This window comes from Bordetella sp. FB-8 (assembly GCF_000382185.1).
GTDB lineage: Bacteria > Pseudomonadota > Gammaproteobacteria > Burkholderiales > Burkholderiaceae_B > Bordetella.
This window is the reverse complement of the sequence record NZ_KB907784.1, coordinates 1,848,483-1,960,891: the sequence shown is the minus strand read 5'-3', so window position 1 is coordinate 1,960,891 and position 112,409 is coordinate 1,848,483. Positions and strand designations below refer to the sequence as shown.

The 112,409-nt window shown below is 64.8% G+C and carries 107 protein-coding genes, 1 tRNA gene, 3 pseudogenes and 2 riboswitches (2 of these 113 cut by a window edge); of the genes and pseudogenes, 55 read left to right on the top strand and 56 right to left on the bottom strand.

Annotated elements, in window-relative coordinates; translation table 11 throughout:
* From H143_RS0109395 to H143_RS0109385, 3 genes are all read right to left on the bottom strand, one after another.
* A protein-coding gene (locus H143_RS0109395) for a tyrosine-type recombinase/integrase (RefSeq protein WP_019937986.1) crosses the window boundary here: on the bottom strand, nt 1–905 show its 5' portion. Its footprint begins 280 nt before the window's first position; only the first 905 of its 1,185 coding nucleotides appear in the window; its start codon is at nt 903–905; its stop codon lies off the left edge, out of view.
* 218 nt (nt 906–1,123) lie between these two features.
* Complete coding sequence (gene ychF / locus H143_RS0109390; RefSeq protein WP_019937985.1) at nt 1,124–2,215, bottom strand: redox-regulated ATPase YchF; 1,092 nt, start codon at nt 2,213–2,215, stop codon at nt 1,124–1,126.
* 220 nt (nt 2,216–2,435) lie between these two features.
* Complete coding sequence (locus tag H143_RS0109385) at nt 2,436–2,711, bottom strand: hypothetical protein (RefSeq protein ID WP_019937984.1); 276 nt, start codon at nt 2,709–2,711, stop codon at nt 2,436–2,438.
* 132 nt (nt 2,712–2,843) lie between these two features.
* On the opposite strand from H143_RS0109385, the gene H143_RS22025 reads away from it, so the two are divergent.
* Nucleotides 2,844–3,887: a DNA cytosine methyltransferase gene (locus H143_RS22025; protein ID WP_026349880.1), complete on the top strand. Its 1,044-nt coding sequence runs from the start codon at nt 2,844–2,846 to the stop codon at nt 3,885–3,887.
* 13 nt (nt 3,888–3,900) lie between these two features.
* On the opposite strand, the gene H143_RS0109375 is transcribed toward H143_RS22025, so the two are convergent.
* Together H143_RS0109375 and H143_RS0109370 are read right to left on the bottom strand one after the other, a co-directional pair.
* The gene (locus H143_RS0109375; protein WP_196801293.1) at nt 3,901–5,013 is read right to left on the bottom strand and encodes a restriction endonuclease, SacI family; all 1,113 of its coding nucleotides are present in this window, start codon (nt 5,011–5,013) and stop codon (nt 3,901–3,903) included.
* Between the two features lie 253 nt (nt 5,014–5,266).
* On the bottom strand, nt 5,267–6,304 hold the full coding sequence (locus H143_RS0109370; RefSeq protein WP_019937982.1) for an IS630 family transposase: 1,038 nt from the start codon (nt 6,302–6,304) through the stop codon (nt 5,267–5,269).
* Between the two features lie 469 nt (nt 6,305–6,773).
* Here H143_RS0109370 and H143_RS0109365 point away from each other — a divergent pair, with 469 nt between their 5' ends.
* On the top strand, nt 6,774–7,811 hold the full coding sequence (locus H143_RS0109365) for an aldo/keto reductase (protein ID WP_019937981.1): 1,038 nt from the start codon (nt 6,774–6,776) through the stop codon (nt 7,809–7,811).
* A 46-nt stretch (nt 7,812–7,857) separates the two neighbouring features.
* Here H143_RS0109365 and H143_RS0109360 read toward each other — a convergent pair whose 3' ends face one another.
* The 5 genes from H143_RS0109360 to H143_RS20335 all read right to left on the bottom strand — a co-directional run bounded on the left by H143_RS0109360 (nt 7,858) and on the right by H143_RS20335 (nt 12,691).
* Nucleotides 7,858–8,292, bottom strand: a complete 435-nt coding sequence (locus tag H143_RS0109360) for a hypothetical protein (RefSeq protein ID WP_019937980.1) — start codon at nt 8,290–8,292, stop codon at nt 7,858–7,860.
* Between the two features lie 168 nt (nt 8,293–8,460).
* A complete protein-coding gene (locus H143_RS20340) occupies nt 8,461–8,922 on the bottom strand; it encodes a TraR/DksA family transcriptional regulator (RefSeq protein ID WP_196801292.1) in 462 nt (153 codons plus the stop codon).
* 325 nt (nt 8,923–9,247) lie between these two features.
* Nucleotides 9,248–10,288 carry a DMT family transporter gene (locus H143_RS0109350; protein ID WP_019937978.1) on the bottom strand — a complete coding sequence of 347 codons (1,041 nt, stop codon included), beginning with the start codon at nt 10,286–10,288 and terminating at the stop codon, nt 9,248–9,250.
* A gap of 47 nt (nt 10,289–10,335) precedes the next feature.
* On the bottom strand, nt 10,336–10,971 hold the full coding sequence (locus H143_RS0109345) for a LysE family translocator (RefSeq protein ID WP_019937977.1): 636 nt from the start codon (nt 10,969–10,971) through the stop codon (nt 10,336–10,338).
* 28 nt (nt 10,972–10,999) lie between these two features.
* On the bottom strand, nt 11,000–12,691 hold the full coding sequence (locus H143_RS20335) for a tetratricopeptide repeat protein (RefSeq protein WP_019937976.1): 1,692 nt from the start codon (nt 12,689–12,691) through the stop codon (nt 11,000–11,002).
* A gap of 118 nt (nt 12,692–12,809) precedes the next feature.
* Here H143_RS20335 and H143_RS0109335 point away from each other — a divergent pair, with 118 nt between their 5' ends.
* The 4 genes from H143_RS0109335 to H143_RS20330 are packed head-to-tail and all read left to right on the top strand — an operon-like array spanning nt 12,810 to nt 17,261.
* Entirely contained in the window at nt 12,810–13,367 is a 558-nt protein-coding gene (locus H143_RS0109335) for an NADPH-dependent FMN reductase (RefSeq protein WP_019937975.1), read from the top strand.
* A 55-nt stretch (nt 13,368–13,422) separates the two neighbouring features.
* Complete coding sequence (locus H143_RS0109330) at nt 13,423–14,655, top strand: TIGR03862 family flavoprotein (RefSeq protein WP_019937974.1); 1,233 nt, start codon at nt 13,423–13,425, stop codon at nt 14,653–14,655.
* A gap of 46 nt (nt 14,656–14,701) precedes the next feature.
* Entirely contained in the window at nt 14,702–15,382 is a 681-nt protein-coding gene (locus tag H143_RS0109325) for an MgtC/SapB family protein (protein ID WP_019937973.1), read from the top strand.
* Nucleotides 15,383–15,401: 19 nt separating this feature from the next.
* Nucleotides 15,402–17,261 carry a tetratricopeptide repeat protein gene (locus H143_RS20330; protein ID WP_019937972.1) on the top strand — a complete coding sequence of 620 codons (1,860 nt, stop codon included), beginning with the start codon at nt 15,402–15,404 and terminating at the stop codon, nt 17,259–17,261.
* On the opposite strand, the gene H143_RS0109315 is transcribed toward H143_RS20330, so the two are convergent.
* From H143_RS0109315 to H143_RS21380, 8 genes are all read right to left on the bottom strand, one after another.
* Complete coding sequence (locus tag H143_RS0109315; protein WP_019937971.1) at nt 17,221–17,982, bottom strand: type II CAAX prenyl endopeptidase Rce1 family protein; 762 nt, start codon at nt 17,980–17,982, stop codon at nt 17,221–17,223. The genes H143_RS20330 and H143_RS0109315 overlap by 41 nt on opposite strands.
* 18 nt (nt 17,983–18,000) lie before the next feature.
* The gene (pth, locus tag H143_RS0109310) at nt 18,001–18,597 is read right to left on the bottom strand and encodes an aminoacyl-tRNA hydrolase (RefSeq protein WP_019937970.1); all 597 of its coding nucleotides are present in this window, start codon (nt 18,595–18,597) and stop codon (nt 18,001–18,003) included.
* A gap of 77 nt (nt 18,598–18,674) precedes the next feature.
* The gene (locus H143_RS0109305; RefSeq protein ID WP_019937969.1) at nt 18,675–19,283 is read right to left on the bottom strand and encodes a 50S ribosomal protein L25/general stress protein Ctc; all 609 of its coding nucleotides are present in this window, start codon (nt 19,281–19,283) and stop codon (nt 18,675–18,677) included.
* A gap of 127 nt (nt 19,284–19,410) precedes the next feature.
* Nucleotides 19,411–20,361, bottom strand: coding sequence for a ribose-phosphate pyrophosphokinase (locus tag H143_RS0109300; RefSeq protein WP_019937968.1), 951 nt, complete (start codon nt 20,359–20,361; stop codon nt 19,411–19,413).
* A 194-nt stretch (nt 20,362–20,555) separates the two neighbouring features.
* Nucleotides 20,556–20,629: transfer RNA gene (locus tag H143_RS0109295), tRNA-Gln, on the bottom strand.
* A gap of 1 nt (nt 20,630) precedes the next feature.
* Complete coding sequence (gene ispE / locus H143_RS0109290; RefSeq protein WP_019937967.1) at nt 20,631–21,545, bottom strand: 4-(cytidine 5'-diphospho)-2-C-methyl-D-erythritol kinase; 915 nt, start codon at nt 21,543–21,545, stop codon at nt 20,631–20,633.
* A gap of 10 nt (nt 21,546–21,555) precedes the next feature.
* Nucleotides 21,556–22,167 carry a lipoprotein insertase outer membrane protein LolB gene (gene lolB / locus H143_RS0109285; protein WP_051094391.1) on the bottom strand — a complete coding sequence of 204 codons (612 nt, stop codon included), beginning with the start codon at nt 22,165–22,167 and terminating at the stop codon, nt 21,556–21,558.
* Nucleotides 22,164–23,918 carry a tetratricopeptide repeat protein gene (locus H143_RS21380; protein WP_155803581.1) on the bottom strand — a complete coding sequence of 585 codons (1,755 nt, stop codon included), beginning with the start codon at nt 23,916–23,918 and terminating at the stop codon, nt 22,164–22,166. Before H143_RS21380 ends, lolB begins: the two co-directional genes overlap by 4 nt.
* A 131-nt stretch (nt 23,919–24,049) precedes the next feature.
* Between H143_RS21380 and mutM the strand changes: the two genes are divergently transcribed.
* Nucleotides 24,050–24,892 carry a bifunctional DNA-formamidopyrimidine glycosylase/DNA-(apurinic or apyrimidinic site) lyase gene (gene mutM / locus H143_RS0109275; RefSeq protein WP_019937963.1) on the top strand — a complete coding sequence of 281 codons (843 nt, stop codon included), beginning with the start codon at nt 24,050–24,052 and terminating at the stop codon, nt 24,890–24,892.
* Between the two features lie 180 nt (nt 24,893–25,072).
* Here mutM and H143_RS0109270 read toward each other — a convergent pair whose 3' ends face one another.
* Entirely contained in the window at nt 25,073–25,975 is a 903-nt protein-coding gene (locus H143_RS0109270) for a LysR family transcriptional regulator (protein ID WP_019937962.1), read from the bottom strand.
* A 173-nt stretch (nt 25,976–26,148) separates the two neighbouring features.
* On the opposite strand from H143_RS0109270, the gene hmgA reads away from it, so the two are divergent.
* From hmgA to H143_RS0109190, 16 genes are all read left to right on the top strand, one after another.
* The gene (hmgA, locus tag H143_RS0109265; RefSeq protein WP_019937961.1) at nt 26,149–27,450 is read left to right on the top strand and encodes a homogentisate 1,2-dioxygenase; all 1,302 of its coding nucleotides are present in this window, start codon (nt 26,149–26,151) and stop codon (nt 27,448–27,450) included.
* Nucleotides 27,451–27,475: 25 nt separating this feature from the next.
* Nucleotides 27,476–28,789, top strand: a complete 1,314-nt coding sequence (gene fahA, locus H143_RS0109260; RefSeq protein ID WP_019937960.1) for a fumarylacetoacetase — start codon at nt 27,476–27,478, stop codon at nt 28,787–28,789.
* Between the two features lie 302 nt (nt 28,790–29,091).
* On the top strand, nt 29,092–29,865 hold the full coding sequence (locus H143_RS0109255) for an ABC transporter substrate-binding protein (RefSeq protein WP_019937959.1): 774 nt from the start codon (nt 29,092–29,094) through the stop codon (nt 29,863–29,865).
* A gap of 61 nt (nt 29,866–29,926) precedes the next feature.
* The gene (locus tag H143_RS0109250) at nt 29,927–30,613 is read left to right on the top strand and encodes an ABC transporter permease (protein WP_019937958.1); all 687 of its coding nucleotides are present in this window, start codon (nt 29,927–29,929) and stop codon (nt 30,611–30,613) included.
* Nucleotides 30,610–31,323, top strand: coding sequence for an ABC transporter permease (locus tag H143_RS0109245; RefSeq protein ID WP_019937957.1), 714 nt, complete (start codon nt 30,610–30,612; stop codon nt 31,321–31,323). The genes H143_RS0109250 and H143_RS0109245 overlap by 4 nt, the downstream gene beginning before the upstream one ends.
* 52 nt (nt 31,324–31,375) lie before the next feature.
* Nucleotides 31,376–32,143, top strand: coding sequence for an ABC transporter ATP-binding protein (locus H143_RS0109240; RefSeq protein ID WP_019937956.1), 768 nt, complete (start codon nt 31,376–31,378; stop codon nt 32,141–32,143).
* Between the two features lie 161 nt (nt 32,144–32,304).
* Entirely contained in the window at nt 32,305–33,195 is an 891-nt protein-coding gene (locus tag H143_RS0109235) for an NAD(P)-dependent oxidoreductase (RefSeq protein ID WP_019937955.1), read from the top strand.
* Between the two features lie 82 nt (nt 33,196–33,277).
* Nucleotides 33,278–34,576, top strand: a complete 1,299-nt coding sequence (locus tag H143_RS0109230; RefSeq protein ID WP_019937954.1) for a 3-deoxy-D-manno-octulosonic acid transferase — start codon at nt 33,278–33,280, stop codon at nt 34,574–34,576.
* Between the two features lie 109 nt (nt 34,577–34,685).
* Nucleotides 34,686–35,357, top strand: coding sequence for an amino acid ABC transporter permease (locus H143_RS0109225; protein ID WP_019937953.1), 672 nt, complete (start codon nt 34,686–34,688; stop codon nt 35,355–35,357).
* 19 nt (nt 35,358–35,376) lie between these two features.
* Nucleotides 35,377–36,030, top strand: a complete 654-nt coding sequence (locus H143_RS0109220) for an amino acid ABC transporter permease (RefSeq protein WP_019937952.1) — start codon at nt 35,377–35,379, stop codon at nt 36,028–36,030.
* 43 nt (nt 36,031–36,073) lie between these two features.
* A complete protein-coding gene (locus tag H143_RS0109215) occupies nt 36,074–36,868 on the top strand; it encodes a transporter substrate-binding domain-containing protein (protein ID WP_019937951.1) in 795 nt (264 codons plus the stop codon).
* A 27-nt stretch (nt 36,869–36,895) separates the two neighbouring features.
* Entirely contained in the window at nt 36,896–37,657 is a 762-nt protein-coding gene (locus tag H143_RS0109210) for an amino acid ABC transporter ATP-binding protein (protein ID WP_019937950.1), read from the top strand.
* An 81-nt stretch (nt 37,658–37,738) separates the two neighbouring features.
* Complete coding sequence (locus tag H143_RS0109205; RefSeq protein ID WP_019937949.1) at nt 37,739–38,545, top strand: TIM barrel protein; 807 nt, start codon at nt 37,739–37,741, stop codon at nt 38,543–38,545.
* A 4-nt stretch (nt 38,546–38,549) separates the two neighbouring features.
* On the top strand, nt 38,550–39,503 hold the full coding sequence (locus tag H143_RS0109200) for a sugar kinase (protein ID WP_019937948.1): 954 nt from the start codon (nt 38,550–38,552) through the stop codon (nt 39,501–39,503).
* 16 nt (nt 39,504–39,519) lie between these two features.
* On the top strand, nt 39,520–40,479 hold the full coding sequence (locus H143_RS0109195; protein WP_019937947.1) for a D-glycerate dehydrogenase: 960 nt from the start codon (nt 39,520–39,522) through the stop codon (nt 40,477–40,479).
* The gene (locus H143_RS0109190) at nt 40,476–41,519 is read left to right on the top strand and encodes a LacI family DNA-binding transcriptional regulator (RefSeq protein ID WP_019937946.1); all 1,044 of its coding nucleotides are present in this window, start codon (nt 40,476–40,478) and stop codon (nt 41,517–41,519) included. Before H143_RS0109195 ends, H143_RS0109190 begins: the two co-directional genes overlap by 4 nt.
* 25 nt (nt 41,520–41,544) lie before the next feature.
* On the opposite strand, the gene H143_RS0109185 is transcribed toward H143_RS0109190, so the two are convergent.
* Entirely contained in the window at nt 41,545–42,960 is a 1,416-nt protein-coding gene (locus tag H143_RS0109185) for an FAD-binding oxidoreductase (RefSeq protein ID WP_019937945.1), read from the bottom strand.
* 185 nt (nt 42,961–43,145) lie between these two features.
* On the opposite strand from H143_RS0109185, the gene H143_RS0109180 reads away from it, so the two are divergent.
* Both H143_RS0109180 and pgi read left to right on the top strand, forming a co-directional pair.
* Entirely contained in the window at nt 43,146–44,528 is a 1,383-nt protein-coding gene (locus tag H143_RS0109180) for a phosphomannomutase/phosphoglucomutase (protein WP_019937944.1), read from the top strand.
* 5 nt (nt 44,529–44,533) lie between these two features.
* Nucleotides 44,534–46,099 carry a glucose-6-phosphate isomerase gene (gene pgi, locus H143_RS0109175; RefSeq protein ID WP_019937943.1) on the top strand — a complete coding sequence of 522 codons (1,566 nt, stop codon included), beginning with the start codon at nt 44,534–44,536 and terminating at the stop codon, nt 46,097–46,099.
* A gap of 516 nt (nt 46,100–46,615) precedes the next feature.
* On the opposite strand, the gene coq7 is transcribed toward pgi, so the two are convergent.
* Nucleotides 46,616–47,251: a 2-polyprenyl-3-methyl-6-methoxy-1,4-benzoquinone monooxygenase gene (gene coq7 / locus H143_RS0109165; RefSeq protein ID WP_019937941.1), complete on the bottom strand. Its 636-nt coding sequence runs from the start codon at nt 47,249–47,251 to the stop codon at nt 46,616–46,618.
* Between the two features lie 291 nt (nt 47,252–47,542).
* Between coq7 and H143_RS0109160 the strand changes: the two genes are divergently transcribed.
* On the top strand, nt 47,543–47,968 hold the full coding sequence (locus H143_RS0109160; RefSeq protein ID WP_026349876.1) for an OsmC family protein: 426 nt from the start codon (nt 47,543–47,545) through the stop codon (nt 47,966–47,968).
* 10 nt (nt 47,969–47,978) lie between these two features.
* Entirely contained in the window at nt 47,979–48,950 is a 972-nt protein-coding gene (locus H143_RS0109155; protein ID WP_019937939.1) for a thymidylate synthase, read from the top strand.
* Nucleotides 48,951–48,952: 2 nt separating this feature from the next.
* Here the strand turns inward: H143_RS0109155 and fghA are convergent, their stop codons facing one another.
* Together fghA and H143_RS0109145 are read right to left on the bottom strand one after the other, a co-directional pair.
* Nucleotides 48,953–49,786, bottom strand: a complete 834-nt coding sequence (fghA, locus tag H143_RS0109150; protein ID WP_019937938.1) for an S-formylglutathione hydrolase — start codon at nt 49,784–49,786, stop codon at nt 48,953–48,955.
* A 15-nt stretch (nt 49,787–49,801) separates the two neighbouring features.
* Nucleotides 49,802–50,911, bottom strand: a complete 1,110-nt coding sequence (locus H143_RS0109145; protein ID WP_019937937.1) for an S-(hydroxymethyl)glutathione dehydrogenase/class III alcohol dehydrogenase — start codon at nt 50,909–50,911, stop codon at nt 49,802–49,804.
* A gap of 102 nt (nt 50,912–51,013) precedes the next feature.
* Between H143_RS0109145 and H143_RS0109140 the strand changes: the two genes are divergently transcribed.
* The gene (locus H143_RS0109140) at nt 51,014–51,505 is read left to right on the top strand and encodes a dihydrofolate reductase (RefSeq protein WP_019937936.1); all 492 of its coding nucleotides are present in this window, start codon (nt 51,014–51,016) and stop codon (nt 51,503–51,505) included.
* Between the two features lie 87 nt (nt 51,506–51,592).
* On the opposite strand, the gene H143_RS0109135 is transcribed toward H143_RS0109140, so the two are convergent.
* From H143_RS0109135 to H143_RS0109125, 3 genes are all read right to left on the bottom strand, one after another.
* Nucleotides 51,593–52,693, bottom strand: a complete 1,101-nt coding sequence (locus H143_RS0109135; RefSeq protein ID WP_019937935.1) for a YdgA family protein — start codon at nt 52,691–52,693, stop codon at nt 51,593–51,595.
* 115 nt (nt 52,694–52,808) lie between these two features.
* Nucleotides 52,809–54,302 (bottom strand): CoA-acylating methylmalonate-semialdehyde dehydrogenase, encoded by a 1,494-nt coding sequence (locus H143_RS0109130; RefSeq protein ID WP_019937934.1) that lies wholly within the window; start codon nt 54,300–54,302, stop codon nt 52,809–52,811.
* A gap of 51 nt (nt 54,303–54,353) precedes the next feature.
* On the bottom strand, nt 54,354–55,637 hold the full coding sequence (locus H143_RS0109125) for an aspartate aminotransferase family protein (protein ID WP_081627124.1): 1,284 nt from the start codon (nt 55,635–55,637) through the stop codon (nt 54,354–54,356).
* A 212-nt stretch (nt 55,638–55,849) separates the two neighbouring features.
* Here H143_RS0109125 and H143_RS0109120 point away from each other — a divergent pair, with 212 nt between their 5' ends.
* Nucleotides 55,850–57,271: a PLP-dependent aminotransferase family protein gene (locus tag H143_RS0109120; RefSeq protein ID WP_026349875.1), complete on the top strand. Its 1,422-nt coding sequence runs from the start codon at nt 55,850–55,852 to the stop codon at nt 57,269–57,271.
* A 33-nt stretch (nt 57,272–57,304) separates the two neighbouring features.
* Here the strand turns inward: H143_RS0109120 and H143_RS22955 are convergent.
* From H143_RS22955 to H143_RS0109105, 4 genes and pseudogenes are all read right to left on the bottom strand, one after another.
* Nucleotides 57,305–57,430 (bottom strand): annotated as a pseudogene (locus H143_RS22955) (VOC family protein); the annotation flags it as partial.
* A 59-nt stretch (nt 57,431–57,489) separates the two neighbouring features.
* On the bottom strand, nt 57,490–57,942 hold the full coding sequence (locus H143_RS20325; protein WP_155803362.1) for a GNAT family N-acetyltransferase: 453 nt from the start codon (nt 57,940–57,942) through the stop codon (nt 57,490–57,492).
* 25 nt (nt 57,943–57,967) lie between these two features.
* A complete protein-coding gene (locus H143_RS0109110) occupies nt 57,968–58,261 on the bottom strand; it encodes a BrnA antitoxin family protein (protein WP_026349874.1) in 294 nt (97 codons plus the stop codon).
* Nucleotides 58,233–58,502 (bottom strand): BrnT family toxin, encoded by a 270-nt coding sequence (locus H143_RS0109105; RefSeq protein ID WP_019937929.1) that lies wholly within the window; start codon nt 58,500–58,502, stop codon nt 58,233–58,235. Before H143_RS0109105 ends, H143_RS0109110 begins: the two co-directional genes overlap by 29 nt.
* A 108-nt stretch (nt 58,503–58,610) precedes the next feature.
* Between H143_RS0109105 and H143_RS0109100 the strand changes: the two genes are divergently transcribed.
* Entirely contained in the window at nt 58,611–59,381 is a 771-nt protein-coding gene (locus H143_RS0109100) for a CDP-diacylglycerol diphosphatase (protein ID WP_019937928.1), read from the top strand.
* 39 nt (nt 59,382–59,420) lie between these two features.
* Here the strand turns inward: H143_RS0109100 and H143_RS0109095 are convergent, their stop codons facing one another.
* The 6 genes from H143_RS0109095 to H143_RS0109070 all read right to left on the bottom strand — a co-directional run bounded on the left by H143_RS0109095 (nt 59,421) and on the right by H143_RS0109070 (nt 66,465).
* Nucleotides 59,421–59,801: an RNA-binding S4 domain-containing protein gene (locus tag H143_RS0109095; protein ID WP_026349871.1), complete on the bottom strand. Its 381-nt coding sequence runs from the start codon at nt 59,799–59,801 to the stop codon at nt 59,421–59,423.
* A gap of 27 nt (nt 59,802–59,828) precedes the next feature.
* Nucleotides 59,829–60,296 (bottom strand): GNAT family N-acetyltransferase, encoded by a 468-nt coding sequence (locus H143_RS0109090; RefSeq protein ID WP_019937926.1) that lies wholly within the window; start codon nt 60,294–60,296, stop codon nt 59,829–59,831.
* A 104-nt stretch (nt 60,297–60,400) separates the two neighbouring features.
* Nucleotides 60,401–63,274 (bottom strand): aminomethyl-transferring glycine dehydrogenase, encoded by a 2,874-nt coding sequence (gcvP, locus tag H143_RS0109085; RefSeq protein ID WP_019937925.1) that lies wholly within the window; start codon nt 63,272–63,274, stop codon nt 60,401–60,403.
* A 70-nt stretch (nt 63,275–63,344) separates the two neighbouring features.
* A complete protein-coding gene (gcvH, locus tag H143_RS0109080; protein ID WP_019937924.1) occupies nt 63,345–63,722 on the bottom strand; it encodes a glycine cleavage system protein GcvH in 378 nt (125 codons plus the stop codon).
* Nucleotides 63,723–63,765: 43 nt separating this feature from the next.
* A complete protein-coding gene (gcvT, locus tag H143_RS0109075; protein ID WP_019937923.1) occupies nt 63,766–64,866 on the bottom strand; it encodes a glycine cleavage system aminomethyltransferase GcvT in 1,101 nt (366 codons plus the stop codon).
* Between the two features lie 89 nt (nt 64,867–64,955).
* Nucleotides 64,956–65,076: riboswitch (glycine riboswitch) on the bottom strand.
* 18 nt (nt 65,077–65,094) lie between these two features.
* A riboswitch (glycine riboswitch) is annotated at nt 65,095–65,185 on the bottom strand.
* Between the two features lie 83 nt (nt 65,186–65,268).
* Nucleotides 65,269–66,465: an NAD(P)/FAD-dependent oxidoreductase gene (locus tag H143_RS0109070; RefSeq protein WP_155803361.1), complete on the bottom strand. Its 1,197-nt coding sequence runs from the start codon at nt 66,463–66,465 to the stop codon at nt 65,269–65,271.
* 87 nt (nt 66,466–66,552) lie between these two features.
* Between H143_RS0109070 and H143_RS0109065 the strand changes: the two genes are divergently transcribed.
* The gene (locus H143_RS0109065; protein ID WP_019937921.1) at nt 66,553–67,797 is read left to right on the top strand and encodes an FAD-binding oxidoreductase; all 1,245 of its coding nucleotides are present in this window, start codon (nt 66,553–66,555) and stop codon (nt 67,795–67,797) included.
* A 31-nt stretch (nt 67,798–67,828) separates the two neighbouring features.
* Here the strand turns inward: H143_RS0109065 and H143_RS0109060 are convergent, their stop codons facing one another.
* Entirely contained in the window at nt 67,829–68,578 is a 750-nt protein-coding gene (locus H143_RS0109060; protein WP_019937920.1) for a GntR family transcriptional regulator, read from the bottom strand.
* A 179-nt stretch (nt 68,579–68,757) separates the two neighbouring features.
* Here H143_RS0109060 and H143_RS0109055 point away from each other — a divergent pair, with 179 nt between their 5' ends.
* The 6 genes and pseudogenes from H143_RS0109055 to H143_RS0109030 form a co-directional block, all read left to right on the top strand.
* A complete protein-coding gene (locus H143_RS0109055; protein WP_019937919.1) occupies nt 68,758–69,039 on the top strand; it encodes a UxaA family hydrolase in 282 nt (93 codons plus the stop codon).
* Between the two features lie 48 nt (nt 69,040–69,087).
* Nucleotides 69,088–70,263 (top strand): UxaA family hydrolase, encoded by a 1,176-nt coding sequence (locus H143_RS0109050; protein WP_019937918.1) that lies wholly within the window; start codon nt 69,088–69,090, stop codon nt 70,261–70,263.
* 140 nt (nt 70,264–70,403) lie between these two features.
* Nucleotides 70,404–71,408, top strand: a complete 1,005-nt coding sequence (locus tag H143_RS0109045; RefSeq protein WP_019937917.1) for a tripartite tricarboxylate transporter substrate binding protein — start codon at nt 70,404–70,406, stop codon at nt 71,406–71,408.
* Between the two features lie 33 nt (nt 71,409–71,441).
* Nucleotides 71,442–72,368 (top strand): hydroxyacid dehydrogenase, encoded by a 927-nt coding sequence (locus H143_RS0109040; protein ID WP_019937916.1) that lies wholly within the window; start codon nt 71,442–71,444, stop codon nt 72,366–72,368.
* 42 nt (nt 72,369–72,410) lie between these two features.
* Nucleotides 72,411–73,430: an Ldh family oxidoreductase gene (locus H143_RS0109035; protein ID WP_019937915.1), complete on the top strand. Its 1,020-nt coding sequence runs from the start codon at nt 72,411–72,413 to the stop codon at nt 73,428–73,430.
* A gap of 62 nt (nt 73,431–73,492) precedes the next feature.
* Nucleotides 73,493–73,834, top strand: a pseudogene (locus H143_RS0109030) (ammonium transporter); the annotation flags it as partial.
* Between the two features lie 134 nt (nt 73,835–73,968).
* On the opposite strand, the gene H143_RS0109025 reads toward H143_RS0109030, so the two are convergent.
* On the bottom strand, nt 73,969–76,230 hold the full coding sequence (locus H143_RS0109025) for an arginine/lysine/ornithine decarboxylase (protein WP_019937913.1): 2,262 nt from the start codon (nt 76,228–76,230) through the stop codon (nt 73,969–73,971).
* A gap of 208 nt (nt 76,231–76,438) precedes the next feature.
* Here H143_RS0109025 and H143_RS0109020 point away from each other — a divergent pair, with 208 nt between their 5' ends.
* The gene (locus tag H143_RS0109020) at nt 76,439–76,954 is read left to right on the top strand and encodes a GNAT family N-acetyltransferase (protein ID WP_019937912.1); all 516 of its coding nucleotides are present in this window, start codon (nt 76,439–76,441) and stop codon (nt 76,952–76,954) included.
* 89 nt (nt 76,955–77,043) lie between these two features.
* On the opposite strand, the gene H143_RS0109015 is transcribed toward H143_RS0109020, so the two are convergent.
* The 4 genes from H143_RS0109015 to H143_RS0109000 form a co-directional block, all read right to left on the bottom strand.
* Nucleotides 77,044–78,210, bottom strand: coding sequence for a mandelate racemase/muconate lactonizing enzyme family protein (locus H143_RS0109015; protein ID WP_019937911.1), 1,167 nt, complete (start codon nt 78,208–78,210; stop codon nt 77,044–77,046).
* Between the two features lie 41 nt (nt 78,211–78,251).
* Nucleotides 78,252–78,959, bottom strand: a complete 708-nt coding sequence (locus H143_RS0109010; protein ID WP_019937910.1) for an SDR family NAD(P)-dependent oxidoreductase — start codon at nt 78,957–78,959, stop codon at nt 78,252–78,254.
* Nucleotides 78,949–79,905 carry a tripartite tricarboxylate transporter substrate-binding protein gene (locus H143_RS0109005; RefSeq protein WP_019937909.1) on the bottom strand — a complete coding sequence of 319 codons (957 nt, stop codon included), beginning with the start codon at nt 79,903–79,905 and terminating at the stop codon, nt 78,949–78,951. The genes H143_RS0109010 and H143_RS0109005 overlap by 11 nt, the downstream gene beginning before the upstream one ends.
* An 81-nt stretch (nt 79,906–79,986) precedes the next feature.
* A complete protein-coding gene (locus H143_RS0109000; protein ID WP_019937908.1) occupies nt 79,987–80,925 on the bottom strand; it encodes a dihydrodipicolinate synthase family protein in 939 nt (312 codons plus the stop codon).
* 106 nt (nt 80,926–81,031) lie between these two features.
* Here H143_RS0109000 and H143_RS0108995 point away from each other — a divergent pair, with 106 nt between their 5' ends.
* On the top strand, nt 81,032–81,961 hold the full coding sequence (locus H143_RS0108995; RefSeq protein ID WP_019937907.1) for a LysR family transcriptional regulator: 930 nt from the start codon (nt 81,032–81,034) through the stop codon (nt 81,959–81,961).
* Between the two features lie 12 nt (nt 81,962–81,973).
* Here H143_RS0108995 and dcd read toward each other — a convergent pair whose 3' ends face one another.
* Nucleotides 81,974–82,537, bottom strand: coding sequence for a dCTP deaminase (dcd, locus tag H143_RS0108990; protein ID WP_019937906.1), 564 nt, complete (start codon nt 82,535–82,537; stop codon nt 81,974–81,976).
* A gap of 80 nt (nt 82,538–82,617) precedes the next feature.
* Complete coding sequence (apbC, locus tag H143_RS0108985) at nt 82,618–83,703, bottom strand: iron-sulfur cluster carrier protein ApbC (protein ID WP_026349869.1); 1,086 nt, start codon at nt 83,701–83,703, stop codon at nt 82,618–82,620.
* Nucleotides 83,704–83,779: 76 nt separating this feature from the next.
* Between apbC and H143_RS0108980 the strand changes: the two genes are divergently transcribed.
* On the top strand, nt 83,780–84,049 hold the full coding sequence (locus tag H143_RS0108980; protein WP_019937904.1) for a hypothetical protein: 270 nt from the start codon (nt 83,780–83,782) through the stop codon (nt 84,047–84,049).
* A gap of 347 nt (nt 84,050–84,396) precedes the next feature.
* Nucleotides 84,397–86,502: a methionine--tRNA ligase gene (gene metG / locus H143_RS0108975; protein WP_019937903.1), complete on the top strand. Its 2,106-nt coding sequence runs from the start codon at nt 84,397–84,399 to the stop codon at nt 86,500–86,502.
* Between the two features lie 55 nt (nt 86,503–86,557).
* Here the strand turns inward: metG and H143_RS0108970 are convergent, their stop codons facing one another.
* Nucleotides 86,558–87,856: an MFS transporter gene (locus tag H143_RS0108970; protein WP_019937902.1), complete on the bottom strand. Its 1,299-nt coding sequence runs from the start codon at nt 87,854–87,856 to the stop codon at nt 86,558–86,560.
* Between the two features lie 112 nt (nt 87,857–87,968).
* Between H143_RS0108970 and H143_RS0108965 the strand changes: the two genes are divergently transcribed.
* Nucleotides 87,969–88,937 carry a LysR family transcriptional regulator gene (locus H143_RS0108965; RefSeq protein ID WP_019937901.1) on the top strand — a complete coding sequence of 323 codons (969 nt, stop codon included), beginning with the start codon at nt 87,969–87,971 and terminating at the stop codon, nt 88,935–88,937.
* On the opposite strand, the gene H143_RS0108960 is transcribed toward H143_RS0108965, so the two are convergent.
* Nucleotides 88,858–89,631, bottom strand: a complete 774-nt coding sequence (locus tag H143_RS0108960) for a sulfurtransferase (RefSeq protein ID WP_019937900.1) — start codon at nt 89,629–89,631, stop codon at nt 88,858–88,860. The genes H143_RS0108965 and H143_RS0108960 overlap by 80 nt on opposite strands.
* Nucleotides 89,632–89,669: 38 nt before the next feature.
* Nucleotides 89,670–90,608 carry an arginase gene (gene rocF, locus H143_RS0108955; protein ID WP_026349866.1) on the bottom strand — a complete coding sequence of 313 codons (939 nt, stop codon included), beginning with the start codon at nt 90,606–90,608 and terminating at the stop codon, nt 89,670–89,672.
* Between the two features lie 141 nt (nt 90,609–90,749).
* Here rocF and H143_RS0108950 point away from each other — a divergent pair, with 141 nt between their 5' ends.
* From H143_RS0108950 to H143_RS0108915, 8 genes are all read left to right on the top strand, one after another.
* Complete coding sequence (locus tag H143_RS0108950; RefSeq protein ID WP_019937898.1) at nt 90,750–91,901, top strand: ABC transporter substrate-binding protein; 1,152 nt, start codon at nt 90,750–90,752, stop codon at nt 91,899–91,901.
* A gap of 75 nt (nt 91,902–91,976) precedes the next feature.
* On the top strand, nt 91,977–92,858 hold the full coding sequence (locus H143_RS0108945; RefSeq protein ID WP_026349865.1) for a branched-chain amino acid ABC transporter permease: 882 nt from the start codon (nt 91,977–91,979) through the stop codon (nt 92,856–92,858).
* Nucleotides 92,859–93,139: 281 nt separating this feature from the next.
* On the top strand, nt 93,140–94,090 hold the full coding sequence (locus tag H143_RS0108940) for a branched-chain amino acid ABC transporter permease (protein WP_019937896.1): 951 nt from the start codon (nt 93,140–93,142) through the stop codon (nt 94,088–94,090).
* Nucleotides 94,083–94,853 carry an ABC transporter ATP-binding protein gene (locus tag H143_RS0108935; RefSeq protein WP_019937895.1) on the top strand — a complete coding sequence of 257 codons (771 nt, stop codon included), beginning with the start codon at nt 94,083–94,085 and terminating at the stop codon, nt 94,851–94,853. The genes H143_RS0108940 and H143_RS0108935 overlap by 8 nt, the downstream gene beginning before the upstream one ends.
* 71 nt (nt 94,854–94,924) lie before the next feature.
* On the top strand, nt 94,925–95,650 hold the full coding sequence (locus tag H143_RS0108930) for an ABC transporter ATP-binding protein (protein WP_033365441.1): 726 nt from the start codon (nt 94,925–94,927) through the stop codon (nt 95,648–95,650).
* Nucleotides 95,651–95,851: 201 nt separating this feature from the next.
* Nucleotides 95,852–96,571, top strand: coding sequence for a gluconate 2-dehydrogenase subunit 3 family protein (locus H143_RS0108925; RefSeq protein WP_019937893.1), 720 nt, complete (start codon nt 95,852–95,854; stop codon nt 96,569–96,571).
* A 3-nt stretch (nt 96,572–96,574) separates the two neighbouring features.
* Nucleotides 96,575–98,356 (top strand): GMC family oxidoreductase, encoded by a 1,782-nt coding sequence (locus H143_RS0108920; protein WP_019937892.1) that lies wholly within the window; start codon nt 96,575–96,577, stop codon nt 98,354–98,356.
* Between the two features lie 11 nt (nt 98,357–98,367).
* The gene (locus H143_RS0108915; protein ID WP_019937891.1) at nt 98,368–99,672 is read left to right on the top strand and encodes a cytochrome c; all 1,305 of its coding nucleotides are present in this window, start codon (nt 98,368–98,370) and stop codon (nt 99,670–99,672) included.
* Here H143_RS0108915 and H143_RS0108910 read toward each other — a convergent pair.
* Nucleotides 99,608–100,006, bottom strand: a complete 399-nt coding sequence (locus H143_RS0108910) for a hypothetical protein (RefSeq protein ID WP_155803360.1) — start codon at nt 100,004–100,006, stop codon at nt 99,608–99,610. The genes H143_RS0108915 and H143_RS0108910 overlap by 65 nt on opposite strands.
* A 159-nt stretch (nt 100,007–100,165) precedes the next feature.
* Nucleotides 100,166–100,828: a TetR/AcrR family transcriptional regulator gene (locus tag H143_RS0108905; RefSeq protein ID WP_019937889.1), complete on the bottom strand. Its 663-nt coding sequence runs from the start codon at nt 100,826–100,828 to the stop codon at nt 100,166–100,168.
* Nucleotides 100,829–100,981: 153 nt separating this feature from the next.
* Here H143_RS0108905 and H143_RS0108900 point away from each other — a divergent pair, with 153 nt between their 5' ends.
* Both H143_RS0108900 and H143_RS0108895 read left to right on the top strand, forming a co-directional pair.
* Nucleotides 100,982–102,469 carry an aldehyde dehydrogenase gene (locus tag H143_RS0108900; protein ID WP_019937888.1) on the top strand — a complete coding sequence of 496 codons (1,488 nt, stop codon included), beginning with the start codon at nt 100,982–100,984 and terminating at the stop codon, nt 102,467–102,469.
* A 37-nt stretch (nt 102,470–102,506) separates the two neighbouring features.
* Nucleotides 102,507–103,481: an amidohydrolase family protein gene (locus tag H143_RS0108895; protein WP_019937887.1), complete on the top strand. Its 975-nt coding sequence runs from the start codon at nt 102,507–102,509 to the stop codon at nt 103,479–103,481.
* Between the two features lie 136 nt (nt 103,482–103,617).
* Here the strand turns inward: H143_RS0108895 and H143_RS22435 are convergent, their stop codons facing one another.
* A complete protein-coding gene (locus H143_RS22435) occupies nt 103,618–103,782 on the bottom strand; it encodes a hypothetical protein (RefSeq protein WP_155803359.1) in 165 nt (54 codons plus the stop codon).
* Between the two features lie 103 nt (nt 103,783–103,885).
* Nucleotides 103,886–104,503, bottom strand: coding sequence for a TetR/AcrR family transcriptional regulator (locus tag H143_RS20320; RefSeq protein WP_019937885.1), 618 nt, complete (start codon nt 104,501–104,503; stop codon nt 103,886–103,888).
* Nucleotides 104,504–104,684: 181 nt separating this feature from the next.
* Between H143_RS20320 and H143_RS0108880 the strand changes: the two genes are divergently transcribed.
* From H143_RS0108880 to H143_RS22950, 3 genes and pseudogenes are all read left to right on the top strand, one after another.
* Complete coding sequence (locus H143_RS0108880; protein WP_019937884.1) at nt 104,685–105,572, top strand: SDR family oxidoreductase; 888 nt, start codon at nt 104,685–104,687, stop codon at nt 105,570–105,572.
* A gap of 5 nt (nt 105,573–105,577) precedes the next feature.
* A pseudogene (locus H143_RS0108875) lies at nt 105,578–105,766 on the top strand (amidohydrolase family protein); the annotation flags it as partial.
* Between the two features lie 231 nt (nt 105,767–105,997).
* Nucleotides 105,998–106,975: a hypothetical protein gene (locus H143_RS22950; RefSeq protein ID WP_231378488.1), complete on the top strand. Its 978-nt coding sequence runs from the start codon at nt 105,998–106,000 to the stop codon at nt 106,973–106,975.
* A 293-nt stretch (nt 106,976–107,268) separates the two neighbouring features.
* Here H143_RS22950 and H143_RS0108865 read toward each other — a convergent pair whose 3' ends face one another.
* The 5 genes from H143_RS0108865 to H143_RS20310 form a co-directional block, all read right to left on the bottom strand.
* Nucleotides 107,269–108,207 carry a hypothetical protein gene (locus tag H143_RS0108865; RefSeq protein ID WP_231378487.1) on the bottom strand — a complete coding sequence of 313 codons (939 nt, stop codon included), beginning with the start codon at nt 108,205–108,207 and terminating at the stop codon, nt 107,269–107,271.
* A complete protein-coding gene (locus H143_RS0108860; protein WP_019937880.1) occupies nt 108,204–109,967 on the bottom strand; it encodes an ATP-binding protein in 1,764 nt (587 codons plus the stop codon). The genes H143_RS0108865 and H143_RS0108860 overlap by 4 nt, the downstream gene beginning before the upstream one ends.
* 103 nt (nt 109,968–110,070) lie before the next feature.
* Nucleotides 110,071–111,351 (bottom strand): SAM-dependent methyltransferase, encoded by a 1,281-nt coding sequence (locus H143_RS20315; RefSeq protein ID WP_019937879.1) that lies wholly within the window; start codon nt 111,349–111,351, stop codon nt 110,071–110,073.
* Nucleotides 111,352–111,705: 354 nt separating this feature from the next.
* Nucleotides 111,706–112,116, bottom strand: a complete 411-nt coding sequence (locus tag H143_RS0108850) for a VOC family protein (protein WP_019937878.1) — start codon at nt 112,114–112,116, stop codon at nt 111,706–111,708.
* A gap of 140 nt (nt 112,117–112,256) precedes the next feature.
* A protein-coding gene (locus tag H143_RS20310; RefSeq protein WP_019937877.1) for an arylamine N-acetyltransferase crosses the window boundary here: on the bottom strand, nt 112,257–112,409 show its 3' portion. 669 nt of this gene lie beyond the right edge of the window; only the last 153 of its 822 coding nucleotides appear in the window; the start codon falls outside the window, past its right edge — the gene reads right to left on this strand; it ends in the stop codon at nt 112,257–112,259.

The window sequence follows — 112,409 nt, the reverse complement described above, 5'->3', positions numbered from 1 at the left end:
CGGTCGTCGCGGTTCGGGAAAACGAACTTCGTGTGCCCCGTGATCGGATGCATGGCCTTGAGAATTTCGACCGCTTGAGTCGGTAGTGGGACGACGTGCTCTCGCCGCGCTTTCATCCGAAGTGCAGGAATGGTCCAGAGCGCCTTTTCGAGGTCGAACTCGGCCCATTCTGCTTGGACGGATTCATTCGGGCGGCTGAGCGTCAGCCACATGAGCTGGAAGGCCTTGATGGTTTGGAAGTTGCCGCCATGTCCATCAAAGTCGTTCAGCAGCTGGCCGACTTCCTCTGCGCAGAGGGCGCGCTTGTGTTGTGTCTTGTTGGGCGGCAGCGCTTTGCGAACCGGCCAAACAGGGTCTGTGTCGGCCCGCAGGGTGGCTACCGCATGCTCGAAGACGCCAGACATGGTGCGCTTGGCTTCAGCTGCCACCGTGGGTGCGCCGCGCTTGACCGTCTTGTTGAGAATGTCGAGAACGTGGGCTGGGGTGATCTGACGCACCGGCAGCTTGCCAATCGATGGGAAGACCACGCGCTCCAGCATGTCGAGTCTGCGCTTCTTGGTTACTTCTTCCCAGTCCTTCAGGCCCAGCCACTCCTTGGCGATGGCCTCGAATGTGTTCGCTGAGTCTTGCTCGCGCTTGATGCGTTCGATCTGGCGGTTCTGGACGGGATTGATGCCCTCCTTGACCAGCTTCCGCGCCGCCTCGCACTTCTCTCTGGCCTCGCCGAGCGTCACGCTGGGGTAGTCGCCAAGTGCGAACCACGAGGCCTTGTCATTGAGCTTGAAGCGATAGCGCCAAGCCTTGATGCCGTTGGGTTTGATTTCTAGGTACAGCCCCTTGTAGTCATTGAGGCGGTAGATGCCTTCTCTAGGCTTGGCGGCTCGGCACTGGGCGTCTGTCAGCATCGTGAAGGTCTCCTGTTCGTCCTCAGGGCTTCATCGTATACACCTTCTTCAGTCCGGTGCAAGATCCATATACACGCCCGTATTCACTTGCGCAGCGCTATCAAGTGTCGTTGCATGCAACGAGCTGAAATGAAAAAGCCCCGTATCTGCGGGGCTTCGCGTCGTTTTCAGTGATGCACCTGCAAGCAGATGCAATCGCCTGAAATGGCTTGCTCGAATCAGACGTTAAACAAGAAATTCATCACATCCCCATCCTGCACCACATACTCCTTCCCTTCCGCCCGCATCTTCCCCGCTTCCTTCGCACCCGCCTCGCCCTTGTAGGCAATGAAGTCGTCGTAGGCAATTGTCTGGGCGCGGATGAAGCCGCGCTCGAAGTCGGTGTGGATGACACCGGCAGCCTGCGGCGCGGTGGCGCCGACCTTGACCGTCCAGGCGCGCACTTCCTTCACGCCGGCGGTGAAATACGTCTGTAGGCCCAGCAGGCCGTAGCCCGCGCGGATCAGGCGATCCAGCCCGGGCTCTTTCATGCCCATGTCGGCCAGGAAAGCGGCCTTGTCGGCGTCGTCCAGCTCGGCGATCTCGGCCTCGATGGCCGCGCAGATGGCCACCACAGGCGCGTTTTGCTTGTTGGCGTAGTCGGTCAGGCGGTCGAGCAGCGGGTTGTTCTGAAAGCCGTCGTCGCTGACGTTGGCCACGAACATCGCCGGCTTGGCCGTGATGAAACCGAAGGACTTGAGCGAGAACAGCTCGTCGGCATCCAGGCCCAGCGAGCGGATGGGCTGGCCTGCGTCCAGGTGCGTCTGGCAGCGTTCGAGCAGCCCCACCAGCTTGGCCGCTTCCTTGTCGCCCGAGCGCGCCGTCTTGTTGTTGCGATGGATGGCCTTCTCGATAGTCTGCAGGTCGGCCAGCGCCAGCTCGGTGGAGATCACTTCGATGTCGGCGATGGGGTCAACCTTGCCGGCCACGTGGATCACGTTGGTGTCTTCGAAGCAGCGCACCACGTTGACGATGGCGTCGGTCTCGCGGATGTGCGAGAGGAACTGGTTGCCCAGGCCCTCACCCTGGCTCGCGCCGGCCACCAGGCCGGCGATGTCCACGAACTCGACCACCGCGGGCACGATGCGCTCGGGCGAGACGATCTGGGCCAGCTTGGCCAGGCGCGGATCGGGCACCTCGACCACGCCGACATTGGGCTCGATCGTGCAGAAGGGGTAGTTCTCGGCCGCGATGCCCGCCTTGGTCAGGGCGTTGAAAAGGGTCGATTTGCCGACGTTGGGCAGGCCGACGATGCCGCATTGCAGAGCCATGGAAATCCTATATTTATCAATGCACTACCCAGTCCGACATGGCGTGGTGGAAGTGCCCAACCGGCGCTGGAGGGAGCTGAGAGAGCGGAGGTCGCGTGTGCTGGCGTGGATGTGGCAAACCCAGGCTGGATAGCAGGAATTTGTCCACCGAAAGGAGGATTTTAACCGGTTGAGCGCAGAGCCCTCACCGCACGCGAGAGCGCCAGAGATGCAGGGCATCTCAGCCGTCCAGCCAGATCAAGCTACCGTCATATGACCAATTCGCCGTCTCCACATCAAAGCGATACACGCCAAGCTCTTGATGCACATACTTGGCAACTGTGTCTAGCCGCTTAAAGATGCGGGCTTGGCCTCGATAGGCCTTGAGCGGAGCCTCCTCCATGCCTATCTGCACAAGTAAGAGGAAGCCCCCCGGAACTCCTCGGGCAGTTAGCTTTGAAATAGAGCCAGCCGAAGCCAACCCTCTGAGCAAAGAGGTGGAAAGCATTTTTTGCATGTGCGGAATTTAACTTTTGCACATGCAAAAATCCAGCATTGGCAACAGCGCACCACTACCGTATCATCAAGTGCTATAAAATGCGCCCTCTCCCGCTGGGCCGCAGCGAGGCCCTTGCAAGCCCAATACCCCATGGAAAACATGCCCGCCACTAAAGCTATCGACCTTTTTGCTGGCGCGGGAGGCCTCTCGCTTGGACTTAAAATGGCGGGATGGGATGTCCAAGTTGCCCTTGAAATTGATGCCGACGCGATTAATACCCATCGCGCCAACATGCCCGAAGTTCGTCACCTATGTGACGACGTTCGGGACGTTGATTTCGCTGAATTCAAGAATTTGGGGCTGGTGGCCGGCGGCCCTCCCTGTCAACCGTTCTCCGTTAGTGGCAAGCAATTAGGAATGAAAGACCTGCGAGACATGGTTCCGCAGTTCGTCCGCGCCGTAAAAGAAGCAAAGCCAACCGCCTTCCTAATGGAGAATGTCCACGGACTCACTACGGCAAAATTCAGGCCCTACCTGGAAAGCAAGATAAGGGAGCTTCGCAAGCTCGGCTATGACGTGCATTGGAAGGTTCTAAACGCCGCAGACTATGGTGTGCCTCAAAATCGGTTACGCCTCTTTATCATAGGCGTGCCCAAAGGTATTCCATTCGCATTCCCTGAGCCAACCCACGGGCCTCACAGCGAAGGACAAGTACCTTATGCAACCGTTCGGAATGCGATTCAAGGTGCACCAGTGGATACCCCGAACAATGCCAAGGTTGTTTATTGCAAAAACCCGATTCTGCGCAAAAGCCCGCATGCTGGCATGCTACTTAACGGCAAAGGGCGGCCGTTAAATCTCGATGGCCCAAGCCATACTATTCCAGCATCTGCTGGTGGCAATAGAACACATATCTTAGACCCCAACGGCGAACTCACGGCTTATCATCAGCATTTGGTCGCCGGAGGAAGCCCGCGAGTTGGAGAAGCAAAAGGCTGCCGCCGCCTTACCGTCAGAGAGTCGGCGAGAATTCAAACCTTTCCTGACTGGTTCGAATTCTCAGGGCAACGCAGTCGACAATATAGCCAAGTCGGCAATGCTGTTCCTCCCATGCTAGCCAAAGTTGTGGGTAATGCCTTGCGCTTAGCTCTTTTCGAATCACATCACGCAACTGAAGAACCCTTGATAGTTTAAAGCGCTCGAATCCTTAAGCCTCAGCTCCGATTCCTCTCACCTCTTGGCTCCATGCCCACCGATGCTGAGGGTCTGCTCCTTGTGCACCTAATGCCAACCCCACAAAGTGCAGGAAAGACTTGCGCCCGTCCTCGCCGAGAAGGGTGCAGGTCAATCGCAGGAAATGCTCTGCCTTTTCAATATAAATATTGAGTCCTAAAGCAAACTGCCGGGCGACAATTCGCTCGATCTGAGCCTTATCTTCTTCCGCACATGGCTCTTCCCTATGCCTGCGATGTACAAAAAACAGGAGTTCCTGAACACTTGATAACCTTGCCTTCTCAATGCTGGACTCAAGCTCTGCGATTGTTAACTCCCGGTCTTTTACCTCAATGGTGAAGATATTCCGGTCTCCCACAAAACATTCGACATCCCCCGCACTGTTCGAAGCCGCGTCCGCTGCATTAACATGGCGTGAGATGATTCGCTCGTAAGCGATACCCTTCGCCTGCAACGCCATAACCAATCCTTGAGCAACGGCCTGCAATCGCGCTCCACCCGAAGCCGTGTCCAAATAGCCAAGTAAGCAAGCAAGCGTATCCCCTAGACCCACACGTTGCGGAATCGGATACTCAAACGACTTGCCACTCATATAGCGGCGAAGCTGTGCCAGAATGAACTTGAGCCTATCTCTTACCTCATCTGGGGAACCAGATGCCTGGACTCTATCGAGAAGCCGCTTGACTGTATCGAACATGACTGGCCGACGCCGTGCGGCCCTCATCGCCTCATCGAAGCGAGGCTTGCGAAAAATGTTGTTGACGTAAGGATCACCCGACGTTCCAAGCGGGGCACCGATAGCCTTATGCCAAGGGACAACCACGCGCTTTGCAAACTCGCGCGGCTCCCATAAACCAGGTAATAATCCATCGCCCTTCTGAAGGCATAGCGCGTCCAACGAAAAGTCTGCCGCCTTCCCAGCCACCTGAATAATTACCGAATACTTCCAACCAATTTCTGGGTTTTCGAAAACTGTATATGCATCATCGGAAACGTCTCCCACAGGAAGTTGATCAATGGGAATCGCCTCCAACTCGATCCATAGCTCATTCAAAATACGATTGGCAATTCGTTCAAAGGAATTCAAGCCCTCTTCTGATCGGCTTCTTGGCATGGGTTTCTCCTAAGTAGCCGGATCTTAGCCGGTTGATTCTTACAGAACAACGCGCACCACGGGCATACGTTCTACAAAGTAAAAGCGGCCAGCCATGACGTGCAGTGGGCATATGGCGCATACTCGATCTAAAAACACATCCTCAGAGATGTTCGTCCGATGGCTAGTTCATGGACTTGGGTATCGGGGAGTGAGCAGTACTTATTGATTCGGCCCTTAAACAGTATCAAGCAGCGTACTTGACACGAGGATCGCGAAAGTAGGCTTTGACGCGTTCCGGCTCGCTGCCGATCACGGCCATATGTGCTTCAGTGGCGGCGCGAAGTTTGGCCTTGGTGCGTGCCGGTACCTTGCGACGGATAACGTGTTTGAGATCGGCGTTGAGACGTTCCTCCGGATTGAGTTCGGGGCTGTAGCTGGGTAGATAGAACACCTCCATCTGATCGACATGCTCGGCCAGCCACTGCTTGACCGGCTTGCAGTGATGCACGCCCAGGTTGTCCAGGATCAGAAACACCTTGCGCTCGGTGTCCGCGACCAGGGCCTCGAAAAACTCGATCAGCTTCTCGTGATTGAAATTGCCGTCGATGATCATCCAGCGCGCCTTGCCCTGGTTGGTCACGCTGGCCAGCATGGACAGCTTCTGGCGCGTGCCACCCACTGCCATCGCTACCGGCGTCTTGCCTTTGGGGGCGTAACTGCGGCCACGCACATCGGTGTTCACCAGCGCCGTCTCATCACCCCAGTGAATCTCCGCACCCTCTGATTTTGCGCGTTCGGCGATGCCAGGATAGGTTTCATCCAGCCACGTGCGCACGACTTCGGGCGACTGTTCATAGGCGCGCTTGATGGGCTTCTGCGGCGTGAAGCCCCAGCGCGCCAGATACTTTCCAACCGAGCGCAGGTGCAAGGTGATCTGGTAGTCGCGCTCGATCAGCTCCTTCACGGCGGCACGGCTCCACAAGGCGAACTCCATCTTCAGCTGCTCCGGACGGTTGTCGCAGATCGTCTGACCGATCGTGGCTTCTTGCTCGACGGTCAGTGCGCGTTTGTCGCCAGCGCTGCGGCCACGTTGACCTGGCGCCAGCGCCGCCATGCCCCCAGCGTTATAGCGGTCGATGATCTTGCACGTGGCTGAATAACTCAGTCCCACATCGCGCGCGATCTGCCGCTTGGTGAGCTTGCGCTTGTACGCCCGAATGACCTGGCGGCGGCGCTCGTGTTGTTCGGCCGGGCTGAGCCGGCGGGCGTCTTCGGTTTCCATGCGCTATCTGACCACAGCGCCAGCAATTAGTTCAGACTATTTATGGGCCTTATCTATAGTGAGGCCGGGTCATTGGCAGGAAACTGCAGGATCTGACCTGGAAACACGATGCCTACGAAGAAGCACGACGTACCCAAGGAATTGTTCGATAGCCTGCCAGCGAACTACGAGCCATTGGCATCAGCATGAGCGGCGACAAGGAAGTTCTGGCCCTGCGGCGGCGAGCCCGCCTCGGGCAGGCCGAGCGCTTCGACCGGAAGGGGAGACTTGAACGGGCGCGGCCTGGACGGGCGTGGGAAAATGGCAGAATCGGGCAAGGCTAAAGCAAGCTGCCCGCCGGTTACCCACAAAGGGCAAGATTTTAACCGAGTGACCAGGCCGCCGGAAAAGCAGGGCCATGGCTAGACCGCCGCCCGCTTTCCAGGCATACATGGATGCCCGGCTTGCCCGCAACCTCACTGGAGATCTCATGCGCTACAACCTACTCGGCCAGACTGGACTCTACGTTTCGGAACTGTGCTTTGGCACGATGACCTTCGGCGGCCAGGGCCACTGGGCCAATATGGGCCGCCTGCAGTTGGACGACGTGTCGGCGCAGCTGAAAACGGCCGTCGAGGCCGGCATCAACTTCATCGACACGGCCAACGTCTATTCATTCGGCGAATCCGAGACCCTCACCGGGCAAGCCATCAAGAAGCTGGGCCTGCCGCGCGATGAATTCGTCATCGCCACGAAGGCGACCGGCCCGATGCGCAGCGACGTGCCCAACGCGGTCGGCCAATCGCGCTATCACCTGATGAACCAGGTGAACGCGAGCCTGAAGCGGCTGCAGCTCGATCACATCGATCTGTATCAGCTGCACGGCTTCGATCCTCTGACGCCGCTCGAAGACGTGCTGTCGACCCTGAACGATCTGGTGCGCAGCGGCAAGGTCCGCTATATCGGCCTGTGCAATATGGCGGCCTGGCAGATCATGAAAGGGCTGGCCATTTCCGACAAGCGCGGCTGGGCGCGCTTCGAGAGCGTGCAGTCGTATTACACGATCGCCGGCCGCGACCTGGAGCGCGAAGTGCTGCCGCTGACGCGCGATCAGAAGCTGGGCGTGATGGTGTGGAGTCCGCTTGCAGGCGGCCTGCTCAGCGGCAAATACAGCGAGGACGGCAAGGCGCCGGTGGGCGCGCGCCGCGCCAATTTCGACTTTCCCATCGTCGACAAGCCGCGCGCGTTCCGCTGCATCGAGGCCATGCGCCCGATTGCGCAAAAGCATGGCGTGTCGGTGGCGCAGATCGCGCTGGCCTGGCTGCTGCACCAGGATGCGGTGAGCACGGTCATCATCGGCGCCAAGACGCAGGCGCAGCTTGAAGACAATATCGCCTCGACGAAGGTGCGCCTGGATGCCGACGACCTTGCCGCGCTGGATGAAGCGAGCAAATTGCCGCCGGAGTACCCCGGCTGGATGATCGGGTTCCAGGGGCAATACCGCGCCAAGGCGCCGGTCAAGGAATAAATAAATCGCTGCCGGGCCTCACGGATGCCTGCGGCATCCGATCGACTCAACCGTCGACCGCCAGCGAAACATCGATATATTCGGCCCGATCCAGATCCACGCCCTTGAAAGTGTCGCCATCGGTCAGGCGTAGAAATTCGCTCTCGATTTGCGTGTTTCCCATCTGCCCGGACACATCGTCCAGCAATAGCGCCAGCGTCTCGAAACCTTTGCCGGAAATATTCGCGATATTGAGCTGATAGCTCAAATCCGGGGCCTCGCCCTGCACAAGGCCGATGTCGATCACCTTGCCTTTTTCGTTGCGCAGCAACAGATGCGGCAAGTGCGCATAGATGCGGTAAATGCGCCATGGCGAAACCAGGGCGTCCGCCCCCAACCGAGACCGGGAACGTCCGTCCGCGACAAACTCACCGGGAGAAGCGAAGGGCTGCCGCTTGTTGGCGCCCAATAGCCGAGCCAGCCAACGCCACAATGCGCTCATCAGCGTTTGCGGCCCGAGTTGTGCCGTGGCGCCGTCGGCGCCGTATTGCCGGTACGATGCGTGGTCAATCGCACCGCCGACGGCGGTACCGATGCCTCGGCGGGTTTGGGCGGTTGCGATTTTTTCGGGGGAGTTCCGTTTCTGTCCATGATTGTGCTCCTGTATGAACTAGTTTTGTTTTGTGCGGTTTGGGTTTGAGGCGTGCTCATGCAGCGCCTGCGCCTGGATGCAAAACACCGCGGTTGGGCAGGCAAGCAAGCGCCCCAGGCCTATGGGTTCTCCGCTGTCCCGGCACCATCCATACGAACGGTTGTGTATGCGATTGATCGCGCTGTCGATTTCACGCATCCGGTGAAATTCGCGGCTGCACAGCAGCGTCGCCATTGCGTGCTCTTCTTCGACGCAAGCACAGTCAGTGGGGTCGGCGTGGGCTTCGTCGTCCCGCAAGCCGACCCGGATTGCCTGGGTGGACTCGAGAAACTCCGCCTTGGTTTTAATCAAGAGATTTTCGAAGAACGCGAGCTGGCGGACGGACATATAGTCTTTTGGGGGCGACTTCATCAGTTCGCCCAGCGTCGGCGGCATGGTGGGAGGGCGAGCCCGATAAGCGGGCATGGGCTGATTGCGCATAAGGATTCCAATTTCCAAGATTTCAACCGCAGGACCGGTATCGGACTGCGGCATTGAGCGCCTGGCGAAAGTGCCTTTTTATGGCGATACAGCGCCTGGCTGGCCGGTTCCATCGATTTCGAAAAACCGCCGCATGTTGCGATTTCGGCGGAATGGTTTTTTCTCGGGCCGCGATTTCTTTGACTTTGAGTTAAACGGCCAAAATTCGCCTGCAAATCAATGAAACTATAAAGTCAGCTTACGCCTCTTTCCGTCGCTGCAGCGCCTTTATTCATTTGCTTTCAATTGATACCCGAAGCCCTGCCCGCGGCGACCACGCACTGCATCAATGGCTATGCCGATGATGGATGTCCGGAAAATGCGGGTGGCTGTGGGTGATGGGTTCATGGCGATGCGGATGGCTATGCGGCTCGCTGCCGTCCCAATCCGCAGGGTGCTCGTGCTGGTGATGTGCATCGTGCACATGACGATGGCCATGCTCGATCACCTCGTGCGTGTGCGCGTGCCCATGCCGTTCGGTGAGATGCAGCCAGACGCCCAGGGCCATCAAGGCGGCCGCCAACCAGAACTGCCATGAAACCTGCTCGCCCATAAACAGCAGCGCGATGGCCGCGCCGACGAAAGGCGCGGTCGAGAAATAGGCACCCGTGCGCGACGAGCCCAAACCTCTTAGGGCCAGCACGAACATCACCAGGCTGATGCCGTAGCCGAACAGGCCCAGCGTCATCGCAGGCAAGACCCGATGCGCGGACGGCAATGCCGCGCCCAGCAGCAGCGCCAGCGCAACGTTCACCACGCCGGCCACCCCCCCCTTGCAGCCGGCGATAAAGAGTGCGTCCGACGCTGACACCTTGCGCGTCAGATTGTTGTCGATGGCCCAGCACAGGCAGGCCGTGGCGATGGCCGCCGGCCCCTGCCAGCCGGACTGCCCGATCCGGCCGTGCGGCCACGCCAGCAGCACGCCGCCGGCGACGATGGCCACCATGCCCAACACGATGCGGCTATCCGTGTTCTCCTTGAATGCGATCCAGGCCAGCAGCGCCGTCAGCACGGCCTCGAGATTGAGCAGCAGCGAAGCCGCCGCCCCTGTCGTGCTGGTCAGGCCGAACATGAGCGCAACGGGGCCGAGCACGCCGCCAAAGCCGATGGCGCCCAGCAGCCAGGGCCATTCCGCCGCTTTCAGGCCGGACGCTTGCCAGCCGCGATCGCGCGCGAAACGGATGATCGTCAGGCCCAAGCCGCTGCCCAGATAGAGCAAGCCGGCCAACAAGATGGGCGGCACGTCCGCGGTGAGCACCTTGGCCAGCGGCGTGCTGGCGCCGAACAGCACCGCGGCCAACAAAGCGTAAAGGATGGATCGATTCATAAGACACGCCCTACGCTTTCAAAACCCACAGGGCAGCAATTGTTTTGTCAACGCCGGCTTTCAAGCGCCATGCGCACGGCCAGACCCGCAAGCACCGTGCCCATCAGCCAGCGCTGCGCAGTCTGCCAGGAAGGCCGCCTGGCCAGGAACACCGCGATGGACCCCGCCATCATGGCGATCACCGCATTGACACTCAAGCTGATGAGAATTTGCGTCGAACCCAGCGCCAGCGATTGCATCAATACGCCGCCGTGGCCGGCGGGACTGATGAACTGGGGCAACAGCGACAGGTATATGACTGCGATCTTGGGGTTGAGCAGATTCGTCACAAAGCCCATGGTGAACAGCTTGCGCGGACTGTCCTGGGGCAGGTCGCGCACCTGGAAGGGCGAACGCCCGCCGGGCTTGACGGCCTGCCAGGCCAGGTAGAGCAGGTAGAGTCCGCCTGCGAATCGCAAGAGATCGTAGGCATACGGGACGGCCAGCACCAGAGCCGTTATGCCGAACGCAGCGCACAGCATATAGAAGACAAAGCCCAGCGCCACGCCGCCCAGGGAGATCAGCCCCGCGGCCCGACCCTGGCAAATGGAGCGGGAAACGAGATAGATCATGTTCGGCCCGGGCGTGAGCACCATGCCCAGGGAAATGAGGGCGAAGCCGATCAGATTCGAAAGTTCGGGCATGGAGGTCTCCAATGGGCCTGGGGCAAGATTAACCCAAGGCCTGCGCCATCGCCGCGACGACCGCATCCCAGGTCCCGGGTTCGGTCTGGCGAAACAAGCGCAGGGTCCCGGGATACCAGGGGCTGTCCTCGCGCTCGCGCAGCCAGCGCCAGTCGACGTTCAGCGCCGGCAGCATCACCCAGCAGGGCTTGCCCATCGAGCCGGCCAGATGGGCGACGGCGGTGTCCACGCTGATAACCAGGTCGAGCTGCTCGATGATGGCCGCGGTATCGGCGAAATCGGCGATGTCCGACCCCAGGTGCAGCAAGGGCTGCCCTGGGGGCGGATTGCGGGCCTGGTCTTCGCCCGGACCTTTTTGCAGGCTGACAAAGCTCAGACCGGGCACGCGCCATAGCGGCTCCAGGATCGCCAGCGTGGATAGCGAGCGGCCTTCGTCGTTCAGATTGGTGACGCTGCCACGCCAGGCCAGGCCGATCTTCTTGCCGGGCAGCGGCGCCAGCCGTTCGCGCCAGGACTGGATGCGTCGCGCATCGGCGTGCAGGTAGACGGCGGGCGCAATGGTCTGCAACGAGGTATCCAGCCAGCGCGGCACAGTCATGACAAAGGTCTGGTAGTCATGCCCGGGCATCAAGCCCACGGCATCGTTGACGTCGACCACATCGATTCCGGGCATGCCGGCGCACAATGCCCGCAATTCGGGAAAGCAGGCCAGGGTGATGCGGGCCGCGCCCTGGGCTTTGAGCACGGGCAGAAAACGCCCGAACTGAATCACGTCGCCCAAGCCCTGCTCGTGCCAGACCAGCAGCGATTTGCCCGCCAGCGGCTCGCCTTGCCACGGCGGGCATTGCGGCCCCAGGCCGGGGTGCAGGCTGTGCCGCAGTCGCTTCTTGGTGCGGTGACGCAGCTCGTAGAACGGCCAGCCTTCGGCCAGGCGCCCCGCGCCCAGCAGAATCATGCCCAGGCCGAACTGGGTCTCCGCATAGCCCGGACGCAGGGCCAGGGATTCGCGCAGGGCGGCCTCGGCTTCGGGCAGGCGACCGAGCTGGCCCAGGGCCGTACCCAGATTGTGCAGCACATCGGCCATTGCAGGCTGCGCGGCCAGCGCTTGCCGATAAGCATCCACCGCCTCCCCTAGCCGGCACTGACGGTGCAGCACGGCGCCCAGGCGCTTGAGGCTCTCGGCATGGTCCGGCTGCAGCGCCAACGCCTGCCGATAGACGATCTCGGCTTGCCGCGGCAGGTCGCGCCTGGCCAGAACCGAAGCCAGTTGCCGATGCGCTTCGACCATTTCGGGCCGCAAGACGATCACCAGCTGGAAAGCCACCTCGGCTTCCTGCAGCCTTTCCATGGCGACCAGCGTCATGCCCAGGGCGTAGTGCGCTTCGACATAAAGCGGCCGCAGCGCAATGGCCTGGCGCAGGGCGGCCTCGGCCTGCGCGTGCGCGCTCAGGCAGTTGAACAGTGCTCCCAGATTGTGGTGCAGTTCGGGCAGTTCGGGCCGCAGGGCCAGGGCGCCCTGGCAGGCCCGGATCGCCTCGGGCAGCCTGCCCAGGGTGGTCAGCATCAGGCTCAGGCCCATATGGGCTTCGACGCACCCGAGATCCTGCGCCAGAACCCGCTCGTAGGCCGCGGCGGCCTGCTCGATGCGGCCCTGCGCGCCCAGGCGCATGGCTTCTTCCAAAGCGTTCTGCGATGATTCGGCGCCGGAAAATGTGGACATGGATGCACGGCTCGGTCTGGAATGGGCTAGACGGGAACGTTCCCATATTGCGCGCGCAGCCTTTATGATGAAAAGCAGTCATCCCGCGCGCTTATTCATTGCTGAAAAGGAATCCTCCATGTCTCTGAACGTCGCCGTCATCGTCGGCAGCCTGCGCAAAGCCTCCTTCAACCGCTGCGTGGCCCTGGCGGTCAAAGAACTGGCCGCGCCGCGCCTGAACCTGGACATCGTCGAGATCGGCGACCTGCCGCTCTACAACCCGGACCTGGACGAAGACGCCCCGGCTCCCTGGACGCGTTTTCGCGGTGAAGTGGCCAAGGCCGATGCCGTGCTCTTTGTTACCCCGGAATACAACCGCTCGATGCCGGGCGCCATGAAGAACGCCATCGACGTGGGCTCGCGGCCCTATGGCAAGAGCGTATGGCAGGGCAAGCCGGCAGCCGTCATCAGCGTGTCGCCGGGCCTCTTGGGCGGATTCGGCGCCAACCACCACCTGCGCCAGCCTCTGGTGTTCCTGGACATGCCTGTCCTGCAGCAGCCGGAAATGTACCTGTCCAAGGCGGGCGATTTCATCGGCGCCGACGGCAAGGTCAACAACGACGCCACCCGCGACTTCCTCAAGAGCTTCTCCGGCAAATTCGCCGACTGGATAGAGCGGATCCGCGCCGGCAACTGACGCGGATCCGAAGGCGGCCTCGGCCGGCGCCGCAATACGCTCTACACTGCGCCGCATGCCGCAATCTTCTTCCCGCATCGCCATCGTCGGCGGCGGCCCAGCAGGACTGGCCGCCGCCGAAGTACTTGCCGCCGCCGGCGTACACGCCGATCTGTTCGACGCCATGCCGTCGCTGGGACGCAAATTCCTCATGGCAGGCCGCGGCGGACTCAATCTCACCCACAGCGAACCGCTCGATCGCTTTCTGTCCCGCTACGGCGAGCGGCAGGCCGAGCTCGGGCCCCTGGTGCGCGCCTACCCCCCGCAGGCGTTGCGCGATTGGGCGCATGGCCTGGGCATCGAGACTTTCGTCGGCACCTCGGGACGCGTGTTCCCGCTCGAGATGAAAGCCGCTCCGCTACTGCGCGCCTGGGTGCATCGCCTGCGCGCCAACGGCGTTGCGACCCACGCCCGCCATCGCTGGACAGGCTGGGACGAAGCAGGACGGCTGCGCTTTGCTACGCCCGCCGGCGAGACCGCGCTCGAGCCCCGAGCCGTGATCCTGGCGCTGGGCGGCGGCAGCTGGGCCAAGCTGGGATCGGACGGCGCATGGGTGCCGACACTGGCCCGGCATGGCGTGGACATCGCGCCGCTCAAGCCCGCCAACTGTGGATTCGACATCGGCTGGTCGGCGTTCTTTCGCGACAAGTTCGCCGGCGCGCCGCTGAAAAATGTGCAGGCCAGTTGCCCCGCCGCGGACGGCACGCTCCTGCAGCGCCGCGGCGAATTCGTCGCCAGCGAACACGGTGTTCAAGGTAGCCTGATCTATGCCCTGTCGGCCGCCCTGCGCGACCGGATCGAACGCGACGGCCGGGCGGTGCTGACACTGGACCTGCTGCCGGACCGCGCCTTCGAGCGCGTGCTGGCCGACACGACCCACCCGCGCGGCGCGCGCTCCTTGTCCTCGCACTTGCAAAGCCGCGTGGGCATCGCCGGGGTCAAGGCCGCGCTGCTGCGCGAAGTGCTGGATCGGGACGCCATGCAGGACGCCGAGCGGTTGGCCCGCGCCATCAAGGCGCTGCCGCTGGTGCTGACGGCCGCCCGGCCGATGGACCAGGCCATCAGTACCGCCGGCGGCGTGCGCTTTCAAGCGCTGGACGACCATTGCATGCTCAGGCGGCTGCCCGGCGTCTTCTGCGCAGGCGAGATGCTGGACTGGGAAGCGCCCACCGGCGGCTATCTGCTGACCGGCTGCATCGCCAGCGGCCGGGCGGCGGCGCAAGGCTTGCTGCGCTGGCTGGCAAGCTGAACGATAATCCGGCGATACCGTTCAAAAACTGGAGGCAATACGAGTCATGCTGACGATCAGCCATTTCGAACTTATCTTCCGCCTGGTCCTTGCCGCGCTGCTGGGCAGTGTCATCGGCTTCGAGCGCGAACGGCTCAACTGGGCCGCGGGCCTGCGCACGCACATGTTGGTGTGCGTCGGCGCCTCCCTCATCATGCTGGTGTCGATCTTCGGTTTCTCTGACGCGCTCGGCCAGAAGGACGTGACCTTGGATCCGTCGCGCGTGGCAGCACAGGTGGTGTCGGGCATCGGCTTTCTGGGCGCCGGGTCCATCCTGCTGCGCGGCGAAGTCGTGCGCGGGCTGACGACGGCGGCCAGCCTCTGGTCCGTCGCCGGCATCGGCCTGGCGACGGGCGGCGGCCTATACACGGCCGCCGGCTGCGCGACGTTCATCATCCTTGTCATCCTGGCCGGCATCAAGCCCATCGAACGCCGCTTCATCTCCGTCAAGCAGCAGCGCAGCCTGCATATCCTGGCCGATCGCGGCAGCATCTCGCTGGACACCGTACATAGCGCACTCGGCACCAGCAGCGTGCGGGTCAAGCAATTCATCATGCAGCAGTCCGAGGAAAGCCCGGACTTTGACGACGTGCGAATCGCCTTGTCGCGTACCTCGACCGACGATTTCGACATGCTCTGCAGCAAGTTCAAAGACATCCCGGGCGTGCGCGAATTCCGCCGCGATTGAACGGTTCACTGGCTGTCCCATGCCCTTTCCCGCCCACATTGATCTGAACGAACAGGCAGAACAGCGGGTCCGCAGCGGCGCCGAGCTCATCGCGCAAGGCCAGGCACGGAACGCCATCCTGGTGCTGCGCCAGGCACTGGCCTTGCAGCCCCGCATGGCCGACGCGCATTACCACCTGGGCCATGCGCTGCAGCAGACCGGCCAGCCGCAGCAGGCCCTCAATGCCTACCAGCAGGCCCTGAGCTGCAACGATTCCCATGCCCCGAGCTGGCTCAGGCTGGCCCAGCTGTACCGGGAGGATGGCCGGCTCAACGATGCCGTGTCGGCCTACCGGCGCGCGCTGGCGCTGCGCTCTGACCTGCCCGACGTGCATCACGACCTGGGGATGCTGCTCGATGACATGGGCCAGCATATCGAAGCGGAGTCGGCGTACCGGCAGGCCGTCCATCATCGGCCCGGCTATGCCCAGGCGCACCAGGACCTGGGCACGCTGATGGTCACGCTGGGACGCCTGCCCGAGGCCGAACAAAGCTACCGCCTGGCGCTGGCGCTGCAGCCGCAATCGTCCCTGGCCCATGCGTGCCTGGCTTGCGTGCTGATTCTGCAGAACCGACTGCCTCAGGGCGAATCGCACTACCGCAAGGCCGTCGCGCTCGACCCCGGCAACACCTCCTTGCTGGAGCATCTGGGCGCGGTTCTGCACCGCCAGAACAAATTCGCGCAAGCCGAAGGCGTTTACCGCCGCGTGCTGGCCCTGACCCCGAACGACTGGAACACCTGGAGCAATCTGGGCGTTGTTCTCGACAATCTCAATCGCCTATCCGAGTCCGAGGACGCGCTGCGCAAGGCCTTCGCACTGCGCCCCCAGTCTCCCGACATTCGTTTCGGCCTTGGCTTCGTTCTGCTGCGGCAAGGCCGGCTGGCCGAAGCCTGGCCTCTGTACGAATCGCGCTACGACTCGCAGCGCCAGACCCTCACCCGCTGGCCCGTTCCCACCACGCTCAATTACCCGCAATGGCAGGGCGAATCGCTGCAGGGCAAGTCGCTGGTGCTCTGGCAGGAGCAGGGGTTCGGCGACATGATCCAGTTCGCTCGGTATCTGCCGCGCCTGAAAGCGCTGGGCGCAAGCCGCATCGTGCTGGTGTGCCAGACGCCGCTCAAGCCCCTTTTCGAAGGGCTGCCGCACGTCGATGCCGTCGTGGGCACCGGCAAGACGGCCACGATGGACGATGCGCTGGCGCTGGCCGGGTACGACTACTGGACTCTGATAATGAGCCTGCCCCGTCTGTTGAACACGGCAACGTTCGACGACATTCCTCCGGCGGTCTACCTGCAGCCGGATTGCGCGCGCCTGGAGCGCTGGCGCCGACGGCTGGACGGATTGACCGGCCTGAAGGTCGGCCTGACATGGAAAGGCAATGCCCAACACCTGAACGACGCCAATCGCTCCTTGCCCAGCCTGCGCGCGCTGGCGCCGCTATGGCAGGTGCCCGGCGTGAGCTTGATCAGCGTGCAGAAGGGCCAGGGCGAACAAGAGGCCTGCCTGCCCGCGCAAGACCAGCCGCTCGTGCATCTGGGCTCGGACATTGTCGACTTCGCCGACAGCGCCGCGATCATCGCGCAGCTGGATCTGCTGATCTGCGTGGACACCGCCGCAACTCACGTGGCAGGCGCGCTGGGCGTTCCCTGCTGGGTACTGCTGCCCATCGAGGGCACCGACTGGCGCTGGATGCTCGATGGTGAAACCTCACCCTGGTATCCCGGCACGATGCGGCTTTTCCGCCAGACGTCGCTGGGCGACTGGGACGGCCCCGTGGAGCAGTTGCGCCAGGCCCTGCTTATGCGCTGCCTGGAAAGAAATGCAGTGTCGCCACGATGACCAGCACCGGCCCTGCATTGAACAGGGCGTGCAGGGCCATCGATGCGCCGATGCCGCGGCGCGTGCGCATCCAGCCCAGCACCAGGCCGGTGACCCATTGCGGCAGCACCAGAAACGGCAATAGCCAGAGGGTGGTCCTGTCCAAGAGGAAGTTGTGCAGATGGACCGCCGCGAAGATCACCGCCACCAGGTGATAGATCGCGCCGTAGACACGCACGTACTCGCGGCGCCAGGCGCGGGCCCAGTGTCCATGGGCAATGCGCCCGCGGCGCAGGGGCCGCCAAGCCGCCAGTAGCACGATCGCCAGTACGATCCAGCCCAATACGCGCAGCGGATTCATCACCAGCACGACAGCCAGCGGCACCATCCACCACGCCTGCCCGGGCCGGCGCATGCAATAACGAAACAACAGCTCCTCGGCCACCGGCGCCCAGAGTATGGCGATGAGCACCGGCACATGCTCGGCGTCCAGGCGATGCTCGGCGCCCAGTTTTTGCGCCACATGCAAGGATAAGGGGCCGAAAAGCGCCGCATTGACGAGCCACAGCACCGCGGCCCAGGCCAGCAGGCGGCCCACGGAGACGCCCGGCCACCAGTCGCTCTTGAGGCTGCCGCTCGCCCTGCGTCCCGGCGAGCGGCGCAGATCGGGATGCCGCAGGAAACGCCAGAAATCGGCCAGATCCTGTCGAAAAGTAGGTGGCGCGCAAATGGCTCGGGTCATGGTGTGTGCGATGCGGATTCAGGCGGGATTGCCGCCATGCAGCTGGCGGGTGGCCTGCGCCAGCTCACCGTCGAGCAGGGCAGGCAGCACGGCGCGGCAGCGGTCGATCACGGCCTCTATCCCGGTCAGTTCATCGCGGCGCGGTGGATGCAAGACAAAATCCGACACCGGCTGGGCCAGCCCCAGCGTGCGCGGATGACCAATACCGATGCGTATGCGCCAGAAATCCGGGCTGCCCAGCGCGGACTGGATGTCTTTCAGGCCGTTGTGGCCGGCATGTCCGCCGCCCTGCTTGATCTTTACCTGGCCCGGCAGCAGATCGAGCTCGTCATGCAGCACCAGCACCTGCACGGGCTCGATCTTGTAGAAACGCGCCATCGCCCCCACGGCCTGGCCCGAACGGTTCATATAGGTCGCCGGCTTGAGCAGCAGCACGTTCTCCCCGCCCCGCCTGGCCTTGGCCACCATGCCGAAGAAGGCCTTCTCGAAATTGAACGAGGCCCGCAGGTCGTCGGCGTAATGATCGGCCAGCCAGAAGCCGGCGTTATGTCGCGTGGTCTCGTATTCGGGTCCGGGGTTGCCCAGGCCGACGATCAGACGGATGGGATCGCTCATCGGTGAAATGTATAAAAAACCCCGCGGATGCAAAAGCACGCGCGGGGTTTGTTGCGAAGGGCCATGCCCTGCTCGGCTTAGGCTGCGGGCTGCTCGCCGCCGGCAGCGGTCTCTTCGGCAGCAGCGCCACCCTTGACCATGGCGGTGGCCACGACCGGGTTGTTGCCGTGCAGGTTCAGGGTCACCCCGAGCGGCAGCTTGAGGTCGGAGGCATGGACCGAACTGCCAACCAACATGTCGCCCAGGTTCACTTCGATGAATTGGGGCAGGTTGGACGGCAGGCAGACGATGTCGACTTCGTTCATGACGTGCGAAATCAGCGCGCCGGACAGTTTGACCGCGGGCGAGACGTCGCCGTTGACGAAGTGCAGGGGCACCTTGGTATGCAGGGCCTGATTGGCATCGACGCGCTGGAAGTCGACGTGCAGCACCTGCTGCTTGTACGGGTGCCATTGGACCGAACGCAGCAACACCTGCTCGTTCTGGCCGTCGGCCACTTCCATCGTCAGGATCGAGGCGTGGAAGGATTCCTTGCGCAGGGCATGGTAGATCTCGTTGTGATCGAGTTCGATGTTCAGCGGGGCAGCCGTACCGCCATAAACAATGGCAGGAACGCGGCCCGCGCGGCGCAGGCGGCGGCTCGCACTCGAACCCTGAACGCTACGCGCAGTGGCAGAAAATTTCATGGAAAACTCCAAACTTGCAAATAAAGCAGCGCAATACACGTTGCACCGCCGGGTTGTCCGGGCGCGACATGCGCCCGGCTTCATCGCCCCACACCGCGACCAGCGCGGGGCAGATTTTTCAATACGTTCAATCTGAGAACAGCGAACTGACCGATTCCGCGTTGGATATGCGCAGAATCGTCTCGCCCAGCAACGAGGCGCACGACAATTGCCGGATCCTGCCGCAGGCGGCGGCCGTCTCCGACAGCGGGATAGTGTCGGTCACCACCAGCTCGTCCAGTTCGGAAGCTTCGATGCGCTCGATGGCCGGCCCCGACAGCACGGAGTGCGTGCAATACGCGTACACCGCGCCGGCGCCGCGCTCCTTGAGCGCCTGGGCGGCCTTGACCAGCGTGCCGGCGGTATCGACCATGTCGTCCATGATCAGACAGGTGCGGCCGTCGACCTCGCCGATGATGTTCATCACTTCCGACACATTGGCACGCGGACGTCGCTTGTCGATGATGGCCAGGTCGGCTTCGAGCTGCTTGGCCAGCGCTCGGGCGCGCACCACGCCGCCGATATCGGGCGAGACCACGACCAGATTCGAGAAATCCCGGCGCCAGATGTCGCCCAGCAGGATGGGGGCGGCATAGATGTTGTCGACCGGAATGTCGAAAAAGCCCTGGATCTGGTCGGCGTGCAGGTCCATGGTGAGCACGCGGTCGACGCCGGCGACCTGCAGCATATTGGCCACGACCTTGGCCGAAATAGCCACGCGGGCCGAACGCGGACGGCGATCCTGGCGGGCATAGCCGAAATAGGGAATGGCGGCGGTGATGCGGCCGGCCGAGGCCCGGCGCAAGGCATCGACCATCACCATGATTTCCATCAGGTTGTCGTTGGTGGGCGCGCAGGTGGGCTGCAGCACGAACACGTCGCGTCCGCGGACGTTCTCGTTGATCTCGGCCATGACTTCGCCATCCGAGAAGCGGCCCACGGCCATCTTGCCCAGGGACATGTCCAGATGGTTGACAACGTCGACGGCCAGACGCGGATTGGCCGTACCGGTGAAGATCATGAAGCTATCGTTTGCCATGATGCTATGCCACGTATTTGCTGACGGCTTTTGCCCGACCGACGGGAAGGGCGCAAAAGGAAAAGGCCCCGCGCTGCGCCTTGAGCTCGGCCAGCCCTGCGAGGGGCCCGCTTTTGCCTTGAGGTGACAGGACGGCAAAAAAAAGCTGCTGAACCCGTCTCGTGTTCAACAGCTTCTTTTTTAATTTTGTTGGGCTGGGGAGGAAGGATTCGAACCTTCGCATGCCGGAATCAAAATCCGGTGCCTTAACCAGCTTGGCGACTCCCCAACTAACTTGCAATCCAGTGCCACAACGGATGCTCAGCCAAACCGGCGCATGCCTGGATCAACCGAAATTCCGGCGCTGTGCCGCAACGTGTACTGTTTGCAGCGACGCGCATTGTAGCGGTTATTTCTTGCTGAGCCAAAAGCGCTCGGGCCTGCGTGGCAAACTCGACAAAAAGACACGCACCGGAGCCGGACATCCGCACCGGCGCGGCAAGCTGTGCTTCCAACCACTGGCTACACCTGAAAATTTCAGGGTAGCGGGCAAAAGCCACAGGCTCCAGATCATTTTTGCCAAAGCGAGCGCAGGGCTTAGCAAGAAAGTCCGCTATTTTGACGGGTTTGGTATCCCGTGTCAAATCAGGGGCGCCGAAAATGGCAGCAGTGGGCACGCTGGCATCGGGTTGCGCCACCAGGTAGCCCGCTTCGGGCAGATCCACCGCGTTCAGGTCCTCGCCTACGCCCTGGGCGAACGCCGATCGGCCAAACACGAACACCGGCACGTCCGCGCCCAGCGGCAAGGCCAGCGCCATCAACTCGCGACGCGACAGGCCGGTGTTCCAGAGCCGGTTGAGCGCGACCAGCGTGGTGGCCGCGTCACTGGAGCCGCCGCCCAGGCCGCCGCCCTGCGGAATGCGCTTGACCAAGCCGATGCGCACGCCATGGCGGGTGCCCGTGGCCTGCTGCAAGGCACTCGCCGCGCGCACGACCAGGTCTTCATGCGGCGCCACGCCGGGCAGGTCATAGGCGCGTTCGATCACGCCGTCGGCACGGCGCTCGAAATGCAGCATGTCGGCCAGGTCGATGAAGCGGAACGCCGTTTGCAGCAAGTGATAGCCGTCGGCGCGGCGGCCCACCACATGCAGGAAGAGGTTGAGCTTGGCCGGCGCCGGTACGTCGTAAAGTGTGGCGCAAGTCATGGCGGCACGGCTAGGACGGATCGGGTGTGTCCACCACCAGGCGCACCGAGATCGCGCTTTGCGGCTGCTCGCGCCGCAGCACCAGCAACCGCGGCCCCTGCGCGTCATAGCGCGACAGGCGCGCGTGCCAACCGTACTGGCCGAAGGACTCGGGCCGGCCGCGGCTGTCGCGCTTGAGGTCGTCGGCCTGGCCGGGCATCAGGCGGCCGCGCAGCCAATCGCGCAGGCCGCCGACCGGCACCGGGCTGCCAAGCGCGTCTTGCACCAATGCATCGGGGTCCTGCGCCTGCAGCCGGCTGCCGTCGGCGCGCAGCAGCAGCGCAGAACCGGGCCGGCCTTCGACGCGCGCCTCGGTAGAGCCGAGCGGGTTGGTAAGGTCGAGCTGATAGTGCCGGCCGTCGTCGCGCCAGGCAAAACCGCCCTGCACGGCCTCGACCTTGCCGTCGCCATGCGTCACGGTGATGGCAAAGCGCCCGATCCGCGAGAAGGCGTCGGGCGATATGTCCGGCGCGATCATGGGCCTGGGCGGCGTGGCGCAAGCGGCCAGCGCCGCCAGCGCGGCGGCCGCCGCGACCCGGGCCAGCCCGCGCGCGATTGCGCGCGCCGCGGCGGCTGCGTTCAAGGCGTGACTCCCAGGCGCTTGAGCGTATCGAGCACCGTGGGATTTTTGGGATCTTTCTTGTAGCCCTCGCGCAGCAGCGCGGTAGCGCGCTCATGCTCGCCCTTATCCCAGAGCACCTCGGCATAGTGCGCACAGATGTCGGCTTCGGGGCGCTGCGCGTAAGCCCGGCGCAGATACTCGGCTGCGCGGTCCAGCTGCCCCATGCGGAACCGCACCCAGCCCATGCTGTCGAGGATGAAGGGATCGTTGGGCGCGATGTTCAGGGCCTGCGTGATCAGGTCCAGCGCCTCGGGCAGCCGCTTATTGTGATCGGCCAGCGTGTAGCCCAGCGCATTGTAGGCCTGGGCGTTGTCCGGACTGAGGGCGATGACCTGCCGCAGCAGACGCTCGACCTCGCCGATGCGGCCCAGGCGCTCGTTGAGCATGGCCAGCTCATACTTGATCGCAGGCGCATCAGGGAAAGCGCGGTCGGCCGTCTTGAGCGTGGCGACGGCTGCATCCATGCGGCCGGCATCGCGCAGGATCTGGCTGCGGGTCAGGTACCCCTGCACGCGCTCGTCGTCGTCCTGGGGCGCGGTGCTGCCCAGCAGGGCCAGCGCCTTGTCGGTGTGTCCCTGGCGCGCGGTCAGCACCGCCTGGCGCAACTGCGCGCCATAGCGCATGGTCGGGTCCTGGATGCGGCCAAGTTCCGCGATGGCCTCGTCGATGCGACCCTGATCCTCGTCGATGCGCGCCAGCAGGACGTGGGCGTCCGACGCCGAAGCCGAAGCCATGGTGGCGCCCGGCGCGGTGCTGCGCTGGCGCTGCTCCTGCACGTCCAGGTATTGGCCAAGCAGGGCACGAGCCTGATCCAGGCGGCCGGCGCGGTAGGCCACCTGCGCCTGCATGTAGAGCAGGTCGAAATCCTCGGGGGTGCGGCGCGACATGGCGTTGAGTTCGGCCAGGGCCTGATCGTACTTGCCATTATTGACCATCTGCCCCACCAGCATCAGGTGCAGGCGGCGCGCATTGGGGTTGCGGGCGAGGAAGCCGCGCGCCTGCGCCTGCGCCGCAGCGGGATCGACCGACATGCCGTATTCCAGCGCGCGCAGCGCGGCCGGCTCGGACTTGGGATCGGCGGCCAGGGCGGTGCGGGCCTCGGCCACGGCGCGGGCGTCGTCGCCGGCCGCATGCGCGGCGTCGGACAGGGCAAGCGAAGCGGCCGGCAACTTGCGCACGGCCGGATCGCTCAGAGCTTGGTCCATGATGCGCAGGCCCAGGCGGCGATCGTTGAGCCGGCTGACCACACCCATGGCCTGGGTGATGGCCGCGGGCTTGTCCGCGGACTTCTCGATGCGCGCGCGCAGGGCGGCGGCCATGCCGCGGGTCTGACCGTTGGCGGCCGCCAGGGCGAGCTCGGCCGCGCCAGCATTGCTATCGTAGGGTGCAAGCTGCGCCCACAGGTGCGCGGCTTCGAGCGCACCGGCCAGGTTGCCGCCGGCCAGCTGGAATTCGAGCGCTCGGTGCGCCAGACGCGGATCGCCGGTTTCGCGGGCAAGCGGGACCAGCGTGCCGGCCGCGGCACCGTACAGGCCGCGCTGCGCGGCGATTTCGGCGGCCACCACCCGATAGAAGATATCGCCCGTCAACCGCACCAAGGGCAGCTTGCCCTGGCGCAATTGAATACTGCGGCCTGCGATCGGCGGCGAAACAGGGGCGGGATTTTGAGCCGGGGCCGGGGCGGTTTGAGCATGGGCCTGCAAGGGCTGCATGCCGGCCAGTAGGAGCGCCAATGCGGCAGTTCCGACTTTGATGAAAGAGTACGACAACGTAGCTGCCTATCGGGGTTTGGACGGCAATGGCACAATTGCCAAGTTAGTAACGACTCATCTTACACTGGCTCATGCCGGAATTGCCTGAAGTCGAGACCACCCGCCGCGGAATCGATGCCGTCATCACGGGTAAGCCGTTGCGCCGCCTGCTGGTGCACGAATCGCGCATGCGCTGGCCCATTCCGGTCGAATTGCCCGCCCTGCTGGCGGGCCGCATAGTCATCGAATGCAACCGCCGCGGCAAATACCTGTTGTTGCGTTTCGAACACGGGGTACAGATTGTCCATCTGGGCATGTCGGGTTCCTTGCGTGTTGTGAGCAGCGGCCCCTGCGCCGGGCCGCCCCTATTGCGCAAGCATGATCATGTCGAGTGGATTTTCGACCACGCCACCCTGCGCCTGCACGATCCGCGCCGATTCGGCGCCGTGCTCTGGCATTCCGCCGAAGACGGCCCGGTGGAAAACCACCCCCTGCTGGCCAAGCTGGGCATAGAACCCTTCGACCCGCGTTTCGACGGCCGCTGGCTGCACCGCCACTTTCAGAAGCGCGGCATAGCCGTCAAACAGGCGCTACTGGCCGGATCGGCGGTAGTGGGTGTGGGAAACATCTATTGCTCGGAGAGCCTGTTTCGCGCCGGCATCGACCCGCGCACTGCAGCCGGCAAAATCTCGCTGCCCCGCTGCGAGCGCCTGGCCCTGGCCATACGCACCACGCTGTCCGATGCGCTGGAATCGGGGGGCAGCACGCTACGCGACTACGTGGACGCCAGTGGCGAGCCCGGGGCTTATTTCGCAATCCACGCTGCCGTGTATGAACGCGCTGGCCAGCCTTGCAAGAGCTGTGGCACGCCCATACGCAGATTGGTGCAGGGGCAGCGCGCCACCTATTTTTGCCCGCAGTGCCAGAAGCGTTGATAGATCCCTCAGTCTCGATTTGAGTACTTGAGCCGCCTGCGACAGGACTGCGCAATGCCGATGTTCGACGCTACACCGCGCAGACGTTGGAACGCCCCGCGCTTCGGATTGCTCCGCCCTGCCGCAGGCTCATGGCTTCAGCACATCGGGAGCCTTAAATGCCATCGCATGAAGCATGCTTCAACCCTGCACGAACAGCTCCACGATCAACCCACGCAACCACTGATTGCCCGCATCCCGGTGAAACCGCCGCTGCCAATACAGATTGGTCTGCAGCGGGGGCGCACGCAATGGCGGAACCATCGTCTGCAAGCCAAAGCGAGTCGCCGTCTGGGCGGCCAGCTTGGCCGGAACCGTGGCCAGCAGGTCGGTGACGCTCAGCACGTGCGGCACTGCGGTGAAGTGCGGCACGCTGTGATGCGCGCGCAGCGACACGCCAGCCGCCTCGAGGGCCTGGTTTATCTGACCATAGGGCGCGGCGTGGGACACGATCAGATGCTGCTGGGCACGGAAAGCCTTGAGTCCCATGTTCTCGTGCGCCTGGGGGTGCCCCTTGCGGAAAAGCGTCATATAGCCCTGCCGAAACAGCATGCGGTGCAGGATATCGCCATCCAGGCCGTCGAAGGCGCCCACGGCCAGGTCGATGCGGCCGGCCTCCATATCGCGCCGCAGCTCGGCCCCGCCGCGCACCGAGTCGATGCGTACGCCGGGCGCGCGCTGCGCGCAGGCCTCCATCAGCGCCGGCATGAAATGGATTTCGCCCACGTCGCTCATGGCGATGCAAAAGCGCCGCGCGCTGCCCACAGGGTCGAATACCTCGTCGGACTCCAGCAGGCGATCGAGCAGGCCCAGCGCTTCGGCAACCGGGCCTGCCAGGCGCTCGGCCTGCGGCGTGGGCAACATACCCTGACCGGTGCGCACGAACAGGTCGTCGCCGAACGTCGCGCGCAGGCGGCGCAAGGCATTGCTCACCGCCGGCTGGCTCAGGTCGAGCCGGCGCGCCACGGCCGAGATATTGCGCAGTTCCAGCAGATGCTGGAATACGACCAACAGGTTCAGGTCCAGGCGACGCAGATCGGACATACTTGGTTTTCCGTGAAGCGCGGCTTGGCGCGACATCGCCCTATTATTCATGAAATTTATATCTCGTATTTTTCCATTCCCATAGCAATGGGGTCGCAGATTGCCGAAAATAGGTGGCAAAAGCCACTTTTCATGTGCTGGCGCGGTCCAGGCCGCGCCGCGGAGGACACACCATGGACACCCTGCAATACCAATCGGGCTTTGGCAACGACTGGGCCACCGAGGCCCTGCCCGGCGCTCTGCCATCTGGCCAGAACTCGCCGCAGACCTGCCCCTACGGCCTGTATGCCGAGCAGATCTCGGGCACGGCTTTCACTGCGCCGCGCGCCGAAAGCCGCCGCTCATGGGCCTACCGCATCCGCCCGGGCGCCAAGCATCTGCCTTTCCAGGCCTGCGACGCCGCGCCGGACTGGCTGAGCGATTTCGGCCGCACCCCGGCCCCGCCCAACCAGATGCGCTGGAGTCCGCTGCCCCTGCCCGAAGCGCCCACCGATTTCATTGAAGGCATGCACACCTGGGGCGGCAACGGCAGCCCCGACGAACAAAGCGGCGTGGGCATCAGCCTGTATGCGGCCAACCGCACCATGCAAGGCCGTTTTTTCTACGATGCCGACGGCGAATTGCTCATCGTTCCCCAACAAGGCCGGCTGCGCCTGGCAACCGAACTGGGCCGCATCGACATCGAGCCCCTTGAAATCGCCGTGATTCCGCGCGGGATACGCTTTCGCGTCGAGCTGCCCGACGGCCAGGCCCGCGGCTACGTACTGGAGAATTTCGGCGCGCCGCTGCGCCTGCCGGAACTGGGACCCATCGGTTCGAACTGCCTGGCCAACGCGCGCGACTTCCTCACCCCGCAGGCGTGGTTCGAGGACATCGAGGGCGACTTCGAGCTGATCGCCAAATTCACCGGCGGGTTCTGGCGCGCCAGGATAGGCCACTCTCCGCTCGATGTGGTGGCCTGGCACGGCACGCACGCGCCCTACAAATATGACCTGCGCCGCTTCAACGCGATCGGCTCGATCAGCTATGACCACCCGGACCCTTCGATCTTCACGGTGCTCACATCGCCTTCGGACACGCACGGCACAGCCAATATGGACTTCGCCATCTTTCCGCCGCGCATACTGGCCATGGAGCACACCTTCCGCCCGCCCTGGTTTCACCGCAACGTGGCCAGCGAGTTCATGGGCCTGATCCACGGCGTGTACGACGCCAAGGCCGAGGGCTTCGTGCCCGGCGGCGCCAGCCTGCACAACTGCATGAGCGGCCACGGCCCCGATGCCGACACCTTCGAAAAAGCCTCCCGCGCCGACATCCGCACATCGCACTACATCCGCGACACCATGGCTTTCATGTTCGAGACGCGCCGCGTGATCCGGCCTACCGCGCACGCGCTGATTTCACCCCAATTGCAAGCCGATTACTATGAATGCTGGCAAGGACTGGCCAGGCATTTCGATCCGTCCAAGGCTTGAGCGCATCCGCACAATAGAGACCCCCATGACCCTGATCAATGAAACCCACGACCCCGCGCTGCAAAGCTGGGTCGCCAGCGCCAACCTGGCCGGCACCGACTTTCCCATTCAGAACCTGCCCTATGCCGTGTTCCGCCGGGCGGGTTCAAGCCAAGCCTTGCGCCCCGGTGTGGCCATCGGCGAGCACATCGTGGATCTGGCCGCGCTGGCCGCTCTCGATCCTTTCGACGGCCCGGCCGCCCAGGCGCTGGCCGCGTGCACGGGCGACGCGCTCAATCCGCTGATGGCCCTGGGCCAGGCCCACTGGCGCGCATTGCGCCTGGCGCTGTCGCGCGCGCTGCGCGCGGGCTCGCCGCTGCAAGACAAGATCGAACCTCTGCTGGTGGCGCAAGCGGACGCGCAATACGGCATGCCGGCGCGCGTGGGCGACTACACCGACTTCTACATCTCGGTGCACCATGCCACCACCGTGGGCAAGCAGTTCCGCCCCGACAATCCGCTGCTGCCCAACTACAAGTGGGTGCCCATCGGCTATCACGGCCGGGCCTCCAGCCTGGGCGTGAACCAGACCTTTGCGCGCCCCGTCGGCCAGCAGCGGCCCGCCGTCGAAGGCGGCACGCCGCAATGGGGTCCTTGCAAGCGCCTGGACTACGAGCTGGAGTTGGGCATCTACGTAGGCACCGGCAATGCGCAGGGCGAGCGCATCGACATCGAGCAGGCCGAGCAGCATGTCTTCGGCCTGAGCCTTTTCAACGACTGGTCCGCTCGCGATATACAGGCCTGGGAATACCAGCCCCTGGGGCCTTTCCTGTCCAAGAGCTTCGCGTCCACGCTCTCGCCCTGGATCGTCACCCTGGACGCGCTGGCGCCCTTTCGCGAAAAATTCGCGCACCCGGCGTCCGATCCGCAGCCCTTGCCCTACCTGAGTTCGGCCGCCAACAGCGCGCAAGGCGCCTTCAATGTGCAGATGCAAGTGTTGCTCACCACCGCGCAATCGCGCGCCGGCAAGGCCGCACCGGCCAAGCTGTCGACGAGCAACTTTCGCGACGCCTACTGGACCCTGGCGCAGTTGGTGGCGCACCACACCGTCAACGGCTGCAATCTGCAGCCCGGCGACCTGATGGGCTCGGGCACGCTGTCGGGCCCCTCGCCCTCGGAAGCGGCCTCCCTGCTGGAGCTTACCGAGGGCGGCAAGAAGGCCCTGGAACTGCCCTGGGGCGAACAACGCACCTTCCTTGAGGACGGCGATCAGGTCATCTTCCGCGCCGAGTGCGTCAAATCCGGCTATGCGCGCATCGGCTTCGGCGAATGCGTGGGCACGGTGGCGCCGGCGCGCTAGGGCCGCTCTGCGCTTGACCGACACCCTGCCTGAGGCGGGGTTTTTTTCAGCCAGACACGAGAGGTTCAGCCCGTCGGCGCACGCATTTAACGGGCGAGTCAGCTTTTTACGCTGCAAGCGCAGGTAAATTCCGGAAAGACTGGCAACCCGCTGACAGACGAGCGCGGCCTATGGGAAAACGCGGATTGCCCGGCCTGGCGTGGACGAGTGAAATCACGCCTACAATTTCGCCAGCCGCCGCTTGCGGCCGGCGCATTGTCATCGAAGCGCATTCGTACCGCAAATCAATATTCAGGAACATTATGAAAAAAATCGCACTCGGCATCATGCTCGCACTGGCCGCCGCCGGCGCCCACGCGAAGGACTGGTCGACCATCCGTTTCGGCGTCGATGCAAGCTACCCTCCGTTCGAGTCGAAAAATGCCAGCGGCAAACTGGTCGGCTTCGACATCGATCTGGGCAACGAGATCTGCCACCGCCTGCACGCCAAGTGCGTATGGATCGAAAACGACTTCGACGGCATGATCCCGGCGCTCAAGGCGCGCAAGTTCGACGGCGTGCTGTCCTCGATGTCCATGACGCCCAAGCGCGAAGAGCAGATCGCCTTCTCGTCCAAGCTGTTCAATACGCCGACGCGCCTGGTCGACAAGAAGGGCGCGAACCTGAAGCCGACCGCTGAATCGCTCAAGGGCAAGTCGGTGGGCGTCGAGCAGGGCACGATCCAGGAAACCTACGCCAAGACCTACTGGGCGCCCAAGGGCGTGAACGTGGTGTCCTATGAAAACCAGGACCTGGTCTACACGGACCTGATCTCCGGCCGTCTGGACGCGGCCCTGCAGGACGCGGTTCAGGCCGACATCGGCTTTCTGAACACGCCGCGCGGCAAGGGCTTCGAGTTCGCGGGCGGCAATATCAACGATCCCAAGACGCTGGGTGACGGCGCGGGCATCGGCCTGCGCAAGCAAGACACCGACCTGAAGGCCAAGCTCGACGGGGCCATCGCCGCGATGATCAAGGACGGCACGTACAAGAAGATCGAGAAGAAGTACTTCACGTTCGACGTCTACGGCGGTTAAGCGCCACACGAGGCGCCGCGCGGCAACGCGCGGCGCCTCGTGCCGTTTCAGGAATTTGCGCATGTTCTTTCAAGGCTACGGCCCGCTCCTCTGGGCTGGCACGCTGATGACGGCCAAGCTCGCCGTGCTGTCTCTGGCCGCGGCGGTCGCGCTCGGCCTGACCGGAGCCGCGGCCAAACTGTCGAACAACCGGCTGGCGGCCGCAATCGGCACGCTGTACACCACGCTGATCCGCGCGGTGCCCGATCTGGTGCTGATGCTGCTGCTGTTCTACGGCATGCAAATCCAGTTGAACAACGTGACCGACCTGCTGGGCTGGGACCAGATCGATATCGATCCGTTCTGGGCGGGGGTCATCACGCTCGGCTTCATTTACGGCGCGTACTTTGCCGAGACGTTCCGCGGCGCGTTCCTCGCGGTGCCGCGCGGCCAGATCGAGGCGGGCCTGGCGTTCGGCATGAGCCGCGCCCGCGTGTTTCGCCGGATCTTGTTCCCGCAGATGATGCGCTTCGCGCTGCCGGGCGTAGGCAACAACTGGCAGGTGCTCGTGAAGGCGACGGCGCTCGTGTCGATCGTCGGCCTCTCCGATCTGGTCAAGGCGGCCCAGGACGCAGGCAAGAGCACGCTCAACTTCTTTTTCTTCATGCTCGTCGCGGGCGCGATCTATCTGGCGATCACGACCCTCTCCAATCTTGTGCTCATCTATCTCGAGAAGCGCTATTCAGTAGGCGTCAGGCTTGTATCGTGATTCAGTTGATCGGCCAATATTGGCAAAACTATCTGTACAGCGACGGATACCGGCTCAGCGGCCTGGTCATCACGCTGTGGCTGCTCGTCGTATCGGTCGGGCTCGGCTTTCTTTTCGCGGTGCCGCTTGCGATCGCGCGCGCTTCGAGGAACCGCTTTATCTGCGGCCCGGTGTGGCTCTACACCTACGTATTCCGCGGCACGCCGCTGTACGTGCAGCTGCTCCTTTGCTACACGGGAATCTACAGCCTGCATTACGTGCACGATCACGCCTGGCTCAATACCTTCTTTCGCGACGCGATGAACTGCACGCTGCTCGCGTTCACGCTCAACGAGTGCGCGTACGCAACCGAGATCTTCGCGGGCGCGATCAAGACCATGCCCGCCGGCGAGATCGAGGCGGGGCTCGCCTACGGCATGACGCGCTTCACGCTCTACCGGCGCGTGATACTGCCGTCGGCGCTGCGGCGCGCGCTGCCCAGCTACAGCAACGAGGTGATCCTGATGCTGCACGCCACGACGCTCGCATTTACCGCCACGGTGCCCGACATCCTGAAGGTCACGCGCGACGTGAACGCCGCGACCTACATGTCGTTCCAGGCGTATGGGATCGCGGCGCTGCTCTACGCGGTGATCGTGTTCGCGCTGATCTGGGCGTTCAGGCGCCTGGAGGCGCGCTGGCTTGCGTTCCTCAAGCCTCAGGGCCATTGATTCATCGGCATAGCCGGACGGCACGCGAGGCCGTCGGAGAACGGAACAATACATGTACAAGCTCATTGTGGACGACCTGCACAAGAAATACGGCGACAACGAGGTGCTCAAGGGCGTCTCGCTGCACGCGAAGGCGGGCGACGTCATCAGCATCATCGGCTCCAGCGGTTCAGGCAAAAGCACCTTCCTGCGCTGCATCAACTTTCTCGAGCAGCCTTGCTCGGGCACCATCACGCTCGGCGGCGAGTCGATCCGCATCGAGCGCGACCGCCATGGCACGCCGCGCATCGGCGATCCCAAGCAGTTGCAGCGCCTGCGCGTGAAGCTGGCGATGGTTTTCCAGCACTTCAATCTGTGGGCGCACATGACGGCGCTGGAGAACGTGATCGAAGCGCCGATGGCGGTGCTGGGCATCGGCAAGGACGAGGCGATCGCGCGTGCGCGCAAGTACCTGGAGAAAGTGGGACTGTCCGCGCGTATGGAGGCAATGTATCCGGCGCATCTTTCCGGCGGACAACAGCAGCGGGTGGCAATTGCGCGCGCGCTCGCGATGGAGCCCGAGGTGATGCTGTTCGACGAGCCGACGTCGGCGCTCGATCCGGAACTCGTCGGCGAAGTCCTGAAGGTGATGCAGGCGCTCGCCGACGAGGGTCGCACCATGATCGTCGTCACGCACGAGATGGGCTTCGCACGCAATGTATCGAACCACGTGGTGTTCCTGCATCAGGGCAAGATCGAGGAAGAGGGCCCCCCCGAGCAGGTGCTCGTCAATCCCAGGAGCGAGCGGCTCGGACAGTTTCTCGCGGGACGCCTGAAGTGATGCGATGCGGACAGGGCGGAACGCATCGGCCATGAGGCGCCGGGCATGAACGCCTGACCAAGCTGTTTTTTTGCCTGCGGGTCCGTTGTCTAATGGGAGTCGAGGGAAACGCCGGGGCAGCGCCCCGCGAATCGAACCGAATCGAATCCATGGAGACAAGCATGAGCGCAGGCAAGCCGAGGGTCGGCATGATAGGCGTGGGGATGATGGGCCACGGCATTGCATTGAACGTCGTCACCAAAGGCGGCTATCCCCTGGTGCTGCTGGACCATCCCGGCAACCAACCCGTCGACGACCTGCTGGCCGCCGGCGCCACCTTAAGCGCCAGCGCCGCCGACCTCGCCCGCCAGGCCGACATCGTCATTCTCTGCGTGACCGGCACGCCCCAGGTCGAGGACGTGCTTTTCAAACCCGACGGCGTGCTGGCGGGCATCAGGCCGGGCACCATCATCATCGACTGCTCGACCGCCATCCCCTCTTCCACCGTCAGGGTGGCCGAGGCGGTGCACAAAGCCGGCGGCCTGTTCCTGGACGCCCCCATGACGCGCACGCCCAAGGAAGCCGCGCAGGGCCGGCTCAACCTCATCGTAGGCGGCGACAAGGAACTCTTTGACCGCTGCCTGCCGCTGCTAAGGAGCTATGCCGAGAACGTGGTGCACGCCGGCCCCGTCGGCGCGGGCCACCGCATGAAGCTGCTGCACAACTACGTGTCCCTGGGCTTTTCCGCGGTCCTTGCCGAAGCGGCCGCCTGCGCCGAACGCGCGGGCGTCCAGCCCGAGGTCTTTACCGACATTCTCGCCACAGGCGGCGGCGGCGGCGTGGTGCTGGACAGGCTACGCCCCTATATCGAGTCGCGCGATACCTCCAGCTTCAGGTTCTCCATCGCCAACGCCAACAAGGACATGGGCTATTACGCCGCGATGGCCGAGGAAATCGGCGCGGCGCGGGAAACGGCGCTAGGCGTCCTGCACACCTACCAGCGGGCCTGCGAGGCCGGACTGGAACAGGCCGCGGTGCCGGAGATCATTGACCTCATGGTCAGGCAGCCCTGAGGGCCCGGCGGATTGCGCGAATGCGACGGGCCGCGCCGCCTGCAGGCAGCAATCCCTCCCAGCCGGGCGATAATCCCGTGCCATGAATCGCACGATCTATGCCGGTATCGTCAATGCCATCGCGCCGCTGCTCGCCCTGCGCGTGCGCCTGCGCGCGCGCAGCGACGCTTTCTACGGCGCCCACATGGGCGAGCGCTTCGGCCGCTACGAGCCTGGCGCGCTGGCCGCAGGGCGGCCCGTCTGGGTACACGCGGTGAGCCTGGGCGAGACCCGCGCCGCGCAGCCGCTCGTCAAGGCGCTGCTGGACCGCGGCCTGCCCGTGCTGCTCACTCATATGACCGCCACCGGCCGCCGCGAAGGCGCGCGGCTCTTCGCGCAGGCGATAGAACAAGGCCAACTGCGGCAGAGCTGGCTGCCCTACGACCTGCCCGCCGCCTGCCGCCGCTTCTACGCCGCCATGCAGCCGCGCTGCGGCATCCTCATCGAGCGCGAGGTCTGGCCCAACCTGATCCATGCCGCACGGCAGATCGGCCTGCCCATCGCCCTGGTCAGCGCGCGCCTGTCGGAGCGCTCGGCCCGTGCCGGCCAGCGTTACGGCGGCAGCGCCTTGCGGCAGGCCTATGCCGGCCTGGACAAGGTGCTGGCGCAGACCGAAGGCGACGCGCAGCGCCTGCGCGCATCCGGCGCGCGCGCGGTGTCCGTGACGGGCAACATCAAATTCGACGCCGCGGTCGCGCCCGCGCAGGTCAAGCGCGGCCGTGCGTGGAAACAGGCCTGGCATCGCAAGACCATTGCCATCGCCAGCACGCAGGATGGCGAGGAGGCCGCCTTCATCGCGGCCCTGGCTGCGCACGCCCCTGGGTCCGACGCGCTGGTCGTGCTGATCCCGCGCCACCCCGAGCGCTTTGACGGCGTATTCGATCTGCTGCAATCGGCCGGCCTGCGGACGATCCGCCGCAGCCGCATCGACCCGGCGCAAGCGTTGCCCGCGGACACGCAAGTGCTGCTGGGCGACAGCATGGGCGAGATGGTTTCTTACTACGCGGCCAGCGATGCGGCCATCGTGGCCGGCAGCTTCATCGCCCATGGCGGGCAGAACCTGATCGAGGCCTGCGCCACCGGCACGCCGGTGATCGTGGGCCCGCATACGCAGAATTTCGAGCAGGCCACGATCGAGGGCATCGCCGCGGGCGCCGTGCTGCGCCAGCCGGATGCGGCCAGCGCCCTGACGGCCGCCTTCGATTTGCTGGGCGACCCGGATAGGCGCGAAGCCATGAGCCAGGCCGGCCTGCGCTATGTGGCCCGCCACGCGGGCGCCGTGCAGCGCGTGCTCGATGCCATGGCGCCCATGCTCGGGCTTGCGCCGACCCCGCACGCTTGAGGCCCGAGGCCCTTCCGCCAGCATTTCCCACCCCCTGGGTTTTCCCCTAAATACAATCGAAAAGTCACGATTCAAACTATTGAAACCGGTTTCATACACCTTTATCCCCATGAACTACCGCTTTCAGTTCGGCCAGGTTTTTGCCGCCTGGCCCGATTTGCTGCACGGCACCTGGATCACCATTCAACTCTCGCTGACGGCCACGGTGCTCGGCCTGGTGGTGGCCATTGCCTGCGCATGGGGCAAGACCTCGGGGCCTGGCTGGCTGCGTCTGGTGATCAATGCCTACATCGAACTGATCCGCAACACGCCGTTCCTGGTGCAGTTGTTCTTCTTTTTTTTCGCCCTGCCGGCCATCGGCCTGCGCTGGACACCGCACACGGCCGCGCTGGTGTCCATGGTGGTGAACCTGGGTGCCTACGCCACCGAGATCATCCGCGCCGGCATCGAATCCATCCCCAAGGGCCAGATCGAAGCCGGCCTGGCGCTGAACCTCAAGCGCTGGGAAATCTTCCGCTTTGTCATCCTCAAGCCCGCCCTCAAGACGATCTACCCCGCGCTGACCAGCCAGTTCATCCTGCTGATGCTCAGTTCCTCCGTAGTCTCGGTGATCTCGGCCGACGACCTGACCTCGGTCGCCGCCAACATCCAGTCCCAGACATTCCGCAGCTTCGAGGTCTATATCGTCGTGACCATTATCTATCTGGCGCTGTCGCTGGCCTTCAGCGCGCTGTTCAAGCTGGTCTTCCAGACCTGCCTGAACTACCCCGACCGCCGCTGAGTCCAGCAAGGAACAAGAGATGCGTACTTTCGGCTGGCCCGAGCTGTGGTTCATCGTACAAGCGGCAAAATGGACGATCGCCCTGTCGGCCATCGCCTTTGCCGGCGGCACCGCCGTCGGATTACTGGTGGCGCTGGCGCGCACGGGCGGCAATGCGCCGCTCGCGCGTGGCGCCACCGTGTTCACGCAGATCTTTCAGGGCACGCCGCTGCTGCTGCAGCTGTTCCTGGTGTTCTTCGGCGCGCCGATCCTGGGGTTGGAGATCAACCCCTGGGCCGCCGCCGCCGTCGCACTCACCTTGAACAGCGGGGCCTTCCTGGGCGAGATCTGGCGCGGCTGCATCCAGGCCGTGCCGCGCGGCCAGTGGGAAGCGGCCGAGGCGCTATCGCTGTCGTATCCCTGGCGCATGCGCTCGGTGATCCTGCCGCAGGCCTTCAAGATCGCCGTGCCGCCCACCGTGGGCTACCTGGTGCAGATCATCAAGGGCACGTCGCTGGCCGCCATCATCGGCTTTACCGAGATCACGCGCGCCGGCCAGATCATCGACAACGCCACCTTCCAGCCGCTGCTCGTGTTCGGCGTGGTCGGCGCGATCTATTTCGCTCTCTGCTGGCCATTGTCGCTTCTGGCATGGCGCCTGGAAAAACGCCACGCCCGGGCAATGAGCCGCTGATTTAAAAGTTCTTTCCCCACGACTAGAAACTCAGGAGACAAGCATGATGAACATCAATCGACGTAGTTTCACCCTCGGCATGGCCGCCCTGGCCGCCGGCAGCATGCTGCCCGGTCTCGCATCGGCCCAGACGCTGGCCGATCTGAAGAAAAAGGGCAAGGTCACCATCGGCATGCTGGTGGACTTCCCCCCCTACGGCATCTTGAACAGCAGCAACCAGCCCGACGGCTACGATGCCGACGTGGCCAAGCTACTGGCCAAGGACATGGGCCTGAAGGCCGACATCGTGCCCGTGACCGGCCCGAACCGCATTCCCTATCTGCTGACAGGCAAGGTGGACATGCTGGTCGCTTCGCTGGCCGTCACGCCCGAGCGCGCCAAGCAGGTTCTGTTCTCCAAGCCCTACTCGGCCGCCTCCATCGTCCTGTACGGCCTGACCAAGCTGAACATGAAGACGCCGGCCGACCTCAAGGGCCTGCGCATCGGCGTGGCCCGCGCTTCCACGCAGGATGTGGCCGTGACCAAGATCGCGCCCGAAGGCACCCAGATCCGCCGCTTCGACGACGACGCATCGGCCATGCAGGCGCTCCTGTCGGGCCAGGTCGACGCGATCGGCTGCTCGGTGACGGTGGCCGCGCAGATCGCCAAGCGCGCGCCGGCCGGCCAGTTCGAGACCAAGTTCGGGCTGCTGCAGCAGAACATGGCGGTAGCGCTGCGACCGGGCGATGACGCGCTGGTCAAGACCGTCAACGACCTCATCGCCAAGAACACCGCCAACGGCGAACTGGACAAGCTCTATCAGAAGTGGCTGGGCGCCCCCCTGCCCAAGCTCGACTGACCCTGGTTCGCCGCTGCCGGAGTCCGCATGACCACCCCCGCTCAAGAACCCATCATCCGCCTGCAAGGCGTCGAGAAATGGTATGACAAGTTCCAGGTGCTGACCGACATCAATCTGGAGGTCCGCGCTGGCGAGCGCATCGTGATCTGCGGGCCGTCGGGTTCGGGAAAATCCACGATGATCCGCTGCATCAATCGGCTCGAAGCCGTGCAGAAAGGCAGGATCACCGTGGACGGGATCGACCTGACCGCCGGCGGCCGCAACGTGGACAGCGTGCGCCAGGAGGTGGGCATGGTGTTCCAGCAGTTCAACCTGTTCCCGCACCTGACCATTTTGCAGAACTGCACCCTGGCGCCGATGCGTTCGCGCGGCCTGTCCAAAGCCCAGGCCGAGGAACGCGCCATGAAATACCTGACCCGCGTGCGCATTCCCGACCAGGCGCACAAGTACCCGAGCCAGCTCTCGGGCGGCCAACAGCAGCGCGTGGCGATCGCGCGGGCGCTGTGCATGTCGCCCAAGATCATGCTGTTCGACGAGCCCACCTCGGCGCTGGATCCCGAGATGGTCAAGGAGGTGCTCGACACCATGATCGGCCTGGCCGAGGACGGCATGACCATGCTGTGCGTGACCCATGAAATGGGCTTTGCCCGCAGCGTGGCCGACCGCGTGCTCTTCATGGCCGACGGCAGGATCATCGAGCAGGGCCCACCGAGCGACTTCTTCGGCAATCCGCAGCACCCCAAGACGCAGGCTTTCCTGGGCCAGATACTGAGCAATCACCACGCCTGACCGTCCGAGCCGGCGCGCAGTCCCGCCGGGCGGCAGCCGGCGGCGCCTGTCCGACACGCCCAGAGCGAACCCGCAATGCATATGATCCCGTCCGCCTCCGCATCCAAGACTCTGATCTCGCTGACCTCGTTCGGCGCGGCCCAGGTGCTGCGCCGCGGCCAGCTGTGGTTCGCCCGCCTGTCGCAATCGGCCGGCGCCGACGGCGTGGAGGTGCGCGAGGAATTGCTGCGCGATGCCGCGGGCGAACTGTCCGAACTGGCGGCCTGGGCAAGCGAGGCCACGCAGGATGGATCGATGAGCGTGGTCTATTCCTGCCCGCGGCCCCTCTACGCGCCCGACGGCACGCTGGCGCTGGCGGCGCTGCAGCACGGCGTCCAGGCCAGCCGCCGGCTCGGGGCCGATCGGCTCAAAATGTCGATAGGCCGCTTCGCCGCGCAGTCGGACGGGTTCGAGGCTATCGCCCGGACGCTGGCCGGTTCCGGCGTCGCGCTGCTGATCGAGAATGACCAGACCGCGGACGCAGGCACGATGCCGGCGCTCGATCGCTTTTTTGCCCAGGGCGATGCCGCCGGCCTGCCGCTGCCCATGACCTTCGACATGGGCAACTGGGCCTATCAAGGCGAATGCGCGCTGCAGTGCGCCCAGCGGTTTGCGCAGCGCGTCGGCTACATCCATGCCAAGGGCGTGCAGCGCCTGCCCGCCAAATGGGTGGCCGTGCCGCTGGCAGAATCCGCGCTGCCCTGGCGCGCCACGCTGCGCGCGTTGCCGGCCGCAGTGCCGCGCGCCATCGAGTACCCTCTGATCGGCGATGACCTCCAGGCTCTGGTCCAACGAGAACTGCGGATTCTGCGCGACGCCCGGGCCCCGGCCTTTTTTCTTGCACCCTGACGCCATGACCGCCGCAAAAACCTACGATATCGCCGTCTTCGGCGAAGCCATGCTGCTCCTGATCGCCGACCGCCCCGGCCCGCTGGAGCGGGTGCAAACCTTCACCAAGGGCATCGCCGGCGCCGAAATCAATGTGGCCGTCGGCCTGTCGCGCCTGGGCTTTGACGTGCGCTGGTTCAGCCGCGTGGGCGCCGATTCCATGGGCCGCTACCTCGTCAACCACCTGTGCGGCGAAGGGGTGAACTGCGAGGGCGTGGCGATGCAGGCCGCGCAGCGCACGGGCTTTCAGTTCAAGGGCCAGGTGGACGACGGCAGCGACCCGGTCATCGAATACCATCGCAAGGGCTCGGCGGCGAGCCTGATGACGCCGGCCGACGTCGATGAATCCAGGCTCGCGGGCGCGCGCCACTTGCATGCCACCGGCGTATTCCCCGCGATCTCCGAGACGGCGCTGGCCACGGCACGGCGCACGCTGCAGGTCGCACGGGACAGCGGCAGCACCATTTCATTCGACCCCAATCTGCGCCCCACGCTGTGGCCGGACGAGGCCACCATGCGCCGCGAAATCAATGCGCTGGCCGCCGGCGCCGACTGGGTGCTGCCAGGGCTGGCCGAAGGCGCGCTGCTCACCGGCCAAGCGAGCCCCGAAGCCATCGCGCGCTTTTATCGCGACCTGGGCGCCAGCCTGGTCGTCGTCAAGCTGGGGGCCGACGGCGCCTACTACGACCACGCTGAGCTGGGATGCGGCCACGTGCCGGGTTGCCCCGTCCAGACAGTGGTGGACACCGTGGGCGCGGGCGACGCTTTTGCCGTCGGCGTAATCAGCGGCCTGCTCGACGGCCTGGCCGCGCCCGAGGCCGTCGCGCGGGCCTGCTGGATCGGTGCGCGCCAGGTGCAGGTACGGGGCGACTCCGAGGGCCTGCCCAGCCGCGCCGAACTGCAGGCCGCGGGCCACTGACCCGGCGCGTCCGCCCATGTCCCGCATACTGGTATTTCGCGAATTGCCCGATGACCTGCTGGCGCGCCTGCGGGCGGCGCACGAAGTGACCGTGGCCAACCCGCGCAAGCCCGAGCAGCGCGCGGCCTTCATGGCCGCCCTGCCCACGGCGCAGGCGCTGATCGGTTCGAGCTTTGCCATCACCGACGCGCTGCTCGACCATGCCAGGCAACTTGAAATCATTTCCAGCCTCTCGGTGGGCGTGGACAACTACCCGCTGGCCTCGCTCAAGGCGCGCGGCATCGCGCTGTGCCATACCCCGGGCGTCTTGACCGAGACGACGGCCGACACCATTTTCACGCTCATGCTGGCCACCTGCCGCCGGGTGGTCGAACTGTCCAGCCTGGTGCGCGAGGGCCGCTGGACCGGGAACATCGGCCAAGACCTGTTCGGCTGGGACGTGCACCACAAGACCGTCGCCATCCTGGGCTTCGGCCGCATCGGCCAGGCCGTGGCGCGCCGCGCGGCGCTGGGTTTCGCCATGCAGGTGCTCTATACCAACACCGGCCCGGTGCAGGTTCCCGAACTGCAGGGCAAGGCACGCCACGTGCCGATGGACCAGGCGCTGGCCGGTGCCGACATCGTTGTCAGCACGCTGCCGCTCACGCCGCAGACACGCCACCTGATCAATGACACCACGCTGGCGCAGATGCGACCCGGCGCCTTCCTGATCAACGGTTCGCGCGGCGGCATCGTCGACGCCGACGCGCTGCTGCGCGCGCTCGACAGCGGCCATCTGCGCGGCGCGGGACTGGACGTGTTCGAACCCGAACCCTTGCCGCTGGATTCGGCGCTACGCACGCACCCGCGCGTCACGCCCCTGCCGCACGCGGGATCGGCCACGCACGAGACCCGACGCGCCATGGCCGAGATGGCCGTGGACAACCTGCTTGCGCTGCTGGCGGGCGCCACGCCGCCAGCGGCCTACCCGCTATGAGCACACAGCGCTCAGGCCAGGTGGCGCCGGGCCGGGCCACCATCGCCGACGTGGCGCGGCACGCGGGTGTATCCAAGGCCACGGTATCGCGCTATCTCAACGGCCGGCACCAGTTGCTCACCCCCGACATCGCCGAACGTGTACGCGACGCCATCGAGACGCTGAGCTACCGCCCCAGCCCCATGGCCCAGGCGCTCAAGCACGGCCGCTCGCGGCTGATCGGACTGGCCGTGGCGGACATCACGAATCCGTTCTCCGTGGCCGTGCTGCAAGGCGCCGAAAAGGCCTGCCAGGAAGCCGGCTACCTGCTGGTGCTGTTCAATCTGGGCAACAAGCCCGGCCGCGAGCGCGACGCGCTGCAGGCCCTGACGGACTATCAGATCGACGGGCTCATTCTGAACCGCGTGGATACCCGCGTGCAGCTTTGGCAGAGCGCTGTCGGATACGGCAAGCCCATCGTCCTGGTGGATCGCGCGCAAGAGGGCGTGGACGCCGACTATGTTTCCGTGGACAACGCCGCCGTGGTTGCCCAGGCCCTGGAGCACCTGCACTCGCGCGGCTGGAACGAGGTGCTGCTGGTCAGCGAACCCTGCAACGGCGTCAGTTCGCGCAGCGCGCGCCGCGACACGTTCATCGCAGTCATGGCACAACAGACCGACAAGCCTCAGGGCATGCGTGGCAGCTTCTGGGAAAGCACGACGGATAACCGGGAGCAGCTCATGCAGCGCCTGCTGGCGCTGCGGGCACAGGCCCAGGACCGCCGCCCGGCCGTACTGGCAGGCAATGCCGTGGCCACCTTGCGGATCGCGTCGGCGGTACAGGCGCTGGGCTGGTCTCTGGGCAGGGAGATTGGCTTTATCGGCATCGACGAAACAGAATGGGCCGCCCTGATCGGCCCAGGACTGAGCACCATAGCCCAGCCCACCGACGCGCTGGGCCGGACCGCGGCACGCTGCCTGATCGAACGGTTGCAGGGCTGGAGCGGCGCTGCGCGCAAGATCGAACTGCCCGGCACGCTGCAGGTACGCGGCTCGTCGTGACCGGCGGCCGGCGGCGGGCATCCAGTCACATCTGCAGCACTTTGCCCGGATTGAACAATCCCTGCGGGTCGAGCGCCCGCTTGATGCGTTTCATCAGAGCCAGTTCGATGGGACTCTTATAGCGCGGCAACTCGTCGCGCTTGAGCTGGCCTATGCCGTGCTCGGCGCTGATCGAGCCGTCGTGATCCCGCACGCTGGCATGCACCATATCGTAGATGCGTGGCTGTAGCGCCAGAAGCTCGTCCTGCGACAAGCCCGGACCGCGCGCCACGTTGTAGTGCAGGTTGCCGTCGCCCAAGTGGCCGAAGATCACATTGCGTATGCCGGGAAAGCCCGCCTGCAGCGTGGCATTGGTAAGGTGCACGAAATCGGCAATGCGCGAAATGGGAATCGACACATCATGCTTGACCGACTTGCCTGTTTCGGCCTCGGCCAAGGGGATGCTCTCGCGCAGGTGCCACAGGGCCTTGCTCTGCGCGACGCTGGCGGCAATGGCCGCATCGCTCGCCACACCGTCCTCGATGGCCTGCCCCAGCACGGACTCGAAACGCTCACGCGCATGGGCCTCGCTTTCGCTGTCAGACAGCTCGAGCAGGGCATACCAGGGCGATTGCGCTGAGATGCCCTCGAAGGGCAGGCGCTGCTGCGGGAACAATTCGGTCACCCGATGCAGGCAATCGCCCGCCATCAACTCGTAGCCTGTCAGCGAAGCGCCGAAGCCGGCGCGCGCGCGCGACAACAGCTCCACGGCGGCGTCGATGCTGCGCAGGGCCAGCAGCGCCGTACAGGTGGCCACCGGCAAGGGATAGAGCTTGAGCGTCGCCGCCGTGATGATGCCCAGCGTGCCTTCGCTGCCCACGTACAAGTCGCGCAGGTCGTAGCCGGTGTTGTCCTTGCGCAGGCCGCGCAGGCCGTGCCAGACCTCCCCCTCGGCCGTCACCACTTCCAGTCCCAGCGTCAGATCGCGGGTGTTGCCGTAACGCAGTACCTGCGTGCCGCCCGCGTTGGTGGCCAGGTTGCCGCCTATGGTGCAACTGCCCTCGGCCGCCAGGCTCAGGGGAAAAAGGCGACCCCGGTCTTCGGCCGCGTCCTGCACCGCCTGCAGCACGCAGCCAGCCTCGACCGTGATGGTGTCGTTGTCAGTATCGATGGCGCGCACGCGGTTCAGCCGAGCCGTGGACAGAACCACGGCCCGGCCCGACTCGTCCGGCGTGGCGGCGCCGCACAGGCCGGTGTTGCCGCCCTGCGGCACCAGGGGCACGCCGTGGCGCGCGCAGGCGCGCACTACGGCCGCCACCTCGTCGGTGCTGCCTGGCCGCGCCACGGCCAGCGCCGAGCCCTGGTAGCGCCGCCGCCAGTCGAGAAGAAAAGGGGCAGCGTCAGCCCCTGTCAGCACATGATCGGCACCCAGCAGGGACTGCAATTCGTTCAGCAAAGTCATGGTGGACACTCATCATCGGGAAGGATGATCCTATTGTAGGAGGCGGCCGCGATCCAGAGTCCATGATTGGATACGCCCTGTTTCCCAATGGCATGGCCATCCCCCACCACACCGGCCGAATCAGAGATAATCGCGACGGGGGCCGGCCCCATCGCCCGCCCCAAGCTATTGCACAAGGATTTTCCGTGAGCACCACGTCTTTCCCCGCTTCCGTCTTCAAGGCCTACGACATCCGGGGCACCGTTCCCGATCTGATCAATCCGGACTTCGCCCGCGCGCTGGGCCTGGCATTGGCCGCCCGCGCCCGCAATGCCGGCATCAAAGCCGTGGCGGTCGGATACGACGGCCGCCTAAGCAGCCCCGCGCTGGCCCAGGCGCTGACCGACGGACTGACCGCCGGCGGGGTCGACGCGCTGGACATCGGCATGGTGCCCACGCCGCTGGTCTACTATGCCGCCTTCACGCAGGGCACCGGCACCGGCGTGGCCATCACCGGCAGCCACAATCCGCCCAAGTACAACGGCTTCAAGATGATGCTGGACGGCAAGGCGCTCTATGGCGACCAGATCAAGCAGTTGCCCGGCGAGATGGCCGCTGCCCTGCCCGCCGCCACGCCTGGCAGGCACGTCAAGCTCGATCTGGTGGGCGAATACATCGAGCGCATCGTCTCCGACGTCAAGCTTGCGCGCCGCATGAAGATCGCGATCGACTGCGGCAACGGCGTGGGCGGCGCGGTCGCCCCGGCGCTGCTGCGGGCCTTGGGCTGCGACATCGATGAGCTCTATACCGAGGTCGACGGCAACTTCCCCAACCATCACCCCGACCCGGCCGAGCCGCACAACCTGGAAGACCTGATCAGGCACGTCACCACCACCGACTGCGAACTGGGCCTGGCTTTCGACGGCGATGCCGACCGCCTGGGTGTAGTCACCAAGTCCGGCCAGATCATCTGGCCCGACCGCCAGCTCATCCTGCTGGCCCGCGACGTGCTCACGCGCGTGCCCGGGGGCACCATCATCTACGACGTCAAGTGCAGCCGCCACGTCGGCCTGGCGGTCGAGAAGGCCGGCGGCAAACCGCTGATGTGGATGACCGGCCATTCGCTGGTCAAGGCCAAGCTGGCCGAGACCGGGGCGCCCCTGGCCGGTGAAATGAGCGGCCACATTTTCTTCAAGGAACGCTGGTTCGGCTTCGACGACGGCCTCTATACCGCGGCGCGCCTGCTTGAGATCGTCTCGCGCAGCGCCAATCCGTCCCAAGTGCTCGAAGAACTGCCGCAGGCCATTTCCACGCCTGAGCTCAAGATCGAGATGGAAGAAGGCCAGCCGCACGCCATCATCCGCGAACTGCAGGCCAAGGGCGACTTCCCCGGCACCGAGCGCGTGGTCACCATCGACGGCGTGCGCGCCGAATACGCCGACGGTTTCGGACTGGCGCGCTCGTCCAACACCACGCCGGTCATCGTGCTGCGTTTCGAGGCCGATAGCGAAGCGGCGCTCGCGCGCATCCAAAACGAATTTCGCCGCGAACTGCTCAAGCTCGCGCCGCAAGCCAAACTGCCCTTCTGATCGCCATGCCTTCCGATCTTCCCTCCAGCCCCGCCTGGCAGCAGTTCGCCGCAGCAGCGCGCGGCGCGCCGCTGGACGGCGCGTCCCTGCGCATCATCGAGGCGGCCGGCCTGCAGGTCGACCTGACCACGCAGCGCCACAGCGCGCCGCTTGACCTGGCTGGCGCGGCTTTGCTGGCGCAGCAAGGTTTCGAGAGAACCCGCGCGGGCCTCTTCGCAGGCGAATCCATCAACTGGACGGAACACCGGGCGGCCTGGCATACCGCCCTGCGTGCCGCTCAGCCGCCAGCCGCCGTGGCAGCGCAGATACTGGGCGAGCGCCAGCGCGTGCGGCAGTTCGTCGCCGACGCCGATGCCCGCGGCGCCTATAGGCATGTGCTGCACCTGGGCATCGGCGGCAGCGACTGGGGGCCGCGCATGGTGGTGCGCGCACTGGGCGACAAAGGCCTGCATCGCCGCATTCGCTTCGCGGCCAACGTCGATGCGCACGACATCCTGCTGCAGCTGGGCGAACTCGACCCGGCGCAGACCCTGGTGATCGTCTCCTCCAAGACCTTCACCACAACCGAGTCGCTGGCCAATGCGCAGGTCGCGCTGGACTGGCTGCGCCAGGCCGGTATTGCCGACCCGTTCAGCCACATGGTCGCCGTGACAGCCGCGCCGCAGGCCGCGCGTGATTTCGGCGTGGCCCACGAGCGCATCTTCCGTTTCTGGGACTGGGTAGGCGGCCGCTATTCGCTGTGGTCCGCCATCCACCTGCCCATTGCCCTGGCGCTGGGCAACGACACCGTCGACGAACTGCTGGGCGGCGCCCAAAGCATGGACGATCACTTCCTGGCCGCCCCCATCGCCGCCAACGCGCCGGTGCAGATGGCGCTGGCCGCGGTGGCCAACCGCAGCGTGCTCGGCTATGCCACGCAGGCCATCGCGCCTTACGACTCGCGCATGGCCTACCTGGTGCCCTGGGCGCAGCAGCTGGAAATGGAGTCGCTGGGTAAGTCGACCACCGCCGACGGCACGCCGGCCGGCGTGCCCACCAGTGCGGTGGTCTGGGGCATGACGGGAACCGACAGCCAGCACACGTTTTTCCAATGGATGCACCAGGATGCCCAGGGCGCGCCGGTCGATTTCATCGCCTGCCGCCAACCCGACCATGACTACGGACGCAATCACCGTATTCTGCTGGCCAACTGCCTGGCTCAGCGCGCGGCCCTGCTTACGGGCAAGCCCTATGAAGAGGCCCTGAGCGAGACCCAGCGCACCGAAAGCGATCCGGCCCAGGCCGCGCTGCTGGCGCGCCATCGCGTGCATCCGGGCGGGCGCCCTTCCACGCTGATCATGCTACCCAGGCTCACCGCCCACACGCTGGGCGCGCTGCTGGCGCTGTACGAGCACAAGGTGTTCACGCAGGGCGTGCTGTGGGGGATCAACACCTTCGACCAGTGGGGCGTCGAATTCGGGAAAGTGTTGGCCAAACGCATCATCGCAGAGCTGGATGCCGCCGATGCAGGCGCGGGAGCCTGGAAGGATGCTTCGACTCGGCATTGGATTGGCTTGCTGAGTCGGCAGTGATTGGTCCTTGGGCCGTCCTGTAGGCAGCAGCTAAGCCCTGTTCGCTTCGGAGTGCCGGGTTGGGCCGCCGCCTTAAGCGGCCAAGGTCCGCTGAGCGGACTGCCCCCTCATTTAGGCGCTCGCAGGGTTCCAACTGAGCAGGGTTTGCAAGCTCTGTGAAGCGGACTGCCCCCTCATTTAGGCGCTCGCAGGGTTTAGGCGCTGCCTAAAGGACTACAGCTGGACTACAGCTACGTACGTCCGAGGCTCTCGATGAAAAGAGGGCCACATCATTTTAGGATAAAAAAAAGCCCGAGATCGAAAGATCTCGGGCTAAATCCACCAAAGGAGGAGGGTGGAGGAGACAACCTTGGCATGTCGGGATCAACCTGGGCTGGAATGTTACTGGCCAGCTTCGGGATCGCTGCAGAAGGGGTTGGGCTTGCTTTTGAACCGTGCCATCTGCGTTTCGGCATCCGATGACTCAATCATACTCAAAACTATTGTGCAGTGCAAGAATTTTTGAACCCAGATGTATCAAATCCAATACGCGGTGCCCGTCATGGCCTTGGACATGGCCCGCATGGCTCCTCGCGCCAAGGGCGGCAAGGACACTGCGCCCGCCCGTTCGGCACTGTCGCGATGGCCGGCCTCGTCGTCCTTCATGCACTGCACCACTTCCCGCGAACGCCGGTCCTGTTCGGGCAGGGTCTGCAAATGCCCTTCCAAGTGCGCCTCGACCTGGCGCTCGGTCTCGGCCATGAAACCCAGGTTGCGCGGCACGCCGGCGTAGCTAGCCAGCATGCCCAGCGCGAAGGAGCCGGCATACCAGAGGGGATTGAGCAGGCTGGGGCGACTGCCCAGCTCGTCCAGGCGCCGACCGCACCAGACCAGGTGATCGACTTCCTCCGCTGCCGCCTCGCGCAGCAAATTACGGGCCGCTTCGTCGCGGCAGCCCACGGCCTGCCCTCGGTACAGCGCCTGCGCGCAGACTTCGCCCACGTGGTTGACACGCATCAGCCCCGCTGCGTGGCGCTTCTCCTTGTCCGACAACTGGTTGGCAGGCTCCTGGGCCTTGGCCGGATAGGGCCTGCCCGCCGACGCCGCGCCCGACAACACCCGCAAGGCCCGGTCGGCTTCGTCCAGCAACCCGTCGATGAAACCGGGCCGCATCGGGGGCCTCGGCAGCCGAGGCAGCTTGGCGAGCATCCGGGTAAATGGCAGGGTCGTGGACGGCATGGCGATCTTCCAGCATGGGCATAAAAGGGACATTTTACGCAACGGGGTAATATCGGTGGCTAAGGTTCCCGGTTCGTCGCGGTTGGACGGCCCCAGGGACCCCGGCCTGGTCGACTGACTCGGCCCCTGCCGGGGCCTGCGCCAAAAAGGCGGGTCCCTAGGTTCGCCCAACCGCGACGACCGACGCAAGAACTCAGGTAACGAACACCCGCAAGGACCCAAAACATGGAATGCACAGTCGAATGGGGCGGCCCCTCGGGCATGCTCTTTACCGCCAGCACCGGCAGCGGCCACGCCACCGTGATGGATGGCGCCGTCGACGGCGGAGGCCATAATCTGGCGCCCCGCCCCATGGAAATGGTCCTGGTCGGCACCGGCGGCTGCACCGCCTACGACGTCGTGCTCATACTCAAGCGCGGCCGACACGCCGTAACCGGCTGCAGCGTCAAACTCGAAGCCGAGCGCGCCGCCGCCGACCCCAAGGTCTTTACCAAGATCCATTTTGCCTTCACCGTCACCGGCCGCGATCTGCCGCGCGAAGCCGTCGAGCGCGCCGTGGCGCTGTCGCACGAAAAATATTGCTCGGCCTCGGCCATGCTGGAGAAGACCGCCGAACTGACCTTCGGCGTCGAGATCGTCCAGTCCCTTTGAGCGCGCACCGATGAAACAGTACCTGGACCTCGTGCGCGCCATCATCGACCAGGGCAGCTGGCAGGAAAACCGCACCGGCGTGCGCACCCTGTCGCTGCCGGGCGCCGCGCTGCGCTTTGACCTGCAGCAGGGCTTTCCCGCAGTCACCACCAAGAGGCTGGCTTTCAAATCGGCCATCGGCGAACTGGTGGGCTTCATGCGCGCCACGCGCAGCGCCGCCGATTTCCGCGCGCTGGGCTGCAAAGTCTGGGACCAGAACGCCAACGAAAACGCGCAGTGGCTGGCCAACCCCTACCGTGAAGGCCCGGACGACCTGGGTCCGGTCTACGGCGTGCAATGGCGCCAGTGGCCGGCCTATAAATCGCTGCCCGCGGCGCGACCCGGGCAGATCGCCGACGCACTCTCGCGCGGCTATGCCAAAGTGGCCGACATTCAGGAGAACGGCCAGCCGCACGTGCTGCTCTACAAGGCGGTCGATCAGCTGCGCCAGTGCCTGGACACCATCATCGAACGCCCGGGCGACCGGCGCATCCTGTTCCACGGCTGGAACTGGGCGCAACTCGAGGAAATGGCGCTGCCACCCTGCCACCTGCTCTATCAGTTCCTGCCCAATGCCGGCACGCGCGAGATCTCGCTATGCCTGTACATCCGCAGCAACGACGTGGGCCTGGGCACGCCGTTCAACCTCGCCGAAGGCGCGGCCCTGCTGCACCTTGTCGGCCGGCTCACCGGCTACAGACCGCGCTGGTTCTCGTACTTCATTGGCGACGCGCACATTTACGAAAACCATTTGCCCATGCTGCGCGAGCAACTCGCGCGCGAACCTTACGCCCCGCCGCGCCTACAGCTGTCGGACCGCGTTCCCGACTACGCCGTCACCGGCAAGTACGAACCCGATTGGCTGGAACGCGTGGAACCCTCGGACTTCGTCCTGGCGGACTACCTGCACCATGCGCCGCTGACCGCGCCGATGGCCGTTTGACGCTAGCCGCGCAGTGCCTGCGCGTGGTGGGCGATATGCTCGCCGATGAAGCTGGAAATGAAGTAATAGCTGTGGTCGTATCCGGGGCGCATGTTCAGCTGCAGAGGATGCCCGACCGCGTCGCAGGCCGCCTGCAGCCGCTGTGGCTGCAACTGGCTCTGCAGGAATTCGTCGCCTTCCCCCTGGTCGATCCGTAGCGGCAGCCGTTCGGCGGCATGTTCGACCAGCGCTACCGTGTCGTACTGCCCCCAGGCTTGACGATCGTCGCCGAGATACGCCGAGAACGCCTTCTGGCCCCACGGCACCTGGCTGGGCGCGACGATAGGCGAGAACGCCGACACGCTGCGGTAGCGGCCCGGGTTGCGCAGCGCGATGACCAGCGCGCCATGGCCGCCCATCGAATGCCCGCTGATCGCACGCCTGTCCGTGGCGGGAAACGTTGCTTCGATCAATGCGGGCAGCTCTTCGACCACGTAGTCGTACATTCGGTAGTGCGCCGCCCACGGCTGCTGCGCGGCGTTGACATAAAAGCCCGCGCCCTGCCCCAGGTCGTAGGCCGCGTCGTCGGCCACCTGCGCGCCGCGCGGGCTGGTGTCGGGCGCCACCACAATGAGTCCATGGCGGGCCGCATATTCCTGGGCGCCGGCCTTGGTAATGAAATTCTGCTCGGTGCAGGTCAGGCCCGACAGCCAGTACAGCACGGGACATGCCTGGCCGCGCAAGGCCGCCTCGGGCAGGTAAAGCCCAAAGCGCATCTCGCAGCCCAGCGTGGGCGACACGTGTTTCCAGACCTGCTGAGACCCGCCGTGGCTGGCGTGCTGCTCGATACGCTCCATGGGGCTAGGCCTCGTTCAATAGCGCACGACAGTGCGGATCGACTTGCCTTCGTGCATCAGATCGAAGGCTTCGTTGATCTCGTCCAGATGGCGCGTGTGCGTGACGAAGGGCGCAAGTTCGATCTTGCCCTGCATCGCGTCCTCGACCATGCCCGGCAACTGCGAACGGCCCTTTACGCCGCCGAACGCCGTGCCCCGCCAGCTGCGGCCGGTCACCAACTGGAAAGGCCGGGTGGAGATCTCCTGGCCCGCGCCGGCCACGCCGATGATGATGGACTGCCCCCAGCCGCGGTGCGCGCACTCGAGCGCGGCGCGCATGACGTTGACGTTGCCGATGCATTCGAACGAGTGATCCACGCCCCAGCCCGTCATCTCGACGATGACCTGCTGGACGGGCTTGTCGAACTCCTTGGGATTGACGCAGTCGGTGGCGCCGAAGGTTTTGGCCAGCTCGAACTTGCCCGGATTGGTATCGATGGCGATGATGCGCCCCGCCTTGGCCTGGCGCGCGCCCTGGATCACCGCCAGGCCTATGCCGCCCAGGCCGAACACCGCCACGCTGTCGCCCGGCTGCACTTTGGCGGTGTTGTGCACCGCCCCGATGCCGGTCGTCACGCCGCAACCGAGCAGGCAGACATGCTCGGGATTCGCATCGGGATGAATCCTGGCCAGCGACACCTCGGCGACCACCGTATATTCGCTGAAGGTCGAGCAGCCCATGTAGTGATAGACGGGCTTGCCCTGGTAGGAAAAGCGCGAGGTGCCGTCCGGCATCACGCCCTTGCCTTGCGTCGCGCGCACGGCCACGCACAGATTGGTCTTGCCCGACTTGCAGAACAGGCACTCGCCGCATTCGGCGGTATAAAGCGGAATCACATGGTCGCCGGGCTTGACGCTGGTCACGTCTTCACCGACTTCGACCACGATGCCGGCGCCCTCATGGCCCAGCACCACCGGAAACAGCCCTTCCGGATCGTCACCCGACAGCGTGAAGGCATCGGTATGGCATACGCCCGTATGGGTGATCCTGACCAGCACCTCGCCCTTTCTGGGCGGCGCAACGTCGATCTCGACGATTTCCAGAGGCTTGCCCGGCGCGAAGGCAACTGCGGCACGTGATTTCATGACTATCCCGGTGAGAGCAAAGAGGGGCTTATACGAACGTATATAGTAGTACGCGCAAGGCGCGGACCACTTCGCCTCACACCTCATTCGCATTTCACGCCCATGCCGCACCGCCTCACCCTGATCGTCGCGTACGCCAACAACCGTGTCATCGGACGCGACAACAAACTGCCCTGGAAGCTGCCGGGCGACCTGGCCCACTTCAAGCGCACCACGCTGGGCCACCCCATCATCATGGGCCGCAAGACCTGGGAATCCCTGGGCCGGCCGCTGCCGGGCCGCACCAACATCGTGGTCACACGCCAAGCCGGCTACGCGGCCGAAGGCGCCGTGGTGGCGGCTTCCCTGCAGGCAGCGCAAGATGCCTGCCCCAAGGACGCGGCGCCGTTCGTAATCGGCGGCGCCCAGCTCTACACCCTGGCCCTGCCCGCCGCCGAGCGCATCGTGGCGACCGAAGTACACACCCTTATCGACGGCGACGCCTGGTTCCCCGAGCTGCCGCCAGGCCAATGGCGCGAAACGGGCCGCCAGTCGCAGCCTGCGGAGAATGGCCTGCAATACGACTTCGTGACATACGAGCGCATTACAGATTAAAGCGCGCAGCGACGATGCGGCTTAAGAACTGCAACTAAAAAACCAACACGCAACAGCCCGCCAGCAGGCCGCTCAGCGCGGTAGCAATCAATTGCTATCGCCGCTGCCGTCGTTGCTGCCATCCCCCACGCCAGGCAACATCTGCTCTATCTCGCTGACATCGCGCTCGTGTCCGTTGATGGACAGCTTGCCCTTGCCGTACCGCACGTCGGTCACCAGATTGGAGCCGTCGTCGCGCACCAACCCCAGCATGGTTCCAATGCCCGCCACGCCGTTCACCTGCCTGGGCGCGGCCTTGTCGGCCTCTTGCTGGCTCATGCCCTGCGCAATGACCAGATAGCTCGCGGTCAGCTCATTGAGCATGGCCTTGGACAGGATCAGCTTGGCCGTCAACGATGCCAGGGCCGGTTTGGCCGCGTCGGCATTGGCCGGCTGGCCAGCCTCGTCCTGCGGTAACCGCCCCTTGGCCGTCATCATGAAACGGCCTTCGCCCTTGTCCGTCTTCCAGATCAGGGGATCGATCTCCAGCGACTGGGGATTGGCCTTGATCGATACCTGCCCGCCGCCCAGGTTCGCGCCGTCGTACGACAGCGAAGCGAACTCCGTCGTGCTTTGCAGATCCTGCGTCGAGCGATTGAACCGGCTGCGCGACTGCGCGCCGCCGAACGCGATCTTGTGGCCTTTGTAGGTAAGGTCCAGGGGCGCCACATTCAGGGTGCTCTGGGTATTGCCGCCATAGGACAGGGCGATGTCGCTCGAAACCGGCGTCTTGCCATGCGCCGCATCGAACAGCGCCTTGGCCGCATCGGTCCGCGCGATCGCGCTGTGCACCCAGGCCAGGCGCGGCCCGACGATGCCGTGCGACAGCGCCTGCAGCGGGAAAGGCCCGTGGTAGGCCGTCACATCGACCTGCAGCGCGCCGGCCGGCAACACCGGATTGCTGGCGTCCCGGGCCTTGCCCACCATGGTCAGGCCGTAGCGCGCGTGCGAGGAGAAAAAGCCGCGCACATAGCTCAGCTGCTCGACCTTCATGCCGTAGGCCGGATAGACCTGGATCAAGCGCTGATTCAGCTCGGCCAGGCGCTCGGGCGCCTCGGCCTGCAGGCGCTTGCCTGTGTACCAGGTGCTGCCCAGCCAGCCGGCGGCCAGGACTACGACCACCCCGCCGACAATCGCTGATTTCTTCATTTTGGCATCCCAACGTCATATCGACAAAAAACCGCGCCGGAAAACCCTCCGGCGCGGCTCTATGGTACTTGAATGCGCTGCGGCGATCCTGGCGGGTCTTTCGCCCGGGAAGCGCTTACTTGGCCACCGGCATGGCGAACTCCGCGCCCTTGGCGATGCTGTCGGGCCAGCGCTGCATGATGCTCTTATTGCGCGTGTAGAAACGCACGCCCTCTTCGCCATAAGCATGGTGATCGCCAAACAGCGAACGCTTCCAGCCGCCAAAGGAATGCCAGGCCATGGGCACCGGGATGGGCACGTTGATGCCCACCATGCCCACCTTGATCTGGCGCGCGAAGGCCCGCGCGATGCCGCCGTCGGACGTGAAGCACGCCACGCCGTTGCCGAATTCATGGGCATTGATCAGCGCCACGGCGCTGGCAAAATCAGGCACGCGGACCACGCATAGCACCGGCCCGAATATCTCCTCGCGGTAGATCTTCATGTCAGCCGTGACGTGGTCGAATAGCGTGCCGCCCAGGAAAAATCCGTTTTCGTGGCCGGGTACCGTAAGGCCGCGGCCGTCGACCCGCATCTGGGCACCCGAGGCGATGCCGTCCTCGATATAGCCCAGGATCTTGGCGCGGTGCTGCTGCGTGACCACCGGCCCCATCTCGGCATCGCGCTCCAGGCCGTTCTTGACCACCAACGACTTCACGCGCGGCACCAGGCGTTCGATGACCTTGTCGGCCACCTCGCCCACCAGCACGGCCACCGAGATTGCCATGCAGCGCTCGCCGGCCGAACCGTAGGCGGCGCCCATCAATGCGTCGGTGACCTGATCCAGATCGGCGTCGGGCATGACCACCATATGGTTCTTGGCGCCACCCAGGGCCTGCACGCGCTTGCCGCGCCGAGTGCCCTCGGAATAGATGTACTCGGCGATCGGCGTCGAACCCACAAAAGACAGGGCCTCGACCTTGGGATGCGCGATCAGCGCATCCACCGCCGACTTGTCGCCGTGCACCACATTGAATACGCCGTCGGGCAGCCCGGCTTGCTCGAGCAGCTCGGCCAGGCGGTTGGCGCAGGAAGGATCGCGCTCGGAAGGCTTGAGCACGAAAGTATTGCCGCAGGCCAGCGCCACCGGGAACATCCAGCACGGCACCATCATCGGGAAGTTAAAGGGCGTGATGCCCGCCACCACGCCCAGCGGCTGGCGCATGGTCCAGTTGTCGATGCCGCCGCCGATCTGGTCGGTGTACTGGCCCTTGAGCAGGTGCGGAATGCCGCAGGCGAACTCCACGATTTCCAGACCGCGCGTGACTTCGCCCAGCGCGTCGGTAAAGACCTTGCCGTGCTCGCGCGTAATGATCTCGGCCAATTCGTCCTGGTGCTCCTCGATCAGCGCCTTGAACTTGAACAGAATGCGCGCGCGCTTGAGTGGCGGCGTTTCGGCCCAGGCCGGAAACGCCGCGGCCGCGGCAGCCACGGCGGCATCGACTTCGGCCGCGTCGGCCAGCGGTACCGAGCGCGTCAGTTCGCCCGTGGCGGGGTTGTGGCCTTCGGTGTGGCGACCGCTGCGGCCCGCGACAGGCTGGCCGTTGATGTAATGGGTAAGCTGGTTCATGAATTCTTTCTTGCCGGGGAAAAAAGGATCTGGGTGGATGCGGGCGGCGGCTCAAGCCACCGTGGCCAGCACCTTGCCGATGCGTTCGAACATCTCGGCGATCTGCGCCTCGGAGATGATGAGCGGCGGCGACACGGCCAGAATTTCGCCGGTGTAGCGCACCATCAGGCCCTGGTCGAAGCACTTCTGGAACACTTCGGCGGCCCGGGCGCCGACCGCGCCGTCGCGCGACTTGAGCTCGATGCCGGCCACCAGGCCCAGGTTGCGCACGTCCACCACGTGCCTGGCGTCTTTCAGGGCGTGGGCTGCCGCCTCGAAAGTCGGCGACATCTCGGCGGCGCGTTTGAACAGCCCCTCGCGGCGATAGAGGTCCAGCGTGGCGACCACGGCGGCCATGGCCAGCGGATGGCCCGAATAGGTGTAGCCGTGGAACAGCTCGATGCCAGCCGCCGTGGCATTGACCACGGTGTCGTGCACGTCGCGGCGCACCGCCACGCCGCCGCAAGGCACGGCCGCGTTGCTCAGGCCCTTGGCCAGGGTGAGGATGTCGGGCATGACGCCGAAACGCTCGGCGGCCGTGGCCGCGCCCAGGCGGCCAAATGCCGTGATGACCTCGTCGAAAATCAGCAAAATGCCGTGCTTGGACGTGATCTCGCGCAGGCGCTCCAGATAGCCCACGGGCGGGACCAGCACGCCAGTGGAGCCCGCCAGAGGCTCGACGATCACCGCGGCGATGGTCGAGGGATCGTGCAGCGCGATCACGCGCTCCAGATCATTGGCCAGTTCCGCGCCCCAGGCCGGCTGGCCCTTGGAGAAGGCGTTCTTTTCCAGATTGTGCGTATGGGCAATGTGATCCACGCCGGGCAGCAGTGCGCCCGAATAGGCCTTGCGGTTGGGCGAGATGCCGCCCACCGAGATGCCGCCAAAGCCCACGCCGTGATAGCCGCGCTCGCGGCCGATCAGGCGCGTGCGCTGGCCCTCGCCGCGTGCGCGGTGGTAGGCCAGCGCGATCTTCAGGGCCGTATCGACCGACTCGGAACCGGAATTGGTGAAGAAGATGCGGTCCATGCCCTGGGGCATGATCCCGGCCACGGCGGACGCGGCCTCGAAGACCAGGGGATGGCCCAGCTGGAAGGCCGGCGCATAGTCCATCTGGGCAGCCTGGCGGGCGATCGCCTGGACGATCTCGGTGCGGCAATGGCCGGCGTTCACGCACCACAGGCCGGCCGTGCCGTCCAGGATCTGGCGGCCGTCGGCCGAGGTGTAGTACATGCCGCAAGCGCCGGTCAGCAGGCGCGGCTGCGCCTTGAATTGCTTGTTGGCGGTAAAGGGCATCCACAGATGGGAAAGATCGAGGTCGGCCATGACGGGTTCCAGGAAACAGGGCGAGCGCGCGTGGCTCACCCAGGAAATGAGTGGTGGAATTCTGGTCCTGGCGATCGGGCCTGAACATATACAATCCCAATATAGGACGCTATCTGTATTGGTTATATTTTTATAACTGTACAGATTTCCTGCTCCGCCTTTCCATTCTGGAACCGCCATTCATGCTCGATTTTCAGCCCGACCGGACCCGAAACGGGGCCAGTACACTTGTGGATCAAATCGTGGATGCCTACGTCCAGGCCATTGCCGCGCAGACGCTGCGGCCCGGCATGTCTGTTCCCTCGGTGCGGGCGTTCGCGCGCGAGCACGGCATCAGCACCTATACCGTGGCGGGCGCCTATGCGCGGCTGGCGGCGCTGGGCTGGCTGGCGGCGCGGCCCGGCTCGGGCTACCGGATCGCGCCGAGCGGCCAGGCGCCCCGACCGTCCGTCTCCCCCGCCGACTGGCAGCCCCCCAGGCTGGGCGCGGACTGGCTGCTGTCGGACATCTACGCCGATCACTCCACCCCGATCAAGGCCGGCTGCGGCTGGCTACCGCGCGAATGGCTCAACGAAGAGGGCCTGCATCAGGCCCTGCGCCATATGGGGCGCGTGCCGGCGCTGCGCATATCGGGCTACGGCCACCCGTATGGCCACGCGCCCCTGCGCGAAGCCATCGCCGCCGGACTCACGGTCCACGGCCTGCAGGCCGAGGCCGACCAGATCGTGCTCACCCAGGGCGTGACGCACGGACTGGATCTGGTCATCCGCACCCTGTTGCAGCCCGGCGACACCGTGCTGGTCGAGCAGCCCGGCTACGCCAATCTTCTGCCCCTGCTGCGCCTGGCCGGCATGCGCGCGCTGGCCGTGCCGCGCGGCGGCTCGGGGCCCGATTGCGAGGCGCTGGACCGGCTCGCCCGCGAACACAAGCCGCGCGCGATCTTCATCAACACCGTGCTGCAGAATCCCAGCGGCACGACCCTGACCATGGCCACGGCCTTTCGCCTGCTGCAACTGGCGCAGCAGCACGGCATGTGGGTGGTGGAAGACGACATCTCGCGCGAACTGCTGCCGGGCGTCGCGCCGCTATTGGCGGCGCTCGACGGACTGCAGCGCGTGGTCTACCTGGGCGGCTATTCCAAGGTCATCAGCCCGTCGGTGCGCGTGGGTTATGTGGTGGCACACCGCGATCTGGTGGGCGATCTGGCGCGCACCAAAATGGCGGCCGGCCTGACGTCGCCGGAGATCATGGAACGCATCGTGCACCAGGTCATACGCGAAGGCCGTTATCGCGGACATATCCTGCGCACGCGCGAGCGGCTGGCACAGGCGCACGCCGAGGTCGAGACGCGGATGGACGAAGCGGGTTTCGACCTCGCGGCGCGGCCCCAGGCAGGCCTGTTCCTGTGGGCCCGGCCTGCGGGGGTGGATGAGGATGCGGGCACACCAGGCGCCAATGCCCTGGCGCAGCAGGCATCGCAGGAGGGCATCTGGCTAGCGCCGGGGTCTTACTTCGACGTGGACCAGACGGACCTGCCCTGGATACGTTTTAACGTGGCGTATTCGCTCGACGAAACGCTGTGGCGTTTTTTGCGCAAAGCATGAGCCGGGCGTGAGCCAACCTCCGCCGGCCGCCTGCGCCGGGTCATGCCAGCACACGCCGAGTCTGTTGCCTTCCGGGTCTCTGAAGCAAGCACCGTAATCGTCGGCGCGATAGTGCGGCAGCAATCCCGGCGGCCCTTCGCACGTGCCGCCGTGCAACAGTGTCTGCATAGGGCCAGATCGATCGCGGCGCGTGCGGCGCCATCCCGCCCGCTCAAGGCTTATCGCGCTTGCAAAGAAGGACGGCACCGCATCTCGAATTCATTGCCCCGCGCAGCCGTTTGCTCGAAACCGAGCCGTTCGTACAGCCTGCGCGCCGGGTTGCCGTGCAACACGCTAAGTGCGACGGGAAGGCCGGCCTGCCTGGCATCGTCCAACAAGCCCCGGATCAAGCGCTCGCCGATGCCCTGGCCCTGGTGCTCGGGCAATAGCTGTATCTGCACCAGCACCCATTCTTCTTGCGTGCGATAGTGTTTGAACAGACCCACAGGGGTTTCATCCAGGCAGACGATGTGGGCCGAATCGAAATGCGCCATGACGCGCTGGTGATGCCAATCGTCGTCGAGCCGCTCGCCGGCGCGCGCCAGATGCGCGTGCATCGTCCGCTTGCGCAGCCGCATGAGAAACGGCAGATCGGCGGGTGTCGCGGGGCGAGTGCGGAGTTGTCGCGGCATGTTCATATCATCGTACGAAGATTCTTCAACCCAGCTTGTGCGTGCGCAGCCAATCGCGTAGCGCCGCGTCGATGCGCGTCTGCCAGCCCGCGCCGGATGCGCGGAATGTCTCCAGCACGCCGGGCGACAGCCGGATCGCGATGCGCTCTTGGGTGGCTTCGGCTTTGGGGCGGCCGACGCCGGCACGCACCGTCGGTTTTATGCGCTCCCATTCCTCATCCGTCGGGCACCAAGCGTCCGGATCCGCTTCTATTTGCTTGCGGATCAGCGCATCTTCTTTCGGCGTAGGACTAATGTGACCAGGTTTGAGTTTGGGCATCGCGCCTTTCCTCGCGCAAATTGGCCTTACGCAGGTTGATGATGCGCCGCGCGTCCGTCCGATTCGTGTAGACCACGCAGTACAAGCGCGCGGCGATGTAGCCCAATGCGACGTAGCGGTCTTTGCCATCATCTTGTCGTGCATCGAGCCAGAAAATGGCCGTCTCACCATCAAGATTTGCAGCCTCGGCCAAGAAAACGCCCCGGGCGATACTGTTGATCCTGTTTTTTTTCGCGATCAAAGTCCATTCTCATCTATTTTTGTCCATACAAAAATTAACATCAACCCTTCAAAACGAAGCGCGATTATGAGCAAAATCTCCTCTCCGAAAGCCGCTCGAGCGCTCTTCATGTCACGCATGTCCGCAAGCACACGGCGGATCCTGCAGGCCGCGACAGGCCTGGCCATCACGGCAGCGCTGCTCCTCGGTTGCCAGGCGGTCGTCTACGTCCACAACCCCGATGCACTGTGGCAGATCGTCAGCCAGTCGTGCGTGCCGTCGGACGCCGCCGGCAAAGGGCCGGGCAAATGCGCCAAGGTGAGCCCGGACGGCTACGCCCTGCTCAAGGACATACGCGGCCAGGGGCAGTATTTGCTGATACCCACCGCGCGCGTGGCGGGCATGGAAAGCCCGGCGCTCTCACAGCCCGGCGCACCCGACTACTTCCTCGATGCCTGGGAAAACCGGGATTTCGTCAGCAAGGCCTTGGACGCGCACGTGCCGGACGCCTTGATGAGCCTGGCGATCAACTCGGCCAAGGGGCGTTCGCAGAATCAGCTGCACATCCATATCGACTGCATGTCGCAGGCCATGCGCAATGCCTTATCCGCCTATGACGACGCGGCGCCGGGAACGTGGGTGGATGCGCGCTTGAATAATCATTTCTATCGACTGATGCGCGTTGCATCCGCCACGGCGAAGCGCGTGCATCCCTACGATCGAGTGCTGAAGCAGGCCGAAGCCCAGGGGCAGGCCATCGGCGATCACGCCATCTTCATGGCAACCGCGCCGGGCGGGTTCTTCGTGGTGGATGGGTACTACCAGGCCCGCGGCCAGAATGCCAATCCGGGTTCGGCCGAAGAACTGCAGGATCACAGCTGCAAGGACGTGGGCAAGTAAGCTCGCCGGGTCCAAACGGCAGGCCCGTGCAGCCGGACTCTAACGCCCCCGAAAACCGTCGATCGTACGCCTGTCCTTCTTGGTCGGCCGGCCTTCGCGTAGGTCCAGCGCCGGCTCGGGCGCCAGTTTTCTCAACGTAGCGGCGCGCTCGCGCGCCTTGATGCTCTCCGGCGTCTCCTCGTACAGCAGGCGCGCCACCGGCGCCGGGCCGCGCGCGCCGCTTACGCCGCGCACCTCGATATGGAACACCAGATCCTGCTTGCGGATGCTGACCAGGTCGCCAGGCCCCACTTCGCGCGAAGGCTTGCCCACCGCGCCGTTCACATGGACCCGCCCCTTGCCGATCTCATCGACGGCAATGCTGCGCGTCTTGTAGAAGCGCGCGGCCCACAGCCATTTGTCCAGGCGGATTTTCTCGATTGCCATACTGTGCGCCCGATTCAATGCCTACGGCATCAGTTTGCGATAAACCATGAAGCCCGAATCTTCCGCCACGGCGTCGTAAAGCCTGCGGGCCGTGGCGTTGTGCGTTTGGGTCTGCCAATACACCCGGCCGGCGTCGGCCTGGGCAGCGCGCTGATAGACCGCCTCGATGAGCGCGCGGCCCACGCCTTTGCCGCGGGCAGCCTCGGCGGTGAAGAGATCCTGCAGGTAGCAGTTGGGCCCGATCTGCGTCGTGCTGCGGTGAAGCAGGTAGTGCGTCAGCCCCAGCAGACCGCCCTCTTCGCTCTCGGCTACGAGCCCATACATGGGTTCGTAGCCGTCGAAAAAACGCCTCCACGTGGTCGCGGTTATCTCCGGATCAAGCGCCGTGACGCCCGCTCGGCCGTAGAACGCGTTGTAGCCGTCCCATAACAGCTTCCACAATGGGAAGTCCGCTTGCCGGACCGACCTGACGATGAAGCCTTTATCCATATCCCCCGCCTTGTTCCCGTGCACATGAAAAGAGGCGGCCGCGGCCGCCTCTTTTGTTTCGTCAAGGCCCGGACTCGCGCCCGGGCTCGGGCATCGCTACAGCCTCAAGCATACGCCTCGATGGGCAGGCACGAGCACACCAGATTGCGGTCGCCGTAGACATTGTCCACGCGCGCCACCGGCGGCCAGTACTTGCTCTCGCGCAGGCTGGCCACCGGATAGGCGGCCTGCTGGCGCGGATAGGCGTGGTGCCATTCTTCGGCCAGCAGCATCTGCGCGGTATGCGGGGCGTTCTTGAGCACGTTGTCTTGGGCATCGCGTTCGCCGCGTTCGATCTGGGCGATCTCTTGGCGGATGGAAATCATCGCGGCGATGAAGCGGTCGATCTCGTGCAGGCTTTCCGACTCGGTGGGCTCGATCATCAGCGTGCCGGCCACGGGAAAGCTCATGGTCGGCGCATGAAAGCCGTAGTCCATCAGGCGCTTGGCCACGTCCTCGCCCGAGATGCCGGTGGCATCCTTGAGGGGGCGCAGGTCGAGAATGCACTCGTGGGCCACGCGGCCGTTGCGGCCGCAATACAGCACGGGATAGTGCGGGCTCAGGCGCGTGGCAATGTAGTTGGCGTTGAGGATGGCCACCTCGGTGGCCTGCTTCAGGCCCTCGGCGCCCATCAGCGCGATGTACACCATGGGAATCGGCAGGATGCTGGCCGAACCGAAAGGCGCGGCCGACACAGGGCCGGTCTTGCTGCCTTCGGGCAGCTTGCCCTGGGCGTCCAGCACACCGGGCAGGAAGGGCGCCAGATGCGCGCGCACCGCCACGGGACCCACGCCCGGTCCGCCGCCGCCGTGTGGAATGCAGAAGGTCTTGTGCAGGTTCAGATGCGAGACGTCGGAGCCGAACTTGCCGGGCTGGGCCAGTCCGACCATGGCGTTCATGTTGGCGCCGTCCAGGTAGACCTGGCCGCCGGCGGCATGCACCAGATCACAGATCTCGACGACCGCTTCCTCGAACACGCCGTGCGTGGACGGGTAGGTAATCATCAGTGCCGCCAGCTTGTCGCCCACCTGCGCGATCTTGGCCTTCAGGTCGGGGATGTCGACGTTGCCCTTGTCGTCGGACGCCACCACCACCACATCCATGCCGGCCAGGTTGGCCGAGGCGGGGTTGGTGCCGTGCGCCGAGGACGGAATCAGGCAGATATTGCGCTGGGCCTGACCGTTGGCGCGGTGGTAGCCGCGGATGGCCAGCAGGCCCGCGTACTCGCCCTGCGCGCCCGAGTTGGGCTGCAGGCTGATATTGTCGTAACCGGTGATCTCGCACAGCGCGGCGGACAGGCGCTCGATCAGTTCGCGATAGCCCTTGCTCTGCGAGGCCGGCGCGTAGGGATGCAGGTTGGCGAACTCGGGCCAGGTCACCGGGATCATCTCGGCCGTGGCGTTCAGTTTCATGGTGCACGAACCGAGCGGGATCATGCTGCGATCGAGCGCCAGGTCCTTGTCGGCCAGCTTGCGCAGGTAGCGCAGCATGTCGGTCTCGGACGACACGCTCGAGAAGACCGGATGCGACAGGATGGCGCCCTCGCGGCGCAGCGCGGCGGGAATGCCGCTGGCGACCTTGCTCGCCAGCGCCTGGACGCTGAGCATGCCCACGCTTTTTTGCAAACCGGCGCCAAAGACGTTCACCAGCGCTTGCAGATCCAGCGCCGTCACGGTCTCATCGAGCGATACGGCCAGGTTGGTGCTGCTGACGCGGCGCAGATTGATGCCGGCCTGCTCGGCGGCGGCCAGAATGGCGCCGGTGTTCGAACCGGTATGCAGCAGCAAGGTGTCGAAGAAGGTGTCGTTGCCCACCCGCACGCCCAGCATGACCAGCGCTTCGCGCAGGACGGCGGTATAGCGCTGCACGCGCTGGGCAATGCGCGCGATGCCGACCGGGCCGTGCCAGACCGCGTACATGCCGGCCATCACGGCCAGCAGCACTTGGGCGGTGCAGATGTTGGAGGTGGCCTTCTCGCGGCGGATGTGCTGCTCGCGCGTCTGCAGCGCCAGGCGCAGCGCGTAGTTGCCTTGCGCATCCTTTGACACGCCCACCAGGCGGCCGGGCAGGTTGCGCTTGTGCGCGTCCTTGCAGGCCATGAAGCCGGCGTGCGGCCCGCCGAAGCCGAAAGGCACGCCGAAACGCTGGGCCGAGCCGACGGCGATGTCGGCGCCCCAAGCGCCGGGCGCGGCCAGCAGGGCCAGGGCCAGCAGGTCGGTGGCGCAGGCCACCACGCCGCCCTGCGCATGCACGGACTGGGCCAGCGCCCGGTAGTCGCTCACGCCGCCCAGGCTGTGCGGATACTGCAGCAGCACGCCGTAGCACTCGGGCAGTTCCTGGGACTCGTCACCCACGGCAATCTCGATACCCAGGCCCTCGGCGCGCGTGCGCACCACTTCGATGGTCTGCGGATGGCAGTGCTTGGACACGAAGAAAACATTGCTCTTGCTCTTGGCGCTGCGGCGCGCCAGCGTCATGGCCTCGGCGGCGGCGGTGCTCTCGTCCAGCAGCGAAGCGTTGGCGATGTCCAGGCCCGTGAGGTCGGCCACCATGGTCTGGTAGTTGAGCAGCGCCTCCAGCCGGCCTTGCGATATCTCGGGCTGGTAGGGCGTATAGGCCGTGTACCAGGCAGGGTTCTCGAGGATGTTGCGCAGGATGACGTTGGGCGTGTGCGTGCCGTAGTAACCCTGGCCGATATAGTTGCGCAAGACCTGATTCTTGCCGGCCATGCCGCGCAGTTCGGCCAGCACGTCGGCCTCGTCGCGCGAGGCGGGCAGGGTCAGGGGCTGGGCCAGCCGGATGCCCGGAGGCACCACTTCGCCGATCAGGGCATCGAGGCTGGGGCTGCCCACCGCGGCCAGCATCTTGGCCTGATCGGCCTCGTTGGGGCCGATATGGCGGGGAATGAAATCGGTATGGGTGTCCAGGGCGCTCGGCATGGGGGCTATCTCGGAAACAGGGGTGCGGGCCGCACCGGACCAGGCCGGCGCGGCCGTCTTACGACGTCGATTACAGGCCGTTGGCCGCGGCGTAGCCGGCGGCATCCATCAGGGCGTCGGCGTCGGCGGCGTTGTTCGGCTTGATCTTGAAGATCCAGGCTTCGTAGGGCGATTCGTTGATGGCCGACGGATTGGCGTCCAGCGCGTCATTGAAGGCGACGACCTCGCCGGCCACCGGCGCGTAGATGTCGGAAGCGGCCTTGACCGATTCGACTACGGCGGCGGTGTCGCCCGCGCCCAGCTTGGCGCCGACATCGACATCGCCCACGAAGACGATGTCGCCCAATTGGTTCTGGGCGTTGTCGGTAATGCCGATGACAAAGACGCCGTCTTCGGCCTTCACCCACTCATGGGACTCGGTGTACTTGCGATCGGTGGGCAGACTCATGGGGTGAGCTCCTGGAGAAAAGGATTGGGATTGAGCGATGAAATCAGGCGTGCTCGACGGCTTTGCCGTTGCGCACGAAAGGCAGCTTGCAAACCTGGGCGGGCACCCACTTGCCGCGGATGTCGACCTGCACGGCGTCGCCGGGCTTGACACCGACGGGCAGCCGGGCAAATCCCACCGACACGTTTAGCGTGGGCGACATGGTGCCGCTGGTGACTTCGCCTTCGCCCAGCGCGGTCTGCACCTTCATGTGCGAGCGCATCACGCCGCGGTCGCGCAATTTGAGGCCCAGGAAGGCGGCGGGCGTGGCGAACTGCTCGATGGCATCGCGGCCGATAAAGCGGCGCGCGGCGTCCTTGAACGAGACCGTCCAGGTCAGCCCGGCCTGGTCGGGATGGATGAGTTCGTCCATGTCCTGGCCGTAAAGATTCATGCCGGCTTCCAGACGCAGCGTGTCGCGCGCGCCCAGGCCGCAGGGCCGCACGCCCGCGGCGGCGAGGTCGTTCCAGAAAGCCGTGGCCTCACCGGCCGGCAGCACGATCTCGAAGCCGTCTTCGCCGGTGTAGCCGGTGCGCGCCACCAGCGTGTCGCCGTCCAATGCCGCGCCCGAGAAGGGCGTGAGGTTTTCCGTGGCGGCCTTCCAGGCCGGGCGCACGGCCCAGACCTTGGCGCGGGCCTGCGGGCCTTGCACGGCCACCATGGCCAGGTCGCGGCGCGGCGTGATGGTCACCTCGAACTTGCCCGACGCGGCGACGCGGCGCATCCAGGCCACGTCCTTGTCGGCCGTGCCGGCGTTGACCACCACTCGCCAGGCATCGGAGGCGAAGAAGTAGACGATGAGATCGTCGATCACCCCGCCCTGCGGATTGAGCATGCAGCTGTAGAGCGCCTTGCCCGGCGTGGTGAGCTTGGCTACGTCGTTGGCGACGAGCCGGCGCAGGAAGTCGTAGGCGCCGTCGCCGGTCACGTCGACGTTGAGCATGTGCGACACGTCGAACATGCCGCTGGCCTGGCGCACGGCATGGTGCTCTTCGATCTGGGAGCCGTAGTTGACGGGCATGTCCCAGCCGCCGAAATCGACGGTGCGGGCGCCGGCGGCGAGGTGGGCGTCGTAAAGCGGGGTGCGCTGCAAAGGTGCGGACATGCGGGAAGACTCCGTGGCTACGGTCGATTTACGCAATGCCGGCAACGGAAGCGGAAAGCGCTCCGGACGACTCGCGTCACCGGCCGATGTTCCGCCCCTCTGTCCTTTTGCCTGAGAGTTGCCCCGCGTCGCTGGGAACGGCGGGTTTGCACCTTCGGCGCCTGGGCGGCCCGCAATCACAGGGCGCCAGGTCTCTCCAGAGTGCTGTTTCGGCGCCGATGTGGACGCCGGGCAGGTGCGGTATGGGTTACCTGAGCGATTCCGGGCGAATTGCGCCTTCGGCGGCGGACTTGCGTCCGCTCTCTCCCGCACCCTGCATCACAGCAGGGCGCAGTATAACCGGCTTGTCTGGGGTTCTTGCCTGGGAAAACCCGGGTTCGTTCGGGCGCGCTCCCGCCCCGTTTACAGCGCCCGGCCGCAAGCCACGCCCGAAGCCCAGGCCCATTGAAAGTTGTAGCCGCCCAGCCAACCGGTGACGTCCACGGTCTCGCCGATGAAATGCAGGCCGGGGACGGCCTTGGCCTGCATAGACTTCTGGTCCAGGCCGCGCGTGTCCACGCCGCCGCGCATGGCTTCGGCTTTTTTGTAGCCCGCGGTGCCGATGGGGACGAGCTGCCAGCGGTGAATGCGTTCGCTCAATGCGCGCAAGGCCTTGTCGGACATATCGGCCAGCCTCGCGCCGGCGCCCACGCCCGCGACCCGCAACCAGGCTTCCGCCAGCCGCCGGGGCCACCGTTCGCTCAGCACGGTCTGCAACTGTTGTTTACTGCCGGGCTTGAGCGCCAACAATTCTTCGGCCATGTCGCGCCCTGGCGCGAGGTCGATCTGCACGGCCTGGCCGGGATTCCAGTAGCTCGATATCTGCAGGATGGCGGGTCCCGACAGGCCGCGGTGCGTGAACAGCAGGTCCTCCAGAAAGCGGCCGCCGGCCTTGTCCTGTCCGGTTTGCAGATCGACTTCGAGCGCCGCGCCGGAAAGTTCCGCAAAAGGCTGCCACTGCGCCGCGTCGAAGGTCAGCGGCACCAGCGCGGGACGCGGCTCGACGACCTTCAGACCGAATTGGCGCGCCACCTTCAAACCGAAATCGGTGGCGCCCAGTTGCGGAATGGCCATGCCGCCGGTGGCGATCACCAGCTTGGCCGCGCGCAGCAGGCCCAGGCTGGTGCGCAGTTCGTAGCCCGCATCGCTGCGCGCGATCTCGCGTACTGCGCAAGACATGCGCCAGGCCACGGCGCCCTGCCCGCATTCGGCGCGCAGCATGTCAATGATGTCTGCGCTGGATTGGTCGCAGAACAGTTGGCCGCGATGCTTTTCGTGCCAGGCGATGCGATGGCTGCGCACCAGATCGAGAAAATCGCGCGGCGTATAGCCCGCCAGGGCCGAGCGGCAGAAATGGGGGTTTTCCGACAGGAAATTGCCCGGACCAGCGCCGATGTTGGTGAAGTTGCAGCGGCCTCCGCCCGAAATGCGGATTTTCTCGGCCAGCTTCGCAGCGTGGTCGATCAGCACCACGCGCAGGCCGCGCAGGCCCGCCACCGCGGCGCACATCATGCCGGCCGCGCCGGCGCCGATCACGGCAACGTCGAAGGAATCGCTCATGGCGCTATTTGACCAGATCGCGACGCGCCGCCGCCGCAGGAACGCTATCATTGCTTGCCACGCGTATCACGCGACAAGGGATCTCTCATGCAGCAAGGCGAACGCATCGCCATCGTCGGCGCCGGCATCGTCGGCCTGTGTACCGCCTACAGCCTGCGCCAGGCGGGTCACGCCATCACCCTGTTCGACCCCAATCCCGCGGGATCGCAGTGCTCGTCGGGCAACGCCGGGGCGCTGTCCTCGCGTTCGGTGGTGCCGCTGGCCACGCCCGGCATCCTAAAGACCGCCTTCTCGATGCTGCTGGATTCGCGCGGACCGCTGCACGTGCCGCCCTATTACTGGCTGCAGATCGCACCGTGGCTGGCCCGTTTCGTGGCGGCATCCAGACCCGAGCGCGTCGGGGCCATCGCGGCGGCCCTGTCCGAGCTGCTGCGCGGCTCGGTGCAGGCGCATACCCAGATCGCCGCCGAACTGGGCCAGAGCGAGCTGATCCGCAGCACCGGCCAACTGCACCTTTATCCCGACGAAGCCTATTACGCCAAAGACCAGGCCTCATGGGCGCTCAAGCAGCAATACGGGCTACATCTGGAAAAGGTCAGCCGCCCCACCATCGAGGCCATGGAGCCCGAGGTCGGCCCGGGCTACCGCGTCGGCGTCTTCCTGCCCACCGAAGGATGGGTGGCCAACCCGTTGCGCTATGCCCAGGCCCTGGCGGCGCGCCTGGCCGCCATGCAGGCCACCTTCGTGTCCGCCCCCATCCAGTCGCTGCAGGCCGATGCTTCAGGCTGGACGCTGTCGGACGGCACGCGCCGCTGGCAGGCCCAACGCGTGGTGGTCTGCGCCGGCGCGTGGTCCGGGCCGCTGCTCGCCGCGCAGGGATGGAAGATACCGCTTGAAAGCCAACGCGGCTATCACCTGCAGCTGGCCCGGCCCAATCTCGAACTTGCGCATCAGGTCGTGCTGGCCGACCGCAAGCTGTTCATCACGCCCATGGAAACCGGCCTGCGCCTGGCCGGCACGGTGGAGTTCGGCAGCCTGACGCGCCCGCCCTCGATGAAACGCGCACGCTTGCTGGGCGAACACGCCCGCGCCGGCCTGCCGGCATTGGATGTCGATAGCGCGCAGACCTGGATGGGGCACCGCCCCTGCCTGCCCGACTCCATGCCGGTGCTGGGCCCGGTGCCCAGTCGGCCTGGGCTGTGGTGCGCTTTCGGCCACGGCCATCTGGGCCTGACAGGATCGGCCAATACCGGCAGGCTGATCGCCGGCGCCATGGCCGGCCGGCCCGACGACCAGCGCGTGCTCAGGCCATTCTCGATCGAGCGGTTCTGACGCCGGGCGCGCCCGGCAGGCCATCCCCGCCTCAGAGCTGGGTCGTATCCTGTCCCAGGTATTCGTAGTTTTCGGTGTTGACGCGCGAGATGCGCCACTCCACCGGCTGGCGGCTGTACGAATAGGCCACCCGGCGCACTTCCAGCAATGAAGCGCCTTGCGCAACGCCCAGCCAGGCGGCATGCTGCGCCTGGGCCACGCAACAGCGCAGCCTTTCATCGGTGGCGATGACGTTCACGCCGAAAAATTCCTGGTAAAAACTGTACAAGGTGCTGACGCGCTCGCGCAGCTGCCGCTCGTTCAGCCCCGTAAAGCGCGCCTCGGGCAGGCTGATGTCGTCGACCTGCACCACATCGCCGTTGAGCGCGAGCACATTGGAAAACTCGAATACATAGGCGCCGCTGGCCAGGCCGAGCTTTTCCCGTACCAGCGCGGATGCGCGGACGCGGCCAAAGCGCTGCAGCGTGGTCACGGGATACGACTTGTGCCCGTCCTGGCGCACGATGCGAAAGAATTTGAAGAAATGGGCGTTGCGGCTGTGCTCGGCAACATAGGTGCCGCGTCCCTGCCGGCGCACCAGGATGTTCTCGGCGACGAGATCGTCGACGGCCTTGCGCAGCGTGCCGATGGACACGCCCAAGCGCACGGCCAACTGCTTCTCGGGTGGGATCGCCCCGCCCTGGGTCCACTCTCCGCGCATCAGCGCCATCAGCAGGGCGTGCTTGACCTGTTCGTACAAAGGCGCGTCGGGCGGTGCCTCGGAAAGGGGGCTCAGATCCATTGCGTGCTTCAGATTTTTCGGCATTTTTCAGCGCCCAGTGTAGCCGTGCGCCCAGGCTCCTTTCAAATCATACAACTCATATAGATGATCTAGTTGACTCATGCGATATGACTGAATACTATGTTCAGGCGAGCCGGCCGTAGAGCGGCCGGCAGTCACATCGATCAAGGAGGGAAAAAATGATTCATGCCGTATTGCACGAGGCCAAAGACACCGTGGCCGTCGTCGTGGTCGAAGGCCTGACCGCGGGAACCGAACTGAACGCCTGGGTCATGGACGAGGACCGCATCGTTCAGGTCCGCGCCCGCCAGGACATTCCCATCGGGCACAAAGTCGCGCTCGCCGACATGGCGGTCGGGGACACGGTCTACAAGTATGGGGAGGACATCGGCAAAGTGGTGGCGCCGATCCAGGCGGGCCAGCATGCCCACGTCCACAACATCAAGACCAAGCGCTGGTAGGCCGGCTTGCCGTCCGTCATCCATACCCGACCCACAGGATTCTCCAACATGGCCATCATCACCCCATCCACCACCTTTCACGGCTACCGGCGCGACAATGGTCGCGTGGGCGTGCGCAATCACGTCATCGTGCTGCCCGTGGACGACATCTCCAATGCCGCGGCCGAGGCCGTCGCCCACAACATCAAGGGCACACTGGCCCTGCCCCACCCCTATGGCCGCCTGCAATTCGGCGAAGACCTGGAGCTGCACTTTCGCACGCTAATCGGCACCGGCTGCAATCCGAACGTTGCGGCCGTCGTCGTGATCGGCATCGAGGAAGGCTGGACCCAACGCGTGGTCGAGGGCATCGCCGCCACCGGCAAGCCCGTTGCGGGATTCAGCATCGAACTGCACGGCGACCACGACACCGTCATGCGCGCCTCCAAGCAGGCCAAGGAATACGTGCATTACGCCACCGCGCTGCGGCGCGTCGAATGCCCGCTCTCCGAACTGTGGGTGTCGACCAAGTGCGGCGAGTCAGACACCACATCCGGCTGCGGCGCCAACCCCACGGTCGGCAACGCCTTCGACAAGCTGTACGCGACGGGCAATACCCTTGTATTCGGCGAAACATCGGAGATCACCGGCGGCGAACACATCGTGGCCAAGCGCTGCGCCAACGATGCCGTGCGTGAACGCTTCATGTTCATGTTCAACCGCTACCAGGACATGATCGACCGCTGGAAGACCAGCGACCTGTCCGAGTCCCAGCCCACCAAGGGCAATATCGCCGGCGGCCTGACCACCATCGAAGAAAAGGCCATGGGCAACATCCAGAAGATCGGCAAGAAGTGCCGCGTCGACGGCGTGCTGGACAAGGCCGAGATGCCCACCGGCAAAGGCTTGTGGTTCATGGACTCGTCGTCGGCCGCCGCCGAGATGGTCACGCTGTGCGCGGCCTCGGGTTTCGCGGTGCACTTCTTTCCCACCGGGCAGGGCAACGTCATCGGCAACCCCATCCTGCCCGTCATCAAGATCTGCGCCAATCCGCGCACGGTGCGCACCATGTCCGAGCACATCGACGTGGATACCTCGGGCCTGCTGCAGCGCCAGATAGACCTGGATCAGGCTGGCGACATGCTGCTCGAATGCATGCTGGCCACCGCCAACGGCCGCTGGACCGCCGCCGAGGCGCTGGGCCACCGGGAGTTCGTGCTGACGCGCCTGTTCGAGAGCGCCTGATCGGCCGAAACGGCGCAGCGGCGACCGGGGCGACAGACCCCGGCGCGCTGCGCCGTGCGAGAACCCGCGCCGCGCCTGAGCGCCCGCAAGGGCGACTGCGGCAAAGCCCGGAAAGACCCAAACCACTATGGAGGAGCAACATGAAAGACAACGTTCATGCATTGGTCGACAAGGATCGGCGGCGCGTACTGCGCGTCGCCGGCGCGGCCGGCCTGCTAGGCAGCCTGCCCCTGCGGGCCGCCCTGGCACAGAATTCCTGGCCCACATCGCCCATCCAGTACGTCGTGCCGTTTCCGCCCGGCGGGTTGACCGACGTGGCCGCCCGCCTGGTCGGCAAGGCCCTGGGTGCGAATCATGGCTGGAACCTCATCATCCAGAACAGGCCCGGCGGCAATGCCAACATCGGCGCCGCCTTTGTGGCGCGGGCCCGCCCCGACGGCTACACCTGGCTGGCCATCACCATGACGCACGCGGCCAACGCCACGCTGTTCAAGAATTCGGGATACGACCTGCTCAAGGACCTGGCGCCGCTGGCCGGCCTGGCCGCATCGCCCATGATGGTGGTGGTCAATGCCAAGAGTCCGATCAAGACCATGGGCGATCTGCTCAAGGCCGCCAAGGCCAAACGGCTCACCGCCGGCTCCAGCGGCAACGGCTCGCCGCCGCACCTGACGCTGGCGTTGTACGAGAAACTGACCGGCACCCGGTTCACACATGTGCCCTACACGGGGGGCGCCCCCTCGCTCACCGATCTCATCGGCGGGCAGATCGATGTGGTGTTCTCCAACTATCCGGAATCCCTGGCATACGTCAAAAGCGGCACGCTGCGGGCGCTGGCGCTCACCACGCACCAGCGCAGTCCGGACGTGCCCGATGTCCCGACCGTGGCCGAAGCCGGCATCCCCGACCTCATCGTGGAAAACTTCACCGGCATCATGGTGCCCGCCGGCACGCCGGCGGACATCGTGCAGCGCGCGAGCGCGGCAATCGTGGCCGAAATGGACAAGCCGGCCATGCAGCGCGACATGACCCGCCTGGGCTTCATCCCGCAGCCGCGCGGCCCGGCTGAATTCGGCAAATACCTGGACACGCAGGTGCAGACCTGGCGCAAGGTCATCCAGGAGTCCGGCATCCACACTTCCTGAACCCGTTCCTCTCCCTCGACCTGGACCCCTCTCATGCTGATCGTCATTTCAGAATTCATGGACGACGCCGCCGTCGCGATGCTTGCGGCGCGCCACACCGTGCGCTACGACCCCGACCTAGTGGACCGCCGCGATGCGCTGCTGCAGGCCTGCGAGGCAGCCGACGCGCTGATCGTGCGCAACCGCACCCGGGTCGACGCGGCGCTGCTGGCTGCCGCGCCGCGGCTGCGCGCGGTGGGGCGCCTGGGAGTGGGCCTGGACAACATCGAATTGCCCGCCTGCGCCGAACGCGGCGTGCGGGTGATTCCCGCCACGGGCGCCAACGCGCGGGCCGTGGCGGAATACGTGATCGCGACGACGCTGGCGCTGCTGCGCGGCGCATACATCCACAGCGCGCAGGTGGCCGCAGGCGCCTGGCCGCGCACGGCCCTGTCCAGCGGGCTGGAGGCGCAAGGCCGCACGCTGGGCATCGTCGGCTTTGGCGGCATCGGCCAGTTGACCGCGCGCCTGGCGCGCGGACTGGACATGAAAATCGCCGCGCACGACCCCATGCTGGATGCCGGCGCGCCCGTCTGGGCCGAGACTGGCGTGCGCCCCCTGGCGCTGGACGACCTGCTGGCCGAGTGCGACGCCGTCAGCCTGCACGTTCCCCTGACGCCCCAGACCGCAGGCCTGTTCGACGCCGCGCGCCTGGCGCGCATGAAACCGGGCGCCATCCTGATCAACACGGCGCGCGGGGGTATCGTCGACGAGGCCGCTCTGGCCGCGGCGCTGCGGCACGGGGCGCTGCGCGGCGCGGCGATCGATGTCTTCGGACAGGAGCCACTGCCGGCGGACAGCCCGCTGGCCAACGCCCCCAATCTGATCCTGACGCCTCACATCGCAGGCCTCACGCAGGAAGCCAACGAACGCGTCTGCAGCCTGGTGGCGCAGCGCGTGGATGAGGCCCTGCACGCCTGAAGCTCCCACCCGTCCGCGCTTTTTTTATCGGAATCTCTCACCATGGCACGCATCGCATTCGACGAACTTGAGCAACTGGCCGAACAGGCCCTGGGCGCCCACGGCGCTTCGCCCGCCATGGCCCGCTCGACTGCGCAGGCACTGGTCAGGGCCGAGGCGCAGGGGCTGGCTTCGCACGGCGTATCGCGCGTTCCCGCCTATTGCGCGCACTTGAGCAACGGCCGCGTCGACGGCGCCGCGCTGCCGGTGATTCTGCACGAGCATGGCGCCGGGCTGCTGGTGAACGCCGCCGACGGCCTGGCGTTCCCGGCTTGCGCGTTGGCGGTGAGCGAAGCGGTGGCGCGCGCGGCGCGCCTGGGCGTCGCCTTCGCCGGCGTCACCAACAGCCATCACTTCGGCGCGGCCGGGCTGCACCTGGAGGCCATCGCACAGGCCGGGATGGTGGGGCTGGCTTTCAGCAATTCCCCCGCCGCCATGCCGGCCTGGGGGGGCAGGCGTGCGCTGTTCGGCACCAACCCCATCGCCGCCGTGTTTCCGCGCCGCGAAGCCGAACCGCTGCTGATCGATCTGTCGCTGTCGGCGGCGGCGCGAGGCAAGCTGATGGTCGCCGCGCGCGACGGCCAGCCCATTCCATTGGGCTGGGCGCTGGACGCCGACGGCCAGCCTACCACCGACCCCAAGGCGGGCATGGCCGGCAGCATGCTGCCGGCAGGCGGCGTCAAGGGCGCAATGTTGGCGTTGATCGTCGAACTGCTGGCGTGCGCCTTGACCGGCGCCCGATTCGGATTCGAGGCCGATTCCTTCCTGGCCGATGAAGGCAACCGGCCGCGGATCGGCCAGGCTTTCCTGGTCATCGACCCGCGCGCGCTGGCCGGGCAGGAGGTCTTCTTCGAGCGCATCGAGACGCTGGTCGCCGCCATGCTGCAGGATGCGCAGGTGCGCCTGCCCGGCGCAAGACGCGATGAACGCGAACGCGCCGCGCGCGCTTCGGGCATCGACCTGACCGACGAAGCCCTGCGGCAGTTGCGCCAGCTGGCGCAAGGCGGCAAATCAATTCAATAAACCACCGAACTGAGGCTTGGGCACCGAAACGAGGCTTCCGGTCGACCCTTCACACGGGCAGGGTGTCCGCCATGCCCGCGGGCTTGGCTTTCCTGAAATTAGGCACGGTCCGCAAGAAAACCCAAGTCAACGCGCTCGTGAAGATATTGGTCGATTTCCCGGTATCGACCATCGCCTACTTTTTTATCGGCTACACCACCGCCTACGGCGTGCAGTTCACCAGCGACGCGAATGCCCCGGCGCAGCACAACGCCCATCAGCGGGTGCGTTTTTTTCTTCTGACTTTCGCGGCGGCGATCCCGGCCATTGTCTCGGGCGGCATCGCCGAACGCGCGAAATTCAACCCGCAGCTGTGCGCGACTTTCGTGACCGTGGGCTTTCTCTATCCCCTGTTCGAGGGCATGCCTTTGTCGTGATGAGCGCGCCGGCCCTGGACAAGATCAGCGGCCTGGTTGCTATAGAGTTCTTGAGCCGTCTGCGGCAAGCTGGGACGGATCAAGAACTCAACAGGCTCAGCTCAGTCGAGAACCCGACCGAGTCAGTCCTCGATCAGGCAATCCACGTAGAACCGCCTCTCGCCGTCCGGCCCGATGTCCTCGGCCAGGCCGTGGATATAGGTCTCGAAGCCCGGGAATTTCAGATTGAACTCGCGGGCGAACTGCAAGTACTGCACGATGGTCTTGTTGAAGCGTTCGCCCGGAATCAGCAGCGGAATGCCCGGCGGATAGGGCGTGAGCAGCACGCCGGTCACGCGGCCCTCCAGCGCATCGATGGCCACCCGTTCGACCTCGCGGTGCGCCATGCGGGCAAAGGCGTCGGAAGGCTTCAGGGCCGGCACCATGTCGCTCAGGTACATCTCGGTGGTCAGCCGCGCCACATCGTTGGCGCGATAGGCTTCGTGGATCTGCTGGCACAGATCGCGCAGGCCCATGCGCTCGTAGCGGCGATGCGCGCGGCAGAACTCGGGCAGGATGCGCCACAGCGGCTGGTTGCGGTCGTAGTCGTCCTTGAACTGCTGCAGATCGGTCAGCAGCGTGTTCCAGCGGCCCTTGGTGATGCCGATGGTGAACAGGATGAAGAAGGAATACAGGCCCGTCTTCTCGACCACCACGCCGTGCTCGGTCAGGTACTTGGACACCAGCGCGGCCGGGATGCCCGTCTCGCCGAAGCTGCCCGACATGTCCAGCCCCGGCGTGACCACCGTGGCCTTGATCGGATCGAGCATGTTGAAGCCCTCGGCCAGGTCGCCGAAGCCGTGCCAGTGGTCGTTGGACTCCAGCAGCCACTCGCCGCGGTTGCCTATGCCCTCGCTGGGCAGGCGGTTCGGCCCCCAGACCTTGAACCACCAGTCGTTCTTGCCGAACTCGGACTCCACCTTGCGCATGGCGCGGCGAAAATCCATGGCTTCCTTGATGCTTTCCTCGACCAGCGCGGTGCCCCCTGGCGGCTCCATCATGGCCGCGGCCACGTCGCACGAAGCGATGATGGCGTACTGCGGCGAGGTGGACGTGTGCATGAGGTAGGCCTCGTTGAACACGTTGCGGTCCAGCTTGCGCGTCTCGGACTCCTGCACGATGATCTGCGAGGCCTGCGAAATGCCCGCCAGCAGCTTGTGCGTGGAGTGCGTGGCGAACACCATCGCGTCATGACTGCGCGGACGGTTGGTGCCGATGGCGTGCATGTCCTGGTAGAACTCGTGGAAGGCCGCGTGCGGCAGCCAGGCCTCGTCAAAGTGCAGCGTGTCGACGTAACTGCCCAGCTTTTCCTTGATCATTTCCACGTTGTAGATCACGCCGTCGTAGGTGCTCTGCGTCAGCGTGAGAATGCGCGGCTCCTTGTTCTTGGCCTCCCGGGCGAAGGGATTGGCCTCGATCTTCTTGCGGATGTTCTCGGGGTCGAACTCTTCCAGCGGAATGGGGCCGATGATGCCCAGGTGGTTGCGCGTGGGGCGCAGGAACACCGGAATCGCGCCGGTCATCGTGATGGCGTGCAGGATGGACTTGTGGCAATTGCGGTCCACCACCACCACGTCCCCCGCGGCCACGTTGGCATGCCACACCACCTTGTTCGAGGTGGATGTGCCGTTGGTGATGAAAAAGCAGTGGTCGGCGTTGAAGATGCGCGCGGCGTTGATCTCGGACTCGGCTACCGGGCCGGTATGGTCCAGCAGCTGGCCCAGTTCGTCCACCGCGTTGCAGACGTCGGCGCGCAGCATGTTCTCGCCGAAGAACTGGTGGAACATCTGGCCCACCGGACTCTTCAGGAACGCCACGCCGCCCGAGTGGCCCGGGCAGTGCCAGGAGTACGAACCGTCCTGCGCATAGTCGACCAGTTCCCGAAAGAAGGGCGGCGCCAGGCCATCGACGTAGCTCTTGGCTTCGCGGATGATGTGGCGTGCCACGAATTCGGGGGTGTCCTCGAACATGTGGATAAAGCCGTGCAGCTCGCGCAGGATGTCGTTGGGAATGTGCTCGGACGTGCGCGTCTCGCCGTACAAATAGATGGGAATGTCGGCATTGCGGAACCGCACCTCGCCGATGAAGGCGCGCAGGTTCTTGATGGCGCCGGCCACGCCCTCGGGCGAGGCGTCGTCGAACTCTTCGTCGTCGATGGACAGGATGAAGGCGCTGGCGCGGCTTTGCTGCTGGGCAAAGGAAGTCAGGTCGCCGTAGCTGGTGACGCCGATCACCTCCACGCCCTCGGCCTCGATAGCCGAGGCCAGGGCCCGGACACCCAGGCCCGACGCGTTCTCGGACCGGTAATCCTCGTCGATGATGAAGATGGGAAAGCGAAATTTCATGCAGGCGCTCCTGGATGAGGATGGGACCTGTACACACCGGCGACGGGGGCCTCGGGCCAAATAACGGACGCGAGTTTACAGCGAGTCCGATACAGCAAGTTGACAAAAACCTACGGCCGCCCGACACACCCGATCGCCATGGTCCTGCGCGAGCCGATGCGTGACATACTTTAGGGACTCGCCCGCTCCTCGCCCGCCTCTCGCCGACATGTCCAACCCCATACAGATACGCCTGCTCGCCGCCCCCGACACCTCGGCCCTTCGAGAGGTGCGCCTGACCGCACTGACCGAGGCGCCGCGCGCCTTCGGATCGAGCATGGAGGAAGAGGAATTACTGGGCCTGGACCATTTCCTGCGCCTGGCCGAGGCAGACGAAAAAAGCGCCGTCCTGGGCGCCTTCGCCGAAGGCCGCATGGTCGGCATGACCTGCATCTCGCAGTACGGCAAGCTCAAGGCGCGCCACAAGGCCTTCATCTGGGGCGTCTATGTCGACCCCGAACACCGCGGCAGGGGCCTGGCCCGGCAGCTCCTGCAAGCCGCCCTGGCGCGTGCCGCCACCATGCCCGGCGTGCGCCGGGTCCACCTGACGGCCGCCGCGGACAACACCGCGGCAATGGCGCTCTACGCCGATCTGGGCTTCGTGGAATACGGCCGCGAGCCCGATTCGCTCTGCGTCAACGGCGAATTGATCGACGAAGTGCTGATGAGCCGCGTCTTGAGGTGAGGTGAGCCGAAACGAAACGGGACGAGATGAAACAAGATGAGATGCCCAGAGCATCGGCACCGCGGGCGTAAAAAAACTCAAAACAACAATTACCCCGCCAACGCCCGCATCTCCGAAATCAAATCCGCCTTGCCCTCGAACCCTATCCCCGGCAACGCCGGCAAATCCACATACCCATCGCGCACCCGCACGCCGTCCGGAAACCCGCCATAAGGCTGGAACAGATCCGGGTAACTTTCGTTACCCCCCAACCCAAGCCCCGCCGCAATCGCCAGCGACATCTGATGCCCGCCGTGCGGAATGCAGCGCGACGCCGACCAGCCATACTCCTTGAGCATGTCCAGCGTGCGCAGATACTCCACCAGCCCATAGCTCAGCGCACAGTCGAACTGCAGCCAATCGCGGTCGGGGCGCATGCCGCCATAGCGGATCAGATTGCGCGCGTCCTGCATCGAGAACAGATTCTCGCCCGTGGCCATCGGCCCCTCATAGACCTCGGCCAATTTGGCCTGCAGCGCGTAATCCAGCGGATCGCCCGCCTCCTCATACCAGAAGAGCGGATAGGCCGACAGCGCGCGGGCATAGTCAACGGCGGTCTCCAGATCGAAGCGGCCGTTGGCATCGACCGCAAGCTGCTGCCCCGGACCGAGTATCTTGAGCACCGACTCGATGCGCTCGCAGTCCTGGGCCAGCGTGGCCCCGCCGATCTTCATCTTGACCACCGAGTATCCGCGCTCGAGGTAGCCGGTCATTTCGGCCCGCAGCCCGTCCAGACCCTTGCGGGGATCGTAGTAGCCGCCCGCCGCGTAGACGAACACGCGCGGATCGGCCCGGCCGTTGCCGTGGCGCTCGGCCAGCAGCTGATACAGCGGTTTGTCGGCGATCTTGGCGACCGCGTCCCAGACCGCCATGTCCATCGTGCCCACCGCCACCGAGCGCTCGCCGTGGCCGCCGGGCTTCTCGTTGATCATCATGCGCTGCCAGATCTTGTGCGGGTCGAGGTTCTCGCCCGTGTCATCCCGCAGCGAGGCCGGATCGGCCTCGAGCACGCGCGGACGAAAGCGGTCGCGGATCAGACCGCCCTGGCCGTAGCGGCCATTCGAGTTAAAGCCGTAGCCCACAACCGGCTTGCCGTCGCGGATGACATCGGTCACCACCGCGACCAGGCTCAAGGTCATCTTGGTGAAGTCGATATAGGCGTTGCGGATGTCCGAGCATATCGGTCGGGTGGATTCGCGGATGTCCACGATTTTCATGAAAGGTCTCTTGGTCTGGAAGTTCAAGGAATGCGCATCTTTCAGCGCGGCAGCGAAGCGCCGCCGCAGATCGCGATGTCTTGCCCGGTGATGGCCGCGGCCTCGGGCTTGAGCAGGAAATCGACCAGCGCGGCGATCTCCGGCGGCTGGATCAGGCGGCCGATGGGCGGCAGGCGCGGCAGGCTGGCGGCCCGCGCCGGATCGCTCAGCATGCCGGTCTGCGTGGCGGCGGGCGACACCACATTGACCGTCACGCCGCGCGCGGCGAATTCGGCCGCCCAGCTGCGCGCCATGGCCACCAGGGCCGCCTTGGTGGCCGCGTACTGGCTGCGGCCCGGCATGCCCTGGGCCACCCGGCTGCCGACCAGCACCACCCGGCCCGCGCCCCGTCCGGCCATGGCCGGCATCAGGGCCTGGGCCAGGCGCGTCGCCGCATCGACATGCAGCGTCCACATGCGCAGGCCGTCGGCCGGGGCCAGCTGTTCCAGCGTGCCCACCCGCAGAATGCCCGCCGCATGCACCAGCGCACCGGCATCCTGCAGCGCCGCGCAGGCAGCTCGGGTGGCCAGGGGATCGCACAGGTCCACCGCCACGTGGCGGTAGGCCGGGTGATCCGTCGCGGCCGGGCCGATGTCCAGGCCCGCCACGCGCCAGCCCGAGGCCAGCAGGCGCTGCGCGATGGCCAGGCCTATGCCCGCGCCGCTGCCGGTCACCACGGCCAGCGCGCGGTCGGAATCGTCATTGGACACGGATGTGACCTTCTTCGATGAGCTTGCGCGAACGAGCCATGTCCTCGCGTTGGAACTTGACGAAATCGGCAACGCTGCCCGGCGTCAGCAGCAAGCCCAGCGCCGCGTACTTGGGTTCGAGCGCGGCCAGCGCCGTGTTGACCTGGGCATTGAGTTTGGCGACGACCGCGGCCGGCACGTCCGCGGGTCCCCACAGGCCGTACCAGCTATAGGCCTGGTAGCCGGGGAGGGTCTCGGCCACGGTCGGCACCTCGGGCAGATTGGGCAGGCGCTTATCGGAAGTCACGGCCAGGATCTTGAGCAGGCCGCTCTTGTAGGACTCCAGCGCGCCCAGCACCGGATCGATGAAGCCGTCGATCTGCCCGCCGATCAGATCCTGGAAGGCGGGCGCCGTGCCCTTGTAGGGCACCACCATATAGTTCAGCCCGCCCTCGCGCTTGAGCAGCTCGGTGCCCAGATGACCGGCCGAACCGATGGAACCCACGGCGAACGTCATGCCGGGATGGCTCTTGGAATACGCCAGCAGGCCCGCGATATCGGTCACGGGCAGATTCTTGTTCACCGATACCGCCAGCGGCGCCTTGGCCACCATAGCGATGGGCGTGAAGTTCTTTTGCACGTTGTAGGGCGGCGACTTCATCGTCATGGGCGCCGTGATGAACGTCGAGGCATTGAACAGCAAGGTATAGCCGTCGGGCTTGGACTGGGTCACGACATCGGCGCCGATCACGCCGTTGCCCCCGGCGCGGTTCTCGATGATGAAGCTCTGCCCGGTCTGCTGCCCCAGTTTCTGCGCCAGTTCGCGCCCCAGCAAGTCCAGCGTGCCGCCCGGCGGGAAGGGGATGATGACCCGCACAGGATGGTCGGGATACTTGGCCTGGGCGGCAAAACCGCCCAGGCCGGCCAGCGCGGCAAAAGCCACGTGCAGCATGAATTTCATTTTCATTTTTGTGTCTCCTCTTTTGATAATGCGCCGCCCGGCCGGGCGGCTCTGGCGCGCGGCGAAACGCCGCGTGCCGGACTGCGGTCAGCGCTTGAGCAGGCCGGCCTGGGCCACCGCGGCGCGCAGGGCATCGAGCTCGGCCTTGCCCGGCGCTTCGGTGGGCGGGCGCACCGCGGGATTGTCGATCACGCCGGCCAGATGCATGCCGGCCTTCATACGCGCATGCGCTTCGCCGGTGGGTTCGCCGCCGCCGTACACCGCGTCCTTGAGCGGCGTGATGACGGCCTGGATGGCCTGGGCGCGCTTGAGGTCGCCGGCCTTGACTGCCTCCCACAAATCGATGATGAGCTGCGGGATGAACGTGGCAAAGCCCACGAGCGCGCCGTCCACGCCCTGCACCATCGAGGCCAGCAGATATTCGTCATGACAGGTGAGTATGGCCTTGGAAGCGTCGGCCTCGCGCAGTGCCTGGATATCGCGTGCATATTTGTTCATGTCGCGCTGGCCCACCTTGAAGGCCTGCACGTAGGGCAACCGGGCCAGGTCGGCCAGCAGCTGCGACGAGTAGGCCGCGCGCGTCCAGGCCGGATAGACGTGACACACCAGATCCAGGTCGGGAGCCGCTGTGTGGATGGCCTCGAAATACTGCAGAGCATGTCCGGAGGTAAAGCCAAAACGCAGCCAGTGGTGCGGCGGCATCACGTCCAGTGCCGCCGCGCCCGCCTCGCGCGCGGCGCGGGCATGCTCGGCCGCCTCGATGACACCCTCGCAGACGATGGATGAAATCACCGGCAGGCGCCCGCGCAGTTCGTCGGCCACGATGTGCGTGACCTGGGCGCGCTCGGCCGGGGTCAGCGAGAACACCTCGCCGGTATGGCCGTTGGTCATCACGGCCACGACCCCCTTGTGGCCAGCCAGCCAGCCGGCAAGCCGGCGCAGGGCGGGTTCGTCGATGCGGTGATCGTCCGTGAACGGGCAGGAAATTGCGGGGATAATGCCCCGGTAGTTCTGGATGGAAGGCATGGGCGTCTCCAATTTGTGCGTGTCGGAATGACGCCATGATTGGGGCGGCCGCGCCCGCCGTCCAATACTCGAATCGCATACAACTATCTCTGCTGCTTCGCACCATATGGGTCCCGGCAACCGTCCGCTCGACATGCAATGGCTGGAAGACTTCTGCGCCCTGGCCGAAACGGGCAGTTTTTCGCGCGCCGCCGAAGTGCGTTCCATCGCGCAGCCGGCATTCAGCCGGCACATCCGCGCCCTGGAAGAATGGGTGGGGGTGGAGCTTTTCGACCGCAGCGCCCATCCCACAGAGCTGACCGCCGCGGGCCAGAAATTCCGGCCGCTGCTGCTGCAGGTGCTGGCCGACCTGGAAGCGGCCCGCATCAAGGCGCGCCTGGCGCACGCGCAGGAAGCCGCCAGTCTGCGGTTCGCGGCCACGCACACGCTGTCGCTGATGTTCTTCCCGCAGTGGCTGGTCAACCTGGAATCCGGCCTGGACGTGGGCGCCATCCAGATGATGTCCGACAGTTTCCAGGCCTGCGAGGATCTCATGATGCAGCGGCGCGTGCAGTTCCTGCTCTGCCACCGGTACCCGCAATCGGCCAGCCGCATGGACGAGCTGGACTACCCCGTGGCAAAGCTGGGCACGGACGTGCTTGTACCCGTCAGCGCCGCGGCATCCGAAGCTGCCGCGCAGCCTGCCCACGCGCTGCAAGGCAAGGGCTCCATGCCGCTGCTGGCCTACGACGGCGCATCGGGCCTGGGGCGCATCGTGCAGCACAAGCTGCGGCACAGCCCGGAGCTGACCCTGAGGGAAACCTTCGTCGCGCCCCATGCCGTGCTGCTGCGCTCGATGGCGCTGCAAGGCCGGGGCATCGCCTGGCTGCCGGACATGCTGGTGCGCGAGGATCTGGCCCAGGGCCGGCTGCTGCGGGCCGGCGGACCTTCCTGGGATGTTCCGGTGGAAATCTGCCTGTACCGCCAGCCCAACGCGATGTCGCCCGTGGCCGAACGGCTGTGGAGCGTGCTCGGCCAGGCACCGCCCGGCCGCTGAACGCCCCCCGCTTCAGGTGCGTGGCAGCGTGACCCCGCGCTGGCCCTGGTACTTGCCGCCGCGATCGGCGTAGGAAGTCTCGCAGACCTCGTCGCTTTCCAGAAACAGGAACTGGGCGCAGCCCTCGCCGGCGTAGATCTTGGCCGGCAGCGGCGTGGTATTGGAGAACTCGAGCGTGACGTGGCCTTCCCATTCCGGCTCGAGCGGGGTCACGTTGACGATGATGCCGCAGCGCGCATAGGTGCTCTTGCCCAGGCAGATCGTGAGCACGCTGCGCGGAATGCGGAAATACTCCATCGTGCGCGCCAGGGCGAACGAATTGGGCGGGATGATGCAGACATCGCCCGTGAAGTCCACGAAGGACTTCTCATCGAAGGCCTTGGGATCGACGATGGTCGAGTTGATGTTGGTGAAGATCTTGAATTCTTTGGCGCAGCGCACGTCGTAACCGTAGCTGCTGGTGCCGTAGCTGACGATGCGCTCGCCATTGACGCAGCGCACCTGGCCGGCCTCGAAAGGCTCGATCATGCCGGCCTGGGCGGCCTGGCGTATCCAACGGTCGCTCTTGATGCTCATGAAAGTAGGCCTCCAATATGGCCGGCCATTGTAAACATCCGCTTGGATCGGCGTGCGCCGCGCCCGGCCTGCCCCCCCGCTTACGCCGGCTTGACCACCACATCCGGCAGCTTGCCCGCCATGTCGCGCGGCAGGCCGGCCACCAGGGCCGCCAGCTTGCGGGCGATGCCGCGGTAGAGGCCGGCGGCTTCGCCATCGGGCTGGGCCGCCACGATGGGCGTACCGGAGTCGGCCTGCTCGCGGATGGCCAGGGCCAGCGGCAGGCTGCCCAGCCAGGCCACGCCGTATTGCGCGGCCATGCGCTGGCCACCGCCTTCGCCGAAAATGTGCTCCACATGGCCGCACTGGGTGCAGATATGCATGGCCATGTTCTCGACCACACCCAGCACCGGCACGTCGACCTTCTCGAACATCTTCAGGCCTTTGCGGGCATCGAGCAGCGCGATGTCCTGCGGCGTGGTGACGATGATGGCGCCCACCACCGGCACCTTCTGCGCCAAAGTCAGGGCGATGTCGCCCGTGCCGGGCGGCATGTCGATCAGCAGGTAGTCCAGGCCGCCCCAGTTGGTCTGGCGCAGCAGCTGCTCCAGCGCCTGGGTGGCCATGGGGCCGCGCCAGATCATGGGCGAATCGGCGTCCACCAGCAGGCCAATGGAGTTGGCCTGGATGCCGTGGGCCTGCAGGGGTTCCATGGACTTATTGTCCTTGCTGACCGGTTTGTCCTTCAGGCCGAGCATCAGCGGCACGCTCGGGCCGTAGACGTCGGCGTCCAGCACACCCACGCGCGCGCCATCGGCCGCCAGGGCCAGGGCCAGGTTCACGGCCGTGGTGCTCTTGCCCACCCCGCCCTTGCCCGAGGCCACCGCGATGATATTGCGCACCGCCGTCAGCGGCTTGAGCGTAGCCTGCACCGCGTGCGCGCCGACCGACCACGCCACCGTCACCCGGGCCTCGGGCGCGCCGGCCGCGGCCAGCGCCTGGCGTGCGATCTGGGCCACTTCGGCCTGGGCATAGCCGGCCGGGTAGCCCAACTCGATGCGCACGGCCAGCCCGGCGGGCCCCGCTTGGATGTCACGATCTTTTACAGATGCGGCCAACGGCAATCGACTGTAAGGATCATGTGCCGCGCGCAGCGCGGCACGGACTTGCTCTGTCGTTATACTCATTGATATCTAGATCGGCTTGGGCGGGCTTGGGATCATTGCGCCCGCCGCTCATCCCGCAAGAATAGCGGATATCACCATGAACCACTTTCTCCCCCGCCTGCTGCGCAATCTATGCCTGGCCGCCATCGCCCTGATCGGCGCGGCCATGGCGATCATCTTCATGGTCTCGACGGCCATCGCGATAGGCCTGCTCTACATCGTGGCCCGGCTGCGCGGCAAGCCTTTCGGCGTGCGCGGCTACTGGCAGCAGCGGCGCGGCCCGATGCATCCGTTCAACGCACCCGGCCAGCCTTACGCCAAGGCCGCCACCGACGTCATCGACGTCCAGGCGCGCGAGATCCGCTGAATTTTGCCCGCCTTAAAACATCGGTTCTTAAGGCGCCGAGGCTGCCCTGCGCAATTCCGATGCTCGCCGCTTCCGCGGCAGTGGTTGGCCGCCCCGCGCTTCGGATTGCTCCGGGGTCCTCGGCTCGTAGCGGCCTCATTCGACGGTTTTAAGGCCTCGCATGCATTGAAACCATGAGCCCTCGACAGGACGAAGGGAGTCCGAAGCACGGGGCGGCCATCCGCAGCCCACCGGGCGAGCATCGGAACGCCCGCAGTCCTGCCGACGGCGGCTCAAGAACTCAAATGCCGCAAAGCCTCTAAAATCTGAGGCTTATTTTCTTCTCCAGAACAAAAAAAGCCCAAGTCATGACGTCCCGCACGCTATTCGTCACCACCGCCCTCCCGTACGCCAACGGCTCCTTCCACATCGGCCACATCATGGAATACATCCAGGCCGACATCTGGGTGCGGGCCATGCGCATGGCCGGGCATACGGTGCACTTCGTGGGCGCCGACGATGCGCACGGCGCGCCCATCATGCTCAAGGCCGAGAAGGAAGGCATCACCCCACAACAGCTGGTGGCGCGCTATGCCGCCGAGCGCCCGCAGTACCTGGACGGCTTTCACGTCAAGTTCGACCACTGGCACTCGACCGACACGCCAGAAAACACGGCCCTGTCGCAGGACATCTATCGCGCGCTCAAGGCCCAGGACCTGATCGCCACGCGCGACATCGAGCAGTTCTACGACCCGGTCAAGGGCATGTACCTGGCCGACCGCTACATCAAGGGCGAATGCCCCAAGTGTCACGCCAAGGATCAATACGGCGACTCCTGCGAAGTCTGCGGCGCGGCCTACGCCCCCACCGACCTCATCAACCCGTATTCGGCGCTGACCGGCGCCACGCCGGTGCTCAAGTCGTCCGAGCACTTCTTCTTCAAGCTGTCCGACCCGCGCTGCGTGCAATTCCTGCGCGAATGGACGGCCGGCAGCAACGCCCAGGGCACGCCGCACCTGCAGTCCGAAATGCTCGGCAAGACGCGTGAATGGGTGGGCGCGCAAGGCGGGGAATCGAGCCTGGGCGACTGGGACATCTCGCGCGAGGCGCCCTACTTCGGCATCGAGATCCCCGACGCGCCGGGCAAGTACTTCTATGTGTGGCTAGATGCGCCGGTGGGCTACCTGGCCTCGCTCAAGGCCTATTGCGCGCTCAAGGGTCTGGACTTCGACGCCCTGCTCGACCCGAACGGCACGACCGAGCAAGTGCACTTCATCGGCAAAGACATCATCTATTTCCACGCGCTGTTCTGGCCCGCCATGCTCAAGTTCGCCGGCCGCAAGACGCCCGACGCGGTCAATGTGCACGGCTTCATCACGGTGAGCGGCGAAAAAATGTCCAAGAGCCGCGGCACCGGCATCTCGCCGCTGCGCTACCTGGAAATCGGCATGAACGCCGAATGGCTGCGCTATTACCTGGCCGCCAAGCTCAACGCCAAGGTTGAAGACCTGGACTTCAACCCCGAGGACTTCATCGCCCGCGTCAACAGCGATCTGGTCGGCAAATACATCAACATCGCCAGCCGCGCGGCCAACTTCATCACCAAGTATTTCGACGGCGCGCTGGCGTATCTGGACACTGCGCAGGGCGATACCGCTGCGCTGTCGGCCGAGTACGCCGCCGCTGCCGAGGCCGCCCGCGCGGCCTTCGAGGCGCGCGAGTACAACCGCGCCATCCGCGAGATCATGGCCATCGCCGACCGCATCAACCAGGCTTTCGACGCGGCCCAGCCCTGGGTGTTGGCCAAGGACTGGGCCAACGCCGACGCGGCCCGCCGCGCGCAGTTGCAGGACATCTGCTCGCGCGCCCTGGCCGGCTTCAAGGCCCTGTCGGTGATGCTGGCCCCGGTGCTGCCCGAACTGTCACGCCGCGTGGCGCGCGAGCTGTTCGGCAACGCGGCCGATTTCGTCTGGAGCGATGCCGGCAAGCTGCCGCAGACCGTCGCCCCCTTCAAGCATCTGATGCAGCGCGTGGAGCCCAAGATGCTCGACGACCTGTTCGAACCGCCTGAAGAGGGCCCCCAGGCCGCGCCCGATGCCCCCGCGACGGTGCCCGGCGGCGAGTCGCTGGCCGAGACCATCGCCATCGACGACTTCGCCAAGGTCGACCTGCGTATCGCCAAGATCGTCAACTGCGAACACGTCGAGGGCTCGACCAAGCTGCTGCGCCTGACGCTGGACGTGGGCGAAGGCCGCCACCGCAATGTGTTCTCGGGCATCAAGTCGGCCTATGAGCCTGCCGACCTGATCGGCAAGCTCACCGTGATGGTGGCCAACCTGGCGCCGCGCAAGATGAAGTTCGGCGTCTCCGAAGGCATGGTGCTGGCCGCCAGCCATGCGGACGAAGCCGCCAACCCCGGCATCTACGTGCTCGAACCCTTCCCGGGCGCCGAGCCGGGCATGCGCGTGCGCTGAACGCCGCCACCGGTTACGCCCAACCCAAAAGGCTCCCTCGCGGGAGCCTTTTTCTTCAGGCTTTTTCGGGCTGCAGCGCGGGCAGCCTGCCGAGCATCCCCGCGACCGCGATGCCGGCCGCGACCAGCAACCCCGTCATCGCCGCCACCCCGGGCCAGCCGCCCCAGGTCCAGAACAGGCCACCCAGCGAACCCATCACGCTGGACCCCATGTAGTAGGCGAACAGATACAAGGACGAGGCCTGCGCCTTGCCCACTTTGGCCCGCGCGCCCACCCAGGCGCTGACCATGGAGTGCGCGCCGAAGAAGCCCACCGTCAGCACCGCGATGCCGGCCACGATCATCCGCAGCGATCCGCCGCAGGTCAGCAGGATCCCCAACAGCATCAAACCGAAGGTGAACGGCAGCAGCCGATGCCGCCCGAAACGCGTAGAGAGCGATCCCATGAAAGCCGAGTTGGCGATCCCGAACAGATACACGACGAAAATCAGGCCGATTTCCGTCTGATTGAGGGAAAACGGCGGCGCCACCAGCCGATAGCCGATGTAGTTGTAAATGGTCACGAACCCGCCCGTCACGATGAGTCCTTCGGCAAACAGCCAGGGCAGCACGCCGTCGCGCAGGTGCGTGGCATAGGTTCTGGACAACGTTTTAAAGCTCAGGGGGCTGCGCACGAAATTGCGCGAATCCGGCAGGCAGCGCCAGAAGATCGCACCGCACGCGATACCCACCAGGCCCATCACCGTCAGCGCCGTGCGCCAGCCCCAGAAATCGGTCATCACCCCGACCAGCAGACGGCCGGACATGCCCCCCAGTCCCGACCCGCCCACATACAGGCCCATCGCCAGGCCCAGAGTGCGCGGGTGCATTTCCTCGCCCACATAGGCCATCGCCACGGCCGGCAAGCCGCTCATGGCCACGCCCATCAGCGCCCGCGCGGCCAGGAACGTCCCCCAGCTGTGCAATTGCGCGCTCGCCAGGGCCAGCACGGCCGATAGCAGCAGCGAGGTCGCCATCATCGGCTTGCGGCCCCAGGCCTCTGAAATGGGCCCGGCCACCAGCAGCGACACGGCCAGCAAGCCCGTCGTCAGCGACAACGACAGGCTGGCCTGCGTCGCGCTGATGTGGAAATCCTGCGAAAAAAGCGGCAATAGCGGCTGCACGCAATACAGCAACGCGAACGTCGCCAGGCCTGCCGCGAACAAAGCGACATTGGCGAGCACAAACTGTGCCGTGCCGTGTTCGATCTTGCGGCCGGACTCCGCGCCCGGCGCGCGGCCGCCGGCCATCGTGCCGACCGCCCCGTCGGCTAGGGAAGCGGGCGCCAGGGGCGCCGGGGCATATTGCGCAGCCATGAATTTCAACCTTCTCGTTCATCAAGCGTTGGGCCTGGAGCTTGCATCATCGCCAAGATTGCCATCTTGCGTCCAATATCGTTTTATTCGTGATTGATACATAATCGATATCATGGATCTGCGCCGCATCCGCTACTTCACCGTCCTGGCCGAGACCCTGCACTTCGGCCGCGCCGCGTTGCGCCTGAACATGGCCCAGCCGCCGCTGAGCCATCAGATCCGCGTGCTGGAAGAAGAACTCGGCGCCAAGTTGTTCGAGCGCAGCAACCGCCGGGTCGAGCTGACGCCGGCCGGCCAGGCCCTGCTGCCCGAAGCCCGGGCGCTGCTCGCCCAGGCCGAGCGCGTCGGCGCCATCGCCGCCCGCGTGCAACGCGGCGAGCTGGGCGAACTGCGTATCGGCCTGGTCAATTCAGCCGCCCTGACCCCGCTCATTACCCACCTGATCCACACCTACCGCCAGCGCTGGCCCGGCGTGCATCTGCGCATCGAGGAGCTGACCACCCACGATCAGCTGGCCGCGATGCTCGACCGCCGCCTGGACCTGGCCCTGGTGCGCGGCGCCACGGCGCCCAACCTGCCTCCCACGCTGCGCACCCTGCGCCTGCTGGAAGACGCGCTCGTCGTCGCCCTGCCGCCGCAGCATCGCCTGGCCGGCGGCACAGGCCCCCTGTCGGCCCGCGACCTGGCCGACGACGGTTTCGTCATGTACCCCCAGGAAAGCGGCACGGGCGTCTACGACCAGATCATGTCGCTGTGCCGCCGCGCGGGCTTCGTGCCGCGCGTCACGCAGGAGGCACGCGCGGTGTCGACCATCGTGGGTCTGGTCGCCGCGGGACTGGGGGTTGCGCTGGTGCCGCAGGCCTTGCGCAGCATCGAGGTCAACGGCGTGGCGTACCGGCCGCTGCGCGAGAAGGAAGCCAAGTCGGCGATGTGGCTGGTGTTTCGCGCGGGCGAAACCTCTGCGCAGGAGCAAGGGTTCCGCGAGCTGGCGGAGGCCGCCGTCAGCCCGCGGGATCGCGCTCAGGCGCCAGCGCCGGATCCAGCGAAACACGTTCGTCGAAAACGAAGCACCGCCCCGTAAACCCTGCGCCCCCGGTTTCCTCGAAATACTTCAGGATCCCGCCTTCGAGCTGATAGACGTGCGGCACGCCCGCCTGGGCCATGTAGATGGCGGCCTTCTCGCAGCGGATGCCGCCGGTGCAAAAGCTCACCACCGTCTTGTCCTGCAGTTCGCCCAGGTGCTCGCGCAGCGCCGCGGGAAACTGCGTAAAGCGCGCAATGCGCCAATCGACCGCGCCTTCGAACGTGCCCACGTCCACCTCGAAAGCATTGCGGGTGTCCAGCATCAGCACCTCGCGGCCCGCGTCGTCGCGGCCCTGAGCCAGCCAGCGCGCCAGCGTCGGCCCGTCCACGCCGGGCGCACGGCCTGCCTGCGGGCGTATCGCCGGATGATCCATGCGGATGATCTCGCGCTTGATCTTGACCCGCATCCTGGCAAAGGGCACTGTATCCGATTGGCTGAACTTGACCTGCAAATCGGCAAAGCGCGCGTCGCCGCGCAGCCAATGCAGAAAGCCTTCGATGGCGTGGCCCGACCCGGCCAGGAACAGATTGATGCCCTCGGGCGCCAGCAGCACCGTGCCTTTCAAGCCGAGCGTGATCGCCCGCTCGCGCAGAGGCTCGCGCAGGGCGGGCAGCTCATCGAGCGTGACGAATTTATAGGCCGCGATATTGACCACGCGGCCACCGGAAGAAGCGGAAATGGCAGGACTCATACCCCGATTTTAATCGGGGCCTTCACCCCGCCGGCCCGTCACGACTTGCGCTCGCGGATCAGCGTGGACTTGCCGAACAGGCTTTCCACCAGTTCCACGGCCACCTCGGCCGTGCGGTTGCGCACATCCAGGGCCGGGTTCAGTTCGACGATGTCCAGCGAACGCACCCGCCCGGTATCGGCGATCATTTCCATGCACAACTGGGCCTCGCGGTAGGTCGGCCCGCCCGGCACCGTCGTGCCCACGCCCGGCGCGATCTCCGGGTCGAGGAAGTCCACGTCAAAGCTCACATGCAGATGGGTGTCGTCATCGAGCCCCGCCAGGGCCGACTCCATCACCGCGCGCATCCCGGCTTCGTCCAGATGGCGCATGTCGTAGACACCAAGCCGCGTGGCGCGCACCCGCTGGCGCTCGCCTTCGTCGACGCTGCGTATGCCGATCTGCCGCACCCAGGACGACTCAATCGCGGGGACGCGGCCGGCCATGGAGATCAGCTCCGCCGGACCGTCGCCGCACAGGCAGGCCATGGGCATGCCGTGGATATTGCCGGTCGGCGTGATCGCGCTGGTGTTGAAATCGGCATGCGCGTCCAGCCACAGCACGCGCAGCTTGCGGCCGGCCTCGGCGCAGTGACGGGCCACCGCGCTGATGGACCCGATGCCCAGGCTGTGGTCGCCGCCCAGCAGCACCGGCAGTTCGCCGGCCTGCAGCACCTCGTACACGGCGTCGTGCGTCAACTGGTTCCAGGCCACCACCTCCTGCAAATGCCGATAGCCGTCCTCGGGCGGCAGCCAGGGGTTGCCCGGGCCGTGCAGATTGCCCACGTCCCGCACCGCCAGGCCGCGGCGCGCGAGCATCTGGGCGATGCCCGCTACCCTCAGGGCCTCGGGCCCCATGGACGAACCGCGGGAACCCGCCCCGACATCGGTGGGCGCGCCGATCAGCACGGCGGTCAATTCGGATGGAGATACGCTCACTGGACAACCCTGTGTATTGATTCGCAACAATAGGTGTACTATCACAAACCCCGGCAGCCTGGTCAACCCGCCACGATGTTGCCTCCGTGCCTTCGGCCGGTATACCTAATCCGAGACAAACCCATTCAAGGATCCGCCCCCATGAAATTCGTGTTCAAACTTGCGCCTGTTGCTGCTGCGCTGATCGCCTGTTCCGCCCATGCCGCCGACATCAAGATCGGCGTGACCGAAGCCCTCACGGGCGGCGCCGCCCAATACGGCAACAACATCCGCAATGGCTTCGTACTGGCCGCCGACCAGATCAATGCCGCGGGCGGCATCAACGGCAACAAGATCAAGCTGATCGTCGAGGACGAACAGACCAAGAAAGAAGAGGCCATCAATGCCTTCAAGAAACTGATCTTCCAGGACAAGGTCCTGATGGTCTTCGGCCCCACGCTCTCGAACAGCGCCCTGTCGGCCCAGCCCCTGGCCCAGGCCGCCAAGGTCGTGGCGTTCGGCACCTCGAACACGGTGGACGGCATCACCGATCCGGGCAACTACATCTTCCGCGATTCGGTCACCGAATCGGCGGTCATCCCCGTCACGGTCAAGACGGCCAAGGCCAAGCTCGGCCTGAAGAAAGTGGCCGTAATGTACGCCAACAACGACGCGTTCTCCAAGGGCGGCTACGAGATCTTCAAAAAGGCCCTGGCCGACGATCACATCGCCACCACCGACACCGAGACCTTCTCGACCGGCGACGTGGACTTCAAGGCCCAGCTCACCAAGATCAAGAGCACCAACCCCGACGCCATCGTGCTGTCGGCGCTGATCGCCGAAGGCGGCCCCATCGTCGCGCAGGCCCGCCAACTGGGCATCAATGTGCCCTTCATCGGCGGCAACGGCATGAACTCGCCCAAGCTCTTTAGCCTGGCCCCGGGCGCGGCGTCGGACAACCTGTGGGTGGGCAGCCCGTGGTCGCTGAGCAACGACTCGCCGCAGAACACCAAGTTCATCGCCGCCTACAAGGCCAAGTTCCACGCCGATCCCGACCAGTTCTCGGCGCAGGCCTATGACGGCATGTATATCGCCGCCGCCGCCATGAAGAAGATGCACTTCACGGGCAACCTCGCCAAGGACCGCGCCGACTTGCGCAATGCCCTGGCCACCGTGCAGTGGACGGGCGCCACCGGCCCCTTCAAGTTCGTCCAGGCCAAGAACAGCAAGACGGGCAAGCCGGCCGGCTACGACGCCGACCAGACCCCGATCATCAGCGTGACCAAGGGTGGTCAATACACCATCGTGAAGTAACCGCGGCGTTAGCCTAGCCGCATAAGGGCGACCCCGTGTCGCCCTTATGCGTTTATGTCTTCGGGATCGACCGTCATGCTTGAACAACAATTCGTCAACGCCCTGTCCCTGGGCTGCGTGTATGCGCTGTTCGCCCTGGGATTCACGCTGGTCTTCGGCGTGCTGGGCGTCATCAATCTGGGGCACGGCGCGGTGTTCATGGTGGGCGCCTATGCCGCGCTGGCCGTCATCACGCACCTGGGACTGCCGCTGTGGCTGGCCATCGTCGTGGCCATGGTCGTCTCGGGCCTGTGCGGCGCCGCAATCGACGTGCTGGTGCTCAAGCCGCTGCGCAAACGCAACTCCCCCCACCTCATCCCCATGATCGCCACTATCGGCATCGCGATCATCCTGAGCAACGGCATACAGGCCGTGTTCGGCGCGGACAACCAGCGTTTCCCCGTCAGCACCATACCCCAGCATGATCTGGTGATCGCGGGCGTGCATATCGCCGCGATCGACATCGGCATCGTCGTGGTGTCCTTCGTGCTGATGGCCGTGCTGATGTTCGTCATGCGGCGCACGCAGTTCGGCCGCGCGCTGCGCGCCATCGCCGAATCGCCCAAGGCCGCCTGGCTGCTGGGCATCAACGTCGAGCAGACCTTTCTGGTCACGTCCGCCACCGCGTCCGCGCTGGGCGGGCTGGCCGGCGTGATGATCGGCCTGTCGTCCAACGCCGTCTTCCCCCTGATGGGCGGAACCATGCTGCAAAAAGGTATCGCCGTGATCATCCTGGGCGGCATGGGCGACATCCTGGGCGCCATGCTGGCGGGGCTGTTCCTGGGCTTTACCGAGGTGCTGTCGGTGGCGTACATAGGCTCGACCATGCGCGACGCGGTAGCCTTCGGCCTGCTGTTCCTCATCCTGCTGATCCGCCCGCAAGGCCTGTTCGGCAAAGTGGTCCAACGCAAGGCATGAAAATGGCCCCCCCCACTCACACTTCGTGTTCGCGGCCCCCCAGGGGGCACTTGTCGCTCGCCTTAGGGCGGCCTGGCGGCTCGCTCGGGTAACTATGTCTCCCCCTACTCACACTTCGTGTTCGCGGCCCCCCAGGGGGCACTTGTCGCTCGCCTTAGGGCGGCCTGGCGGCTCGCTCGGGTAACTATGTCTCCCCCTACTCACACTTCGTGTTCGCGGCCCCCCAGGGGGCACTTGTCGCTCGCCTTAGGGCGGCCTGGCGGCTCGCTCGGGTAACAACTATGGACCTTCAAAACTTCTGGGATGTCTACAGCAATTTGGTGCTCACCCTGGGCACCAACATCCTGCTGGCATTCTCCATCTGGCTCACGCTGGACTGCGGCATGCTGGCCGTGGCCAACGCGGCCTTCCTGGGCATCGGCGCCTATACGTCCTCGCTGCTCACGATGAACGCCGGCACGCCGTTCTTTGTGTCGCTGGCCGGGGGCATGGCCTTGCCGGCCGTCATCGCCGTCATCATCGGCCTGCCGCTCATCCGCCTGTCGGGGGTCTACCTGGCGATCGCCACCCTGGCCTTCGGCGAAGTGGTGCGCGTCGTCATCCTGAACACCGATTCCCTCACGGGCGGCGCGATGGGCCTGAACGGCATTCCGCAACTCACGCAGGGATGGCACGTGCTGCTGTCCGTCCTGGTCGTGCTCTTTATCCTGTGGCGCGTGCGTGCCTCCAAGGTGGGGCGCGCCTTCGATGCCATCCGCGGCGACGAGACCGCGGCAGGCCTGATGGGCATCAATGTGCGCACCACCAAGATGCTGGCCTTCGTGGGCGGCGCGATCATCGCGGGCCTGGCCGGCGGCCTGAACGCCCACCTGAACTTCTTCATCGGGCCTACCGAATACGGCTTTGACCGCGGCGTCGAAATCCTGACCATGGCCATCCTGGGCGGCATCGGCGGCCTGACCGGCCCCATCCTGGGCGCCCTCATCATTTCGCTGCTGCCCCAGGCGCTGGGCGCCCTGGGCGACTACAAGCTGATCGTCAACGGCCTCATCCTGGTGCTCATCGTGCTGTTCCTGCCACAAGGCATCTGGGACCCTGCCCGCTTCAAGCGCTGGTTAAGAAAAGTCCCCCACGCCGCGCCCTCCGGGCTTGCTGCCGCCCAGGGGGGTTCGCCCGCCCTGGGGCGCCCCGGCGGCCAGCCGCATGCCGACAAGGACGACGATCATGCTTGAGATCTCCTCCCTCTCCAAGAGCTTCGGTGGCCTGCATGTGCTGCGCGACGTCAACATCAAGGTGCCGCAAGGCGCCATCTACGGCCTGATCGGCCCCAACGGCGCCGGCAAGACCACGGTCTTCAATCTCATCACCGGCCTGCTGGACCCGACTTCCGGCGGCATCGCCTTCGACGGCCAGGACATCCTGCGCAAGAAGCCGCACCAGATCACGCGGCTGGGCATCGCGCGCACCTTCCAGAACATCCGCCTGTTCAAGGAAATGACGCTGCTGCAGAACGTGGTGGTGGGCGCCTACCGGCACATGAACTACGGCTTTGCCAGCCTGCTGCTGGGCCTGCCCAGGTACCGCGAACACGAGGCCCGCGCCCGCGAGCGTGCGCTCGAGCTGCTGTCCTGGATGAAGCTGGACCACAAGGCCCACGATCTGGCCGACAACCTGTCCTACGGCGAACAGCGCCGCCTGGAACTGGCCCGGGCGCTGGCCACCGAGCCGCGCCTGCTGCTGCTGGACGAACCCGTGGCCGGCATGAACACCGGCGAGCGCGCCGGGCTCATGACCGAGATCCAGGCCATCCGCGACCGCGGCTACACCATCCTCATGATCGAGCACGACATGCAGTTCGTGATGGGCCTGTGCGAGCGGATCGCCGTGCTCAATTTCGGCAAGATCATCGCCGAGGGCGGCCCCGAGGACATCCGCAACAACGAACAGGTGATCGAGGCCTACCTGGGCCGCGACGACGACGAGGAGGCCGCATGAGCGCGCCGGACCGCTCCAAGCGCGAATCCTCCCTTGGGGAGGCAGTCGCGCAGCGACAGGAGGGCACCCCTATGAGTAACAGCAGCAGTCAAGCCATGCTGGAAGTGCGCGGCCTGGAGATCAACTACGGCCACATCGAAGCCGTGCGCGGCATCGACTTCACGCTGAACGCCGGCGAAGTCACCGCCCTGGTCGGCGCCAACGGCGCCGGCAAGTCGACCACCCTGCTCTCGCTCTCGGGCCTGGTGCCCAAGCGTCGCGGCAAGGTCTTGTTCGAGGGCGAGGACATCACCCCGCTCAAGCCGCACCAGATCGTCGCGCGCGGCATCGTGCAGGTGCCCGAGGGCCGGGCCATCCTCACCACCATGACAATCCTGGAAAACCTGGAACTGGGTGCCTACCGCCGCGGCCTGAAGTCCGCGGCGAGCGAGCTCGACTATGTCCTGCACCTGTTTCCCCGCCTGAAGGAGCGCCTGTCGGGCCTGGCCGGCAACCTGTCGGGCGGCGAGCAGCAGATGCTGGCCATCGGCCGCGCGCTCATGGCCAAGCCGCGCCTGCTGTTCCTGGACGAACCCTCCATGGGCCTGGCGCCCATCGTGGTGCAGGAGATCTTTCGCGCGCTGCGCGCCATCAACGGCACCGGCCTGACCCTGTTCCTGGTGGAGCAGAACGTGCGCCAGGCGCTCAAGATCGCACAGCACGGCTATGTGCTGGAAAACGGCGCCATGGCCCTGACGGGCACCGGCCGCGAACTGCTGGGCCATCCCCGCGTGTTGCAAGCCTATCTGGGCGGCTGAAAGACCCGCGGCTTGCGACACGGCCCCTTCGGGGGCCGTTTGCTTGAGGGCACCGCCGCGACAAAAATTAACAAATTAACTTTCGCCCTGAACAGGGATTTGCAAGCTTTCTATCGCAATATATGGGGACGCGACCTTCTGTCATATCGGTCTGGGATCCTGGCGACCGATGACCGGGCTCCCGTTTTCCGGAGACTTCGCATGACCGATAAGCACGAACCCAAGCCACGCCGGCGCTTTCTTCAAACCCTGGCCATTGTGCCGGCTTCCACGCTCGCCGCCGGCGCCGCGCTGCAAGCCACGCAGGCCGAGACGCTCACGAACGCGCCGCCCGCCGGCGCCGCCTACGCACCGACCTACTTCGACAAGGCCGAATGGGCCTTCATCCAGGCTGCGGTCGACCACCTCATCCCCGCGGACGAGCTCGGACCGGGCGCCCTCGCGGCGGGCGTGCCCGAATTCATCGACCGCCAAATGCAGACGCCCTACGGCCACGGCAAGCTCTGGTACATGCAGGGCCCATTCCACCCCGATGTCGACCCCACCTACGGCTGGCAGATCAGCCTGGTGCCGCGCGAGGTCTACCGCCATGGCATCGCCGACTGCGACGCCTACTGCAAGCAGCAGTACGGCAAGGCCTTCATCGACCTGGACAAATCCACGCAGGAACACGTCCTCAAGGACATGGAGGGCGGCAAGCCGCGGTTCGCCAACGTGCCGTCCAAAACCTTCTTCGGCCAGCTGCTGGGCAACACCAAGGAAGGCTTCCTGTCCGACCCGCAGTACGGCGGCAACAAAAATATGGTGGGCTGGAAGATGATCGGCTTTACCGGCGCGCGCGGCGACTTCGTGGGCTGGCCCGAACAGGGCAACGTGAAATACCCCTACGGCCCCGTTTCCATCTCCGGCGAAAAGGCTTGAACCATGGCATCCATCAAAAAAGACAAAGTCGACGTGGTGCTGGTCGGCTTCGGCTGGACCGGCGCCATCATGGGCCAGGAACTCACCAACGACGGCCTGAAGGTCGTGGCGCTGGAGCGCGGGGGCATGCGCGACACGCCCACCGACGCCGAATACCCCAAGGCGCTCGACGAGCTGGCGCACTCGGTGCGCGGCAAGCTCTTTCAGGACCTGTCCAAGGAAACCGTCACCATCCGCCACAGCGTGCAGGAAACGGCGGTGCCCTACCGCCAGAACGGCTCGTTCCTGCTGGGCAACGGCGTGGGCGGCGCGGGCTTTCACTGGAACGGCATGCACTACCGCAATCTGCCGGAGGAACTGGAGCTTTACACCCGCACGGTGGAACGCTACGGCAAGAAATTCATTCCCAAAGACATGATGCTGCAGGATCACGGCGTCACGTACAAGGACCTGGAGCCGCACTACGACTTCTTTGAAAAAGTCTGCGGCACCTCGGGCAAGGCCGGCAACATCGAGGGCAAGATCGTGTCCGGCGGCAACCCGCTGGAAGGCGCGCGCTCCGACGAATTCCCGCTGCCCCCGCTGCAGCAGACCTACGCACAGGAACTGTTCGAGAAAGCCTCCAGGGACGCGGGCTTTCATCCCTATCCCGCGCCGGCCGACAACGCCTCCAAGCCCTACACCAACCCCTACGGCGTGCGCCTGGGTCCGTGCAACTACTGCGGCTATTGCGAGAACTACGGCTGCTATATGTACTCGAAGGCCTCGCCGCAAACGACCATCCTGCCGGTGCTGCTGAAAAAACCCAACTTCGAGCTGCGCACCCACTCGTACGTGACCCGCGTCAACGTCGACAAGAGCGGCAAGATGGCCACCGGCGTCACCTATATCGACGCCCAGGGCAACGAAGTCGAGCAGCCCGCCGACCTGGTCATTCTCACCGCCTTCCAGCTGCACAACACGCGGCTGATGCTGCTCTCGGGCATCGGCAAGCCCTACGATCCGGTCTCCGGCGAAGGCGTGGTAGGCAAGAACCTGGCCTACCAGATGAACGGCGGCGTGCGCATCATCATGCCCAAAGGCAATTACTTCAACCCCTTCGAAGGCACGGGCGCGGGCGTCTGGGCCTTCGACGACATGAACGCCGACCAGTTCGATCATGCCCCCTACGGCTTCATCGGCGGCGCGGTGATCCGCCAGGCCACCACGGGCGGGCGGCCCATCAAGCAGGCCGCGCCCATGCCCGGCTCGCCCGCCTGGGGCTCGGGCTGGAAGGCCGGCATGGTCGATGCCTACCAGCGCACCTTCGGCTTCGGCCTATCGGGTTCGGTCATGGCCTACCGCGACGCCTATATTTCACTGGACCCGACCTACCGGGACTCGCACGGCCTGCCGCTGGCGCGCATGACCTTCGACTGGCACGACAACGAGTTCAAGATGCTCGCGCACATGGGCCAGGCGGGCGAGAAGGTCGCGCAAGCGATGAAGCCGGAGAAGTACTTCGTCGGCGTGCGCAAGCCCGGCTCGCACTGGGACACGCGCGTCTACCAGAGCACGCACCTGACCGGAGGCACCATCATGGGCGCCGACCCCAAGACCAGCGTGCTCAACCGTTATCTGCAAAGCTGGGACGTGCCCAACCTGTTCGTCATGGGCGCCAGCACCTTCCCGTACAACATGGGCTACAACCCCACGGGCCTGCTCGGCGCGCTGGCGTATTGGTCGGTCAAGGCCATCCGCGAGCAATACCTGAAGAACCCGGGCCGCCCGCTGGTCCAGGCATAAGGAGCGACATGATGAAAAAACGCCATCTCCTCGTCGCCGCTTTTCTTCTGACGGCCAACGCCGCGTGGGCCGCCGATCCTTCGGCCGATACGCAGCTCATCAAACGCGGCGAGTACCTGTCCCGCGCCGGCGACTGCATCGCCTGCCACACCGCCACGGGCGGCAAGCCTTACGCCGGCGGGCTGGGCATCGCCTCGCCGCTGGGCACCATCTACTCGACCAACATCACGCCGGACAAGAAGACCGGCATCGGCACCTACACGCTCGAGGACTTCGACCGCGCCCTGCGCCAGGGCATCGCCAAGGACGGCCACTCGCTGTACCCGGCCATGCCCTACACGTCCTTCGCCCGCGTCTCGCCCGATGACGTGAAGGCGCTCTATGCCTACTTCATGCACGGCGTGGCGCCGGTCGACCAGCCCAACAAGGCCAACGGCATCACCTGGCCCTTGTCCATGCGCTGGCCCCTGGGCGTCTGGCGCAAGATGTTCGCGCCCACGCCCGTCAATACTCCCGCGCCCGCCGCCGCGGACTCGGGCGATGCCGCCATGCTGCGCGGCAAATACCTGGTCGAAGGGCTGGGCCACTGCAGCGCCTGCCACACGGCGCGCGGCGTTGCCTTGCAGGAAAAGGCCACCAGCGCGGCGGGCGGTTCCGACTTCCTCTCGGGCGCAGTGGTCGACGGCTGGCTGGCGGGCAATCTGCGCGGCGACATGGCCGACGGCCTGGGGTCCTGGTCCAAGGCCGATCTGGTGGCGTTTCTCAAGAGCGGCCGCAATGCGCACAGCGCGGCGTTCGGCGGCATGTCGGACGTGGTGGCGCAAAGCACCCAGTACCTGAGCGACAGCGACCTGAACGCCATCGCCACGTACTTGAAGAGCCTGCCGCCCAAGAATCCGTCTGGGAACCGGCCCCTGGCGTACAACGACACGGTCGGCCAGGCCACGCTCGCCGGCCATGCCGCCAGCATTCCCGGCGCCATGGACTTCATCAACAACTGCGCGGCCTGCCACCGCGTGACGGGCAAGGGCTACCCCGAGACCTTCCCCGGCCTGGCGCAGAACCCGGTGGTCAACGCGGCCGATCCGCAATCGGTGATCCACATCATCCTCAAGGGCGCGCAGGTGCCCGGAACGAGCGCCGCGCCGACGCGCTACACCATGCCGGCTTTCGATTGGCGTTTGACCGACCGGGAAGTGGCCGACATCGCGACCTTCGTGCGCGGCAGTTGGGGCAACAATGCGCCGGCCGTTACGGCGGGCCAGGTTGCGAAGGTGCGCAAAGAGGTAGGGGCTGCGGCGGCGCCTTCGCGGTGATTTGTTGAATGCGTAAAAAACGGCGGAGGGTCTCATCGGCTCTCCGCCAGCCTTTCAATTGAACCGAGCCGATTTCTCGATCGATCGGTCCTGTGGCCATTTGAAGGCAAATGCGCGAAACACCTCCCAACTCGTGTTCGATTCGAGCGATTTGGGTCGCCAGCTCGACCTTGTCGCCCACGACGAGAGACTCACCCGGGGCCGTCATCGAAAAACGGCTCACCCCCGGATGCAGCTTCGTGCAGGCTTCCATCATTCGCTTCGGGTTGGCGAGCATGCCTTCGATGAGCGCCTGGAGCTGGAAGCTCGATGCGTCGTCGAGCGCGTCGATCATGTGAGTCGCGATGTCGTCTTGTACCAGCGCGGGCAGCGCGGGACCGGCAACAAGCAGAGCCCTATTTGATGAGGTCGTCGCTTCAGGCCAAATACGGGCCATCTGATTGGCCAACACGCCCCGCCACGCTCGAGGTGACGCCGGCCGGCCTGTAAAAGCTCAGTGCCGGTGCACCGCGTAGCACGTCAAGAACAGCTTCACCGCCTGCTGGACGACCTCCGTGCGGCGCGCCATGGACGGGCCCGGTGCCACGACGATGAGACGTGGCCACAAGAGCGGCTCGTTGACAAGGCCGACGAACTGCCGGGCCGCCAGATCGGGGTCTTCGACGCGAAGGTGCCCTTTCTCCTGCAGCCGGGCCAGATAGGCGATCAGCGCCTGCAACGCCGGCGTCTTGCCCAGCGCCATGAAGTCGCGGGCCAACTGAGGAAAGCGGCCCCCCTCGCTGATCACCATACGCAGCAACGAGAGCGACGCGTCGGGGGCCCAGAAATCGGCGATCGCCATGCCCATGTTGAACAGCCCCAGTGCCGGGTCGCGCAGGGCTGCGCCGTCGTTTGCGATCTCGATGACCGGCATGCGTTCCCAGACGCGTGTCACCGCGGCGGCGAAGAGCGCTTCCTTGCTCTCGAATTGATTGAACAGCGTGCGTCGCGACACGTTGGCCGCGACGGCGATCAGGTCCATGCTGGCGCCGCCGAAGCCGTGCTCCAGGAAGACACCCGCCGCCGCGTCGAGCAAGGACTGGCGCTTGAGCAGTTGTTGCGGCGGCGTGGGCTCGTCCGGGGCACTGCCGGGCGCCGGATCGCGATCGATGGGCATGAAGGGCGTCCTTTTTCCCTGGGGGTTGATGGGGTGATGTCGCACCGAGTTGCACTGCACGGTGCAATGTGTATACTTGTTTGCACTCAGTAGTGCACTTTAGTAGCTGCCAACGGCCGGCGCGCTCCAACGCGACAATTTACAAGGAAAACCATGCTATACGACTTCACGCTACCCCGCCTTTCCACCCCCTGGTCGAGTTGCGACGATTCCCTGAACTTCACGGTGGAAAACCCTGCCACCCGGCAGTTGCTGGGAACCGTGCGGGGCGGCGGTCCAACCCAGGTCGATGCGGCGGTAAAGGCCGCGCAGCGCGGTTTCGCCACCTGGAGCCGGCGTCCCGCGCGCGAACGCGGCCGTTGCCTGCTCGCCGCCGCGACGCTTCTGCGGGACCATGCGGACGATCTGGCCCGGCTCGAGAGCGCCGAGAACGGGAAGCCGGTGAGTGTCGCACGCGATTTCGACATCGAGATGTGCATTGCCTCCTTCGAATATTTCGGTGCACTGATCGGGAGCCTGCCCCAGGAGAGCCACGATCTGGGTCCCCTGCTCAGCCAAGCCTTCCTGGAACCGTACGGCGTCATCGCCGGCATCATTCCCTTCAACTGGCCCCCCATCCATTTCGGTGCCAAGGTGGCGCCCGCGTTGGCGGTGGGCAACGCGATCGTGCTCAAACCCGGCGAGCAGGCGCCGCTGACAGTCATGCGGCTGGCCGAGATTGTCCAGCAAGCCATGCCGGACGACATCTTGCATGTGGTCCCGGGTCTGGGTCAGACCGGCGCGGCGCTGGTCTCGCACCCGGGCGTGCGCAAGATCTCCTTCACCGGTGCGCCCACGACCGGCAAGAAGGTCGGGGCAGCGGCGGCCGAGAACCTGACGCCCACGCTGATGGAGCTGGGCGGAAAGAATCCGCTGATCGTGTTCGAGGACGCGGATCTGGACCTGGCGGCCCAAGACATCATCGAGGGTGCCTTCTTCAACAACGGCAGCGCCTGCACGGCAGCCTCCCGCATCCTCGTTCAGCGCTCAGTCCATGCGCCGCTGGTGGCGCGCGTCGCGGCGGCGGTCGCGAAGCTTCGGGTGGGAAACGGCGCGGACCCGTCGACGCACGTCGGCCCGATGGTGACGCCGGAGCATCAACGCCGGGTGCTGGACTACATCGCGCTCGGCAAGCAAGAAGGTGCGGTGATCGCCGCGCAGGCGCCGCGACCGCAGGATCCACTCGTCGAGGACGGCTGCTTCGTGCTGCCGACCCTTTTTGTCGATGTCACCCCTGGCATGCGTATCGCGCGCGAAGAGATCTTCGGTCCCGTCACCTGCGTCATCGCCTTCGACACTGAGGTGGACGCCGTGCGCATCGCCAACGACACCGATTTCGCGCTCGTGGCGGGCGTGTACTCGCGCGACAGCGAGCGTGCGCTGCGCGTGGCACGCGATCTCGAGGCCGGCATCGTTTTCGTCAACAACTACAACCGATCCGTCCTCGGCACCGCGTTCGGCGGAACGAAGGCGAGCGGCCACGGCAGGGAGCATTGCATCGACACGCTGAAGGAGTTCGGCTATTCGAAGGTGGTCCGCATGCCGTCGGGCCGCGGCCAGGTCGCCCGCTGGTGGGCCGCCGCCGAGACGATGAGCCGCTGACTCCCTCCCTCCAACCCGCTCTCGAAAGGAAAACGACATGGTCAATCAATGGATCGACGTCCACGCCCACTTCACGCCGCCGATGACGCAGGAGCAAAGCGCGGTGCGCTGGCAACGCATGCAGGAGGCCGACTGGACCGGGCCGAAGCCGCGCGACTGGAATCTGGCCGACACGCTCGACTACATGGACCGGATCGGCATCCAGATGCAGATGCTGAGCAACATCCCCAAGGAGCTCGCCGCGCTCGTGGCGTCGAACGACTTCGGTGCCAGCATCGTCAGCCGGCATCCGTCGCGCTTCGGCCTGCTCGCCGCGTTGCCGACGGATGATCCCGACGCAGCACGGGAGGAGATCGACCGCGGCCAGGGGGTGTTGGAGGCGGACGGTTTCGCCGTCACCTGTTGCTACAACGGCGTGTACCTGAGTGACTCACGCCTGGAGCCGGTCTGGGCCGAATTGAATCTGCGCCGGGCCACCGTGTTCGTACATCCGGATGCCTATGCGCCGGGCACGTTCGGGCGCCCGAGTCCCGTGCTGGACGTCGCCTTCGAGACCACGCGGACGGTGGTGGACATGCTGTACACAGGCGTGTTCCGGCGCCATCCCGATATCCGCTTCGTGCTCGCGCATTGCGGCGCGGCATTACCGGCGATGTCGGGACGGTTGCTGCTACTGGGCACGCAGCCGTGGATTCCCAATCCCCAGCGGGTGACGCAAGACGAGATGCGCCGGCATCTGGCCGCGCTCTACCTGGACACCGCGATGACGGGCTCGGTTCACACCATCGCTCCGGCGCTGGCGATGACCTCGTGCGATCACATCGTCTACGGCTCGGATTGCGGCGTGCCGTGCACGGTGGAAGCCACGGCGGTGGCCAATATCGAAGCGCTGCTGCGCGTGGCCGGGCTCTCGCCCGAGCGGGTCGAGCAGATCGGCAAGAACGCCCTGAGGCTGTTCCCGGACGCGGCGCGGCGCATCGAGCGGGCGAGCCACACAGCGCGGTCCGCGTGATCGCGCGAAGGTCGTTCGCCGCCGCGGGCGGCGGGCGTCAATCCCGCACTTCGAACCCCACCCGCATGCTCGACAGAAGGCCGGCACGTTGAAGGACGCCCAAAGCGACTTCTGACATTCCGTCGCCGAGTGCACGCTAGACGCCGCGCTCCAGGCCGCTATGGCTGGCCACCGGGTCTTTTACGATGACGACAAGCTGTACCTCGTCGTCGATCGCACGACGCTGTGGGGAATCGTAGCGCGGGCCAAGACCTGCACCGACAAGGTACAGATCGTAGTGGCGCTTCAAAATGTCGAGCATGCTTCGTTCAGTAGGCTCGGTGAGCCGACCTGAACCGCAACATGGATGCTCAAGACTTCCAGCCTACGCTAAAGCGCCAGCAGGTTCTCGCGTGCATGGCCACTCACTGGGGCGGCAAGTGGCGCGAACGTTGCTGTCGGGCATCGGCATCCGACGGCGCAGTCATGAGGCCGTCGAGCAGCAGCTTAGTTAGACGTTTGGCGAGAGCCAAGTCACCTGCTCGGTGCGTGCGGCAAAAACCCGCGATCGCCCAGATTAGTTCCCATGCATCGACTTCGGCGCGGACGGCGCCCGAGGCCATGGCTGCCTTCAACAGCCCGTCCAACGGTGGCGTCAGGCGATCCTCGAAATATGCTGCGAGACCTTCGAAGCTCGGATCGCCGCTGTGAACTGCCGCGGCCAGTCCGCGCTTCGTGGCCACCAAGTCAATATAGCCGTCGATCCAGCGCTCCAAAGCTTCACCAGCCGGAAACTGGCTTGCCAGGGCGTCCGCGCGCGCAGCGCAGGCGTCAACTTCATGCCGGAAAACCGCAGCGATGAGGTCTACGCGCTTCGGGAAGTGTCGATAGATGGTTCCGACGCCGACACCCGCCTGCTCTGCGATCTCGCGGATGGGCGTGTCCACGCCTGACTTGGTGAAGAGGGCCCTCGCGGCGGTCAGCACCGCCTGGATATTGCGCTGAGCGTCGGCGCGAACGGGGCCGAGTCGCTCGGTCGACATGCCATCTCTGTACTTGGAGTCCACGTTGCCCACGCTACCTCTCGAGGTCGGTTGTTTGACAAGCGGACGATCGTTCCGTATAAACGGAACTCAGTTCCGTTTTGTGGTTGCTCGCCATTTGCTTTGGTTGTTGGCGATCGTAGCAGGGCCGGGTCAAACGTCACCAAAGGAGAGATTCAAAATGCGAGTCATGGTAACAGGAGCCTCAGGCTTCATCGGTATCCATCTGGTTCCGGAACTCATTCGCGCGGGCCACCATGTGGTCGCCATGAGCCGCTCGGAGGAGAGTGCAGAGTGCCTACGCCAAACGGGAGCGGAGGTCTTTCTTGGTGACGTGAACGATCTCGACCGCTTGCGTGCCGGGGTACAGCTCGCCGATGGTGTCATTCACCTGGCGTTCAACCACGATTTCACGAACGTCAGGCAGCACAGCGAAGAGGACCGAAAGGTCATTGAGACCATCGGCGAGGCGCTGGCCAAATCGGATCGGCCGCTCCTCGTGACCTCGGGCACCGGCCTCGCCAGGGCCGAGGGCGGGCGACCGGTGAGGGAGACCGACGGCTACGATTCCGCGACGAAGTCGCCACGCGCAGCGACCGAGGAAGCTGCCGATTCCGTGATCGCCATGGGTGTGCGGACGATGGTCATGCGCTTGCCGCAGGTACACGACACCGAGCATCAGGGGCGCATTGCACTTCACATTCAATTGGCGCGCCAGAAGGGCAAGGTGGCATATATCGGCGAGGGCACGAACTGCGTACCGGCCGCCCACGTGTCCGATGTGGTCCGTTTGTACAGGCTTGCACTCGAAAGGGGGGAACCAGGGCGTCGATATCACGCAGTGAGCGAGATTGGAGTAAGCCTGCGCGACATCGCGGAGGTGATTGGCGAGAGGCTGAACCTGCCGGTGGTTTCGCTCTCGCCTGAAGCGGCGCACGATTATTTCGGGCCGATGTCCGCTCTCGTCGCTCTCGATCTCTCTGCCAGCGGGGACTGGACACGAATGTCGCTCGGGTGGAACCCCGAAGGCCCAGGTTTTTTGAACGATCTACGCGCCCTGAAAGCGTAGTGGCCAAGCATTTCGTCGCTCCTGGCATAGGCTGGCTGGTGCGGACCAACTTCAATGCCTCGGAGTACGGCATCACGCCGGCCATTGCCGAGAAGATGGGCTACAAGCGCGAACTGGAAATCGCCTCCGAGTCGCTGCGCAAGATGCATAAGCGCGGCATCCGCATCCTGCCGGGTGGCGACTACGGTTTCGCGCTGTGTATGTCAGCTCAGGGTCGGACAGCGACTTTTTCGAGATGACGAAAATCGAGCAGGCATAATCGGTCGGAGTGCGGCCAACATGCGACGGTCGCGAGAGACAGCGCTCGGACATTCAGGTCTCGGCAGCACACTTCAAAGCGGCCATCCATCCCATTCTCAAGTTTGGCGCGCGGATGCCGTTGAGGCAGTTAGGGTGGTCAACCGCTAGGGTGCTAAGGAGGATTGATGGAGATACTGGAAGCATATTGTGCGGAGCTTGGCAAAGTCGTTGATATCTACGATGCACAGAAAGCGTACTTTGCCTTGCCGGAAAATCGCCGAAAGCGATTCATCTTTCGATGCTCCGATGATGCTTGTCGAGCAGAAAAAAATCCGCTCGTGTCAGGTGTCAACTATGACAAGTTGATTGAGGAAACCGAGAAATATCGTCAGATTCACTTTCGAGCGCCGTCCGGAAATCCGCATCTTGAAACGTGCATCTGGGTGCAGGGGCATGCGCAGCGTCGAGCTAACGGCGGTGACACTGACGGCGATCCGAACCCTCGGGTGGAGCGATCCAAGTCGACCAACGTGATCGACGTATTCCGACCGAAAACCTCTGACTCGACGGCTGATGCGCCATCCGGCAAACAGGTAACTAATTCTCCAGTAGATCGCGAACCACTGGATGTGAATCCATCGTCAGGCGGCGGTGCCCGTGCACGCGATGGCTACACCAGTACGTCGCGTCTGGAACGCTTCATCGATTGCTGGGCACAGTATGAAGGCGATGAGCTCAAGGAGTGTCAGGTAGTCATTGAGGGAAAAACTCTCAGCTATCGTCAAGCCGTTTTACGCCCGGATTGGATTACGCCGGATGAGAATGGTCGCCGGATCGTGTACGGTGGCGCACGCGCCAAGCTTTGGCCTGAAGACACGCCGAAGCGGCTATACATCAATTTCATGGGCGAGTGCGAAAATTTCGATGAAAACGAAGGCGGCCGTTCGCTTACGATTGATTTGCCTCTGTCGCGTATTCATGCTTATAGCGGAGGTGCTTTGCTGATGAAAAAGATCGAACAGGCCCAAGCCCCTAAGCATTATTTGAAAGTCTATTTTTGGGGAACAATTAACGCGCGTGATCAACGATCAGGTTACGTCGTCGAAATTGAGGCACTTGACAATTTGGTACTCAAGGCTATCGCACGACAGTCTGACTCTTGAGTTTTTCCACTACGCATGGCCGTTGTGCACTCGAATCCCGCCGCTGTGATGCAGTCTTGCACCCAAAGGCCGCAACGGGTCGGGCTGCGACCTTTCCGCGACGAAGAGCGTCGAGTCGATCTCATTGGTCGGAGAGCGGCCAGGATCAGCCGTTGGCCGGTGACTCGCAAATGTCTGGTTCAGGCTGGATCTGAGTCACTCGCCCTGCGCACCACGAACGGCTGCGTTAGCACAAACCGGTCATTGATCGTCATAGCCGCTCGACCGACGCAACTCACGCAGCGAAGAAGTAATCAATTGACCGGCGCCGCAGTCGAAACTGCTGCTTTGGACTTCTTCTGCGCAGCGTCGTAGTTCTTTACGAAAGCCATGAACGCGCCGTAGACGTCCTTGGCGGGGGCAGAGGGATCAGGCTTGCTCGTCGACGCGAAGATGTCGTAATACACAGTGAACCTTGTCTCGTCCGCGTCCCAGTCCTGCTGCCAGATCTCCTGATACAGCTTCTTCTTTCCTCGACCGGTCGGGCCAGCCGTATGTGTCCTCTTCAGTATCTCGGAGAAGCACAGCGAGTTGACAGCATGAATCAACGCCTGTAGTGCGTCGGCGATCTCTTGTAGTTGTGCAACTTGAAGGGCCAACGGCTTCTCGAGCAGTGGCTTGTGCTGTTCAATTCCGAGTCGGAGGGCCTGCTGGCTGCCGAGTTTGCCGAACCGATGAATGCCGCAATGGCGCACCTGGCTGATCGCCTCAAAGTTCTGGAACAACTGCTGAAGCGAGTCAGGAACCTCAATTCCGCACAGGGAGCGCAGTTCGCTAAAGACGTTCTTGGCCGATGCGAGCGAGACGTCTTCGAGTAGGGACTCAGGAAGCAGCGCGGGTTCATGATGGATCGCGGCGCCATATGTCACTGTTCGCGTTGCGGCGTTGGCCTCACACGCGGTGTCTTGACGAATCAGGCGCCGCAGTAGCGAACGGAAATAGCCTTCTGCTGCTGAAACCATGCCTAGGTACACCAGTGACCCGAGCATCGGCACGTATTCCTTGCGCAGTTCTGCCTGCAGGTACAGCTTATTGATCTCAGCAAGGTTCCGGCGGAACTCGTCGATTGGTGACTCAACCATTGGTATGTGCGCTGCATCGAACCACTTGGCCGTGTCTAGCTTCGTTGCGGTTGGTGCTGGAAAGGGTGTGATCGTTTCCAACATACTCGTGGCGTTCTTGCTCATGGTCACGACAGGTACTCGTCAAGAAAAGCTTGAACAGCATCAATGATGGTCTTGGCGCGCACTTGGCCAACGCGATGAATCGTGCGCAGCGTAGTTCCTGGGTCCTGCAGAGCGATGAACTCGCCAACCGTCCGCGGCAACGTGTCTGAGCTGCTGAGTTTTTCTCGTTGCCATGGCGTTAGCCCCGGCACATCGGCGAGTCGCGCCAGCATGAGCCTTTCGTACGTCGATTCATCAGTGAGCTTCTCCCCACAGTTGAAGCAGTACTTAGCGCCCTCTACGCGCTTGGTCTGGCAGTTAAGGCAGTTCGGAAGGTCCAGGCACAGTGCTTCAAGCGTGGTCGAATCCAGCAGAGTGGACATCGATCGACGCACGGGATGTTTCTCGTCAGGACGGGACAGCATGTCGACCGCAAACCTCGGCGAGAAGCCGCCCTTCTTTGCGAAGGTGCGACGTGCCTGCACAGCTGCCAGGTGGGGTACAAGTCGCACGTAGTCGCGATCGCCGTGGGAGACACCTGAGACTGCGTAAACCATGCCAGCCTCTTGAAGCAGCAGGAGCATGCGCTGTACATACGGCTTGTCATTGACGCCCGACGCATCGATCCCGATGTACAGCTGGCGTGTCTTGCCTTCGAGTAGAAGCTGGTTGGCGTCATAGACGCTTTCAACCATCTTGTCTAGAAGCTGCTTGCCGACGCCAACGATGCTGGAGAACTGGGGCTTCTTGTCCTTTAGCGTCAGGTACTCGCGTACGCGGTCAGCAAGAAACTCGTCGATGGTGACGTTGAAAGTGCTCTGAGCCGTCCCTTGGCTCTTCACATTCTTCAGGTAGCTCCGGACCAACGTCATGAACGCGCGGGGGACCCCGAAGGCGCAGTAAGCGAGTAGCTCTCGGATGTCATTAGGAACCAAGGACATGTCTGGAAAGCGCTTTGCGCCAATGTCCAGCATGAAGGGCAGGTAGTCTTGGTCGGTGACGCGCTTCCAGACGAAGATTGTGTCAGCCTCGTGCCCCGCGTGGAAGTTGGGGCCGTACTCCGTCGTGCCCGGGTAGACCGACGCCTTCGGCGCGATTCGGGCAGCTTTCAGCGCCCTATAGATATCGAAAAAGTGAGACAAATACTCGGGAGTGAGAGTGAGAGCTGCATCATCGAGCAGCAGCACAATCCGCCGACGTCCGAGCGTGTCTGCGCTGCGGAGGAGCAATTGCTTGACTCGGTCGATCGTCAGCCGGCTGGCGACCTCGTCGAGTTCCGTGCTCAGAGGCTGGTTCTTCTCGTAGGCACCGATGAGGTCCCGAAGCTCTGTCTCGTTGAACTCCAGAAGCGCGTCGATGTCGATAGATCGGACGAGGCCTTGTGCGCTGAACGCCTCGATGGACTCGTGGCAGCCAACCATGACGTTGGCGAGCACCCAAACGTAGAACGTCGACATGGCCTCTGGCCGACGACGCAGCAAGGGCTCCAGCGTGTAGTATCGATTCAGGTTGATGTAGACCGCCAAGGGCAGATCCGGATCGGTGATGCACTGCGTAAAGGCAAAACGCATCAAGTGCGTCTTGCCGCAACCGCGCGGGCCTACCAGCAGCTTTGCGCCAGGCCCCGTAAGTGAATGGATCCACTCTTCCGCGTCGTTTGTCACCGCCGTACTGGAGGGAAATGCAGCAAGCGCCAGATGGTCTGCACGCTCTTCATATTGTTGCTCGACTTCGCGCTCTTCGTCTAGTGTCAGAGAGGGTGCATTGTCCAGGGCTGAAGTACTCATGTATGCGTCACAGGTTGGGTGAGCCGACTGAGCCTGGGATAGGCTCAATCAGCAAAGGGGCGAACAGCGAGGCTTTAACAATAGCCATGACGCACAGCGGTCTTCAAAACTGAATCTCGAGCAGGTTTTGCTTGGACAAGAAGCGCGCCGCAACACCATGGGCCGAGGTCGCCCGTGCGCGCTGGCCTGCCTCACTTTCGAGGAACCTGTAGAGCCGCTCGCGGTGCTCCTCGGTCGTGCGCAGTGCAAATATGCAGTCGCTGATAACGCATGGACCGTGGACCACCAGGGCAAGGCGATTCTCTAGATTGCGACCTACGCGCGCTAGGAGGATGTCACCAGGCCATGCCAAGTAAGCGTTACGGCTAATCGTCTTGGCCGCACGGTTGCTGAGTGAAAAACGCTTGGGCACGACGCGAATGGTGTTTTCGCCATCTGGCTTAGCAAAGTCACCAAGGTGAAAAACGGCGGTAGGAAACCCCCCAATCTCGGAAGAGCAAATTGATCCACGAACCACATCGGTCAGGGCGTCGCCTACTTGAATCCGCCGATACCCGTCTTGCAGGTGATGTGCAGAGATCGCTTGCGCATGGAAAGCATAGTCCATCCGTTTGGCGGCAAGTTCCTGCGGAACGTCGACTGTGGGGCTTAGCTGGCCGTCTGGGCCCATCTGGCGAAGCGTCAGCTGGTCAGTCTCGCCGGCCATCTTGGACAGCACGGCCAGATAGGTTTGGGCTTCTGTGCCTTTGAAGATTCCTCGCGGCAACTGTACGACCTGCTCAATCAGATGTTGGCGCAACAGCGCACGCCGCACGCCGCTGAACCGTTCGGCGGTAACTAGGCCGTCAGGTAGGATCAAACCCAGCTTTCCCTTACGGCGCAGGAGCCGAAGGTTCTGCGCGAGGAACAGCAGATCCGCTCCAGCATCGTGCAATGAGGCCAGTGTTCCTGAAAGACCGGCGTCTTCGAGGATGCTGCCAAAGTCGGCGCGCCAACGTGGCCGGATGTAGGGCGGATTGCAAACTGCTACATCAACGGTGCCCAGACGCAATCCGATCTTGTTCGGCAGGTCTTCGTCGAGCGCATCGTGCACAAAGTGGCTGTGCTGGGTGGGCTGGCCAAGACTGTGCGCACTCTCCCGTTCAGAGGGGTACTTGTCGGTATCGACGGTGATGAGTCGGGCGGCTTGCCAGCGGCTTGCTGCGGCGGCGCATAAGGCTCCTGAACCCGAGCCCAGTTCGAGGACCAGCTTGGGCTTTGGGACGTTGATGCGCTCAATGAGGGAGCGGCTGACCTCGGGGGAGGTGTAGTACCGTCCCCAAGGATCTGATGTGCGCCCCGATCTCGTTAGGTGGGGACCGGCATAGCCTGTTTCTGCTGTCATCTTACTAGTCTCATGCAACGCCGCTTGGTAGAAGAAAAGCGGTGGCTTATTCTTTGACTGCATGTCCGAAAAGTATATCGCGTCTGGATAGGGCGTCCTATGTCAATAGACCATACGTGAGGTGTCGCACGAACTTAGTCGATGACCGCAATGTGTACATGACCGCACGCACGATACAGGAAGGCGAATGGCTGAGATCGCTGCAAACCCGACATTGACCATCGAGACGTGAATGGCGGTAACGGGTCGATATCGGCCGATCATGCGAGACGGCTCTCCGATAGTATTCACATGAAGCTTCGTAATGTCCGAACGGATTGCACGCAAGCTTGTCGGCATATTTTTCCCCTTGCCCTAAATCGCAGGTCCCTTGAGCTCGATTTGATTTCCGTCGGGATCGAAGCAATAGATCGAAAGTCCTTCGCCTTCCGCACCGTATCGCATCACGGCCTTGTCCGCGGCAATCCCGAAAGCTTGTAGATGTTCGAGGATGGCGGTTTCATCGAACGGATCGACTCGCAGGCAAAAATGGTCGAGATTGCGCCGCTCTTTGCCTGGGGCTTCGCCGCCGGCGGCGCCCAAGGGGCCTTGCACATCGACCAGATCGATCATGGATCCACCGGCGCCCAGATGAATCATGGCGTATTTATCGTTCTTCTTCTTGACGGAACAGCCCAGTACCTTCGTATAGAAATCCACGCTACGCGCCAGGTCCCGAACCCTGAGGACAACGTGGTCCAAGTGCTTAATCTGAAATGCCGGCATGATTATTCTCCTGGGGTGAGACGAACTTGGCGCAAGACGCCGGGCGGTCAACGCCTGCTGCGGATCGAAAACAGCCAAATGGCACGGTGTGCTTTATCGGTTTGCTTCAGGCAGCCGCGAATCGCGAATCCCATTGCCGACTACGCTTGCGTCCCATTCCATTCCGAAACCATGGGAACGTTCAGGCCATCCACCTCGGGCAAATCGAGGCCGAATTGCTCGGCGAGCAATGCGCGCAAGGCAGCGCGATCGGCCAACTGAAACGATTGCGTCTGATCCCCCTGGCGCACCGC

Coding starts and splice junctions, on each gene's coding strand:
- gcvT (WP_019937923.1), bottom strand. CDS start 64,866: ATGTCCGCACCTTTGCAGCGCACCCCGCTTTACGACGCCCACCTCGCC.
- H143_RS0109210 (WP_019937950.1), top strand. CDS start 36,896: ATGACCACCCCCGCTCAAGAACCCATCATCCGCCTGCAAGGCGTCGAG.
- H143_RS0109345 (WP_019937977.1), bottom strand. CDS start 10,971: ATGCCCGAACTTTCGAATCTGATCGGCTTCGCCCTCATTTCCCTGGGC.
- H143_RS0108930 (WP_033365441.1), top strand. CDS start 94,925: ATGAGTAACAGCAGCAGTCAAGCCATGCTGGAAGTGCGCGGCCTGGAG.
- H143_RS0109240 (WP_019937956.1), top strand. CDS start 31,376: ATGTACAAGCTCATTGTGGACGACCTGCACAAGAAATACGGCGACAAC.
- fahA (WP_019937960.1), top strand. CDS start 27,476: ATGACCCTGATCAATGAAACCCACGACCCCGCGCTGCAAAGCTGGGTC.
- H143_RS0109185 (WP_019937945.1), bottom strand. CDS start 42,960: ATGACTTTGCTGAACGAATTGCAGTCCCTGCTGGGTGCCGATCATGTG.
- H143_RS0109120 (WP_026349875.1), top strand. CDS start 55,850: ATGCTCGATTTTCAGCCCGACCGGACCCGAAACGGGGCCAGTACACTT.
- H143_RS0109205 (WP_019937949.1), top strand. CDS start 37,739: ATGATCCCGTCCGCCTCCGCATCCAAGACTCTGATCTCGCTGACCTCG.
- H143_RS0109155 (WP_019937939.1), top strand. CDS start 47,979: ATGAAACAGTACCTGGACCTCGTGCGCGCCATCATCGACCAGGGCAGC.
- H143_RS0109005 (WP_019937909.1), bottom strand. CDS start 79,905: ATGAAAATGAAATTCATGCTGCACGTGGCTTTTGCCGCGCTGGCCGGC.
- H143_RS0108960 (WP_019937900.1), bottom strand. CDS start 89,631: ATGAGTCCTGCCATTTCCGCTTCTTCCGGTGGCCGCGTGGTCAATATC.
- H143_RS0109070 (WP_155803361.1), bottom strand. CDS start 66,465: ATGAGCGATTCCTTCGACGTTGCCGTGATCGGCGCCGGCGCGGCCGGC.
- H143_RS0108995 (WP_019937907.1), top strand. CDS start 81,032: ATGGGTCCCGGCAACCGTCCGCTCGACATGCAATGGCTGGAAGACTTC.
- H143_RS0108850 (WP_019937878.1), bottom strand. CDS start 112,116: ATGCCGGCATTTCAGATTAAGCACTTGGACCACGTTGTCCTCAGGGTT.
- H143_RS20340 (WP_196801292.1), bottom strand. CDS start 8,922: ATGCGCAATCAGCCCATGCCCGCTTATCGGGCTCGCCCTCCCACCATG.
- H143_RS0109135 (WP_019937935.1), bottom strand. CDS start 52,693: ATGAAGAAATCAGCGATTGTCGGCGGGGTGGTCGTAGTCCTGGCCGCC.
- H143_RS0108860 (WP_019937880.1), bottom strand. CDS start 109,967: ATGAGTACTTCAGCCCTGGACAATGCACCCTCTCTGACACTAGACGAA.
- H143_RS0109195 (WP_019937947.1), top strand. CDS start 39,520: ATGTCCCGCATACTGGTATTTCGCGAATTGCCCGATGACCTGCTGGCG.
- ispE (WP_019937967.1), bottom strand. CDS start 21,545: ATGACTTGCGCCACACTTTACGACGTACCGGCGCCGGCCAAGCTCAAC.
- H143_RS20320 (WP_019937885.1), bottom strand. CDS start 104,503: ATGTCGACCGAGCGACTCGGCCCCGTTCGCGCCGACGCTCAGCGCAAT.
- H143_RS0109130 (WP_019937934.1), bottom strand. CDS start 54,302: ATGAACCAGCTTACCCATTACATCAACGGCCAGCCTGTCGCGGGCCGC.
- H143_RS0109190 (WP_019937946.1), top strand. CDS start 40,476: ATGAGCACACAGCGCTCAGGCCAGGTGGCGCCGGGCCGGGCCACCATC.
- H143_RS22025 (WP_026349880.1), top strand. CDS start 2,844: ATGGAAAACATGCCCGCCACTAAAGCTATCGACCTTTTTGCTGGCGCG.
- H143_RS20335 (WP_019937976.1), bottom strand. CDS start 12,691: ATGTCCACATTTTCCGGCGCCGAATCATCGCAGAACGCTTTGGAAGAA.
- H143_RS0109055 (WP_019937919.1), top strand. CDS start 68,758: ATGATTCATGCCGTATTGCACGAGGCCAAAGACACCGTGGCCGTCGTC.
- H143_RS0109305 (WP_019937969.1), bottom strand. CDS start 19,283: ATGAAATTTTCTGCCACTGCGCGTAGCGTTCAGGGTTCGAGTGCGAGC.
- metG (WP_019937903.1), top strand. CDS start 84,397: ATGACGTCCCGCACGCTATTCGTCACCACCGCCCTCCCGTACGCCAAC.
- H143_RS0109065 (WP_019937921.1), top strand. CDS start 66,553: ATGCAGCAAGGCGAACGCATCGCCATCGTCGGCGCCGGCATCGTCGGC.
- H143_RS0109040 (WP_019937916.1), top strand. CDS start 71,442: ATGCTGATCGTCATTTCAGAATTCATGGACGACGCCGCCGTCGCGATG.
- H143_RS0109350 (WP_019937978.1), bottom strand. CDS start 10,288: ATGAATCGATCCATCCTTTACGCTTTGTTGGCCGCGGTGCTGTTCGGC.
- H143_RS0109050 (WP_019937918.1), top strand. CDS start 69,088: ATGGCCATCATCACCCCATCCACCACCTTTCACGGCTACCGGCGCGAC.
- H143_RS0109140 (WP_019937936.1), top strand. CDS start 51,014: ATGCCGCACCGCCTCACCCTGATCGTCGCGTACGCCAACAACCGTGTC.
- H143_RS0109315 (WP_019937971.1), bottom strand. CDS start 17,982: ATGACCCGAGCCATTTGCGCGCCACCTACTTTTCGACAGGATCTGGCC.
- H143_RS0109250 (WP_019937958.1), top strand. CDS start 29,927: ATGTTCTTTCAAGGCTACGGCCCGCTCCTCTGGGCTGGCACGCTGATG.
- fghA (WP_019937938.1), bottom strand. CDS start 49,786: ATGGAGCGTATCGAGCAGCACGCCAGCCACGGCGGGTCTCAGCAGGTC.
- pth (WP_019937970.1), bottom strand. CDS start 18,597: ATGAGCGATCCCATCCGTCTGATCGTCGGCCTGGGCAACCCCGGACCC.
- H143_RS0109000 (WP_019937908.1), bottom strand. CDS start 80,925: ATGCCTTCCATCCAGAACTACCGGGGCATTATCCCCGCAATTTCCTGC.
- coq7 (WP_019937941.1), bottom strand. CDS start 47,251: ATGCGGCCCGGTTTCATCGACGGGTTGCTGGACGAAGCCGACCGGGCC.
- pgi (WP_019937943.1), top strand. CDS start 44,534: ATGCCTTCCGATCTTCCCTCCAGCCCCGCCTGGCAGCAGTTCGCCGCA.
- H143_RS0109090 (WP_019937926.1), bottom strand. CDS start 60,296: ATGGATAAAGGCTTCATCGTCAGGTCGGTCCGGCAAGCGGACTTCCCA.
- H143_RS0109025 (WP_019937913.1), bottom strand. CDS start 76,230: ATGAAATTTCGCTTTCCCATCTTCATCATCGACGAGGATTACCGGTCC.
- H143_RS0109385 (WP_019937984.1), bottom strand. CDS start 2,711: ATGCAAAAAATGCTTTCCACCTCTTTGCTCAGAGGGTTGGCTTCGGCT.
- H143_RS0109145 (WP_019937937.1), bottom strand. CDS start 50,911: ATGAAATCACGTGCCGCAGTTGCCTTCGCGCCGGGCAAGCCTCTGGAA.
- H143_RS22950 (WP_231378488.1), top strand. CDS start 105,998: ATGGAGATACTGGAAGCATATTGTGCGGAGCTTGGCAAAGTCGTTGAT.
- H143_RS20325 (WP_155803362.1), bottom strand. CDS start 57,942: ATGCCGCGACAACTCCGCACTCGCCCCGCGACACCCGCCGATCTGCCG.
- H143_RS0109270 (WP_019937962.1), bottom strand. CDS start 25,975: ATGTCCGATCTGCGTCGCCTGGACCTGAACCTGTTGGTCGTATTCCAG.
- H143_RS21380 (WP_155803581.1), bottom strand. CDS start 23,918: ATGCAGCCCTTGCAGGCCCATGCTCAAACCGCCCCGGCCCCGGCTCAA.
- H143_RS0108900 (WP_019937888.1), top strand. CDS start 100,982: ATGCTATACGACTTCACGCTACCCCGCCTTTCCACCCCCTGGTCGAGT.
- gcvH (WP_019937924.1), bottom strand. CDS start 63,722: ATGAGTCTGCCCACCGATCGCAAGTACACCGAGTCCCATGAGTGGGTG.
- H143_RS0108970 (WP_019937902.1), bottom strand. CDS start 87,856: ATGGCTGCGCAATATGCCCCGGCGCCCCTGGCGCCCGCTTCCCTAGCC.
- H143_RS0109360 (WP_019937980.1), bottom strand. CDS start 8,292: ATGAGCGCATTGTGGCGTTGGCTGGCTCGGCTATTGGGCGCCAACAAG.
- H143_RS0108980 (WP_019937904.1), top strand. CDS start 83,780: ATGAACCACTTTCTCCCCCGCCTGCTGCGCAATCTATGCCTGGCCGCC.
- H143_RS0108915 (WP_019937891.1), top strand. CDS start 98,368: ATGAAAAAACGCCATCTCCTCGTCGCCGCTTTTCTTCTGACGGCCAAC.
- H143_RS0109365 (WP_019937981.1), top strand. CDS start 6,774: ATGCGCTACAACCTACTCGGCCAGACTGGACTCTACGTTTCGGAACTG.
- H143_RS0108895 (WP_019937887.1), top strand. CDS start 102,507: ATGGTCAATCAATGGATCGACGTCCACGCCCACTTCACGCCGCCGATG.
- gcvP (WP_019937925.1), bottom strand. CDS start 63,274: ATGCCGAGCGCCCTGGACACCCATACCGATTTCATTCCCCGCCATATC.
- H143_RS0109330 (WP_019937974.1), top strand. CDS start 13,423: ATGCCGCAATCTTCTTCCCGCATCGCCATCGTCGGCGGCGGCCCAGCA.
- H143_RS0109035 (WP_019937915.1), top strand. CDS start 72,411: ATGGCACGCATCGCATTCGACGAACTTGAGCAACTGGCCGAACAGGCC.
- H143_RS0109020 (WP_019937912.1), top strand. CDS start 76,439: ATGTCCAACCCCATACAGATACGCCTGCTCGCCGCCCCCGACACCTCG.
- hmgA (WP_019937961.1), top strand. CDS start 26,149: ATGGACACCCTGCAATACCAATCGGGCTTTGGCAACGACTGGGCCACC.
- H143_RS0109045 (WP_019937917.1), top strand. CDS start 70,404: ATGAAAGACAACGTTCATGCATTGGTCGACAAGGATCGGCGGCGCGTA.
- H143_RS0108935 (WP_019937895.1), top strand. CDS start 94,083: ATGCTTGAGATCTCCTCCCTCTCCAAGAGCTTCGGTGGCCTGCATGTG.
- H143_RS0109335 (WP_019937975.1), top strand. CDS start 12,810: ATGTCTCTGAACGTCGCCGTCATCGTCGGCAGCCTGCGCAAAGCCTCC.
- H143_RS0109235 (WP_019937955.1), top strand. CDS start 32,305: ATGAGCGCAGGCAAGCCGAGGGTCGGCATGATAGGCGTGGGGATGATG.
- H143_RS0108940 (WP_019937896.1), top strand. CDS start 93,140: ATGGACCTTCAAAACTTCTGGGATGTCTACAGCAATTTGGTGCTCACC.
- apbC (WP_026349869.1), bottom strand. CDS start 83,703: ATGAGTATAACGACAGAGCAAGTCCGTGCCGCGCTGCGCGCGGCACAT.
- H143_RS0109325 (WP_019937973.1), top strand. CDS start 14,702: ATGCTGACGATCAGCCATTTCGAACTTATCTTCCGCCTGGTCCTTGCC.
- H143_RS0109230 (WP_019937954.1), top strand. CDS start 33,278: ATGAATCGCACGATCTATGCCGGTATCGTCAATGCCATCGCGCCGCTG.
- H143_RS0109110 (WP_026349874.1), bottom strand. CDS start 58,261: ATGCCCAAACTCAAACCTGGTCACATTAGTCCTACGCCGAAAGAAGAT.
- H143_RS0109255 (WP_019937959.1), top strand. CDS start 29,092: ATGAAAAAAATCGCACTCGGCATCATGCTCGCACTGGCCGCCGCCGGC.
- H143_RS0109015 (WP_019937911.1), bottom strand. CDS start 78,210: ATGAAAATCGTGGACATCCGCGAATCCACCCGACCGATATGCTCGGAC.
- H143_RS0108965 (WP_019937901.1), top strand. CDS start 87,969: ATGGATCTGCGCCGCATCCGCTACTTCACCGTCCTGGCCGAGACCCTG.
- H143_RS0109300 (WP_019937968.1), bottom strand. CDS start 20,361: ATGGCAAACGATAGCTTCATGATCTTCACCGGTACGGCCAATCCGCGT.
- H143_RS0109125 (WP_081627124.1), bottom strand. CDS start 55,637: ATGCCCTTTACCGCCAACAAGCAATTCAAGGCGCAGCCGCGCCTGCTG.
- H143_RS0109225 (WP_019937953.1), top strand. CDS start 34,686: ATGAACTACCGCTTTCAGTTCGGCCAGGTTTTTGCCGCCTGGCCCGAT.
- H143_RS0109215 (WP_019937951.1), top strand. CDS start 36,074: ATGATGAACATCAATCGACGTAGTTTCACCCTCGGCATGGCCGCCCTG.
- H143_RS0109200 (WP_019937948.1), top strand. CDS start 38,550: ATGACCGCCGCAAAAACCTACGATATCGCCGTCTTCGGCGAAGCCATG.
- H143_RS20315 (WP_019937879.1), bottom strand. CDS start 111,351: ATGACAGCAGAAACAGGCTATGCCGGTCCCCACCTAACGAGATCGGGG.
- H143_RS0109220 (WP_019937952.1), top strand. CDS start 35,377: ATGCGTACTTTCGGCTGGCCCGAGCTGTGGTTCATCGTACAAGCGGCA.
- H143_RS0109060 (WP_019937920.1), bottom strand. CDS start 68,578: ATGGATCTGAGCCCCCTTTCCGAGGCACCGCCCGACGCGCCTTTGTAC.
- H143_RS0108920 (WP_019937892.1), top strand. CDS start 96,575: ATGGCATCCATCAAAAAAGACAAAGTCGACGTGGTGCTGGTCGGCTTC.
- H143_RS0109370 (WP_019937982.1), bottom strand. CDS start 6,304: ATGGAAACCGAAGACGCCCGCCGGCTCAGCCCGGCCGAACAACACGAG.
- mutM (WP_019937963.1), top strand. CDS start 24,050: ATGCCGGAATTGCCTGAAGTCGAGACCACCCGCCGCGGAATCGATGCC.
- H143_RS20330 (WP_019937972.1), top strand. CDS start 15,402: ATGCCCTTTCCCGCCCACATTGATCTGAACGAACAGGCAGAACAGCGG.
- H143_RS0108880 (WP_019937884.1), top strand. CDS start 104,685: ATGCGAGTCATGGTAACAGGAGCCTCAGGCTTCATCGGTATCCATCTG.
- H143_RS22435 (WP_155803359.1), bottom strand. CDS start 103,782: ATGCTCGACATTTTGAAGCGCCACTACGATCTGTACCTTGTCGGTGCA.
- ychF (WP_019937985.1), bottom strand. CDS start 2,215: ATGGCTCTGCAATGCGGCATCGTCGGCCTGCCCAACGTCGGCAAATCG.
- H143_RS0108945 (WP_026349865.1), top strand. CDS start 91,977: ATGCTTGAACAACAATTCGTCAACGCCCTGTCCCTGGGCTGCGTGTAT.
- dcd (WP_019937906.1), bottom strand. CDS start 82,537: ATGAGCATCAAGAGCGACCGTTGGATACGCCAGGCCGCCCAGGCCGGC.
- H143_RS0108925 (WP_019937893.1), top strand. CDS start 95,852: ATGACCGATAAGCACGAACCCAAGCCACGCCGGCGCTTTCTTCAAACC.
- H143_RS0109100 (WP_019937928.1), top strand. CDS start 58,611: ATGTCACGCATGTCCGCAAGCACACGGCGGATCCTGCAGGCCGCGACA.
- H143_RS0108905 (WP_019937889.1), bottom strand. CDS start 100,828: ATGCCCATCGATCGCGATCCGGCGCCCGGCAGTGCCCCGGACGAGCCC.
- H143_RS0109160 (WP_026349876.1), top strand. CDS start 47,543: ATGGAATGCACAGTCGAATGGGGCGGCCCCTCGGGCATGCTCTTTACC.
- H143_RS0108910 (WP_155803360.1), bottom strand. CDS start 100,006: ATGATCGACGCGCTCGACGACGCATCGAGCTTCCAGCTCCAGGCGCTC.
- H143_RS0108950 (WP_019937898.1), top strand. CDS start 90,750: ATGAAATTCGTGTTCAAACTTGCGCCTGTTGCTGCTGCGCTGATCGCC.